At 53.3% G+C, this 115,343-nt stretch carries 95 protein-coding genes (1 of these 95 running past the window's edge); 48 read left to right on the top strand and 47 right to left on the bottom strand.

Annotation, left to right across the window (positions count from 1 at the left end):
* Positions 1–7 precede the first annotated feature (7 nt).
* From CWO84_RS22170 to CWO84_RS22140, 7 genes are all read right to left on the bottom strand, one after another.
* Positions 8–523 (bottom strand): RNA polymerase sigma factor, encoded by a 516-nt coding sequence (locus CWO84_RS22170; protein ID WP_101055296.1) that lies wholly within the window; start codon positions 521–523, stop codon positions 8–10.
* 228 nt (positions 524–751) lie between these two features.
* Positions 752–1,678 (bottom strand): LysR substrate-binding domain-containing protein, encoded by a 927-nt coding sequence (locus CWO84_RS22165; protein ID WP_033155295.1) that lies wholly within the window; start codon positions 1,676–1,678, stop codon positions 752–754.
* 556 nt (positions 1,679–2,234) lie between these two features.
* Entirely contained in the window at positions 2,235–6,161 is a 3,927-nt protein-coding gene (locus tag CWO84_RS22160) for a PAS domain S-box protein (protein WP_051669605.1), read from the bottom strand.
* A gap of 49 nt (positions 6,162–6,210) precedes the next feature.
* On the bottom strand, positions 6,211–7,353 hold the full coding sequence (locus tag CWO84_RS22155; protein ID WP_033155296.1) for a response regulator: 1,143 nt from the start codon (positions 7,351–7,353) through the stop codon (positions 6,211–6,213).
* Between the two features lie 234 nt (positions 7,354–7,587).
* Positions 7,588–9,069, bottom strand: a complete 1,482-nt coding sequence (locus tag CWO84_RS22150; RefSeq protein WP_101055294.1) for an N-acetylmuramoyl-L-alanine amidase — start codon at positions 9,067–9,069, stop codon at positions 7,588–7,590.
* A 9-nt stretch (positions 9,070–9,078) separates the two neighbouring features.
* A complete protein-coding gene (locus CWO84_RS22145) occupies positions 9,079–10,449 on the bottom strand; it encodes a hypothetical protein (protein WP_101055292.1) in 1,371 nt (456 codons plus the stop codon).
* Between the two features lie 104 nt (positions 10,450–10,553).
* Positions 10,554–11,594, bottom strand: coding sequence for a M14 family metallopeptidase (locus CWO84_RS22140; protein WP_205800444.1), 1,041 nt, complete (start codon positions 11,592–11,594; stop codon positions 10,554–10,556).
* A gap of 264 nt (positions 11,595–11,858) precedes the next feature.
* Between CWO84_RS22140 and CWO84_RS22135 the strand changes: the two genes are divergently transcribed.
* Positions 11,859–12,215, top strand: a complete 357-nt coding sequence (locus tag CWO84_RS22135) for an Imm51 family immunity protein (protein ID WP_101055290.1) — start codon at positions 11,859–11,861, stop codon at positions 12,213–12,215.
* Positions 12,216–12,363: 148 nt separating this feature from the next.
* Here the strand turns inward: CWO84_RS22135 and CWO84_RS22130 are convergent, their stop codons facing one another.
* The 8 genes from CWO84_RS22130 to CWO84_RS22095 form a co-directional block, all read right to left on the bottom strand.
* Positions 12,364–13,794, bottom strand: a complete 1,431-nt coding sequence (locus tag CWO84_RS22130; protein WP_101055288.1) for a glutamate-cysteine ligase family protein — start codon at positions 13,792–13,794, stop codon at positions 12,364–12,366.
* A 111-nt stretch (positions 13,795–13,905) separates the two neighbouring features.
* The gene (locus tag CWO84_RS22125; protein ID WP_033155300.1) at positions 13,906–14,265 is read right to left on the bottom strand and encodes a DUF4186 domain-containing protein; all 360 of its coding nucleotides are present in this window, start codon (positions 14,263–14,265) and stop codon (positions 13,906–13,908) included.
* Positions 14,266–14,274: 9 nt separating this feature from the next.
* Positions 14,275–15,288, bottom strand: coding sequence for a dihydroorotate dehydrogenase-like protein (locus tag CWO84_RS22120; protein ID WP_033155301.1), 1,014 nt, complete (start codon positions 15,286–15,288; stop codon positions 14,275–14,277).
* Positions 15,281–18,913, bottom strand: a complete 3,633-nt coding sequence (gene nifJ, locus CWO84_RS22115; RefSeq protein WP_033155302.1) for a pyruvate:ferredoxin (flavodoxin) oxidoreductase — start codon at positions 18,911–18,913, stop codon at positions 15,281–15,283. Before nifJ ends, CWO84_RS22120 begins: the two co-directional genes overlap by 8 nt.
* Before the next feature lie 306 nt (positions 18,914–19,219).
* On the bottom strand, positions 19,220–19,762 hold the full coding sequence (locus tag CWO84_RS22110; protein ID WP_033155303.1) for a hypothetical protein: 543 nt from the start codon (positions 19,760–19,762) through the stop codon (positions 19,220–19,222).
* Positions 19,763–19,854: 92 nt separating this feature from the next.
* Positions 19,855–20,319 (bottom strand): SRPBCC family protein, encoded by a 465-nt coding sequence (locus CWO84_RS22105; protein WP_033155304.1) that lies wholly within the window; start codon positions 20,317–20,319, stop codon positions 19,855–19,857.
* Positions 20,320–20,487: 168 nt separating this feature from the next.
* Positions 20,488–20,859, bottom strand: a complete 372-nt coding sequence (locus CWO84_RS22100) for a hypothetical protein (protein ID WP_051669609.1) — start codon at positions 20,857–20,859, stop codon at positions 20,488–20,490.
* Positions 20,860–20,927: 68 nt separating this feature from the next.
* Positions 20,928–22,685 (bottom strand): L,D-transpeptidase family protein, encoded by a 1,758-nt coding sequence (locus tag CWO84_RS22095; protein ID WP_101055286.1) that lies wholly within the window; start codon positions 22,683–22,685, stop codon positions 20,928–20,930.
* Positions 22,686–23,067: 382 nt separating this feature from the next.
* Between CWO84_RS22095 and CWO84_RS22090 the strand changes: the two genes are divergently transcribed.
* Genes CWO84_RS22090 through CWO84_RS22075 form a run of 4 tightly spaced genes read left to right on the top strand, consistent with a single transcriptional unit; the run spans position 23,068 to position 25,306 of the window.
* Positions 23,068–24,357, top strand: a complete 1,290-nt coding sequence (locus CWO84_RS22090; RefSeq protein ID WP_101055284.1) for a hypothetical protein — start codon at positions 23,068–23,070, stop codon at positions 24,355–24,357.
* A 14-nt stretch (positions 24,358–24,371) separates the two neighbouring features.
* Positions 24,372–24,587: a DUF2905 domain-containing protein gene (locus CWO84_RS22085; protein WP_101055282.1), complete on the top strand. Its 216-nt coding sequence runs from the start codon at positions 24,372–24,374 to the stop codon at positions 24,585–24,587.
* Positions 24,588–24,611: 24 nt separating this feature from the next.
* A complete protein-coding gene (locus tag CWO84_RS22080; RefSeq protein ID WP_101055280.1) occupies positions 24,612–25,115 on the top strand; it encodes a YqiA/YcfP family alpha/beta fold hydrolase in 504 nt (167 codons plus the stop codon).
* A gap of 17 nt (positions 25,116–25,132) precedes the next feature.
* The gene (locus CWO84_RS22075) at positions 25,133–25,306 is read left to right on the top strand and encodes a rubredoxin (RefSeq protein ID WP_033155309.1); all 174 of its coding nucleotides are present in this window, start codon (positions 25,133–25,135) and stop codon (positions 25,304–25,306) included.
* Positions 25,307–25,325: 19 nt separating this feature from the next.
* Here CWO84_RS22075 and CWO84_RS22070 read toward each other — a convergent pair whose 3' ends face one another.
* The 4 genes from CWO84_RS22070 to CWO84_RS22055 all read right to left on the bottom strand — a co-directional run bounded on the left by CWO84_RS22070 (position 25,326) and on the right by CWO84_RS22055 (position 31,118).
* Entirely contained in the window at positions 25,326–25,682 is a 357-nt protein-coding gene (locus CWO84_RS22070) for a hypothetical protein (protein WP_033155310.1), read from the bottom strand.
* A 105-nt stretch (positions 25,683–25,787) separates the two neighbouring features.
* Complete coding sequence (gene hflC, locus CWO84_RS22065) at positions 25,788–26,753, bottom strand: protease modulator HflC (RefSeq protein WP_033155311.1); 966 nt, start codon at positions 26,751–26,753, stop codon at positions 25,788–25,790.
* Positions 26,750–27,727 carry an FtsH protease activity modulator HflK gene (gene hflK, locus CWO84_RS22060; protein WP_051669611.1) on the bottom strand — a complete coding sequence of 326 codons (978 nt, stop codon included), beginning with the start codon at positions 27,725–27,727 and terminating at the stop codon, positions 26,750–26,752. The genes hflC and hflK overlap by 4 nt, the downstream gene beginning before the upstream one ends.
* 124 nt (positions 27,728–27,851) lie before the next feature.
* Entirely contained in the window at positions 27,852–31,118 is a 3,267-nt protein-coding gene (locus tag CWO84_RS22055; protein WP_101055278.1) for an EAL domain-containing protein, read from the bottom strand.
* Positions 31,119–31,432: 314 nt separating this feature from the next.
* On the opposite strand from CWO84_RS22055, the gene CWO84_RS22050 reads away from it, so the two are divergent.
* A complete protein-coding gene (locus tag CWO84_RS22050) occupies positions 31,433–31,978 on the top strand; it encodes a peroxiredoxin (RefSeq protein ID WP_051669613.1) in 546 nt (181 codons plus the stop codon).
* Between the two features lie 58 nt (positions 31,979–32,036).
* Here the strand turns inward: CWO84_RS22050 and corA are convergent, their stop codons facing one another.
* Both corA and CWO84_RS22040 read right to left on the bottom strand, forming a co-directional pair.
* Positions 32,037–33,026: a magnesium/cobalt transporter CorA gene (gene corA / locus CWO84_RS22045; protein ID WP_201798999.1), complete on the bottom strand. Its 990-nt coding sequence runs from the start codon at positions 33,024–33,026 to the stop codon at positions 32,037–32,039.
* A 12-nt stretch (positions 33,027–33,038) separates the two neighbouring features.
* The gene (locus CWO84_RS22040; RefSeq protein ID WP_051669615.1) at positions 33,039–34,244 is read right to left on the bottom strand and encodes a hypothetical protein; all 1,206 of its coding nucleotides are present in this window, start codon (positions 34,242–34,244) and stop codon (positions 33,039–33,041) included.
* Positions 34,245–34,391: 147 nt separating this feature from the next.
* Between CWO84_RS22040 and CWO84_RS22035 the strand changes: the two genes are divergently transcribed.
* Positions 34,392–37,103, top strand: coding sequence for a cation-transporting P-type ATPase (locus CWO84_RS22035; protein WP_033155313.1), 2,712 nt, complete (start codon positions 34,392–34,394; stop codon positions 37,101–37,103).
* 128 nt (positions 37,104–37,231) lie between these two features.
* Here CWO84_RS22035 and CWO84_RS22030 read toward each other — a convergent pair whose 3' ends face one another.
* Complete coding sequence (locus tag CWO84_RS22030) at positions 37,232–38,029, bottom strand: flagellin (protein ID WP_033155314.1); 798 nt, start codon at positions 38,027–38,029, stop codon at positions 37,232–37,234.
* 62 nt (positions 38,030–38,091) lie between these two features.
* Positions 38,092–38,481: a hypothetical protein gene (locus CWO84_RS22025; RefSeq protein WP_033155315.1), complete on the bottom strand. Its 390-nt coding sequence runs from the start codon at positions 38,479–38,481 to the stop codon at positions 38,092–38,094.
* A gap of 316 nt (positions 38,482–38,797) precedes the next feature.
* Here CWO84_RS22025 and CWO84_RS22020 point away from each other — a divergent pair, with 316 nt between their 5' ends.
* Complete coding sequence (locus CWO84_RS22020) at positions 38,798–39,088, top strand: hypothetical protein (protein ID WP_101055276.1); 291 nt, start codon at positions 38,798–38,800, stop codon at positions 39,086–39,088.
* Positions 39,089–39,237: 149 nt separating this feature from the next.
* Here CWO84_RS22020 and CWO84_RS22015 read toward each other — a convergent pair whose 3' ends face one another.
* On the bottom strand, positions 39,238–40,203 hold the full coding sequence (locus CWO84_RS22015) for a VacJ family lipoprotein (RefSeq protein ID WP_101055274.1): 966 nt from the start codon (positions 40,201–40,203) through the stop codon (positions 39,238–39,240).
* A 233-nt stretch (positions 40,204–40,436) separates the two neighbouring features.
* On the opposite strand from CWO84_RS22015, the gene CWO84_RS22010 reads away from it, so the two are divergent.
* A complete protein-coding gene (locus CWO84_RS22010; protein WP_101055272.1) occupies positions 40,437–42,218 on the top strand; it encodes a GspE/PulE family protein in 1,782 nt (593 codons plus the stop codon).
* 126 nt (positions 42,219–42,344) lie between these two features.
* Here CWO84_RS22010 and CWO84_RS24565 read toward each other — a convergent pair whose 3' ends face one another.
* The 6 genes from CWO84_RS24565 to CWO84_RS21990 all read right to left on the bottom strand — a co-directional run bounded on the left by CWO84_RS24565 (position 42,345) and on the right by CWO84_RS21990 (position 50,298).
* Positions 42,345–42,500, bottom strand: a complete 156-nt coding sequence (locus CWO84_RS24565; RefSeq protein ID WP_165786410.1) for a hypothetical protein — start codon at positions 42,498–42,500, stop codon at positions 42,345–42,347.
* Between the two features lie 204 nt (positions 42,501–42,704).
* The gene (locus CWO84_RS22005) at positions 42,705–43,235 is read right to left on the bottom strand and encodes a YebC/PmpR family DNA-binding transcriptional regulator (protein ID WP_346426976.1); all 531 of its coding nucleotides are present in this window, start codon (positions 43,233–43,235) and stop codon (positions 42,705–42,707) included.
* Positions 43,213–43,386 (bottom strand): hypothetical protein, encoded by a 174-nt coding sequence (locus CWO84_RS25270; protein ID WP_346426975.1) that lies wholly within the window; start codon positions 43,384–43,386, stop codon positions 43,213–43,215. Before CWO84_RS25270 ends, CWO84_RS22005 begins: the two co-directional genes overlap by 23 nt.
* A gap of 225 nt (positions 43,387–43,611) precedes the next feature.
* Positions 43,612–46,869 (bottom strand): EAL domain-containing protein, encoded by a 3,258-nt coding sequence (locus CWO84_RS22000; protein WP_101055270.1) that lies wholly within the window; start codon positions 46,867–46,869, stop codon positions 43,612–43,614.
* Positions 46,870–46,893: 24 nt separating this feature from the next.
* A complete protein-coding gene (locus CWO84_RS21995) occupies positions 46,894–47,523 on the bottom strand; it encodes a biliverdin-producing heme oxygenase (RefSeq protein WP_165786408.1) in 630 nt (209 codons plus the stop codon).
* Positions 47,524–47,640: 117 nt separating this feature from the next.
* Positions 47,641–50,298: a bifunctional diguanylate cyclase/phosphodiesterase gene (locus tag CWO84_RS21990; protein ID WP_101055266.1), complete on the bottom strand. Its 2,658-nt coding sequence runs from the start codon at positions 50,296–50,298 to the stop codon at positions 47,641–47,643.
* A gap of 476 nt (positions 50,299–50,774) precedes the next feature.
* On the opposite strand from CWO84_RS21990, the gene CWO84_RS21985 reads away from it, so the two are divergent.
* Positions 50,775–51,422 (top strand): DUF2076 domain-containing protein, encoded by a 648-nt coding sequence (locus tag CWO84_RS21985; protein WP_033155319.1) that lies wholly within the window; start codon positions 50,775–50,777, stop codon positions 51,420–51,422.
* 313 nt (positions 51,423–51,735) lie between these two features.
* Here CWO84_RS21985 and katG read toward each other — a convergent pair whose 3' ends face one another.
* Positions 51,736–53,958: a catalase/peroxidase HPI gene (gene katG, locus CWO84_RS21980; RefSeq protein WP_101055264.1), complete on the bottom strand. Its 2,223-nt coding sequence runs from the start codon at positions 53,956–53,958 to the stop codon at positions 51,736–51,738.
* A 284-nt stretch (positions 53,959–54,242) separates the two neighbouring features.
* On the opposite strand from katG, the gene CWO84_RS21975 reads away from it, so the two are divergent.
* The 23 genes from CWO84_RS21975 (at position 54,243) to CWO84_RS21855 (ending at position 78,894) form a co-directional block, all read left to right on the top strand.
* Positions 54,243–55,118, top strand: a complete 876-nt coding sequence (locus CWO84_RS21975; RefSeq protein ID WP_101055262.1) for a LysR substrate-binding domain-containing protein — start codon at positions 54,243–54,245, stop codon at positions 55,116–55,118.
* A gap of 320 nt (positions 55,119–55,438) precedes the next feature.
* Entirely contained in the window at positions 55,439–55,720 is a 282-nt protein-coding gene (locus CWO84_RS21970; protein ID WP_240618122.1) for a hypothetical protein, read from the top strand.
* A gap of 37 nt (positions 55,721–55,757) precedes the next feature.
* Positions 55,758–55,949: a hemin uptake protein HemP gene (locus CWO84_RS21965; protein WP_101055259.1), complete on the top strand. Its 192-nt coding sequence runs from the start codon at positions 55,758–55,760 to the stop codon at positions 55,947–55,949.
* A gap of 82 nt (positions 55,950–56,031) precedes the next feature.
* A complete protein-coding gene (locus CWO84_RS21960; RefSeq protein ID WP_101055257.1) occupies positions 56,032–56,817 on the top strand; it encodes an energy transducer TonB in 786 nt (261 codons plus the stop codon).
* Between the two features lie 3 nt (positions 56,818–56,820).
* Positions 56,821–57,561 (top strand): MotA/TolQ/ExbB proton channel family protein, encoded by a 741-nt coding sequence (locus tag CWO84_RS21955; protein ID WP_101055255.1) that lies wholly within the window; start codon positions 56,821–56,823, stop codon positions 57,559–57,561.
* Positions 57,561–57,983, top strand: coding sequence for a biopolymer transporter ExbD (locus CWO84_RS21950; RefSeq protein WP_101055253.1), 423 nt, complete (start codon positions 57,561–57,563; stop codon positions 57,981–57,983). Before CWO84_RS21955 ends, CWO84_RS21950 begins: the two co-directional genes overlap by 1 nt.
* Before the next feature lie 468 nt (positions 57,984–58,451).
* Entirely contained in the window at positions 58,452–60,788 is a 2,337-nt protein-coding gene (locus CWO84_RS21945) for a TonB-dependent hemoglobin/transferrin/lactoferrin family receptor (RefSeq protein WP_101055251.1), read from the top strand.
* A gap of 14 nt (positions 60,789–60,802) precedes the next feature.
* A complete protein-coding gene (locus tag CWO84_RS21940; protein ID WP_101055249.1) occupies positions 60,803–61,048 on the top strand; it encodes a hypothetical protein in 246 nt (81 codons plus the stop codon).
* A gap of 146 nt (positions 61,049–61,194) precedes the next feature.
* Entirely contained in the window at positions 61,195–61,926 is a 732-nt protein-coding gene (locus CWO84_RS21935) for a VPLPA-CTERM sorting domain-containing protein (protein WP_101055247.1), read from the top strand.
* Positions 61,927–62,042: 116 nt separating this feature from the next.
* Positions 62,043–63,044 (top strand): ChuX/HutX family heme-like substrate-binding protein, encoded by a 1,002-nt coding sequence (locus CWO84_RS21930; protein WP_165786406.1) that lies wholly within the window; start codon positions 62,043–62,045, stop codon positions 63,042–63,044.
* Between the two features lie 69 nt (positions 63,045–63,113).
* Positions 63,114–63,650 (top strand): pyridoxamine 5'-phosphate oxidase family protein, encoded by a 537-nt coding sequence (locus tag CWO84_RS21925; RefSeq protein WP_101055243.1) that lies wholly within the window; start codon positions 63,114–63,116, stop codon positions 63,648–63,650.
* Positions 63,651–63,828: 178 nt separating this feature from the next.
* Positions 63,829–64,710: a hemin ABC transporter substrate-binding protein gene (locus CWO84_RS21920; protein WP_240618121.1), complete on the top strand. Its 882-nt coding sequence runs from the start codon at positions 63,829–63,831 to the stop codon at positions 64,708–64,710.
* A complete protein-coding gene (locus CWO84_RS21915; protein ID WP_101055239.1) occupies positions 64,707–65,801 on the top strand; it encodes an iron ABC transporter permease in 1,095 nt (364 codons plus the stop codon). Before CWO84_RS21920 ends, CWO84_RS21915 begins: the two co-directional genes overlap by 4 nt.
* Position 65,802: 1 nt before the next feature.
* Entirely contained in the window at positions 65,803–66,618 is an 816-nt protein-coding gene (locus CWO84_RS21910; protein ID WP_101055237.1) for a heme ABC transporter ATP-binding protein, read from the top strand.
* A gap of 368 nt (positions 66,619–66,986) precedes the next feature.
* Positions 66,987–67,811, top strand: a complete 825-nt coding sequence (locus CWO84_RS21905; protein ID WP_101055235.1) for a hypothetical protein — start codon at positions 66,987–66,989, stop codon at positions 67,809–67,811.
* Positions 67,812–68,071: 260 nt separating this feature from the next.
* Positions 68,072–68,470: a hypothetical protein gene (locus CWO84_RS21900; protein WP_101055233.1), complete on the top strand. Its 399-nt coding sequence runs from the start codon at positions 68,072–68,074 to the stop codon at positions 68,468–68,470.
* Between the two features lie 768 nt (positions 68,471–69,238).
* On the top strand, positions 69,239–70,516 hold the full coding sequence (locus CWO84_RS21895; RefSeq protein ID WP_101055231.1) for an HlyD family efflux transporter periplasmic adaptor subunit: 1,278 nt from the start codon (positions 69,239–69,241) through the stop codon (positions 70,514–70,516).
* An 8-nt stretch (positions 70,517–70,524) separates the two neighbouring features.
* Positions 70,525–71,673: a cupin domain-containing protein gene (locus tag CWO84_RS21890; RefSeq protein WP_051669626.1), complete on the top strand. Its 1,149-nt coding sequence runs from the start codon at positions 70,525–70,527 to the stop codon at positions 71,671–71,673.
* 366 nt (positions 71,674–72,039) lie between these two features.
* Positions 72,040–72,321 (top strand): hypothetical protein, encoded by a 282-nt coding sequence (locus CWO84_RS21885; protein ID WP_033155335.1) that lies wholly within the window; start codon positions 72,040–72,042, stop codon positions 72,319–72,321.
* Positions 72,322–72,770: 449 nt separating this feature from the next.
* On the top strand, positions 72,771–73,064 hold the full coding sequence (locus CWO84_RS21875) for a hypothetical protein (RefSeq protein ID WP_033155337.1): 294 nt from the start codon (positions 72,771–72,773) through the stop codon (positions 73,062–73,064).
* Positions 73,065–73,157: 93 nt separating this feature from the next.
* Positions 73,158–73,598: a hypothetical protein gene (locus tag CWO84_RS21870; RefSeq protein ID WP_101055227.1), complete on the top strand. Its 441-nt coding sequence runs from the start codon at positions 73,158–73,160 to the stop codon at positions 73,596–73,598.
* A gap of 435 nt (positions 73,599–74,033) precedes the next feature.
* Entirely contained in the window at positions 74,034–76,799 is a 2,766-nt protein-coding gene (locus CWO84_RS21860; protein ID WP_101055225.1) for a M16 family metallopeptidase, read from the top strand.
* Positions 76,786–78,894: a peptidase domain-containing ABC transporter gene (locus CWO84_RS21855; RefSeq protein ID WP_101055223.1), complete on the top strand. Its 2,109-nt coding sequence runs from the start codon at positions 76,786–76,788 to the stop codon at positions 78,892–78,894. Before CWO84_RS21860 ends, CWO84_RS21855 begins: the two co-directional genes overlap by 14 nt.
* 66 nt (positions 78,895–78,960) lie before the next feature.
* Here the strand turns inward: CWO84_RS21855 and CWO84_RS21850 are convergent, their stop codons facing one another.
* Positions 78,961–79,206, bottom strand: a complete 246-nt coding sequence (locus tag CWO84_RS21850) for a hypothetical protein (protein WP_033155341.1) — start codon at positions 79,204–79,206, stop codon at positions 78,961–78,963.
* 54 nt (positions 79,207–79,260) lie between these two features.
* Positions 79,261–79,470 (bottom strand): hypothetical protein, encoded by a 210-nt coding sequence (locus tag CWO84_RS21845; RefSeq protein ID WP_033155342.1) that lies wholly within the window; start codon positions 79,468–79,470, stop codon positions 79,261–79,263.
* A gap of 435 nt (positions 79,471–79,905) precedes the next feature.
* Between CWO84_RS21845 and CWO84_RS21840 the strand changes: the two genes are divergently transcribed.
* From CWO84_RS21840 to CWO84_RS21825, 4 genes are all read left to right on the top strand, one after another.
* Entirely contained in the window at positions 79,906–82,098 is a 2,193-nt protein-coding gene (locus tag CWO84_RS21840) for a TonB-dependent siderophore receptor (RefSeq protein ID WP_101055221.1), read from the top strand.
* A gap of 118 nt (positions 82,099–82,216) precedes the next feature.
* Positions 82,217–82,927: a PepSY-associated TM helix domain-containing protein gene (locus CWO84_RS21835; RefSeq protein WP_101055219.1), complete on the top strand. Its 711-nt coding sequence runs from the start codon at positions 82,217–82,219 to the stop codon at positions 82,925–82,927.
* A gap of 3 nt (positions 82,928–82,930) precedes the next feature.
* Entirely contained in the window at positions 82,931–83,614 is a 684-nt protein-coding gene (locus CWO84_RS21830) for a Fe2+-dependent dioxygenase (RefSeq protein WP_101055217.1), read from the top strand.
* 523 nt (positions 83,615–84,137) lie between these two features.
* On the top strand, positions 84,138–86,147 hold the full coding sequence (locus CWO84_RS21825; protein WP_101055215.1) for a TonB-dependent receptor: 2,010 nt from the start codon (positions 84,138–84,140) through the stop codon (positions 86,145–86,147).
* 23 nt (positions 86,148–86,170) lie between these two features.
* On the opposite strand, the gene CWO84_RS21820 is transcribed toward CWO84_RS21825, so the two are convergent.
* The 9 genes from CWO84_RS21820 to CWO84_RS21780 form a co-directional block, all read right to left on the bottom strand.
* Positions 86,171–87,010, bottom strand: coding sequence for a methyltransferase (locus tag CWO84_RS21820; RefSeq protein ID WP_240618120.1), 840 nt, complete (start codon positions 87,008–87,010; stop codon positions 86,171–86,173).
* Between the two features lie 52 nt (positions 87,011–87,062).
* A complete protein-coding gene (locus tag CWO84_RS21815; protein ID WP_101055211.1) occupies positions 87,063–89,765 on the bottom strand; it encodes an EAL domain-containing protein in 2,703 nt (900 codons plus the stop codon).
* A 6-nt stretch (positions 89,766–89,771) separates the two neighbouring features.
* Positions 89,772–93,071 carry a PAS domain S-box protein gene (locus CWO84_RS21810; protein ID WP_101055209.1) on the bottom strand — a complete coding sequence of 1,100 codons (3,300 nt, stop codon included), beginning with the start codon at positions 93,069–93,071 and terminating at the stop codon, positions 89,772–89,774.
* Positions 93,072–93,074: 3 nt separating this feature from the next.
* Positions 93,075–93,695 carry a YfiR family protein gene (locus CWO84_RS21805; protein WP_240618119.1) on the bottom strand — a complete coding sequence of 207 codons (621 nt, stop codon included), beginning with the start codon at positions 93,693–93,695 and terminating at the stop codon, positions 93,075–93,077.
* A 123-nt stretch (positions 93,696–93,818) separates the two neighbouring features.
* Positions 93,819–96,281 (bottom strand): TonB-dependent receptor, encoded by a 2,463-nt coding sequence (locus tag CWO84_RS21800; protein ID WP_101055205.1) that lies wholly within the window; start codon positions 96,279–96,281, stop codon positions 93,819–93,821.
* Between the two features lie 285 nt (positions 96,282–96,566).
* Positions 96,567–97,016, bottom strand: coding sequence for a roadblock/LC7 domain-containing protein (locus CWO84_RS21795; RefSeq protein ID WP_101055203.1), 450 nt, complete (start codon positions 97,014–97,016; stop codon positions 96,567–96,569).
* Positions 97,017–97,036: 20 nt separating this feature from the next.
* Positions 97,037–97,450 (bottom strand): roadblock/LC7 domain-containing protein, encoded by a 414-nt coding sequence (locus CWO84_RS21790; RefSeq protein ID WP_033155353.1) that lies wholly within the window; start codon positions 97,448–97,450, stop codon positions 97,037–97,039.
* A 33-nt stretch (positions 97,451–97,483) separates the two neighbouring features.
* Positions 97,484–98,032, bottom strand: coding sequence for a V4R domain-containing protein (locus CWO84_RS21785; protein ID WP_051669630.1), 549 nt, complete (start codon positions 98,030–98,032; stop codon positions 97,484–97,486).
* 23 nt (positions 98,033–98,055) lie between these two features.
* Positions 98,056–98,883, bottom strand: coding sequence for an OmpA family protein (locus tag CWO84_RS21780; RefSeq protein WP_101055201.1), 828 nt, complete (start codon positions 98,881–98,883; stop codon positions 98,056–98,058).
* A gap of 318 nt (positions 98,884–99,201) precedes the next feature.
* Here CWO84_RS21780 and CWO84_RS21775 point away from each other — a divergent pair, with 318 nt between their 5' ends.
* Positions 99,202–99,996, top strand: a complete 795-nt coding sequence (locus CWO84_RS21775) for an EAL domain-containing protein (RefSeq protein WP_101055199.1) — start codon at positions 99,202–99,204, stop codon at positions 99,994–99,996.
* Between the two features lie 3 nt (positions 99,997–99,999).
* Here CWO84_RS21775 and amrS read toward each other — a convergent pair whose 3' ends face one another.
* On the bottom strand, positions 100,000–101,082 hold the full coding sequence (amrS, locus tag CWO84_RS21770; protein WP_101055197.1) for an AmmeMemoRadiSam system radical SAM enzyme: 1,083 nt from the start codon (positions 101,080–101,082) through the stop codon (positions 100,000–100,002).
* A 155-nt stretch (positions 101,083–101,237) separates the two neighbouring features.
* Between amrS and amrB the strand changes: the two genes are divergently transcribed.
* The 8 genes from amrB to CWO84_RS21730 all read left to right on the top strand — a co-directional run bounded on the left by amrB (position 101,238) and on the right by CWO84_RS21730 (position 109,868).
* Positions 101,238–102,017 (top strand): AmmeMemoRadiSam system protein B, encoded by a 780-nt coding sequence (gene amrB / locus CWO84_RS21765; RefSeq protein WP_101055195.1) that lies wholly within the window; start codon positions 101,238–101,240, stop codon positions 102,015–102,017.
* A complete protein-coding gene (amrA, locus tag CWO84_RS21760; RefSeq protein WP_101055193.1) occupies positions 102,004–102,561 on the top strand; it encodes an AmmeMemoRadiSam system protein A in 558 nt (185 codons plus the stop codon). Before amrB ends, amrA begins: the two co-directional genes overlap by 14 nt.
* Positions 102,562–102,765: 204 nt before the next feature.
* Complete coding sequence (zwf, locus tag CWO84_RS21755) at positions 102,766–104,232, top strand: glucose-6-phosphate dehydrogenase (RefSeq protein ID WP_101055191.1); 1,467 nt, start codon at positions 102,766–102,768, stop codon at positions 104,230–104,232.
* 31 nt (positions 104,233–104,263) lie between these two features.
* A complete protein-coding gene (gene pgl / locus CWO84_RS21750) occupies positions 104,264–104,974 on the top strand; it encodes a 6-phosphogluconolactonase (RefSeq protein ID WP_101055189.1) in 711 nt (236 codons plus the stop codon).
* A 104-nt stretch (positions 104,975–105,078) separates the two neighbouring features.
* A complete protein-coding gene (edd, locus tag CWO84_RS21745) occupies positions 105,079–106,899 on the top strand; it encodes a phosphogluconate dehydratase (RefSeq protein WP_101055187.1) in 1,821 nt (606 codons plus the stop codon).
* A 141-nt stretch (positions 106,900–107,040) separates the two neighbouring features.
* The gene (gene gnd, locus CWO84_RS21740) at positions 107,041–108,486 is read left to right on the top strand and encodes a decarboxylating NADP(+)-dependent phosphogluconate dehydrogenase (RefSeq protein ID WP_101055185.1); all 1,446 of its coding nucleotides are present in this window, start codon (positions 107,041–107,043) and stop codon (positions 108,484–108,486) included.
* An 89-nt stretch (positions 108,487–108,575) separates the two neighbouring features.
* On the top strand, positions 108,576–109,205 hold the full coding sequence (locus CWO84_RS21735; RefSeq protein ID WP_101055183.1) for a bifunctional 4-hydroxy-2-oxoglutarate aldolase/2-dehydro-3-deoxy-phosphogluconate aldolase: 630 nt from the start codon (positions 108,576–108,578) through the stop codon (positions 109,203–109,205).
* A 108-nt stretch (positions 109,206–109,313) separates the two neighbouring features.
* Positions 109,314–109,868: a cytochrome b gene (locus CWO84_RS21730; RefSeq protein WP_033155362.1), complete on the top strand. Its 555-nt coding sequence runs from the start codon at positions 109,314–109,316 to the stop codon at positions 109,866–109,868.
* 54 nt (positions 109,869–109,922) lie between these two features.
* On the opposite strand, the gene CWO84_RS21725 is transcribed toward CWO84_RS21730, so the two are convergent.
* Genes CWO84_RS21725 through CWO84_RS21715 form a run of 3 tightly spaced genes read right to left on the bottom strand, consistent with a single transcriptional unit; the run spans position 109,923 to position 112,448 of the window.
* Positions 109,923–110,336, bottom strand: a complete 414-nt coding sequence (locus tag CWO84_RS21725) for a Dabb family protein (RefSeq protein ID WP_033155363.1) — start codon at positions 110,334–110,336, stop codon at positions 109,923–109,925.
* A 60-nt stretch (positions 110,337–110,396) separates the two neighbouring features.
* Positions 110,397–111,410 carry a M48 family metallopeptidase gene (locus CWO84_RS21720; RefSeq protein WP_101055181.1) on the bottom strand — a complete coding sequence of 338 codons (1,014 nt, stop codon included), beginning with the start codon at positions 111,408–111,410 and terminating at the stop codon, positions 110,397–110,399.
* Entirely contained in the window at positions 111,411–112,448 is a 1,038-nt protein-coding gene (locus CWO84_RS21715; protein WP_201799000.1) for a YjgN family protein, read from the bottom strand. It abuts the gene before it with no gap.
* A gap of 213 nt (positions 112,449–112,661) precedes the next feature.
* On the opposite strand from CWO84_RS21715, the gene CWO84_RS21710 reads away from it, so the two are divergent.
* Complete coding sequence (locus CWO84_RS21710) at positions 112,662–114,242, top strand: PAS domain-containing methyl-accepting chemotaxis protein (protein WP_033155364.1); 1,581 nt, start codon at positions 112,662–112,664, stop codon at positions 114,240–114,242.
* 136 nt (positions 114,243–114,378) lie between these two features.
* On the opposite strand, the gene CWO84_RS21705 is transcribed toward CWO84_RS21710, so the two are convergent.
* Positions 114,379–114,945, bottom strand: coding sequence for a thioredoxin family protein (locus CWO84_RS21705; protein ID WP_033155365.1), 567 nt, complete (start codon positions 114,943–114,945; stop codon positions 114,379–114,381).
* 97 nt (positions 114,946–115,042) lie between these two features.
* On the opposite strand from CWO84_RS21705, the gene CWO84_RS21700 reads away from it, so the two are divergent.
* On the top strand, positions 115,043–115,343 hold the 5' end (the start) of the coding sequence (locus CWO84_RS21700; protein ID WP_101055179.1) for an AAA family ATPase. It continues 4,820 nt past the right edge of the window; only the first 301 of its 5,121 coding nucleotides appear in the window; its start codon is at positions 115,043–115,045; its stop codon lies beyond the right edge, outside the window.

The following is a 115,343-nucleotide window of genomic DNA, read 5'->3' as shown; positions in this document are numbered from 1 at the left end:
ACAGTCGCTATTCGAATCCATCCAGGGTTTTAGCACACTGCAGCAATGCCCTTTTGATGTTCTCTTCGACGGTGCGAACCGAGATATTCAGGGTTTCGGCGATTTCGCGCTGCTTCAGGCCTTCGAAGCGGTTCAGGTAAAAAATGCGTTGGCACAACGGGGACAGGCTGCTCATGCCCTCTATCAGGCGGTCCAAATCCTCCTCGCCCAGCGCCACGGTTTCCGCGCAGCGCAGGTCTTCGGCTTCCGGCGGCGTATCCTCCGGCCATTCCACAATCGCGGCACTGCGCACGGTCTGGCTGCGATAGTAATCAATCAACAGGTTTTGCGCGGTACGGAACAGATAGGCTTTTAGATTGCCGACGCTACCCAAGTCCTCGCTGCGGCATAAGCGCACGAACGCTTCCTGGCAAATGTCCGCGGCGGTTTCCCGGCAGCGTACACGCGAATACAGCACAGTCTCCAACTCGCCGTGGCAACTGACGTACAGCTCTTGGAGGGACTGATGGGCTGGAAAAGACATGCCGGCTTAATAGTTTCGGTATCAGTGCTTAAACCGAAAGTAATCAGCAAATTTAAAGCCGGACTAGAAATGTTTTGCGCAATCAAACAGCTAGAAAATTGGCAAGACGCCAAATCCGATAGTTTTTTATTAATCTATGTTAAATAAAGCTGTTCTAGCCCCCTTTTCACACACATTTGCTATACCCAATCGACAGAGACGAGCTGCCCGCAGCCATGGTCCGGCAGCTTAACAATCGTCAAATCCCTCGCCTCTTTCCCGGCTTTTCCGCGCGGCTTCCGCCAGCAATTCATCGATAAAATATCGACAGTAATTGGGTACGTACAGTTGTTTCAGGTAAGCAATCTTCGTCGTGGAACTGGGTATCAAGCCCGACAGGTCTAGAGCGACCAAATCGGCATCCTTGCTGGCTTCGTAAGCCGTACCGGCAATTATCCCCACACCCATTCCCAAGCGCACATAGGTTTTTATCACATCGGAATCGGCCGCCGCCAAGGTAATATCCAGTGGTAAATGGGCGTTATGAAAGGCTTTTTCTATCGTCGAGCGACCTGTAAAACCAGGGGTGTAAGTCAAAATCGGCTCAGCTGATAGCCGTTGCAGGCTTATTTCGCCTTCCGTCAGCCGGTGACCGAGTGGCACCACGGCAACGTGATGCCAGTGATAACAGGGCTTGACCACTAATTTGTCGTCTTCGTCCAGTTTTTCGGTGCAGATGGCGATGTCGGCTTGATGCCTATGTAACAAATTAATCAGATTATCCGGCGACGATTGCACCATATAGATTTTAATGCCCGGATATTTGCGCCTAAACCGGCCTATCGGTTCCGGCAGTAAATATTTGGCCTGGGTATGAGTAGTCGCTATCCGTAAGGTGCCGTTACTATTTTCCAGAAAGTCGTCGGCAATCAGTTGGATATTTTTTTTAGCCTGATTGATTAAATCCACTTCTTCCATGATCTTTTCACCTAAGGGTGTCAGACCCGTCAGTTTTTTTCCCTGTCTGACGAACAGAGGCGAGCCCACTTCTATTTCAAACAACTGGAGTTGCCGACTGACCGCCGACTGCACCACGTGCATTTTTTCCGCGGCTTTGCTCAAGTTGCAATCGGTTTCCTGCAAAACTCGCAGCAATTCCAATTGATTAAGATTCATAGGCGTGCTCCTAAAAAAATTCCGGGATTCAAAGCAAAATTTTATTACTAACCTATACTGTAATTCGACGTTGCAATGACAATCGATTCTTTCGATATAAAAATCACATTATATCGTTTTAATTTAGAGGTTCCGTTCATTAACATGACAAATCGACCAGGTGATTTTGTCGGCTTTTGTTAGTGAGAGGCAAACCTCCTCCTAGCGACAGGGATGTTTTGATGGCGGGTTGCATAGACCCGCCATTTTTTTCGTCACCAGTCTGAGCACATCGGGGCAATCAAGCGATGATTAGTAACCCGGCCACTAACTACCGTTCGCCTTAGTGCCCTTGCGGGCACAGAACCTGCGGAATGCAAACCAGCCGGGGCTTCAACGAGCTCAGCCTTTATGCCCCTGAGGATACGAAAGGGATAACGGTGTGCAATATAGGACCGGGAAATCCTTTCCTGGGATGATGACGAGCGGTCACCCCTTAAATGTCGCCGCTACCGCGAAAGCAGCCTCTCCGAGGCTGCGGACGACGTGGCTGATGGCATAAATAGTTTCGGAGGCCTTAACCAGCGACAGTCCGTTTACGCTGCAACTCCGCCAGAGTCGTTTCCAGCGCATTGGCCAAACCTTCGGCCAGTACCATCGCTTCTTCGGCCTGATCCTTGGCGGCCACCTCGGCTTGCTGCGCCAAGTTCTGTATTTGCTGAATCTCGAAAATACCGGCAAAACCTTTCAAATTATGCGCCACAAATTTAATGGCGGCATAGTCGCGCTGCTCAGCGGCCAACCTTAGTTTATCGACGTTAGCCTGCTGCGCGCCGTCCAAGGCGTTGTCGATCAACTTGTCTATAAAGGCCTGACGACCGTCAAAACGCTGCTGTAAGGCCTCCCAATCGATCAAGCCTTCAGTCGCTACCGCCACCATAGCCTCATTTGCCGCATCCGAAATTTCAATTACCGCGGCAGCACCAGCTTTTCCGCTTGCGTCGTCAGACACTTTGCTGATGGGCACATGCTGCCGCAACGCACCGACCAGGGCGTTGGCATCAATGGGTTTGGTAACGCGATCCCGCATGCCCGTTTCCAGGCAGCGCTGCCGCTCTTCGGGCATGGCGTGAGCGGTCAAACCGATGATTGGCAAATCCGGCGCGATTTCCAGAATACGCCGCGCAGCCTGATAACCATCCATGACCGGCATCTGAATGTCCATCAGCACCGCATCGAAACCGGCATAGCCGGCTTCCTCCAAGCGATCCAGCGCCTGTTGGCCGTTTTCCGCAAAAGTCACCTGCGCGCCTTCGTGGCTCAACAAATCCTCCAATACCAAGCGATTTAAAGCTACGTCTTCCGCAGCCAATATTCTCAAACCGCGCAAACGTCCGCCTTTGTCCTGATGATAATCCGCTGAATGCTCGACACCGGCATCCGTCGCCGGTAGCGGCACAGTCAAAGTGAATTTGCTACCTGTCCCCAACGTACTTTTGACGACAATATCGCCGCCCATCAAGTTGGCCAGATCCCGGCTAATTGCCAAACCTAAGCCGCTGCCGCCGAATTTACGGGTGGTAGAGTTATCCGCTTGCTGAAAAGCGGTAAACAGACGACCAATCTGCTCGGCGGTCATGCCGATACCGCTGTCCGTGACACTGATGTCCGTCATATCGTTGTACCGATAAATTTCCAGACTGACATAGCCATGATCAGTAAACTTCACAGCATTTGACAATAAATTCACCAAAATCTGTCTTAAGCGCAAGGGGTCGCCAATCACCCATTCCGGCAAATCTTGGGGGCGATGCACTATTAAATCGAGTTGCTTTTCCTTGGCACGCATATCCACCAGACTGATGGCATCTTGTATCAACGCATCCAGACGAAACGGATGCTCGTCTAAGGTCATCTTGCCGGCCTCAATTTTGGAAAAATCCAAGATGTCGTTGACCACACTGAGTAAATGCATGCCGGCATCGTAAATACGGGCGCTGTTTTCCTGCATATTCCGCCCGGCATTATCGCGTAGGTTCATTTTGGCCAGGCCGATAATGGCATTTAATGGTGTACGAATTTCATGACTCATATTGGCCAGAAACTCGCTTTTCATATGCACCAAATGCTCCGCCTCCAAACGCGCAGCTTCGTGCGCCTGCTCTACTGCCTTGCGATGGCTGATGTCACGCATAACCCCAATGTAAGTGCTACCAAAATCATCCATCAATTCGTTGACGCTCAACTCTATCGGCACCAGCAGCCCATCCTTACGCTTGCCTTCCACTTCGATTCGCCGGCCGATCATCACCCGTTCCTTAGTATTGTCCAGATGCCGGCGCAAATAACCGTCATGCTCGGAATAGTAAGGCTCCGGCATCAACATCTTCACATTTTGCCCCAATAACTCGTCTTCCTCATAGCCAAACAAATCGCTAATGGCGTCGTTAACCAGCAGCATGATGCCTTTGTTATCAATCAACACCACGGCATCGGACATGGTCCGCAGTACCGCCCTAGTCCTGGCTTCGCTGGTCATCAGTGCCGCTTTGGCACGTTTTTTTTCGCTGATGTCGCGCACCGTGGCTTGCAGCAAAATTTCGTTGTCGATCTCCACCCGGCTGAGTTGCACTTCGGCGTAAAAGGTTTCGCCGGTTAAGCGTTGGTGCAACCATTCGAAGATCACCGAGCCTTCGGCGATGGCCTGCTCGAGCTTTTCATTGGCCAGCTCGGAGGATGATAGGCCGTTTGGTTGAAATTCCGGCGACAATGAGGCCGGGGTTTGCGCTAAAAACGCTTGTTCATCCCGGCAAGCAAACAGATTGAGTGCCGCTGGGTTAACCGAGATAAAGCCACGGCTGGCACTGAGGGTCATCAGCGCATCCCGCGAAGATTCGAACAGGGCCCGATGGCGCTGTTCGCTGGCTTGCAAAGTCTGTATCGCCTGTTTTTGCGCGGAAATGTCTCTGATAAAGGCGCTGAACTCGACAGCAGTTGCCAATTTGTTAGGGGTGATGGCCAATTCAATCGGAAATTCATGCCCGTCACGGTGCAGCGCCACCACTTCAATTCGCTGGTTCAAGACCGTTCCGCGCCCGGTATCCAAATAGCGCCGTATGCCTTGCTGATGAGCTTGTTGGTAACGCTCCGGAATAATCACATCATGCAACAAGCGGCCCAAGACTTCGGTGGCCGGCCAACCGAATATCTGTTCGGCCTGGCGATTCCAGCCATTGATAAAACCATCGGCGTCCATCTGCACCAAAGCATCCAACGCGGTGTCGACAATACTGCGGATGCGGATTTCGTCCTCGCGCCTCGCAGCCAATAGCGCCGCAAAACCATCGGCCATTTCGTTAAAACTCTCCGCAACCTGCCCGATTTCATCACGCAGGGTTAACGGCATTCTTTGCTGAAAATCGCCGCCGGCAAACGCTTTTGCCGTTTTCGCCAGCCTCTCCACGTATTGGCTCACCGCAAGATGGGCGCCAATCGCAAAATAAATGATCAGCATAAATATAAAGCCGGGGATGCCGATACTCAGCGCTAGCGTGGTTTTCGCCACGCCAATTCTGGCCTCGATCAGTTGTTCGGCTGCAGGGATAAAACTGTCGTAAATTTCCGCATACGCTGTATCCAGCGCTAAGGTAACGGTGGAATGAAAGTATTCCGGATTGATGGAGAATTTTTCCTGGACAATATCGGCAATGACATGCTGAGTAATTAGCCTGGCTGCGTTGACAATATTTTCCCTGGTGGTGGCGAGTATTGGGTGCAATTCCGGTTTATAGCGTTTAAAGTCATGAGTCGTTTCTTCAATGACCCTGATGCCGGATTCGATTCTGTCCTTAATCAGGTAAATTTCGATTTTTTCCTGAGCGCTAATCTGCTTTTTGGCCAGTATCCCAATGCCATACGCACGCAATTGCGCAACGCCTTCCAGGGCCTTTGGCATTTGCTCGGTTACCAGCATGATCAGATGGTAGGAATCCAGATTCGAGTCGGTGAACAACAAAGATTCCTCGCCAATCAGTTCTTCTAAATCCAATAACTTCTCGACCAAACGGCTGTGTAAGCGGTAGCTTTCTTCAATGCTTTGGTTGGCGGCGTTTTGCCGGAGTTGCTCCCAATCGTTTTTTATATCCGCGTATGCCGCAGCGGTCAACGAATCCGCCGCCAGCGTTGGCCCCAAAGCCGATAAGGCCGCAGCGACTTTGGCTTCCGATACGTCAAGTTTATCGCGCAAACTCTCTATGCCGCCGAGCACCGCCACGGTGATGCCGCGATGCTGCTGCACAGATTGCATGGTCTGCGTAATATGCTTGATTTGCAACAGTCCCTGCAGTTCGCGCTCTGAATCCAATATCACCCGGTTCAGACTTTGATAAAGAGCGTAAAACACCACGGCAACCGCCAGCAACGACAGAAAACCTATCACCACAAACTTCTTGCTGAAACTCAATCGATTCATCAGCGCCACGGCGGGCGAAAACAACGCTTGCATAGGCAATCCTCGGTGCGATTATTAGATCGGTAGGGATTCAGGCGGGTACTTATCGGCGAGTTTGGGCCGATTGCAGCAAGGCTTTTTGCTTTTCGACAATTTGGTTCAAACGCAAGGCTAGCCTGTTGTCGTTCTCGAACAGGTTGTCCATCTGCGAAGTGAGTTCGTCCACATAACCGTGCAGCAAAAACTCCTGGCTATCAGTCAACCCCAGATGAATAAAGGCGCTTTCCATGTTCATTTTGTGCTGTTCGGCCAAATTCACCATCTGCGAGTGATTACTTTGTTGATTGGCCTCGATCTCGATCAATAAATCGGTCAACTCTCTCACGCCTTCCAGGCGGGCATTCGCTTCCTGTAGACGTTGTTGTTCGCTGATCATGGCTTCGATACGGGCACCGGCACCTTCGGCAAGTATCGCCAGATGATCGCGCAAGCGGCCGATCGCATCCGGATCGTCGGTATCCAGACCGGTCACCAAGAGCGTCACGTGCGGAAAATTAAACACCAAGCGATCACCGGCCTGATAAATCCGGCCCAACTTAGCCACGTAGGTAAGGATGGAGGCTTCGAGCGGCGTACAGATTGTTTCCGGACTAAAGTCGTATTCGTTGGCGGTATCGGTCAATTTCACCAAACCGTTTAGATCGTATTGCTGCAAAGTCTCGATTAACAAACTACCCAATTGCTGAAACGACACGCATTGAAACGATGAGCGTAAGAACTGCAATACCGTGCCGGTTTCGCCCAAACTGGACATAGCGGTAAATGCGGTTTTTTGTGCGTAAGACAGTTGCGATTGCAGTTGCCGTTTTTGCTGCTCGGCTTCGATGGCCAAATCGACCTTGCGCAGAAGCACGTCTTTTTTGGCGTTTTTCGGAATAAAATCGTTACCGCCGGCATCGAACGCGGTCAGCAAAATCTCCAGATCGTCGTGGGCAGACACAAACATGACCTGCACATCGTCATTGCCGTCAGCGCGAATCTGCCGACATACCTCGATACCGCTGAGGCCCGGCATTTCAATATCCAACAAAATCAGATTGGGGGCCAAATCCATGGCGGCCAAACATTCCTCGCCATTGGCAAACTCGTGGAGTTGATAGCCATGCCCCTGCAATTGGTCGGTTATGACCAAACGCAACAGTGCATCGTCATCCACTACAAAAATACAGAACGGTTTTTCGGGCATGATATTTCCTGGGTTGCTGGATTTGCGGGTGAGGCGATAGCGTGTGCCAAATAAGCATAGCGGTCCGAGCCAAAATTGCCCGACCGCTTAGTTAAACCATCTTAACAGCCGCAGCGAACATTCATGCCGGCGGCCGGGCAGAACTGTGACGGCCGCATCGGTTGTGAGAATAAGCTTGTGATAAGGCGCCAAAAATACCTGATCACCAGCGGGATTAGCGTATACAAGCGCGAATCAGGCGCCGTGCGCATTGGCAATAGCCAACGCCGCCCAATCGAAGGCTGGGCCTATATCCCATTTATCGCTGCGAAAATTCACATGACTGGCGATACCGGAATAGCTCTGAAAAAAATCCAGATCGCGTTCAAATTGCTTGGCTTTGGGAGGCAAGGTTTTCGGTATGGAAAATCGCCCGCATAAATCGTTCAGCAACAAGCGAATCGCTTCTACCTGCTGCGCTGGAAAGGTAGCGAAATACTGCTCGCCCCGATAGCTGGTTTGCATATATTTATCGGTTTGGGCTTTGTCACAGTATTTAGTACCGAATAACTGGGTTTGGCCCCGACGCGGCGGCCACCAATTCAAGACCTCCGGATTATCCGCCGCCGGTCGCAATGGTCCGACATTGGCAATTTCTATCGCTATTGAGCGTTGATCCAGTCGGCCGCTAAATCCCGTCACCCCCAGATGATAAGCCCACTGCGTCGGATCGAACACTTCATAGACCGTGCCGTCGACATCGACCAGATAGGCTGCGGCAATATGTTGCGTATCGCCGATCCAGGTATCGAACGCCGACTTGGCTGACGAACCCGCCGTGAAGTGCAAAACAATCAGATCTTTTTTTGGCCTCTCGGTAAAAAACTGCCCAGCCGGCAAACGGAATCGGGAGCGATTGATCTGCAAACCGGCAACCGCAGCGGCAGCTTGGTCACGGAGCAGCATAGTATCGGTACTCGCCTCGTCTTCGTTCGGCGTTAGCAATACCCGCGGATTGGGCCGATCTGTGGCCCCCGCCCAGAAAAAACAATTGTCTTTATCCTGATACCAATAGCCGTTGCCGGATACCACATCACCTGCCGTAAAGCTGACGACCTCGACTTTACTGCCGGCATCCAAGACGCGCAGCACCGGTGCACTGACAGATGCGCGACTGCGGAGATTTACTTTACTCAGCAAGCCGATTGGCTTGCCGGCCACCAAATCGGCTGCCGGATCGGGCAACGCAGTGGCAATCAGCTTGGCAATATCGACACGCGCACCGGGGCAGTTTACCGAGGCACGAATCGCGCTATGCGACAACACATGATCCGCATCGACGCTAATCCGCCAGCGGTCGGCAATTTCCCTGATTAATTTCGAGCATGCCGCTAATTGCATGGCCGTAGGCGGGCCAAGCACCGACACTTCTAAGGCAACACCAATCGAGAAAAAATTGGGATTGGTGTTGGGCCGCTGCTTGATAAATTCGGCAGCCGGATTGACCACCAAACCGGCATGAAATGCCGTGTCGGCTTCCTGGACATATTGATGAATCTCACCGTTGTTGCGGATGGCGTAATGCACAGACTGCAACGTGCCCGGCTTGTTGTAGCACATAGCGGCATTCGTCAAGCTGCCATCAGTCGTATGCAAAACTATAATTTCCGGTTTGAAGCCTGCCGGGCGGCCGGTCCGAAAATTACCCGGCGCGCAGCCTATCCATTGCTTTTCCATACAGCCTCCTCAGCCCTGCGCCTTCAGATCGCCACGTTCGCCGTGTAACGGATTGAATGCCGGCAAAGTGCCGGGGGTTTGAGGTTCGCCGCCCGCAGTCTGCGTGGTTTGGCGAATAGCTTTCTGCTCATCATCCTTGCGAGCAAGGCCGGAGCGCAATTGCACCAGCTTACTCAAAGCGTTATACCAAAACGGCCCGCCCAGACTCAGTAGAAAAATCGACAAAATCAAACCGGGAATACTCACCAACTTCCAATGCTTACACCAAGCATCCCGGTCAACCGGCAAACTGATCAAGCCCTGTTGAGCTAGAAAATTCAGATAATACTTTTGCTTTTCCAGATCGAGGCCTTCTTTGGCTTTAACAGTCTCGTCAGCCGAGGTCTTGCTAACCTGCTCTCCGCTAGCTTTGGCAGCGGCTGGTTCAACTGCATCCTTTAGTTGCGGATCTTCCGTTAGCGAAGGGGCCAATGCCACAAAAGTCGCGCGCATTTGCTCGTCCATGGACAGCCGATTGATCAAATACACCGTGTCCAACTGCAACGCAATCGCTACCAGGGCCGCGCTAATCACGCTAACCACACGGGTGGTGGCGGTAAATCTGACGCTGACCCGGTCAAGCAAATGATCAAAATTCAAACAAATTTTCGCCAGAAAATCGCTGGATGCTTCTTGTAGCAAAGCATTGGCCTCACGCACGTCGTGCGCCAGTTCCGGGTTGGATTTTTCAAATTCCAGCGCTAGCATCCGCGCGTTTTTCAAGGTAGAGGCCGGATCTTCAATACCATTGTCGTGCAGCACCGATTTCAACTTGTCCAGCAGATCGATTTGTCCGGCGACGATTTTCTCCAACTGCTGAAACTGTTGTTTTTTGGTTTCGGCCTTTTCTTTTTTGATCTTGGCAAGTAAAGCTTCAATATCCAGGCGCTTAAAAAACAGCGGATATTCCAGGAATTTGCTCTCCAGGGCCTCCGTGGCTTGGCCAACATTGATGGTTTTATTGGCTAGCCTGGCTTTGATCTGTTCAAATTCCGTTTTGATCGACACATCGTAGCCAGCCGCTAACTCCAGCAAAATCTTGATAAATTCTTCGCGATGGATCACTTCGCCAAACTGAAAAAATTGCAACCACGCCGGCAGTCGGCAGCGACAGCGGCCGCCGATAGTTCGTTGCGTCAGGGTTAAGGCGGCGATGGCCTCGGCCTCGGTTCGGGAAAAGCGGGCATCCAACAATTCCAGCAAGTCGGCCAAACCGGTGCGCAGATTGCGGCCGCGGCTGGCCAGTAAATTTAAAATGCCCTGACTGATTAAGGTCACCGCCATGCTGACGATCAACATCACCACCGATAAACCCAGTAACACGTCGAGTGACTTCAACATCATTCTTCTCCTTTGGAAGGCTGTTGCGGCCGAATGAATCTAACATTCCGGCAAAGGTGGCGTCCAGGATTTTGGTTTTTAGCGCTTCCCGCCGCAACACAAACTCAAATGCCAGTCTCCACAGCCAAGCGCTCCATCAAATAACACAAACAGTCCTGGCGGATGACTCGTTCGTCCAGGGTTAGCATGGACGGCATTGTTTGCCGAGTGATTTGCACTTGGCCATCCGTAACAGTCAAGAATTGCTCGGTCACCGGCTGACCGTCGTTGTCTTTGGCAATCAAGGGCATCCTGGCGCAGTCGGTTGTACCCAACACGGTGCCGGCCGAAATCTCCGTGAAATTCAGACTTTCCAATTCCGGATCAAGAAGCAGATCGGCCCTGGCATCGCTAAAGCTATAACTGACATCTTCAGCAACAGTCACTTGCGCGACCGTGTGATAAAGATCCACATCCTGCTTCGCGACCGGTTGGGCCGGAAATTCATGCAAGTGCAGGCAACTGTCCAGAAATTGAAAGGCGTGTTCGGTACCGTGCGGCTGGCCGGGACGGCCGCATTCCAAGGTCACCGCCGGGCAAAACTCGGCAAAGGCGCTGGATTGGGTACCCTTGGGATGGGTGAAATACACCAGCAAACGGCCGAACAGCGCACCCAGATGCAGAAAATCCTTATCCAATTTGTTGATGCAGGCGTAATGCGGATTCAAACCGGTATTGTTATGCACATCCACGCTGGCAAACACCTTGCGCTCGCGCATGATCTGGCAAATCTGCGCCGCCCAAACCGCTTCCGGCGACTCTGGTAAGGCTGTGCCGGGCCAGATGCGGTTGAAATCCGGCTGGCCATCCAACCGTCGTAGGTTAAAACGAGCAGCCTGGGTATTGCCGAAAAACAGGGTCAAGCCGCGCGGCAAGCTTTGGCCCTGATATTTTTGCAACAGCTTTTGTACAGCCAGGAAGCCGGTGGATTCGTTACCGTGCAGCAGGACGGAGACAAACAGGGTTTCCGGGCGTTTGCCGGGGAGGTGGAAAAGCGTGGGTTCGGGGATTAGGGTGTGTAGGTTATTAACCGAAATATCCAGCAAACCGTTTGGCAGGCTGTCGAATTGTTTGGGGATGCAATTGGCGAGTGAAATCTGTGGCATAACGAATTTAACTGATTTGCTTGGAGCAATTCTATCGTTATTTTCAGGCTGACATAAATGAAACCGGGAAAACCACCTATGCTTACCGGGCCACAGCCTTATTAACCCGGCCCTATTTATCCCTGGTGCCCCGTTAAGGCTGAGCTCGCAGAAGCCTGAGGTGGCTGGCCCTTCGTTAAACTCAGTACCCTCAGGGCAAAGGCGAATGGCATTTCCGATCTACGCACCCGCTACATTTCACTAAATTTACATCCCGAGGTCCTTATGGATAAAGACAATACAGACAAGACTACCTATGCGCCTTTCGTTCTTCTCGACTCGGGAGAATACCGGTCTCTAATACTTTCCGACCAGGATATGGTTGAGAAATTGCATGTATTCGAAGAGCGGGCTGACGAAGGCTGGAATGGCAACGGTTACGACTGGAACTCAATTGCTCAAGTCGTACTATTCGAACAACTGCCCGATTTACAAGATGAGCTCGATTTCGATCCGGAGGCGGGAATGTTTTCCGCACAAGGATCACGTTCTGCGCTGGAACGTCTCGGAAAAGCAATGTCATTGGCCTTTAACAACGAAGAGGTACTTCGAGATCTGCTGTCACGGGCTGAACTTGATTGATCGGTTGGCGTAGAACATTTGTTTATCATTCCCACGCTCCAGCGTGGGAATGTAGCCCGCACCGCTCCAGCGGTGCACATCGGGACGCTGGAGCGTCGTGCAACCCTGTTCCCACGCCGGAGCGTGGGAACAATGATGTTGTGCTTATTCATATCCCCCACCCGGCAACCGCTTCCTCGCTCCGCTGCCGCTGCAAATAAACCCGCGTCAGCTCCGCAAATTCGCCCGGATTTTCCTTGATAAACCGCCGCTGCCAGTGGCTGCCGGTCTGTTGATTGGCTAGGCGCTGGCGAATCACATCCAGATAATTCTCACAATCAGCAGTGCAGATGCCCAAAGCCTGCAAGCCCTGAACGGCACGCGGCACTAGCTCCTGCTCGATCAGCACCGCCAACCGTAGTTTATGTTCACCAAACCAGACGACATGGCTATCCAAACCGTGCCGCGCCGCTTGATAAAAATTATCCTTGGCCTGGGCGAAGGATAACTCCGCCCCGCCCGCTTGCCGTTCGTCGGCCAGATTTTTCACCAGTCCATAATAAAAGGCGGCGTTGGCAATCATGTCCAGTACGGTCGGCCCTGCGGCCGGCGTACGGTGTTCGATACGGATATGCGGCGTACCGTCGGCATCGAAACCCACCAGCGGCCGGTTCCAACGCCAGATCGTGCCGTTATGCAGGCGTAAGTGTTGAAACGCTTCCGGCGCATCGTCGAAATACTCCGGCAGCAGAACCGGAAAATGCTGCTGGTTTTCTACAAAGCATTCCAGGATCGAATGCCGGGCAAAATCGGAGCCAAAACTGACCCGGTGCAAGGGCCCGTCGGCGGCCCCGGCATAGCCGCCGGTGGCAATGGCCTGTTCGAACAAGGGAATACGGGTTTCCGCCCAGAGATCCTTACCAAACAAAAACGGCGCGTTGGCAGCCAACGCCACCATCGCCGCCGAAGCGATGATAGCCGCGTTATACACATGATGAGCGATGCTAAGCGGGCATTGGATATGCAATTGAAACGAGGTGGTGGCGGCTTCCAGCATCACATCGTGATGCTCTATTTTCAGATGCTCATGCCCGCATATATCCAGCACAATCGGCCGGCCTCGGCAGCGCAAAATCTGTTGATTCAAGGCCCGATAACGATTCATGTCCGACATATTGCCCAGATGCAGATCGCTTTGCTGCAAGGTCGGCAAGGTGCCTATCGCCAATAAATGCAAATCCAGTTGCCGGGCGTGCTGTTCAGCTTGCTGCCAGGTGTTTTGCAAATCCTGATGCATGCGGCTGAAAACTTCGCCGGTCAACGCCAGCGGCGGCGTGTTCAGTTCGATATTGAATTTGGCCAATTCCGGACCGGCCATAGGGTGGGCAAAAGAGTGCAGATAGTCCTGATTCATCGGTGCCGGCCGCATGTAGTCGTCCAGCAGCCAAGCTTCGATTTCAAAACCAGCCACCGGCTCGGCTTCCGAACAGGCGCGGCTGTTAATCAGCCGGCCCAGCAGTTCGGTTTCTGCAGATAGGCGCTTGCGGAAACGCTGAAAGTCGGCATCTTGATAGATTGCGGCATGAATTTCTTGACCCATGACATTTGCGCTCTTAGTCCGGCGGAACAGCAGGGAATAGTAAGACCATTGCAGCTAAAGCACGAATTTAATCCATTTATGCGAATTACATATCTGCCGTTATCTGGCTGATTAAATATCGGTAACAGCAATCCTTAACCACCGCTCCAACACCTTACAAACATAGGTTTGTTCGTCGTCATTTAACTCTCTACCCTGCGGAATTTTATGCCATTTTTCCAGGCATCCCCGACAGCAGCAGGCGGTGGCGTGTTGCGCGACGAATACCGGATGGCCGCGAAACGGGGTTTGTTTGCCGTCATTGCGCGGCTCGGCGGCGGCCAGGCGCTTTTCGACAAAGTCCCTGGCGTGGCTCAATACCGTTTCCATGCCTTTGCTCTTTAGATAATCCCGGTCTTTGGCATTCAAACGAAACTGGCTGCGGAATCTGGATTTAGCCAAACCGGCAAATAGTTCGTCCAAATCCCGCACGGTTTTTCGCTATCTCAACACGCCAGCGGAGGGCGTGTAACTGTCCAATACATGGATGTAATTGGCACGCTCATACGCGCTAGGGTCTATGGCGTGCTGTTGACTGACGCTGCCTTTTAACTGGCTGATGGAATCGTATTCGTGTTCGATCAGCCATTGTTCCAGTTCCGCGCGGATTTCGCTGAGTTTGCCCACACCTTGCGCCAACAATACACTGCACAGATGCACCACGTCCGCGCCCGCCAGCAAGGCTTTGATCACATCCGCGCTGTGGTGAAAACCGCCGGTGACCGCCAAGGACAATTTCACGCGACCATATAGCAAGGCCGTCCAGCGGATACGCAACAAGGCTTCGGCTTGCGTGGACAATTGAAGTTTCGGCACCACTTCCAGCGTTTCCAAATCAATATCCGGTTGATAGAACCGGTTGAATATCGCAATACCATCGGCACCGGCAGCTTCCAGGCGTTGGGCAAAATGAATCGGCGAGCTGAATTGCGGACCGAGCTTTAGGGTCAGCGGCACACTCACCCGGCTTTTTAATTCCCGCAGAATATCCAGATAGCGGTTTTCGACCGTTTCGCTGCTTTCGTCGGCATTGGCCGCCAGGTGGTAGATATTCAACTCCAGGGCGTCGGCCCCGGCTTGCTGCAAGGCTTGGCCGTATTCGATCCAACCACCCTGGGAAATACCATTCAGGCTGGCGATCACCGGAATATGCAAACTGCTTTTCAAGCGTTGCAGATGTTCCAGATATTGTTCCTGGTAAGTCAAAATCTGCTCAGGCACCGGATGAAAGGAATCGGCCTCGCCATAGCCGATGCCTTGCCCGAAAAAAAACCGCTCCATCTGTTGCTGTTCGGCTTCGATTTTTTCTTCAAACAAGGAAGACATGACAATGGCCGCTGCGCCGGCATCTTCCAGCCGACGCGCACTGTCCAAGTCCTTGCTCAGCGGTGATGCCGACGGTACTAGAGGATGCGCCAGTTTCAGGCCCAAATAATTTGTTGTTAAATCAACCATGTTGGCTCTCCTGGGCAAGATCGGCTTTCAGTGCCGCTTTGGCAGCGGCGACGCTGGTGGCATCGCTCCATTCCAGCGCGGCCAGTTGTTGGTAGTAACGATAGCGGTTTTTCACGTCTTGTTGCGCCTGTTTCAAGAACGCCTCGGCGTGGTCGGGATGACTCTGCCAGAGCATGCTGAAGCGGGTTTCGCTCATCACAAACTCGCGTAGAGGCACCGACGGTTCCGCGGAATCCAGTTGCATCGGATTCTTACCTTGCTGGATGCGGCCGGGATTGAATCTGAACAAGGGCCAGTGTCCGCTTTTCACTGCCAGGTTTTGTTGGCGATGATTGTTGGACAAATCAACGCCGTGCGCGATACAAGGCGCATAAGCGATGATGATGGACGGCCCATCGTGAGCTTCCGCTTCCAGGAAGGCGTTCAGGGTTTGCGTGTCCTTGCCGGCATAAGCCACATGGGCGACGTAAACGTTGCCGTAATCCATCGCCAGCAGCGCCAAGTCTTTTTTCGCGGTGGCCTTGCCGCCTGCCGCGAACTTGGCCACCGCGCCCAGCGGCGTGGATTTGGAGGTCTGGCCCCCGGTGTTGGAATACACTTCGGTATCCAAAACCAGGATATTGACGTTGCGACCGCTGGCCAACACATGATCCAGACCGCCGTAGCCAATATCATAGGCCCAGCCGTCGCCACCGATGATCCAGACGCTTTTCTTGCACAGATAATCCGCCAGCGGCAACAAGGCTTGCGCGGCAAGTTGCTTTAGCGAGGGTAAATGCTGTTTCAATTCCGCGACACGTTGGCGTTGTTCGTAAAGGCCGGCTTCATCGGATTGGTCGGCTTGTAAAATGGCATCAACCAGTTCGCCACCCAAAGTTTCTCGTAACGACACTAGCAATTCGGCCGCATGTTCGGCTTGCTTATCTATAGCCACTCGCATGCCTAAACCGAACTCGGCATTGTCTTCGAACAATGAATTGTTCCAGGCCGGCCCCCTGCCCTCGGAGTTTTTAGTCCAAGGCGTGGTCGGCAGATTGCCGCCGTAAATGGACGAACAGCCGGTAGCATTGGCTACCACCATGCGGTCGCCGAAGAGCTGAGAGGCCAATTTCACGTACGGGGTTTCGCCGCAACCGACACAAGCGCCAGAGAATTCGAATAAAGGCTGCAACACCATAGAACCCTTGATGGTATTGGTTTTCAGCAGCCTACGGTCGTATTCCGGCAAGGACAAGAAATAATCCCAATTTTGGCTTTCCGGCTCGCGTAGCGGCGCTTGCGGGCGCATGTTCAAGGCCTTGCGGCTGGCGTTGGATTTATCGCGAATCGGGCAAATATCCACACAAAGCCCACAACCGGTGCAATCTTCCGGCGCCACCTGATAACTAATGGATAAACCGGCCGGAAAATCTTTACCCAACATCGCCGCGTGTTTGAAAGTCTCCGGCGCATTGCTCAAGGCTTCGTTAGGCACAATTTTGCTGCGAATCGCCGCGTGCGGACAAACCATCGGACATTTGCCGCATTGGGTACACAAATCGGTTTCCCAAACCGGAATCTCCAACGCCAGATTACGTTTTTCGTAGGCCGCCGTGCCGGTCGGAAAGGTGCCATCGGCCGGCATCGCGCTGACCGGCAAGGCATCGCCCCGGCCGGCGATAATTTCGCCGGTGACGCGGCGGATAAATTCCGGCGCGCTATCCGCTATCAATCCGGCAATATCAAAACCGCTATCGGCCCGCTTAGGCAAAGGCACATGGCGCAAACCGGCCAGCGTTTCGTCTATAGCTTTGAAGTTTAAATCAACGATACGTTGGCCTTTTTTGCCGTAGGTTTTTTGCACGGCGTGTTTAATAGCCGCAATGGCTTGCTCTTGCGGCAACACCCCGGAAATCGCGAAAAAACAAGTCTGCATGATGGTGTTGATGCGTTTGCCCATGCCCGATTTTTCCGCGACCGCGTTGCCGTCTATCAGATAAAACCCAATTTTCTTATCCAACATTTGCTGCTGCATCTTGCGCGGCAGAGTTGCCCAGACTTCATCGACCGACGCCGGGCTATTCAACAGAAACACCGCCTTGTCGGCGGCGTTGGCCAGCATATCGTAGCGTTCCAGAAACACGGTTTGGTGGCAGCCGATGAATTGCGCGTCGTTTTCGCCGATCAAATACGTGGAGCGTATCGGCTTTGGCCCGAAGCGCAGATGCGAAACGGTAACCGCGCCGGATTTTTTCGAGTCGTAAACGAAATAGCCCTGGGCGTATAAATCGGTTTCTTCGCCGATGATTTTGATGGTGTTTTTATTGGCGCCTACCGTGCCGTCACTGCCCAAACCGTAAAACATGGCTTGAAAGGTTTGATCGTGGGTATCGGTGCGGTAAGCCGCGTCCCAATTCAGGCTGGTGTGGCTGACATCGTCGTGAATCCCGACCGTGAAGTGGTTCTTCGGTTTCGCATTTTTCAGTTCGTCGTAAACCGCCTTAATCATGCCCGGCGTGAATTCCTTGGACGACAAGCCATAACGGCCACCCACTACTTTGGGCAGGCTGGTAAATTTTTCGCCATCGCTGAAGGCTTGGGCCACGGCGGCCAATACATCTTTGTATAAAGGCTCGCCGTCGGCACCGGGCTCCTTGGTGCGATCCAAAACTGCGATTTTTTGGCAACTGGCCGGCAAGGCGTCGATCAAATGCTGCGGTGAAAACGGCCGGAACAAACGCACTTTCAACAAGCCCACCGCTTCGCCCTGGCGATTCAGATATTCCAAGGTTTCTTCCACCGCTTCGGCGCCGGACCCCATAATCACGATTACTCGCTCGGCTTGCGGCGACCCGACGTATTCGAACAAGCGGTATTGACGGCCAGTCAAACCGGCTAGCCGGTCCATGGTTTGTTGGGCAATCTCCGGCAACGCGGCGTAGTAAGGATTAACCGATTCCCGGCCCTGGAAATACACGTCCGGGTTTTGCGCGGTACCACGCAGCACCGGCTTATCCGGCGTTAAGGCCCGGCCGCGATGCTGGCTAACCCAGTTGTCGTCGATCATCGCCCGGATGACGCTATCGTCGATCTCGACAATTTTGGCAACCTCGTGTGAGGTGCGGAAACCGTCGAAAAAATGCATGAACGGGATGCGGCTTTGCAAAGCCACGGCATGCGCTACCAGCGCCAAATCCTGCACTTCTTGTGGCGAGTTGGAGCACAACATCGCGTACCCGGTCATCCGCGCCGCCATCACGTCGCTGTGGTCGCCAAAAATAGACAAGCCCTGGCAAGCCAGCGAGCGGGCGGCGATATGAAACACGGTCGGGCTCAGTTCGCCGGCGATTTTGTACATATTCGGCAGCATCAACAACAGGCCTTGCGAGGCAGTGAAGGTGGTGGCCAAGGTACCGGCTTGCAGCGCACCATGAATGGTACCAGCTGCGCCGGCCTCGCTTTGCAGTTCGACTACATGAGGTACAGTACCCCAGAGATTGGGTTGATCGCGGGAGGCCCATTCGTCGGCCCATTCACCCATCGCCGAGGACGGGGTAATGGGGTAAATTGCGATCACTTCATTGAGTTTATAAGCAATACTGGCCGCAGCCTGATTGCCGTCTATGGTGAGGGTTTGCTTTTGCATGGGATAACCTTTTCAGGAAACAAAACGGGGGGCCGTCGGGCAAAGCCGACGGCTTTTTTATGATGCTCTAAGCATAGTCAAAAATTGCCTGACTAATTTTTAGTCAATTTAAAGATGTCCCAAATAGGACGGGCGATTGGCTGGTTTGCTCACGATTTGATCACAAGTTTATCCACAACTTCTGTGTATAACTGTACTTTTGGACAATGGCTGCCACCGAAAACAATAGCCTAAACCCCATGGACTCAAGCTGATTATTCCTCCCCCAACGGCTTATCCGCCGTCTAACATTTGCAAACCTTGCGTTTATTCAGCCCAGTCGTCGCGCAGTACGATAGGCATCACTTTATCTTCGACTGCAATCACGGCCTTATTCAACACTACCAATTGTTTATCCTCGACAAACTGCACACCCAACATATAAAAAATCGGCCCCCAAAACGGGTTGATCATCAAGCCACCGAGTATGCTTTTCGCGCTGCGTTTCAAATTTTTTAACGGGTTAAAAGCGACAGCCAGTGTTTGCTGGGGATGCTCGGCGAATACGTCGGTGATCGGCTTAAAAGTCTGTTTATCCCGGCTTTCCAGTTCATCCAAGGCAACCGAGAGCTTGCGAGCCATTTTGTAAAAATGCAGACGCGCCGCAGTCGCCGATACCGCGAAGGCAATCGCCATCAGCGGCAACAGAATACTGGGCGGCAACAAGGGAGCGAAAGCCGGCGCCAGCAATACCAAGCCATATCCCAACATGACGGTATCTTCCCCGCGCTCGACATCGCGGTCCAGATTTTTAACGATAGCAACCACTTGATTGCCGGACTGATCCAAATAACCTTTGTCTTGAGCCATATTCGTCTCCTTCAGGTTGAATGTGCAGGGTCTTGATTAGATGCCTGCGGTTAAAAAAAGTCAACTGCCAAACCGATACCAAATTGCATGCGCTACGGCCCGCCAACGCCCCACTTTGCTTGCAGATAATCGCGGCGCGTATCGAAAATACGCTGCAACTTATCGCCGATAAAGCCATGCAACAACTGACCCAACCAGCCGAAGGGCATCGTATAAAACACGATGTCTTCCAATACGATGCCGTCCTCGCAAGGTCTTAGGCAAACTTCATGGCTCCAGAATCCAAATGGGCCGACGGCTTGTTGATAGACAAACCTATTCGGCTTATCGCAGTGGCTGACTTCCGAAAGCCAAGACATGGGCACACCCAAAACCGCTTTCATCCGATAACGGATCAATAAGCCGGGGTAAATATCCTCGGGGACCGGCGAAGTAATATCGACATGAAAAAACTCCGGCGTAATTTGATTTAAATAGTGCGGAGACGAGAAGAAAGCCCAAGCCTGCTGCTGGCTGAGCGCCAAGCGTTGCTGGCGGTGGATGTGGTAAATTTTCATGATACTGGCGGACGACGATGCTGAGTTACTGCGATAGCCAGCAATCTACCGTAAAAAAATTTTTGCGGTAGTGCAGCTTATGCACTGCAATCACGCGGATACGAGAGTCCGGACATCAGAACACTCGGAGGTGAGGCAAGATCCGGGTAAACCCAAACAAACCGAAGATTATAGCGTCGTGCCGCTTTCTGCCTTGATTTCAGCAATTAAATCGCCGAGGTTTTCGCGTTGTCTCAGCACGAAATTTCGGCTTTCCACGGCGGTGCGACTACCCAGCATGATGATGTCCTTGCGATGTTTATGCGCCAGATAGCCGGCCAGCAAACCACCGGAGAATAAGGCAAGCGGATGGCGGATCATTGCACGGGTGATGCTTTTGCTGGCGTGCGTCAACCCGGAAATCACGATACCCATCACCACACCTTTGACCAAAATCTCGCCATTGGTCGGCGGTGCCATTCTGCCTTTCTTGCCTTTGCGCGCCGGCGATTTCTTAACTTTCTCGGTAACCGCCTGGTTTACTATTTTTGCTTGCGTCATATCCCTGTCTCCCAAAAAACCACACTCCGGATAACAGCATAATCCAAAACCGCTAAAACTGAACCCTATTAACCGCCGCCGGCATTATTTACCGCTTTACTGACCAATTGTTGTTTAGCGCCCGGATTAGCGGCTTTGCTTAGAGCGGTTTGCAACAATTGATCTTGACCGTAAATATCCGGGTAAAAGCGCGGTTTATCGTCAAGGCCCACAAACACAGTGGTATAAAAAAACAATACGGGTATCGATTTTTTCAGCGTGACCCGCTGGGTTTTAGGCCCGGCCATAGCTTGCTGTATCGTTTGTTGGTCCCATTCGGCTTGGTCGCCCAGCACAAATTCCGCCAGCTTTTCAGCCTCCGCCACTCTAACGCAGCCGTGACTGAGATCGCGGCGATCACGATTAAACGCTGCTTTGCCCGGCGTATCGTGCAAATACACATCGGCTTTGTTCGGAAAAATAAATTTCACCCGCCCCAAGGGGTTGCTGCTGCCGGGTCGCTGCCTGGCGCGCACCCGCCCGCTCTTGATTTCGTCGACGATGCTGTCCTGATTTTCGTCTTCGTCTTCAGCGACGTCGGGTCCCACCAGCTCTATATCCTGACTCGCTAAAAACTCTTCATCACTCAAAAGCTTGGGCAGCATTTCCTTATCCATGATGCTTTTTGGAATATTCCAATAAGGCATGAATTCCAGATATTTCATGTCCTCCCAGAGTACCGGCGTCTGATTTTGCTCGGCTTTGCCGACGATGACTTTCATCGTCAAAGGCTGTTGATCGTCGCGAGAATTGAAAGCCCATAACTGAAACGCCGGAATATTCACAAATATCCTCGGCCCTTCCGGCAACTCCGGCATCCAACGCAAACGCTCCATGGCTAATTCAAGCATCGCAATTTTTTCGGCCGGCGTTTGATTCAATAAGGCCAGAGTTTGTTTACCGATCACCCCATCGGCTTTTAAGCCTTGTTGCTGCTGCAAGCGTTGCACGGCTTCCGCCGCTGCCGCATCGTAGAAATTTTCCGTGTTGCCGGCACCGACAAGGTCTTCCGCTTTCAGTACACCCAACTCCGCCAAACGCCGACGCAACTCGGGCAATTGCGCGTCTTGCTCGCCTGGGCGCAGCGATTTGGCAAAAAGCAGTTTTGGCTTCTGCGCCCCGGTATTTTGCTGACGATAAGCCGCCAACAAAGTCTTTAACTGCTGATATTGCTTGAGTTTTGGCGCCAGCGCCGCCGGCAGTTCGGCAAGGGATTGTTGTTGAATATGTTGATTCAGCGATACCGCCACCTCGCTTGCGGATTTGGCGGCGAACTGTGGGGGATAATTGAAGTCGCGCGGATCAACCCGGCCAGTATGTAGATCATGCGCGTAATGCACCAATGCTATCGACAAAGCCACGTCGTAAGAGGCCAACTGCGTCGTTGCAGTGTTCGGTAGCGCAGCGGCTTGTTGTATGTAGCCGCGCAAACGCTCGACTTCATAAACGTCCGGATTTAAACCATCGACTTTGGCATTGCTTAGCAGGCTCAAAGCGTCTTCGCGATTTTTCGCGGCTCGACCTTCGCCCAGCCAAATCAGCTGGTTGGCATTCATCTGATACAGCTGTTTCAGTGCGTCGCTATACTGCGAAAAATCGGCTTGCGCCAGTAAAGGCTGCTGTTTGCCGGCTAGTAACGATTGTATGGCTTGCCCTACGGAAGGCTCCGGGCTCTGGCTGCTGGCGGATTGCGAAAAACCATACAACAGCATCAGTACCGTCAGCAGATACGGTGGAAAGTTGCGCCTGGTTGTGTGATTGGTGCGTGATACGGCTTGCTGGGTCATGATTTTTGCAAGTTCAAATTCGGACAAAGGTTGCCATATTGACAAAATACGGGCTCAAGTTCTAGTTTTGCCCGATAAAAAGGGCTTAATGCCATACAGTTCACCGATCATTGCCGCACCCTAAAAAGTTACGGCTAAAGTGATGCTGCTATCGGCAAAATACCGTGCAGGCTCAAGTTTCACAAGTTTGGATCATGCTGTTCAGAACATGTCGATCAGCATGTACGCTAGCTAACAAAATAAGCTCAACCGCCTGTTTGTAAATGATTTTTGCCGATTTAGCAGGTATCTGTATAAGAATTTACCGATTAACGGACAGGCGTATCGCGCTAGAATAGCCGCGTAAATTCTGTTTCAGCACCCATCCACGCCTATCGTTTTCATGCATCCCCATCCAGAACCCGAGCAAACCCCTAACGCCAGACAGCTGAATAGCGATTGCCGCTGCTCGTCGCTAAATCGCACAGCGCTGCGTCGCGAACTGAACAGGCTGGACGGAAACGGCGATTTGTATCGGATGATTGCGGAAGAACGGCCGAATTTGTTTGCCGAGTCTGCGGTGTTTATCGATCAAGCTTGCCTGGATCAACAATTGGCAATCATCGCTGCACTGGAACGGGTGATTGCACTGCCGGCGTATCAACAACAGGTACTTACATACGCACCGGACGCGGCACGATTTTTAACTAAAGCTCATGGCGTATTTCTAGGCTACGACTTTCATTTGAGCGCTGACGGCCCAAAACTGATCGAAATCAATTCCAATGCCGGCGGCGCGATGATTAATGCATTATTGATTCGCGCGCAAAACAGCTGTTGCGAAATCGCCGGCAACCAGCAGCCTGGCACACTTAAATTGCCTGGGCAGGATACTCAGCCAGCCGAAACCTTATTTATCGACATGTTTTACCGGGAGTGGCGCGCGGAGCGTGGCTTGGCGCCGCTGCGCAGCATTGCCATTGTCGATGAAGACCCACAAAATCAATACCTGTGGCCGGAGTTTCTGTTGTTTAAACAGTTGTTCGAACAACATAAAATCAAAACCGTAGTCTGCGACCCCAAGGCCTTGCGCTATGACGACGGCGCACTTTGGCACGGTGATCTGCAAATCGATCTGGTTTATAACCGCTTGACCGACTTTGGCTTGGAATCGCTGGAATGCCGGACTTTACGGGAAGCCTATTTAGCTGGTGCGGCCGTGCTGACGCCGCACCCCAGAAATCATGCGCTGTATGCCGACAAAAGAAATCTGGTCTGGCTGGGCAAAGACGACTTTCTGCGTACAATCGGCGTCGATGAGCGTACCCGAACACTATTGCGAGAAGGTATCGCCCACACGATGCTGGTTGATGCGCAGAATGCCGATCAGTTCTGGGCGGAACGTAAGCAGCTGTTTTTCAAACCCGCCAGAGGCTATGGCAGTAAAGCGGCGTATCGCGGCGATAAATTGACCCGGCGCGTTTTCGAGGATATTTTGCAACACGATTATGTAGCGCAGACGCTGGTAAAACCCAGCGAACGGCATCTGGATGCCGGCGAGTTAAAACTGGATTTGCGCCACTATGTCTATCAAGGCCAAACCCAATTGCTCTGCGCCCGCCTCTACCAAGGCCAAACCACCAACTTTCGCACGCCGGGCGGCGGTTTCGCGCAAGTGGTAGTCATTCCGTAACGCATAGGAAAAAAATGGAACCCGGTAAAGCACTCATTACTATCGGCTCGGCCATCCTGGTGCTCGGCTTGGTTCTGAATTACGCCCCATGGTTGGTGAATTGGTTCGGCAAGCTGCCTGGGGATATTCGGATTCAGAATAAAAACTGCTTCGTGTTTATACCGATTACATCGATGATTGTGGCCAGCGTGCTGATCACGTTACTGGCCAATTTATTTTTCAGAAAATAAGCTTTCGCACAGCGAGAAAAAATCATGAGCAAACTGGTGATATACAACCACGGCAAGGACAGTATTCCCTGGGGCGAAAAACCCTTGGCATTGGCGGAGGTCGCCAAACGGCAAGGGTTTGAATTTATCAGCCCGGATTATCAAGCCAGCAACGATCCGGACTGGCGGGTACAACAGCTGTTAGCGCTGGATGTATCGGGACATGAAACGATAGTGCTGGTGGGCTCCAGCATGGGTGCTTATGTTTCGACCGTCGCGGCGGAAATCATCAAGCCGAAGGGCTTGTTTTTGATCGCGCCGGCATTCTATTTGCCGGGCTACGCGCGGACCGAGTTTAAACCAACAACAGCCAATATCGAGGTATTTCACGGCTGGGAAGATGATGTGGTACCACCGGAAAACGCCTGGCGCTTCTGCCGCGAACATCGCGCGCGTCTGCATATATTGGATGCCGACCACCGCTTATTAAGCATATTGCCGATAATGGCGACTGCTTTCTCGCGATTTCTCGGCGATTGCGCCGCTTAATATCCAGGGAAAATCCAATGAGCGATTACAAAAAATACCATTGCCAGGAATGCGAACACATTTACGACGAAGCCAAGGGCGATCCGGATAGCGGCATTGCGCCCGGCACCCGCTGGGAGGACATCCCCGACGACTGGGACTGTCCGATTTGCGGCGCGCCGAAAAGTTTTTTCAAGTTACTGGAATATTGAGCGCTCCGATCAGGCAATCTCAGTACATACCGTTACCGAGCAAAGCCCCGGCGGCGGCACCAATGCCGGCGGCTATCGGGTCGCCATTTCCGAGCTGATAGCCCATTGCACTACCGACCATCCCACCTAACAAGCCCTGCGGCGAACGCTGGTCGTAGCCGTAATAAGCCGGTGGCGGTGGTGGCGCGTAATACCGAGGAGCCGGCACATATTCAACGACCGGGGCGGGTTGATAATAAACCACTTCTTCCCGGTACATCGGCCGATAATGCCCGTGATGATGGTGGCCATGATGATGCCCCCAATGCTCATGGTCGGCCAACGCAGCAGACGAAACCAATAAACCCAAAACGATGACTGTTGTTGTTTTTAACATCGCAAACCTCCTGTTAAACAATTATTTGCTTGCGATAAAGTTTGCCGTCCGTAGCTTAATTTTTGCTTATTGGCGATACAAACAGCAGCGCTGTTTTGGCGGCTATCAACGATTCTTTTGCTCCACCCGCTTCAACAAGCCAAATAAATCGCTATTGGTAGACAATACTATGGTGGCGTCGCCGTCTATCACTTTGCGATAGGTTTCCATGCTCTTCAAGAACTTGTAAAACTCGGCGGACTCGGACTTTTGCCCGTATGCCTTAGCGTAAATTTCCGTGGCCTTGGCATCCGCTTCCCCTTGAATTTCTTGCACGCGCTTGTAAGCCGTCGATTCGATTTCGTTAAGATCCCGGTCCCGATTACCGTTAATTCTGGCCGCCTCGCCTTCGCCTTCCGAGCGGAAGCGCTGGGCAATTTGCAAGCGTTCGCTGATCATCCGTTGATGGATACGCTCCAACACTTGATGGTTGTAATTAATGCGTTTGAAACGTACATCCAGCAGCTCGATACCAAACTCCGCCAATTTCGGCGCGGCCGCATCGAATACGTCTTTTTCGATTGCCGCCCGGCCCACCCGAATCGGCCGCAGCACCCCTATGGTGCCTTCGCCGGTCAACGGCCCCAAACTTTCGTCTTGCAAGGGTTTGCGATCCTTATCCGAACGCACCACTTCGATCAATTCATGGCGGGCAATCGCCGTGCGGGTCTCGCTACCCAAAATATCTTCCAAACGCGATTGCGCGCTGCGTTCGTCGCGCAAGCGCAAGTAATATTGCATGGGCTGGGTGATGCGCCAGCGGGCGAAGGTATCGACCTGTACATAGGTCTTATCTTTGGTGGACATTTCCACCATCGGCCCATCCCAGGCCAGGTAACGCTTATCGAAGCTATTGATCTGCTGGGTAAACGGGATCTTGAAATGCAAACCAGGGCTGGTAATCGGCTCGCCGACCGGTTTGCCGAACTGGGTGATGATGACTTGCTCGGTTTGATCAACGGTAAACACCGATTGCCATAGCAAAAACCCCGAAACAACGATTAACAGCCAGTTTCTTATCGATAAATTCATTTCACTACTCCCGCTGCCTGACCGGGAAACGGCAACATCGGCAATATTTGCTGCACCGTGTCATCGACAATAATTTGCTGGCTGGCTTGCGGCAACACCTCGCCCATGGTTTCCAGATAAATCCGCGCGCGGGTCACGTCCGGCGCTTTTAGATATTGCTCCAACACCTGATTGAAAGCGGTGACATCCCCTTCCGCTTCGTTAATTCGTTTAAAACGATAACCTTCCGCCGCGCGAACTTTCTGATCCGCTTCACCACGTGCACGCGGCACGGCTTTGTTATATTCGCCATTAGCCAAATTGATGACATTCTCTCTATCTTGCTGAGCACGATTCACTTCATTGAACGAGGGCTGTACCGGCTCGGGTGGATTCACATTTTTCAGTTGTACCTGGTTAATTGACACCCCCAATTGATAGCGCTCGGCTAAAAGGCGCGCACGTGCCAATACGGTTTCCTCTATTTCTTGCCGGCCGATGGTGATGATTTCATCGACAGTGCGATCACCAACCACTTCGCGCATCACGGCTTCGGAAATATCCCGCAAAGTCACACCGGGGTCGCGGACCACAAATAGATATTTTTCCGGATCGGTGATCCGGTATTGCACGATCCACTCGACCAGCGCCGAGTTCAGATCGCCGGTGACCATAGACTTTTCCAAAGCCGGCTCGTCACTGATTTGATCCGGGTTGGTGAAGCCTGCCGTGGCAAAGCCAAACTCCAGCTTCTGCTGACGCTGAGTCGGCACGGTGATGACGCTATCCACGCCAAATGGCAGTTTGGCATGCAAACCGGACGGAACTTTTTCGATGTATTCGCCAAAGCGCAACACAATCCCCTCTGACTCGGCGGGAATGGTATAAAACGACATGCTCGCGCCGACCAGCACCGTGATGAGAATCAGAACCGCCAAGGGCGAAATCGGCAGCGAATCGGGCAGATTTTTAAAAAGGGGATTGACGTCGTTCAAGGGCTGACTCCGTTAAGTCGGCGAAAAATCAAGATGCAAGGCAAGGCATTGCCGGTCACCAGCACCGCCGAATTTAGTAAACAAGCATGGACCCGCTCCACCCTTTCGTCAATTTGTATGCTATTCAAATCGCTATGGTGGACTCGATAACACTTTGCCGCAAAAACAGCTCAAACTGGTCACTGGGCATCGGCTTAGCGAATAAATAGCCTTGAATTTCCTGACAGCCCTGTTCGCGCAAAAACTCCCGTTGTTCAACCGTTTCCACACCTTCGGCTATGGTCCGCAAACCCAGGCTGGCGGCCAAACTAATCACCGCATTGACGATGGCTTTATCTTCCGAATCAGTACTGATGTCGCGGACGAAAGATTGGTCAATCTTTAATTTGTATACTTTAAATTTCTTCAAATAACTCAGCGACGAATAACCGGTACCAAAGTCGTCGATAGACATGCGTATCCCGCGATCATGCAGATTATTCATCACCGCTATAGCCGCTTCTGGATTCTGCATCGACACCCCTTCGGTCAATTCCAACTCCAAATACTCAGGCGGCAAGCCTTCCTCTTCTAGTATGCGCGAAACCAAATCCGGCAAGGCCGGATGACTAAATTGAGCAGCCGAGAGATTGACCGCCATGATCAAAGGCCCCAACAACCCCTGATCAAGGCAGGTTTTCGCTTGCCGCACCGCCGTTTGCAATACCCACTCACCGATAGGCAAAATCAGTCCGCTATCTTCCGCTACCGGGATGAATTCGGCCGGCGAAACCATACCAAACTCGGGATGCCGCCAGCGCAACAAAGCTTCCGCACCGATCACGCGCCCGCTATGAATGTCCGCCTGCGGTTGATAATAAACATGCAGTTGTTCACGGTCCAAGGCATGGGATAAGGCATTAACCAGTTGTAGATTGCGCTGGGCGCGGGCTTGCATTTCCGGTGTAAAAAAGCGGTAACCGTGCCGGCCATCGGTTTTGACTCGGTACATGGCCACATCGGCGCTTTTAGACAGGCTTTCCAGATCTTCGCCGTCGTTAGGATACAAGGCTATGCCAATCGATGCGCTCATCGTCAAATCGAATTCCTCAATCCGGTAAGGTTCGGCTATCGCATCAAGAAGCTTCTGCGCGACATTCGCCGCCCCGCCGGCATCGGTGCCCGGCAACAAGAAAATAAATTCGTCGCCGCCCAAACGGGTCACGGTATCTTCTTCGCGCAACACGGCACAAAGCCGATTGGCTAACTCCACCAATAGCGCATCGCCGACGCTATGCCCCAAGGTATCGTTAATATTTTTGAAATGATCGAGATCAAGAAACATCAGAGCTAAGTGGCCGTTACTCCGTTTGGCCAAACTCAATGCATATTTCAAATGATCGTCCAATTGACTGCGATTCGGCAAGCCGGTGAGCGAATCGTAATTGGCCAAGTAATAAATGTGCTCCTCAGCCTGCTTACGTTCGATAGCTAAGGCGACGAAATGCGCCACCATTTCCAGCAAGCGCAATTCATGTTTGCTGGGAACGGCAGGGTGACGATGATAAATCGCAAAGGTACCCAGCACTTTTTTACCGGCGGAGAGTACCGGCTCCGACCAGCATGCCGCCAAACCGGCCCGTTCTGCCAGCGGCAAAAAAGGCTGCCAAAAGGGATGCTCGGCCAGATTTTCCGCAATCGTTCTTTGCCCGGTGTACGCGGTATTGCCGCACGACCCCGCTCCGGCACCAATTTTTAGCCCATCGATCGCCTGATTGTAGAAATCCGGAAGACTAGGTGCCGCGCCTAGCCGTAAACATTGCTCATCATCCACGAGCAAAATCGAACAAATGCTACCAGCCAACATAATTTCCAGTTCGGTAACCGCATCATGCAAAATATCCGTCAACTGCAGGTTACCGTTGAGCCGTTCCAGCATAAACACCCGCAAACTTTCCATCTGCTGCGCTTGCTGGCGCTCGGCCTCACGCTCGAAGCCACCGATGGCATGATCGATGTCCATGGCCATTTCCAACAGCAGATTGCGCGCGGCATCGTCAAACACATTGATTTGATCGCCGTACAGCATAAACGCCCCAGCCGGCTTGCCGTTTCGATGCAAGGGTAAGGCCGCGGAAGCCTGCCAATCGAATTTTGCCCCACGCGCATGCCAGGCTACGGTGGCGGGGTCGTGTTGAAAATCCTGACACCAATATGGTTTGTCCTCTCTGACTGCGGTACCGGTTGGTCCGCACCCGGTCGGCAGGTTCTCGTCTATTGATATTTCAATGCCATCCAGATACTCGATGCCGATGCCATAACAGGCAACCGGTTTAATAGTTTGGCTGTTTTGGTCAAGCATGCCGATCCAGGCCATTTTCATGCCGCCAAATATCACGGCGTCGCGGCACATTTGCGGGAATAATTCGGCTTCGCTGGTACAGCGCACGATGGCTTGGTTACATTGACTTAGCGCGGCATACAATTGCGTCAATCGCAGATTTCTTGCCTCGGCAGTGCGGCGCGCGGCTTCAACGCTTGCCAAACTTGCCCGCGTTTCCGCCAACCAGCCCAACACGCTGTTGCGCATGCCCTTGCTTACCGGAATATCGGCGGAAAAATCGCCGCTACCCAGCCGCACGATCTGATCGTGCAATTCATCGACCGAGGCTCCCAATATTGCGTGTAAAGTCCGATACGCCCGCCAAAGCGTCAATAGCAACATTACCCCGAACACCACAAACACCACCCGCAACCAAAAGGCAATACGCGCTCTGGCAACCACACTCTGTTGCGTGCGCAGGTCTATCAATTCGAAGGCGTCGATGATCGATTGCATGACTTTCGCTTTTGCTCGATGGTAAGTCGCATCGTGCAGCATTAGATTGGCTTGATGCCATTTGCCGTCGGGCATTCCCTGATTCGAATCAACCATGTCCATCGCCGTGCGCTCTATTTGGATAAGTGCAGCGGAATCGGTCGTGGCTTCGGCCATTTTCGCCAGTTCCTGCTCGGAAAACCCGGCTTGCCGCATCAACTCCAGCAAGGCCACCGGCTGCGTGCTTGATTGCGGCGCCGGATGAGCATTGGCGATCACCAAGTCCCAATACATGTCGTGATAATTTTCGGGCCTGGGCAGTTTGCCGTCGCGAATGTCGATAATCTCTTGAAAATAGTGTTTATAAACCGGATCGCCGGTCGCGACATAACTGCGCGCCACATGCGAGAGATCGTTGGACGATTGCCTAAATTCATCGGCCAGCAAGTGTGACGCAAAGCGGATTTCGTTGGCGCGATCAATTTGCTTCTCGGCGCGCACGTAAACCGCGAATGCGATCACGAAAATCACAAACATGACCAGATTCAGCCACAAAATTCGAGAAAACCGGGAAAAGTAATACGGTCGCGTCATTTTGCTTATTCCGTTATTCAACTCCAAAATAGACACCAGCCGGCCAAAAACTTAAAAACAACCGGCCTAAAACCACGAGTAATATAAGTGAAATATAAGGTGAACCGTAACACTAAAGTTTTCCGGCTTTCGGTCCGGACGCCCGAACCATGGGGCTTATCTGTTGAAAATGGATGTCGGGCCTATCCAAACGAATCACTGCGATTACCTATTCACCATTGTGTAAGCGGCTTTTTGCGGCATACTGGCGATTATAATTAAACACAAAAACATTCGGTATTTCACCGTCGTAAGCCCCTTAAGGGAGATCATGCATGCAAAAATACACTCTTACATTCAGGCTCTTGGTCTTCATGCTGCTCGCCTTACCAACGTTTTCGATGACAGCAAACGCGGCTCCGCTGCAAGTTGGCCAATCGGCACCGATATTTCAACTGCAAGCGCACGCTGGCGACCCAGTAAGTTTAGCCGCTCGGCGCGGGAAAGGTTGGACAGTCTTGTATTTTTATCCTAAAGCCGGTACACCCGGATGCACTGCGCAAGCTTGCGCTTTCCGCGACGCCATCGAACTGATCCGCAAACAAAATGCCGAGGTATACGGGATCAGTACGGATGACGTCCAGGATCTGTTGGCATTTCATCAGCAACACAAACTGACCTTCACCTTATTGTCTGACGCGGACGCCAAAGTCAGCGAAACCTACGGCGTAAAAATGCCCATATTGAACATGGCCAAACGCTGGACCTTTATCGTCGATCCCGACTTAACCATACGCCGTATCGATGACGATGTAGACCCGGCCCTGGATGCCAAACGAGTTGCGGAAACGCTGAAGCAATTGCAGGCGAGCGGGAACTGATACAAAACCAAGCGTATAAATATTCACCCAACCGGGCAACTCTTAGCGGGTTTGTAGCTCACAACCATCCTGCCCGCTTCAAACGCCAATACAAGGCCAAGCTGCACACCGCCACGCTGCCCACTACCAAGGGATAGCTATAGGCCCAATCCAGTTCCGGCATATGTCGGAAGTTCATGCCGTACCAACTGAATACCATAGTCGGTATCGCTAAAATCGCCCCCCAACCGGCCAAGCGTTTGACCACCTCGTTTTGCCGCACGGTCTCGAAAGTCAGATGCACCTGCATCGCCGCCAACAACATCTCGCGCATACCGTGGATAGCCTGATCAACACGCTTGATGTGATCGGCGATGTCGCGGAAATATACTCTGACATCCTTATGTATCAGGCCAACATGAAAGCGCATCAACTCGTTGCAAATGTCGATAACCGGATTAATCGCTCCTTCCAAAAGCAATAATTCGCGCTTCAGCTCGTATAAGTCTTCCATGGTTTGCCGGCTGGGCCGGTATTGAAATATCGCGGATTCCAGCACATCGAAACGGTCTTGCAAGCCGGCTATCGCCACCATGTAATTATCGACGATGAAATCCATAATCGAATACAAAGCAAAACCCGGTCCCTTGCTGAGTTGGTGCGGCATGGCCTGACAACGCTCACGCACCTTGCTCAAACTCTGCGACGCGCCATGGCGCACGGTGACCACAAAGCGCGGCCCCATAAAAATGTGCGTCTCGCCGAATTCCACTTTTTTCTCGATCAATTCCGCCGTGTGCAACACGATAAACAAGGAATCGCCGTATTCCTCGATCTTCGGCCGCTGGTGCGCAGCACAAGCGTCTTCAATCGCCAGATCGTGCAAACCAAACTCCTGCTGAATTTTTCTCAATATCTCGGCATTCGCCTCGCGTAGACCCAACCAGATAAAGGTATCGTCTTTCAGCAACACTTCGCTGATGTCTTCGATGGTAACGTCACCGATGCCCAGGCCTTTTTGATAGGCCACGCAGCGCATCACCATGTTTTTATCGATAGTTTCGCTCAAAATGTCTCCCGTTTATTTGGAAATGGTGATTTCCGGCGCACCTTTGCGCGCCAAATCGGTCATGGTCATTTGAAAAATCTGGCATAACAATCTAAAACCTTCCCGATTCCATTGATAGCCGGTTTCCGGCTCTAAGGCATAATAATTGTCGCCGAAACGCACACTAATATCGGTTGACGACGGCTCGTCTTCGCTAACCAGCAAGGCCATGGTTTGCGCAGGATTCTCTCTAACCGAAGGCGTTTGCGGATGTTTATCGACAGGATACTCCGGATCGTCGCTTATCGTTTGACCGATAAAATTCAATACATTGTGAAAACTGCGCAAACGAAACACGCCATGCAGCGGCCACTCGCCACCAGGATAGCCTGCTCGAATATCGACGCTGACATCGTTCTCGGCGCCTTGATCGGCTTCTTCATGCAAACGCAAACGCTCTTCGTTGCTCAATGTTACGGGATCGTAATTGGTCAATAGGATTCGTCCGGTCACCCGCTTAGTTAAGGTCAGTTGCTTTTGGTCTGCGCTAAACTCAACTTTATAGTCTTTTTGCAAAGCAGCCAATTGCTCGGCGTTTAGCGATTCGGCAGGCAGACTCCAGCTGCGATTGAATATCAACGGTTCCACAAACAACTTATGGCTATCCTGAATGGACGACAAATGCAGCACGGCTTGGCGGAACAGCCTATAACCGTCACCATCCATGGGTTTGTTCAAGTACACGCCAGCCTGCTCGCCGCCGTTTAGACGCAGCTCGCCAGCAAGCAGACGCAGCACCAAATCCACGTCCACGCCTTGCCGCAACAACATGGTCAGCTTGCTTTCCTGAAACGGTGTCAACAAGCGCCGGGTAAACTCTTCGCCTTCAATAGGCACAATGCTGATAGTCGGATTTTCCGACATCGTCCCGCCAAATACGGGCGTCATCACCGAACCGACTTCACCGGTAAAGGCCGGCGTGGCACCGGCATTGAATTGAAAATTAAACGTAGCGGCGATGTTCGAGACACCGGTGAAATGCATGGGTTGGTGCTGATGGGCCCGGCCGATGTTCAGCAACAATTGTTTCGACAAAATATCGGTGGCAACCTTGTCGTATTCGACAACTGCCCTGTCCAGCGCCAGCGGCGAAAAGCAGCCTTGCAAAGCACATAAAGCCAACACAGTCGTGTACCTGACGGCGAAAGGCGCGAGAGAATAGCGGCAATTCAAGCTCATCTTTTCTATCCAAACCAAAAATGAGAGAGTGTGCCTGCTACGCCATCCAAAACGCAAGTAAGCTGATGGACACACCGAGACGCATACCGGAAATACTCCGAGTCGTTTTAAACTGCCGAACCTAATTCTGCTAATCGGATTACGAGCATGAAAATTCACCATCTAAGCCCCGAAGAAGCTCTGGACAGTTTAGGCTCCAGCATGAACGGCCTCGCCGATGCCGCCATTGAAGGCCGTTTACATGAATTTGGCTTCAACCGTATCGAGGAATCGAAAAAAACCTCGGCCTTGCTACTGTTTGCCCAAGAGTTTCTGCACTTTTTTGCCTTAATTTTATGGCTGGCAGCCGGATTGGCCTTTTTCGCGGAATCCCGGCAACCCGGCGAGGGCATGGCCACTTTGGGCTATGCGGTGCTGGGTGTCATAGCGATCAACGGCTGTTTCTCATTCTGGCAACGGCATCAAGCCGAGCAAGCAATCGCCGCCTTACAAAAGCTGCTGCCGCATCAAGTTAAAGTGATCCGAGACGGCGAGCTGAGTTTGGTATTTGCCGACGAATTGGTGCCGGGCGACCTGCTGGTATTTCAGGAAGGCGATAACGTGCCGGCTGATTGCCGGCTGCTGGAAGCATTTAATTTGCGGGTAAACAACGCCACCATCACCGGCGAGTCACTCCCCAAGGGCCGCGACGCGCAAGCGTCGGATGTCGAGGACATCAGCCAAAGCCGCAACATTCTATTGGCCGGTACCTCGGTGGTGGCCGGCGAAGGCAAGGCACTGGTGTTTGCCACCGGCATGCATACCGAATTCGGCAAGATTGCCCATACCCTGAAAACCACCGTCAAAGGCCAATCGCCGCTGCAATTGCAAATAAGCCGCCTCAGCCGTTTTGTGGCTTTGCTGGCCCTGCTGTTGGGTGTGGTGTTTTTCTTTATCGGGCAATTCATCGGCCTGACGTTTTGGGAAAACTTTATGTTTGCGATCGGTATCATCGTCGCCAATGTCCCGGAAGGTCTGCTGCCCACCGTGACGCTGTCGCTGGCGATGGCTACCCAGCGCATGGCCAAGCGTAATGCCTTGATCCGCAACCTACCCTCGGTGGAAACCCTGGGCTCGACCACGGTAATCTGTACCGACAAAACCGGTACGCTGACTCAAAACCGCATGGCGGTTAAGCAGCTGTTTCTGGACAATCAATATTGGCAACCCGAGCAATTGGGCAGCGATAGCCTGCAACATCACACCGCCTTTTTAGCCAACGCGGCTTTGTGCCATAGCCTGAAACACGTGGAAGGCAAAGGTTTGCTGGGCGACCCGATGGAAGTGGCACTGGTGTCCATGGCACATGAACAAGGCATGCGCATCGATTACCCGAAAATCGGCGAAGTGCCCTTCGATACCGACCGCAAACGCCTGTCGACTATTCACAATACACCACAAGGCAAAATGTTGTTTTGCAAAGGTGCACTGGAAATGGTGCTGCCGCTGTGCCGGCACATTGTGATGCACGGTAACGTAGAACCTCTCGGTGACGCTGGTCGTCAACAGCTGGTAAACGCTCTAAAAATCCTGGCAGACCAAGGATTGCGCGTGCTGGCGTTTGCCTATCGGCCCCTATCGGACCCTGTCGAAGCCGAGCCGGAACAAGCCTTGATTTTCAGCGGCCTGGTCGGTCTGGAAGATCCGCCGCGGCCGGAAGTCGCGGATGCCATCGCTCAATGCCATATCGCCGGCATTAAAGTCATCATGATTACCGGCGACCATCCGCATACCGCCGTGGCGATTGCCCGGCAAATCGATTTGGTCAAAACCGAAAATCCCAAGGTGATTACCGGCGATAAACTGAAAAAACTCACGTCCAGCCAGTTGCAGGTGGCCTTGGATGCGCCGGAGATTATTTTCGCCAGGGTCGGCGCCGACCAGAAAATGCTGATCGTGGATGCCTTGCAGCGCAAGAAACATGTGGTCGCGGTGACAGGTGACGGCGTCAACGACGCACCGGCCTTGAAGAAAGCCGACATCGGCATTGCGATGGGCAAGGCCGGTACCGATGTCGCTAAGGAAGCGGCCGATATGATTTTGCTGGACGACAACTTTGCCAGCATCGTGGCCGCCATTGAGGAAGGCCGCGCGGTGTTCGACAACATCCGCAAATTCCTCACTTATATCCTCAGCTCCAACATCCCGGAACTGATCCCTTATCTGGCCTTTGTGTTGTGCAAAATTCCGCTGCCATTGACCATCATCCAGATTTTGGCGGTTGACTTGGGCACCGACATGCTGCCGGCTTTGGGCTTGGGCGTGGAAAAGCCGGATGCATCCGCCATGAACAAACCGCCGCGCTCTTACAAGGAAACGCTGATCGACTGGCGCTTGCTGGCCAGGGCTTACGGCTTCCTGGGTCTGCTGGAAGCCCTCGCGGCAATGGCTGCATTCTTTTTTGTGTTGCATCGCGGCGGCTGGGATTATGGCGAGATATTGTCCAACCATCACCCGCTCTACCTGCAAGCCACTACCGCCTGCCTGACCGCTATCATCATGATGCAGATCGCCAATGTGTTTATTTGCAAACAGCGGCAACGCGGCCTGTTAGCCACATCGTTCTTGGACAATAAGCTGATCCTGTCCGGCATCGCTCTAGAAATTGCGTTGATTCTGACGATTGTCTACACGCCCTGGGGCAACGCGCTGTTCGGCACCGCGCCGATAGACATCAAAGTTTGGCTGTTTACCTTGCCGTTTGCGCTCGGCATGCTGCTGCTGGAAGAATTCAGAAAATGGTTGGTGCGGCGCTTCGCGCTTTTTCCTGTCCTGGTAAAACCGCTGAAACTGCGTAAGCGCTTACTGAGTCGCCACTAAGCAATCACGCCCACTAGGCTACCCATCCTTCCGCCTAAGCAGCGGCAGCGCGCCGATAAAACAGCGGAAAAGCGATAGGCGATTGCGGACAATCAAAACCTGACGTGTAGATGCAGGTCACACGGCGTTCAGATTCCGGTTAACAACGCCGATGCGGCTTTTTGATTGTCTTGATATAGCTTGAGCGCGTAGCTAGCCACCTGGTTTTGCAACTTTCCCTTGTTCAAGTCAACAGCCGTTTGCGCATAGTCAGTGTCTTGAATACGGCTGCGGGTTTCGGCCAGATTCTGATAGCTGCTGCTCAGATTCGCCAGATTTGAATTCAAGCCTGCAGCAGTACTTGCCAAGTTACTCTGCTGATTCCCGACATTTTTAATCGCACTGTCTATGCTATCCAGCGCATTGGACGCATTTGCAGCGCTCGATACATCCAATCCCGACACACCCAGGGCGGTGCTGGATACATTACTGAGGCTTAAGCCAAGGGTATCTCCGGGATTGGGGCCGATTTGCAATTGACCGGAAAAACTGCCGTCCAACAGTTTTTGATCGTTGAACTGGGCGTTACCGGCGATACCATCAATGCTTTTACCCAAGCCATTGATCTCGTCCTGAAGGCTTTGCCGATCAGCGGCCGACAGGGAGCCGTTTCCGGCTTGCACCGTCAGTTCACGAATGCGTTGTAGGTTGTCGGTTACCTGAGTTAATGCGCTACTGGCTGTATCCGTAAGCGACAGACCCTTGCCGATATTGCCGATTGCTTGGTTTTGCCCTCCCAAGCGACTGCTTATGGCATCGGCAATTGCCAACCCGGCAGGGTTGTCGGCGGCCGAATTGATCCGCTTCGCGGAGCTAAGGCGCTGGATGCTGGTTTGGATCAGACTTTGGGATTTGTCTAGGTTGTTAGTATTGATTGACGACAACATGATGTCACCTCGCTTACTGTTTTTTGACGGCCTCTTGCTTATCTAACTGAACGGTAATCAGGCTAAGCAACGATGTCTATTGAACTCCCCACCGCTTTGTTGTCATCAGCCGCAGAAGTTGTCGTTATACCCGCCACGGTTTGCGAATAGGTAGACGGTCTTACCTCGGCGTTCTGAATAGTCTTAGTTAACTGCGCGCCTGCATCTTGAAAAGCGTTGGACAGATTCAGTCTTAAGTGCGCGGCGTCAGAGTCCACCTTGGCCTTACTGGCTTGGGAATCGAGCGCCTGGGCTTTGGCTGCATATTGGTCGGCTTGGGCTTGAACGGCATCCGCCTGTTTTCTCAAGGCTTGCGCCATTTGCTCGGCTTGGTCGGCATTTCTTTTGGCCGTCAGCGCGCTCAACTGTTGAAAGCCGGATTGATTAACACTGGAAACAGTTAGGGAAGACATAGCGTTCTAAACTCCCTGAATACACCGCAGGCTGGCGGCAGGTTTCGGAATGAACATGCAGTTTCACTCCAATAGGACACCGTATTACTCCAGGTTCAGAGGAATGTCAAACACCAATTTCGGATATTGCCGGCACTCAGCGCAGCAAAGAAACCTCAGCCCGATAACGCCAACGATTGCCGACAATCTTTGCCAGCATTCGCTGCCCACTCCCGCTGACAAGCAGCTCGAAACTGACTAAAATGCAGGCGATTTTTCTGCTGAGCCGCCGGGAAACCCGGTTGCGATTAGTCCACCATCTACGCCCGTAATCCACATGAACCACGAAGTTATTGCCACTAGGGTAGAACATATCGCCATGGCGACAGGCATCATTGCCGGGCTATCGGCTGTCGCGGCGACAATAGCCACGCCGACCGGCCTAAGCGCTTTTGGCGTCTGGTTGGGGCTGGTCGATGAACCTTTGATAGTAACCGTCGCGCCTATTCTGGATAAATTAGCCACGGTATGCGGCACCATTTCCGGCATGACCTACTTTTATGCTGTCAGGAAAAAGCGGCAAACCGCTAAGCAATCTGTATCCGCTCATTCCGCACCATCCGATTAGATCAAATTCGCTCAAACACCAAACCTCTGGATTGCCCCGAGGCGTTGCTTAGTACATCGTGGAAAAAAGGCCTTCTCCAATACGTTACCAAACAGTCAAAAGAGCTTGCCTGGATAAAGCCGCATAACGGGCTTTATCCAGGTCTTTACTCACCTTCTACGTCTGTGCTTACTCAGTTTATCGAGCTTGTTTGAAGCTTCTTCAAACGATTGCAGCATGTTGTCGAAGGCCTTGGTATCGGGAGTAGCGCCGACGGCAGGCTGAGTGGAGGGTGAACCACTCTGTTCAGTCTTGTTGGTGGTGTCTAGCGATGGCTTGAGTACTTCCGAGCTGCTGGGCTTGGGTTCAGACGCAGCGTCAACGGTGGGATCAATATCCAGATCATAGTTCGCGCTGTCGCTTTTACCGTCATTGACCAAATTGCGCCGATATTGCAGGAAGGATTCCCGAGTAAACACATAAGGGTCTAAAGCAGCCTCATTGATAAAGTTCAACGCCCCTTCGGCATTTGCCCGATCATTAATCCCCTCGAGAATACCGGTACCCGGCACGTAGGTACCTGGGTTGGCGGCTCTATCGAGGATGCCCGCGCCGCCATCGCGAATAGTGGTGGGCCCAAAAACCGGCAGCACCAAATACGCACCTTGCCCGACTCCCCACACAGCCAAAGTTTGCCCAAAATCTTCAACATTGTTTTTTAAACCGACCTCGCTGGCGACGTCTATTAATCCACCCACGCCAATGGTGGTATTGGTTAAAAAGCGTCCTGCGTCCGAAGCGCTCTGTTGGAATTTACCCTGAAGGACATCGTTGAGCACCACGTTAATACCCTTCAAGTTAGTGAAGAAATTATTGACGCCAGTTTCCATGAAATCAGGTGTAATAAATTTATAACCATCGGAAACCGGCTTAAAAAAATATTTGTCCAGTGTCATATTAAAACCGTACATGGACCGGTTAAATCCCTCGTACGGATCAGCATGGCCCGCTTCATTAACGGAAAGCTCGTCACGCTTTTCCGTACTCGCGCATCCGGGCAGCAGCAGTGCACTGGTCAATAAACACACTTCTATCAAAAGTGCCCGGTTCTTGCCTGGATGCAATTGGGTAAACATCGCTTAAAAATCCTGAAAGTAGTTTGTTTCTGGAAGCTTTAATTGTAGGGTTAAGACTTAAACCACTCCATATTAAAGAATCGATTCGCTATTATAGCTCTTGTCGTCGTCTCACATTGCCTTTTTGCAGTGTTCCATGCTCTGCCTGAAAATTCCACCGCCAAGCTTTAAATCTACACAGCGTCCTGCATATTTGGCTAGACTAAACCTTTATATCATAGCAAACCAGGCGTATGCGGGAAGAACACAAATCCGAAGACAGAAAGCTGGACATCAACCAGATCGTAAAGTGGCTGGAAGAAGACGGCATGTTATCCGCCAAGGATGTCGAAAAATGCCGGCAATACGCAGCCGCCAAAATCAATCTCAACAAGCATCCGTTAAAGGTCTTAGCCGAGTGCGAACTCGCCGACCAAAGCCAGCTCGGCACGCCGTTGACGCAAGAAGACTTGACCCAATGGCTGGCGAAAAAGCTGGCTATGCCTTACTACTATTTCGACCCACTGAAAATCGACGTACCTAAGGTCACTGCCTTGTTCAGCAAGGCTTACGCCGGCAATTATAATATTTTGCCGATCAAGATCGACGCCGATGAAATCGTGGTAGCCACCGCCGAACCCTTCATCCGTGCCTGGCAACTCGACCTGGCGAAGATGCACCACGGCAAGATTCGCTGCGTGTTTGCCAATCCGGACGAGATCAAACGCTATCTGGACGAGTTTTATAACTTTTCCAAATCGCTAAAAGGCGCGCAAACCCACAATGATGGCCGCACTGCGGAAGGCCAGAACTTCGAACAGTTGGTCGAGCTGAGTAAAAGCGCCGATTTGGACGTGAACAATCAGCATGTGGTGAATTTGGTCAACTGGTTGCTGCAATATGCCTTCGACCAGCGCGCCAGCGATATTCACATCGAGCCGCGCCGTCAGCAAGGCAATGTGCGATTCAGGATCGACGGCATTCTGCACAAGGTTTATCAACTACCGATGCCGATTATGAATGCGGTCTTAAGCCGCTTGAAGATTCTAGGCCGGATGAATATCGCCGAGAAACGCCTGCCGCAAGACGGCCGGATCAAGACCCAAAATAGCAACGGCAAAGAGATAGAACTAAGACTTTCCACCATGCCGACTGCGTTTGGCGAGAAGCTGGTGATGCGAATTTTCGACCCGGAAGTGCTGCTGCGCGATTACGAGCAGCTCGGTTTTAATAAACAGGAGCTGGGGATTTGGAACCGGATGACCAGCCAGACCCACGGCATTATTCTGGTAACAGGCCCGACTGGCTCCGGCAAAACCACTACCTTATATTCCACGCTGAAGCGCTTGGCCACCTCGGAAATCAATCTATGCACCGTGGAAGACCCCATCGAGCAAATAGAGCCGGCTTTCAATCAAATGCAGACTCAGGCCAATATCGGCTTGGATTTCGCCAGTGGGATTCGCACCCTACTTCGGCAAGATCCAGACATTATTATGGTCGGGGAGATTCGCGATTTGGAGACGGCGGAAATGGCCGTGCAAGCTTCGCTGACCGGACATTTAGTGATTTCCACCCTCCATACCAATAGTGCGCCGGCTGCGGTGACACGTTTGTTAAATCTTGGCTTGCCAGGCTATCTGATTCAGCAAACCATTTTGGGGGTAATGGCGCAACGCTTGATAAGGGTGCTATGTGGGCAATGCAAAACCGCGACAACCGTAGACCAAGCACAGTGGCAGGCATTGGTGGCGCCGTTTAAAGTCGCTACCCCTAAACACATTTATAAAGCTGTTGGTTGCAAGACCTGCCGCAATACCGGCTTTGCCGGCCGTATCGGCATCTACGAAATTTTCGAAAACCAGCCGACCCTGCAAAAATTGATCGTGGAAGGCTGCGACACACTGTTGCTGCAACGCCAAGCGATCAGAGAAGGTATGCGCCCGTTGCGGCTAAGTGGCGCGGAAAAAGTTGCCGCCGGCATTACCACCATTGAGGAAGTGTTGCGGGTGGCGCCGGAGCGGATAGATTTTTAAATCTGTCGATCATAGGATAAGATCGAGAAGATGACAGCAGACTCCGGAAAAACCCGGCCTAAGCCGATGCCTTATTTCCCTGCTAAAACGATATAGGCCAATAAAACCGCCCTATAATAAGCCAGCTTAATCCTGGCGCTTTTTCCGATTTGCGTTGATGTTGCTCGCAACAGTCGTTGAAGCAAATAGTGCCGATGAAAGAATAAATTCACCTGACATAAAACCGATCACGCCGGTGATAAAAGCCAAACCGTTCAAAATATCTTTTTGTAAGTCATTCATTTTTGTTACTCCGTAATAAACACGCTTACACTATAAGATAGATATAATTTATCAACAATACCCTCGAATACATACTGTTTGTTTTACAAAAAGAAACAATAGCCGCGTTATCACGGTAAAACAAGCAATGGCAATGCACTTTAGTGGATCAGGAACGCTGAGGTTCCTGAATGCAATATCTCAAATTACTGAACGGTTTTGCCTTTAATACTCGGCATCATGGAAAACGTTTTGCACGTCATCCAGGTCGTTCAACATATCCAAAAACTTTTCGAACATCACCACATCGTCGCCGCTGATAGGGGACACGCTTCTTGGTATAAACTGAATTTCATCCACTTCAAAATCGATCTCGCCCAACAAATCCGTTAAGGCCTGCTTGGCTTTCGCGTAGTCGGCATGAGGGGTAAACACGGTCAACTTGCCGTCCTCGTTTTCGATGTCGGACACATCCACATCCGCACTGAGTAGGGCTTCCAACACGGCATCTTCGTCGTTGTGTTTAAACGCCAGAATTGCCGAATGATCGAACATATGGCTGACAGCACCTTGCGTACCGATCTTGCACTTGGTTTTGGTAAAACACAGCCGCACATCGCCAAACGTGCGATTCGGATTGTCGGTCAAGCAATCGACGATCACCATGCAGCCACCAGGTCCAAAGCCTTCATAGCGGGCAGGCGCAAAATCTTCCCCGCCGCCGCCCTTGGCTTTATCGAGCTTTTTCGATGACATGCGTAGGCACTTGGTCTTTTTTGGCTCTATCGATCAACCCCCGCAAAGTCAAGTTGCCGGATGGATCGATACCACCGGATTTGGCGGCCATATAGATTTCCCGACCATATTTGCTGTAAACCTTGGCCTTGGCGTCAGCCGTCTTGGCCATGGAAACTTTACGGTTTTGATACGCTCTACCCATTCGACTTTTGCTCCCCGGATCGCTTGGCAAAAAAACCGCGATTCTACAGGTAAGTATTTGCTGTGGGAATTTTTTGACCGGCTTATGCCAGGTCAGACTTTAGGAATGATGGTTGGACTCGCCGCAAAACCAAAATCAATGAAGCCTGCATTAAGGAAGCTCTAATCACATCCGCCGGCGGGCTAAACTTGTTCAACCCCCTGAGGGTAACAAGCGTTCAAAACCATCTAACGGCAAAGGTTTGCTGTAGAGATAGCCTTGAAATGTATGGCAGCCATGGTTTTCCAGAAAACTACGTTGCTCTTCGGTTTCCACCCCTTCGGCTATCACGTCCAACCCCAAATTATTGGCCATGGCAATAATCGTTTGGACGATCACGGTATCGTCCGGATCGACAGAAATATCTCTTACAAAGCTTTGATCAATCTTCAATTGATCGATAGGCAGTTTTCTAAGATTAGATAACGAGGAATTCCCGGTGCCGAAATCATCCATTGAAAAACGCACGCCAATTTCCCTTAACGCATGCATTTTGCGGATGGTCTCATCAATATCGTCGAGCACCAGACTTTCAGTTAACTCCAACTTCAAGCGATTGGGATTGATATCGCTCTCTCGAATGATTTGCCGCACCACGTCGACGAAATCAGTTTGCCTAAACTGCCGCGCACTGACATTTGCAGCCAGTTGCAAATGTTGAGTATGTGTGCTGCTTTCCCAAATCTTCAGTTGTCGGCAAACGGTTTCCAGTACCCAACGCCCTATCGGCACAATCAAACCAATATCCTCGGCCAAAGGTATAAACTCAGCCGGTGAAATCAAGCCGCGTTCGGGATGTTGAAAACGGATTAAGACTTCAGCACCGATAATATCCAAACCCTGCGAGACTTGCGGCTGATAATACAGTTGGAATTGCTTATCCGCTAAAGCACCGTGTAAATCCGCCTCCAATTTGACCCGAGCATTGATACTGGCCTGCATCGCAGGGTCGAAGAAACGTATGGTATTCCGCCCGGCTTTTTTGGCCTGGTACATGGCAATATCGGCTTGTTTCAGCAAGCTTTCTATGTCCGAATCATGGTCGTTGAATAACACCGCGCCGATACTGGGCGAATTGCGATATTCGTGGTCGGCAAGCCGGTAGGTTTGCGTCAAGGCAGTAAGGATTTTATTCGCTATCACTTCGGTCTGCGCGCCGGCATCCAGCATTTCATCGCTCAGATCGGTCAACATCACCACAAATTCGTCCCCGCCCAGGCGCGAAACCGTGTCGCCTTCGCGCACGCAAGCCACCAAACGTTGTGCCACCAATTGCAACAATAAATCACCCATGTCGTGACCGAGGGTGTCGTTTAAGGTCTTGAAATTGTCCAAATCGATAAACAGGATGGCCCCCTCCCGCCCGCTACGCGCACTGGCAATCAGCGCTCGTTTCAAACGATCTTGCAGTAATCGGCGATTCGGCAAACCGGTCAACGGGTCATAAAACGCCAAGCGCTCAATTTCCTCGGCAGCGGCTTTAATCGAGGTAATATCTACAAACGTGGCCACATAATTTTTGATGCAACCCGTCGGGTCTTTCACCGTACTGACGGCCAAATGCATGGGAAACACCGCACCGTCCTTGCGTTTACTAGAAATCTCACCTTCCCAGACCCCTGAGTTATTGACCCTTTCCCACATCTCCTCGTAATAGACCAGACCCTGCAAATCCAATTCCAATACCCGCGGATTCTTGCCTACTACTTCCTCGCTGAGGTAACCGGTAATACGGGTAAACGCCTGGTTTACCCGCAGTATCAAGCGATTCTCGTCCAAAACCACGATGCCTTCCTGCGACTCGAAAGCGGTAGCGGCAATCCGCAGCTCCGCGTCCAATAACTGTTGCTGTCTCAGCGCGTGCTCCAACCGGCTTTTTTGTGCCAAGCCCTCGGGTAAGGTCATCGCCAACATCCGGGCAATATCAATTTGTACAGGCGACCAAGGTTCGCTGCGACCCCGCCATAATTCCGTCCACATTTCAAATGACTTACGCGGTGTCAGTTGGTAGTTTCCGCTTTTGTCCATCACCAAGCCTTTCTCGGCCTTGCCCGCCCAGCTTACGGTGCGCGGCTTTTCCTGTCTGAACCAAACTATGACATTGCGCATATCGCCGGGCAGCGGTGTGGTCAATATCCCTGAGGCTATTTCCTGGTATTTTTCTGCCGGTAAAAAATCATTGGCAAGATGATCAGAACTAAATATCTGGCCGCTGGCTTGTTTGCCCAGCCAGAGCAATAATGCCCCTAGATCTGCAGGTTTCAACACCTCGCCGTAAACATGCCGCTTACCTTCCACCACAGCTAATATCCCGGTTGCATCCAGCAACGCCATCAATGGCGGTAGTAACCTTTGCAAGACCCGTTGCTCGTGATCGGTAAAAATATAATTCAGCAACTCACCGATCACATGGTTAGCGCTGGCAACGCAGTTGTACTGCTCCAAGGCCTCAATCGAGGATAATTTCGACGACACCATCCGGCTTATAAACGTCACCGCTTCGCGTTGAGCAATCGACACACGTTTTGCCGTGAAGTGATGACAAGCTATCAATCCCCACAATCGGCCGTTTTGCAGCAAAGAAATCACCATTGAGCCCTGCACACCGATATTGCGCAAATACTGGATATGTATCGGCGACAGGCAACGCAACGCCGAGTAACTCATATCCAAGGGCCTTTCGGTTACGGGATTGAGGCCAGGTAAAATGGGCACCGGCTCGGCATCAATATCGGCAACCAAGCGTACCAGATTACTCGTGTAAAGGCGCCGCGCTTGTGGCGGAATGTCACTGGCCGGAAAGTGCAACCCAAGGTAGGATGGCGCATGATCCACGCTATTTTGGCTGATCACTTGACCGTTCCAATTAGAGTCAAACCGATAGATCATCACGCTATCGTAGCCGCTCATCCGCCGCACCAACAGCGCGACATCATCGAAATAGCGCGAGAAATCGCTATTCGCGTCGTATCGCAGCAATGATTCCTGCATTTCCATTAGCAATTCGGACAATCGCCCTTCCTGGTCGGCGTCGTGATCAGGCACGAGTTCCAGCACAAATAGCCCGTCACTCAAATAAGCATGGGCCTGTAGATCAAAAGGGCCCTGGCGCTGGGGAATGCTGAGTTTCCCGGCGGCAGTGTTTTTACTCTGCGCCGATTGAAACATTTGCTCGATTTGCCCGGCAATTTTTTCGCCGACCAACTCCTGAAGCGGTTTACCGTAAACATCGCCGGTCAATTCGCTGAAAAATTCGCTAATATTGGCGCTCGCCTGCAATACCGTGTAAGGACGATCAGCGCTTAAAACCAACAAGGCGCCATGCGGCTGAATCTGCCCGATTTGTTGAATGGGCTCTGCCGCGCACTTTTCCAGGGCTTGTTGCAACGCCTGTTGATCAATATCATCCATTAGACCGGGCGGAGAACGTGTAACTTACGAATAGGCATAATCATCCAGTACTTGAATAAAAAATTGAAAAGTTTGGCAGGCCGCGTGCTCGGCAGCCGAACGCTGGTCATCGTCACCGGCTAGGTTTTCCGCAAACCGCAGAAAATCTTGCCACATAGGCCCGGTGTTCTGACCATAACCGCGGAAAAAGCAAGCGCCGGCTTCGCCATTTAAACCGTGGTAGGCCTCAAGGCTACGCGAAATAAGCTGTCCACCCAACATCGATCCCTCTATCACGTATAAAACCCCGGTATATTCACCCATGCTGGCTACCTGCGGTGCCGGCAGGTTTTGCGCCATGTTGTATTCCCTAAGCGGGTCTATCCCCAAAAACGCCAGATCGCGGCAAATCCAAGGCAACTTAAGGCGTTGAGAATAGTCGAATTGACAGTCTTGAGAGGACTGAAAGGCAATTAACCGCTGTTCCAAAGCCTGATAGAGATGGTAGTAAGCGGACAGCAGCTTTCGGTATTTAGCCAGCGAATAGTCTGGTTGGGTGATTCCGACCAGCAAACTATGCTGATTTAACCGGTTGTGATAGTCATTGCTTGCTGCCTTCAAAGCCTCGCGGACTGCCAGCCGGGAATTGTGCGGATGTGTATCGGACGATTTCATTCGGAGCCCCGGCAAACCCAATTTAGTAAAAACGGCAGTAAACAGGAATATACCAACAATTCCGCTGAAGGCCAGGTGCATACCTGATAGCCGGAGCGGCTACATTGACAGGCTGGGTTAACACTTGGGCAAACGCCGGCTCCAGGCCATAAACTCGTCTATCGGCACCGGCTTGCTGAACAAAAATCCCTGACAGGCGTGGCAGCCGTGCTGTTCCAGAAACAAACGTTGCGCATCGGTTTCGACCCCTTCGGCAATCACCTCTATCCCCAAGTTATGGGCCATGCCGATGATGGTTTGCACGATCACCGCATCGCTGGTCTTGACACCGATGTTATGCACAAAGGAGCGGTCAATTTTTAACTGGTCGAACGGCAACTGCGTCAGATAGGAAAACGACGAGTATCCGGTCCCAAAGTCGTCCAACGAAAAGCGCACGCCCATCTCTCGGAGCGCGTGCATTTTAGAGATGGTGTCGTTGATATTCTCAAGGACCAGACTTTCGGTCAGTTCCAGTTCCAGCAAGTCCGGGTTAACGCCATGGCTATCCAGCGTCCGCCGCACCTGCTCGACAAAATCCGCCGCTCTAAACTGGCGCGCACTGACATTAACGGCTAGCCGAAATTGCCGCGAACGCGCATGCTGCTCCCACTGCTTCAGTTGCGTGCAGGCGGCTTCCAACACGCATTGGCCAATCGGCAAAATCAAACTGGTTTTTTCCGCCAAGGCAATAAACTCCAACGGCGACACCAAGCCGCGTTGCGGATGCTGCCAACGCAACAGCGCCTCGGCGCCCACTACTTGGTGGTTTCGGTAGATCTGCGCTTGAAAATACAGCTTGAACTGATTTTGAGACAGCGCAAGGCGCAAATCTTTTTCCAAATCGGCGCGAGCCGTGGCCAATGCCTGCATGCTCGGGTCGAAGAAACGCACAGTATTACGCCCGGCCATTTTGGCTTGATACATAGCAAGATCGGCGTGCCGGAGTAGCTCCTCCGCAAGCTCGTGATCACGGTACAAGCGAATGCCGATACTGGCCGAACAATGGAACTCATAGCCGTTTATGTCATAAGGATGAGCCAACGCATCCAGCAATTTTTCGCCGACTTGCTTGGTTTGCATGGCGGCAAGCTCGACATCGGCGCTCAAATCTGAGAGCAACACCAAAAACTCATCCCCACCCAGACGGCCGACGATGTCGCATTCGCGCACGCTAGTACGTAAACGCCGCGCCACCTCTATCAATAATTGGTCACCGGCCTCATGGCCGCGCGTGTCGTTAAGCGTCTTGAAGTTATCCAGGTCCAAGAACAGGATGGCGCCATACAAGCCGTTGCGGGCGCCGGCAACCAACTCCTGGCCCAAGCGGTCTTGCAGCAAACGCCGGTTAGGCAAATGGGTTAAAGGATCGTAATAGGCCAATCGGTGGATTTCCGCCACCGCGTCCTTATTCTCGGTAATATCCGAAAATGTACCGACGTAATGGGTAATGCGGCCATCGGGCGCGACTACGGCGGCAATGGTCAGCCATTGCGCAACAATCAGGCCATTTTTATGCCGATTCCAGATTTCACCTTGCCAGTGGCCGGTTTCCTGTAATGAAGTCCACATGGCGGTAAAAAATCCCTTGTCGTGCCGACCGGAGTTGAGCATCTGCGGCGTTTGCCCCATTACTTCTTGCGCTTCGTAGCCGGTCAGCGCGGTAAAGGCTCGATTCACCCGCAGGATTATCGCGTCCGGGGAGGTGACGATCATCGCCGCCTGCGATTCGAAGGCGATGGCGCTGATACGCAGCATTTCTTCCGCCTGTTTACGCTCGCTGATGTCCCGAATAATCGCAATACCGCCAACAATCTTGCCGGCGCCGTCGCGGGACGGCGCGCAGCTCATGTCTATCACTATGCCGGCGGCATCCGGCGCCGGCCTGAAATTGCCTTCATAACTCACCTTTTCACCGTTCAACGCCTGATGCAAAGCGGCAAGTAGTGAACCGTCGTTAAAACCCTTAATATCCAATCCGACGACGTTATCGACGGTATTCTGCAAAATAGCGGCAAACGGTTCGTTGCAGTAAGTGACGATCAGGTCGGTGTCGTAATGAAAAATTCCGATGGGCGAATGTTTCAGCAACAAGCGATAGCGCTGCTCGCTGATACGCATGGCCTCTTCTCTTTCCGCGGCGTCGAGATGCAACACAATATTCTCGGTGATGCTTCGATTGATACGCCGCAAGCTGATCACCATGAAGCACAGGTATAAAAACCCTGCCACGCTCATCGCCACAAACAATCCATTACCGGACATGAACAAGCGGACAATGATGGGCAGTAGCGAGCTCAAAGAAAATAGCACCGCACTAAGCAGATCGGCGGAAAAAGCCACCACGCCGCCGGCAGACAAGCCTGCCAGCATGAAAACCAAAAAGAGTTGGTGCTGCGAACTGTTGGCCGGAAACATCAGAAAACCGGCCGCTCCCCACACCAAGCCCACGGCCAGCACCCCAATCCGAAACCTTTTCATCCAGAACCGAGTGCTTTCGCCCACTTCCGGCGCGGCGGACCGATAAGCCTTGACCAGCAAAGTGCGGGAAACCGCCACCAACACAATCAGCGTCAACCAACTGAGCACCACATGAGCCGCAATCATGTCGCGCTGCATATAAGCCAAAATAGCCGCCAGTAGCGTACTGCTGATCAATGACACATTGCTTGCTGCAAACAGTTGCCGAAGCTGTGCCGCTTGAATTGCTGCTTGTTTGTTCGGGTTACTGATCACGTATGATTTAGCGGCCGGCTACTAACTAACGACTGAAGTGGGTTTGAAACGACTAGCGAAGCACTCTGGATTGTACGCTAACCGGACTAACAGGCAATGCTGTTTTTGGCTGGCTGCTTTAACCGAGCCCTAGTAACCGCCCTTACAATTTTGGTTTTATGATGCCCTACCCCCGACCCTTTCCCGGAAAGTGCGAGAACCCATATTCCGAAATTTGCAATGCCAAAGATAAAGCAGCAATTGCAGCACCAGGCGCCGAAGCATAGTCTATCGCGCCGTTGGAACAGGACCGGCAGTGATTGAATACGTTGCCCTTTGCTGCTAGAAAGAAGCAATTTACGCCATCAACTATTTCACCCGGACTATTGAAACTTCCTAAACCACACCCAACTGTTAAAGAAACTTTGCAGCGATTTTGCAGTCTTTGCCCATGCCGGCGTTTAGCCGGGTTATATCTTCACGATAGGAGTTATTGAATGAATTCACAGGAACGCAACCAGCTCAGCCAGTTTCTGAATCAACTGAACGAAGTAAAGCTCACCCAAAAAGATGCCGAAGCCGAAGCGTTGATTAGAGATGCGGTGGCCAAACAACCCGATGCCGCTTATCTGCTGGTGCAACGCGCCTTGTTGCAGGATCAAGCTTTGACTGCGGCTAAAGCACAAATCGCCGAGTTGCAAAATCAATTGCAAGCCGGTGCAAACCCACAACGTGGCGGGTTCCTGGGCAACGATCCGTGGGCTCAACCTGCCAACAATAGCGGAGCGGTGCCCGGTGCCGGTAATTATCAAATGCCGCGCGGCGCCGCTCCCGCGCAAGCGCCCGGCTTCTTCGGTGGTGGTGGCGGTAGTTTTTTAGGTAATGTCGCAACCACGGCAGCGGGCGTCGTCGCCGGTTCGTTTTTGTTCCAAGGCATCGAAAGTCTAATGGGTCATCACGGCTCCAGCGCCTGGGGCCAGCAAGCAATGGGCGAACACAGCGGCCTTCAGGAACAGACAGTAGTCAACAACTATTACGGCGACGATGCCATCCAGCAAGCCAACTTGGATAATAGTGACGATTTTTCACTTAGCGACGCAGATTACAGCGTGCCGGACGACAGCGACGATTCCGACTGGATTTGATTCACCTTGAGTTCTCCCCCTTTGGGCAGTCTTCGAACTGCCCTTTTTTTGACTTTTCTCTGTGAGGGACCCTGGCACCACTTGGCACAAGCCGAGGTGTTTGCGGGTTGCCACCAGCCTGGTATTAACCCGACGCAGAAAACCGTTCCCCCCATCGAAGAACACAGCAGCCACGGCTTTGAAGGGCTCAGCCCAAACAGCATACCCGTGACAACTAGGACCGGGTTAATAAGTTGACGATGAAAGGCATTTTTTGCGCAAGGCAGCCAACTTGACCCAAGTTCGGCCAAATTGGATACCTTGCAAGCCAAGCTCAGCGCTTATCGAATCGATCCAAATCCATCACTTTGGCCCAGGCATTGGCAAAATCCTGCACGAACTTTTCCTTGCCGTCTGCCGAGGCATAGACTTCCGCTACCGCCCGTAGCTCGGAGTGGGAACCGAAGATCAAATCCACTGGTGTGGCAGTCCATTTAACTTGATCGCTGGCCCGGTCCCGTCCTTCGTAAATGCCTTCAGTAGCTGACTTGGTCCATTTCGTGGACATATCGAGCAGATTAACGAAGAAATCGTTACTGAGCGTGCCCGGACGACTGGTGAACACCCCGTGTTTGGCATGGCCGGCGTTCGCATCCAAAGCCCGCATGCCGCCCACCAACACCGTCATTTCCGGCACGCTCAAGGTCAGAAAATTCGCGCGTTCGACTAGCATTTCCGCAGGCGAATGCGCATTATCTTTGCCAAAGTAATTTCGGAAACCGTCAGCTTTGGGCTCCAGCACCGCGACAGAATTGACGTCGGTTTGCTCTTGCGCCGCATCCATCCGCCCCGGTTTGAACGGCACTTGCACCTTATAACCGGCTTTTTTGGCCGCCTCCTCCACCGCTGCCGAACCGCCCAGCACGATCACATCGGCCAGCGACACTTTTTTGCCGCCTTTCAAGGAGCGGTTGAATTCGGTTTGGACGGCTTCCAGTTTTGCCAGCACTTTGCCCAGTTCGGCGGGATCATTGACCTCCCAGTCTTTTTGCGGTGCTAACCGAATCCGCGCACCATTGGCTCCGCCGCGCATGTCGGTGCCACGGAACGTGACTGCCGAGGCCCAGGCCGTTTTCACCAACTCGGGAATCGTCAGATCCGCAGCCAAGATGGCTGATTTCAATTTGCCGGCATCCTTGGCGTCAATCAATTTGTGATCAACTTTGGGAATAGGGTCCTGCCAGACGAAGTCTTCGGCCGGTACTTCCGCACCGATATAGCGGGCTTTGGGCCCCATGTCGCGGTGGGTCAGCTTGAACCAGGCCTTGGCGAAGGCCGCCTCGAATTCTTTTGGATTATCCAAAAAGCGTTTGGAAATTTTTTGGTAATCCGGGTCCATTTTCAAAGCAATATCGGTAGTAAACATGATCGGCGGATGGCGTTTGCTCTGGTCGTGTGCGTCCGGTACAAAGTTATCGCCTTTGCCGTCTTTAGGTATCCATTGCGTGGCACCGGCCGGACTTTTGCTTTGTTGCCACTCGAAGGTGTATAGCCAGGTCAGATAATCGTGGGTCCAGCGCGTAGGGTTGGTCGACCAGGCGCCTTCCAGGCCGCTACTGACGGTATCGACGCCGTTGCCGGCACCGCATTTATTCGCCCAGCCCAAACCTTGCTCTTCAATACCGGCAGCGGCAGGTTCTTTGCCCACGCATTCGTCAGGTTTATGGGCACCGTGCGCCTTGCCGAAGGTATGGCCGCCGGCGATCAGGGCCACGGTTTCCTCGTCGTTCATCGCCATCCGGCCGAATGCTTCGCGGATATGTTTGGCCGCGGCCAAGGGGTCCGGATTGCCGCCAGGTCCTTCCGGGTTGACATAGATCAGACCCATTTGCACCGCCGCCAAGGGTTTCGCCAGCTCACCTTTGCCGTCGTGACGCTCGTCGGCCAAAAATTTCTTTTCCGTGCCCCAATTGACCACTTCAGCTTCCCAATCATCGGCGCGACCACCGGCAAAACCCAGAGTCTTGAAGCCCATATCTTCCAAGGCCACATTGCCCGCCAGCACCATCAGGTCGGCCCAGGACAATTTGGCGCCATACTTTTGTTTGACCGGCCACAATAGACGGCGGGCTTTGTCCAGATTGACGTTGTCCGGCCAGCTGTTTAGCGGCTCAAAGCGTTGTTGACCGCCGGACGCACCGCCGCGACCGTCGAAGATGCGATATACGCCGGCACTATGCCAGGCCATGCGAATGAAAAACGGCCCGTAGTTGCCGTAATCCGCCGGCCACCAGGGTTGTGAGGTATGTAGCACGCCGGCGATGTCTGCTTTCACGGTTTTCAAGTCCAGGGTTTTGAATTGCTCGGCATAATTGAAGGCTTTGCCCAAGGGGTTGGATTCGGCGGCGTTCTGGCGCAACGGTTGCAGATTCAGGTGCTCCGGCCACCAGAAGCTGTTCATGGTCGGTTCCGGCTCGGCCTGCACCGGTGTGGCGGTCAACGCTGCTGATATGGCTAGCGCCAATGTGGATGCCAGGAAAATTTGTTTGCTTGTCATGGTGCACCTCTGTTCCTTGTTGTGATTTAAGATAAAAACCAGCCGTTGTTTTTTTCGTTTTAAAGACCGCACGGGATTAACTGTAGCGGCATTTAGTTGTAACGGCACCCTATCCCTTCAGAAAACGGGTTCGGTGGACATATTCAACGGGAGATTGCCCGCAAACTGAAATTGATTTCTTCGATGGACCGATAGGCCAAGTCAATAATAGGCGCTTCCGAGCTGGTATGATTCCGGTCCGGGTGCGCTTTCGGAATACTTAACTCAACAGCGGATAACAGTCGATGAACTTGCGGGATTTAAGCTACCTAGTGGCCGTAGCAGAATTGAAAAACTTCAGCCAAGCGGCTGAGCATTGTTCGATTAGCCAGCCGACGTTGAGCACGCAGATCAAGAAACTTGAGGATTATTTAGGCGTGGATTTATTCCTGCGCGAAAAAAATGCGGTGGAAACCACCGACACTTGCCGGGAAATTTTACCGCTCGCCCGCCGTATACTTGACGATGCCCGCTCCATTCGCCAAATCGCCGCCCACGCCAGCGATCGGCACCGCAACATGTTGTCGTTGGGGGCTTTTCCTTCACTGGCAAGCTACGTGTTACCGGAATACGTCTTTCGCATCAAGCAGCATTACCCCGAGCTGAAACTGCAACTGGTCGAGGAAAAAACCAACGCGCTCGTCGCCTTACTGCTCGACAAAAAGCTGGATGCTGCCTTGCTGGCCTTACCTGTCGAACAGGCGAGTTTGGAATGTCGAACCCTATTCGAAGACCCTTTCACCCTGGCAGTGTGCGCCGATCATCCCCTTGCCGAGCAGGCAGAAATTGACCTGAACACGGTGGCCAAAGAAAATCTGCTGTTGCTGGACGAGGGCCATTGTTTGCGGGATCAGGCACTAAAACTATGCCATCCGTCGCGCTTTGTGGAGCACGACTTCCGGGCATCCAGCCTGGAAACCTTGCGTTTCATGGTCAAAAACGGCGTGGGCGTGACGCTGATGCCTTCGGTCGCCGTGCAGCCGGACGATCATGACATTCGTTATATCACCATCCGCCAGCGGCCCAGCCGGCAAATCGCGCTGGTCTGGATCAAAAATCATCCCCGTAGCGAACTCCTTGAAACGCTGGCCGGACTGCTGGCTTATAAACCGCTGCCCTAGAGCTAAAAAAAGCCGACGCCACGCTATGAGCCTGACCAAGGGTGGCGACTTCCGCTGCCATTTGCAGTCATATTCTCAAATCATTTACCACAAACAAAACACCTCTATCGTCTTCCCCACCCCGTTGGCCCTGCCAATTGCTTCCCGACAAATTCCCAAACCACCCACAGCAAAATACTTTTGCTTGACATATAGATGATAATCATTATCATTTGTATCCGACAGTCATCTCTCGTGCTGTCATTGCCGCACCTGCACAGCCTCCTAAGTTATCCAGTGTGCGGCAATTTAACTTATAACTTATGCAACCCGAGGTCATCATGTTTGAAGACAACTCTATCGGCGCGCCGAGAAGCCGCGATGTGGCGCAAATTCATGCCGCGACCTGCGTGTTAATGACCCAATTCATCAACGGCCACCACAACCCCAAGCTGGCACATCTCATCGTGCAGCAATTGGGGCGCCTGCTAAGCCACCCGGAACTGGCACATAGCGCCTCCAGCCGCGATATGTACCTGCAATTGCTGGAACACTGGCAAACCGTTACCAACCTGTTATTAGAGCGAAAAGCGGCTCGCCAGCAGCCGGCAACGGCGCATTGAGCGGGTTTGGCATTTATTCGTCATCATTTTTAGTCCTATGAAAAATCCGTCCAACCCAGTGCGACTTAGCCCGTCAACCGCCGACACGCCGCCGGAAATACCGCCAGCCAGGCAGCGGGTGAATAGCCGTTTATTGTTCGGCACCCAAAATGAAATTGTCATCGAACATCAAGGCGACGAGTACCGCCTGCGTATTACCAGTAACGGCAAACTAATTTTGACCAAGTAAACCGCAACACCCGACAACACCAGCCAGCCAACCCCAGGGTAGCCAGCCAATCGTTTTCAGCTCAGTTAATCGAGAGGCCTGTATGTTACCGACCGCCAGTTTCCGCCAGCTTGCCTGTCTGGCCCCCATGCGCCTCGTAGCCAGCGAAGAGCCGTATAAATCGATAGCCACAATCCAAAAAGCCGAATATAACGAACGTGGCCTGGGCTTGCTCATCGCGCTCGGCTTGCATTTGGCCTGGTTCGGCCTGATGCCGAACAGCGAGAAACCGCAGCCCGTCACGCCGCCGCAACCTATCATGGTGCAGTGGATCGGCGACGCGCAAACTCAGCAGGCACCCGCCAAACCGCCGGTGCAGCAAGCCCAGCAACCGGTTGAAAAAGCCGTCAGCAAACCCAAAACGCCGCCCAAGCCGGTTAAAAAACCGAATCTCGTATCGACCGCCAGCCAAGCGCCGGCGGCAATGGCGGCGCCCGAACCGACGCCGGAACCACCGCGCGCCGAACCTACACCAACGGCCGCTGCGGCGGCGCCTGCTCCGGCACCCAGTTCTACCAGCACCAGCGAGGCCGCCTCGGCGCCGATGACCTTGCCCAACCTGAACGCCGATTATTTGAACAACCCGGCCCCGGCCTATCCCAGCGCATCGCGGCAACTCGGCGAACAAGGCAAGGTATTGCTGCGGGTACTGGTCAATACCGACGGTGCGGTCGAACAAGTCACGCTACGTAAATCCAGCGGCTACGAACGCCTCGACCAAGCCGCCCAGGAAACCGTCCAAAAATGGCGTTTCGTCCCCGCCCGCCGCGGCGAACAGGTGGTTTCCGCCTGGGTCGTGGTTCCCGTTTCATTCTCTCTCGAAGGATAAATCATGGCACTCAATCAAAGTCTCGACCATTTCCTGGCGCAAACCGACAGTGTCGGCGCCTTCCTGTTTAGCTTACTGCTGATTATGTCGGTAGCCAGCTGGTATTTCATCGTCGTCAAAGCTTGGCACGCCATCCAGGTCCGCCGTCGCGCCGAGCTGTTTTTACAAAAATTTTGGGCCAGCGATACGCTGAGCGAGGTAGCCGGACACCTACCCGATGGCTCCCAAACCGACCCTTTCTCGAATCTGACCCGCCACGCCTTAGCCGCCTCGCAACATCATGCCCGCCACGGTAGCCATGGTCTGCAACAGGCCGGCTCGACTGCCGAGTTTCTGACCCGCTCGATGCGCAGGGTCATCGACGAGGAAACCGCGCAACTGGAGTGGGGCTTGACCGCGCTGGCTTCCATCGCCAGCACCGCGCCCTTTATCGGCTTGTTCGGCACGGTCTGGGGGGTTTACCACGCCCTGGTCAATATTGGTCAAGGCGGATTGGGCGGTTTGGATCAAATCGCCGGACCGGTCGGCGAAGCGTTGATCATGACCGGTTTGGGTTTGGCGGTCGCAATTCCGACGGTACTGGCCTATAACGATTGCGTGCGCAGCAATCGCTTGTTGTTAGCCCGCTTGGACGGCTTCGCCCACGATTTGTTTGCGTTCCTGACCACCGGCGCCACCATCGCCAGCGCGCCAGCCGCCGCAATCGCCGGCGTCGAACTTGCCTACGCCAACGGAGAACACTAATGGCATTCGGCGGCTTCGATCAAAACAAGGCCGGTGGCCACACCGTCGCCGAAATCAACATGATTCCGTTAATCGACGTAATGCTGGTACTGCTGGTGATCTTCATGATCACCGCCCCGCTGATGACCCATGCGGTGAAAATCGACCTACCCAAGGCCAGCAGCGTACCGCAACAACCCAGCGACGACCCGGTGGCGCTGTCGGTAGATGGCGAGGGGAAATTTTTCTGGAACCAGGAACAAATCGACCGTACCGTCTTGAATCAGCGCCTGGCGGACATCGCCCAAGCGCCGCAGCAGCCGGAACTGCATATCCGCGCCGATCAAAACGTGCCGTACCACTTCGTCGCCGAAACGCTGGCGGATGCGGCCAAGGCCGGGGTCAGTAAAATCGGTTTCGTTTCCGAGCCTGAAAAAAAGTGATGTAAGCAAGTCTTGGTGTTCCCGCCGACAGCGGCAAGCCAAAACCAAACTCGGGAAAAATATCGGCCGGTTTCGGGGTGTCTGACCTAGGCAAGGCAAGGATTGCCGATTTGTAATGGCGAACAAAGCGCGGGAGGCCTAGCCGTCAGACACCCCGAAACCGGCCGTAAATAGCCCGTTAAATTTAAGAACCCTATCCGTAAAAGCGGCTTCAACCGCGATTACAAAACCAAACAAAACAGCCACCTAGCCATTCGCGCCAGGCAGCCAGCATTTGAGACTGCACTGCCTGTTGGAATCGCTATGCCTTTATCTTTAAGCGCTCGACCTTGGTCGGCCACGCCCCGCGCGGACTACTGTCCTTGCCTGTTGTGTGGCTCAGCCGGTCGTCGCTCCGTTTGTATCACATCGAAAATCAGCCGTTTCCGTCCGCTCGCCGGACCGATCGTTTACGCCCTGCTGTTACTGATGAGCGCGATGACCGCCAGCGCCGCCGACGATGCCACGCTAGGTAATATCGAGGAAACCGAGGACGTGGAACTGGCAATCGTTACGGTAAAAGCCAAAAACGGCAATCCTCCGGCAAAAGCCGTTCCCGGTACCGAGTCGGCAATTGATGCAGCAACCATCGAACAACGCATGGTGCGCAATATCAAGGATTTGATCCGCTACGAACCCGGTGTGAACGTCGGCAACGACCCCCAGCGCTTCGGCGCCAGCGGCTTTACCATACGCGGCCTGGGCGGCAACCGGGTGTTGATGCAGATCGACGGCGTGCGCCTGCCGGAAGCCTTCCGCATCGGCTCGTTTGCCAGCGCCAACCGTAATGCGGTGGACATGGACGCCTTAAAAGCCGTGGAAATCGTCCGTGGTTCGGGATCGGCGTATTACGGCGGCGACGCCATGGGCGGCACCGTCAACTTTGTCACCAAAGACCCGCGCGATTACTTGAACGTATTCGGCAAGGATTACTACACCGGCCTGAAACTGAACTACAACACCACCGACAACGGCTTCGTGCAAACCGCAACCTTGGCGGGTGCCTGGGGCGGCTGGGAAAGCATGGCGCTATTCACCCACAATCAAAGCAACGAAACCGACAATAAAGGCACGGCGGATTTCGCCGACGGCCGCCGCACCACGCCCAGCCCGCAAGAAAACGGCAGCTACAATCTGCTGACCAAACTGCTGTATCGCTTTAACGACGACAACGTGTTGCGCCTGACCGGCGAATGGCTGGACAGTCGAGCCGATATTGACGCTTTGTACCTGCGCGGTGCCGACATCAGCCTGCGCAACGTCAACAGCATGCTCACCACCGATACCCAATCGCGCTGGCGGCTGACGCTGGATCACACCCTGAAGCATCTGGATACGCCGCTATTCGACGCTGGGTTGTGGAAGTTTTACACGCAAAAATCCACTACCGGGCAAGTTACTTTGCAAGATCGCACCGCCAACGTGGACGGCAACACGCTCACCGAGCGGATTTTCGATTTTGCCAACGACGATTTCGGCGGCGAACTACAACTGGGAAAGGACTTTGTTTTAGGCGAGACGGCGCATGCACTGAAATACGGCGGCCAGATCAGTAAAAACGCCATAGCCCAACAACGCGACGGCAGCTACACCTGCGTCAGCGGCTCGGTTAACCCGCGCACCGGACGGCCCAATAACATTTGTCCCAAAGGCCGGATCAGCAAGACCGTGACGCCGGACGAGTTTCCGGTCCGCGACTTTCCGCGCTCCACCGTCACCAAGGCCGGCGCTTATCTTGAGGATAGTATTGGCCTGTTTGATAAACGCATCGAGCTGATCCCCGGCGGTCGTTGGGAATATTTCCGCTTATTGCCCAAGCCTGATTATTTGTTCGATAAAGCCTCCGCGGCAGCGGTTGCCGAAGGCGCCGATCCGGTTATGCCCATCATCATCGACGCCAACGCCTTTTTACCCAGATTTGGCGCCTTACTGCACCTCAACGAGATATTCACGGTGCACGGCCAGTATGCGCATGGCTTTCGCGGCCCCAACTTCAGCGAGAGCAATCTCGGTTTTACCAATATCACCGGCGGATACACCAACCTGCCCAATTACAACATTCAGCCGGAGACCAGCGTCGGCGCGGAAGTGGGTTTGCGCGGCCAGGGCGCTGCCGGGAGTTTCGACATAAGCCTGTTTCGTAACGATTACGACCACTTCATCTATAACGCGGTGATTTGCAACCCGGCGACCTCGGCCTGTCCGCCGTTGGGTTTTACCACCTATCAAAACATCAATAGCCCTGACCCGATCCGCATTCAGGGTATCGAAATCAAAAGCCGGTTTTATCTGGACTGGCTAAATCCCTATTTACAGGGCGCCAGCCTGCTGTTCAGCGGTGCCTTTACTGAAGGCATGAATCTAAAAACCCAACGCAATGACGACGACGCCCTAAGACAAATCAGCCCTATGAAAGCCGTCGTCGGCCTGCGCTACGACCAAGCCAGCGGCGACTGGGGCACGGAATTAAACCTGACCTTGGTCGGCGCCAAACAAGCCAATACCGCCCCGGCTGACGCCCTATTTCTGCCCAGCGGTTACGGCGTCATCGATTTCAATGCCTACTACAACGCCGGCAAGCATCTCTCGTTCAATGTCGGGGTATTCAACCTGCTGGATAAGAAATACATCGACTGGGAAGACATCAACACCCGCGCCGGCGATCCGCATACCACGCTGGGCAATTTCGCCGACGCCCGCTACTGGGCCGACCGCTATTCGCGTCCCGGGCGCAATCTCGGCGTCACGGTAAAACTGGCTTTTTGACGGAGAACAATCTGATGACCAAGGGCTACAGGGCCAAGAAAGAGGCCCGGAAAAAACTGGAAACGCTGTTCGACGAATTGCTGGAACACGAGGGCTTCGGCGAATTGCGGATGGAAATGCGCTTGTTAAAACGCGGGCAAAAGGAAGTGATCATCCATTGCGGCAAACAGTACCGCTACGTGCTGGACTTTCAGGTGCAAGGCACGCCGAACGGCAATCGCGATGGCAACGCACTTCCGGAATGCCGCGAGCCGCACTGAGTTTTAAATCTCCGCCACCGCAAAGGCCATGGGCCAGCGCGGATAGCCGGCATGGGGCCGAAGCGGCGGACGCTATTTTAGACCAAAGCAACGGATCGTCTTCGCGGTGAAGAGATGCGTCAATTTATTTATATAGGAAACCAACCATGAAAACTGCACAAAAACTGACCTTAATCGCCGGCCTGTTGGCCGTTTCCGGTAGCGCTTCGGCTGACTTGACCAATGGTCCCGACCCTTACGCCGCCGGCTACGGCTTCGACACCCCAAGCGAAGCTAGCTGGGGCAACTGGAACCGTGGCGATGCCGGCACGCTGTATGCGGAATGGGACAGCTTCGTGGATAACTCTTATCCCGGCATCCGCACCGCAGCGCCGGACGTGGGTAGCGCCGGCACCACCGACGCCAATATCGGCTGGAACGCCGGCACATTCGCGGCCGGATCGGGCAATTTGTACAGCTTCAGCGTCGTCGAGAATTTCACGGCCTCACTGAGCGGTGCTACCGACAACCAACCCTTAAGAGCAGCTTTGCAATTCGAGACCTGGGGCGTGCAAATGGACTACACCAGCCTGCTACTGAATGGCGTAGCGCCAACTTTTACGACGCAAACTTTCTACGATGGCAACTACGAAAGCTCATTCGGTCCGGTCGAGCTGGTGCAATATCTGGCTTATTGGGATTTATCCGGACCGGCTAGCAATTATTTGTTCTCGTTTGGCAGCGCCGAACATAGCTTGAGTTTGGGTCAAGTCGCTATCGACATCGGTCCCACCGCCACTCCCGTAACCAGCGTGCCGCTGCCCGCGGCGGTATGGCTGTTCGGCGCCGGCTTCATGGGCTTGCTGGGTTTAAATCGTAAAAAAGGCCTGGCGGCATAAGCGCCGGCCTGTAACCGCTTTGCAGCCGGGGCCTCGGTTGCAAAGCCTCTAAGGTGCGCTTCCCTGGAGATTCGCAGCACATTCACTTAACGGAGCTCAGCGTAATGGCAAAATCCATGACTAAACAACCCTTATCGATTGCGGACACTTTGAAACAAGCGTGGCAAGACCTGCTCGCCGATCACCCGCATATGCGGATTCGCGATGCCGCGGCGACGTTGGGCGTCAGCGAAGCCGAACTACTGGCAACCGACTGCGGCAACCGCGTCACCCGTTTGCGGGCACACTGGCCCGCGCTGCTGAGCGCGGTCGGCACGCTGGGGCCGGTGATGGCCTTAACCCGCAACGCTTTCGCGGTACATGAAAGCACCGGGCTATACGAGGATATACGCCCTTGCGGCGACGCCATTCTGATAGCCGGACACCATATCGCCTTGTGCCTATTGGTCGGTATTTGGCATTCGGGTTTCGCCGTGACCGAAGAATCGCATCGCGGCCCGCGCCACAGCCTGCAATTTTTCGACACAGGCGGCGAGGCCGTGCACAAAATCTATTTGACCGAACATGCCGATGCCGGCCTGTACAGGCGCTTGGTCGACATCTTTCGGGCCGACGATCAGTCGCCCAATCCGGCATTGCCCGCGCATGGCCCTAATCCGCCGCTTGGCGACCTTAAACAATGCTCGGAGTTGCCGGAATCCTGGCGACGCCTGCTACTGGCCGACACTTCCGAGGCTGCCGTCACCGGCCGGATCAGCATGCCGGCGCTACGCGCGCTCATGCAGCAACTGGCGGAACTGATGTTGCCGATACAAGTGCTGGTCGGCAATCCCGGCGCCCTGCAACTGCACGACGGCCCTATTCAAAACCTGAAGATTACCGGACCCTGGTTCAATATCCTGGATCAGCGTTTTAATCTGCACCTTAACGAAATGGCCGTGGCCGGCGCGGACATTGTCCAACTTAGGTACCGGCAACACGCTTTAACCGGCCTGCTGGTGCGCGGCCAAAACCAGCAGACCATCGCCTCCGTCTTCGGCGGTTACGACGACACCAACGGCGAAAACGGTTTTTGGCGCGACTTGCTCCGAGCCTCGGCGCTTGCTGGAGGTTCCTAGCCTTTTGCGTCGCTACCCAACCCCATAAACCGATACGTTTTATCGATAACGCCACATCAGGAAACCCGCATGAACCAGAAAACCATCGATCTCGAACAAGTCAGAGCAGCCTATACCGCCCTGCCGCAAACATTTTCCTCCGCGCTAATGGCCACGGTCAGCGCTTCCGGGGAGCCCGAAGCCAGTTACGCCGCTTACGTGAGGCACGACGGTCATTATTACGTGTATGTCAGCGAACTGTCGGCGCACACCCAAAACCTGTTGCACAGCGGCCGGGTTTGCCTGTTGTTCGTCGAGGACGAAGACAAAGCCGCGCATTTGTTCGCCCGGCAACGGGTTACCTATCACTGCTCGGCCGGCGAAATCGACCGCGAGTCCGAAGCTTTCGCCTACATCATGAGCTTATTCGAGGAAAAATTCGGCGCATTCATGAAACAGTTACAAAACATGCAGGACTTTCATCTGTTTCGCATCTGTCCGCAGCGCGGCAGTTTCGTGCAGGGTTTTGCCAAGGCATTTTCGATAGAAGGCGACGATTTGAACCAGGTCCGCCACGTCAACGACGTCGGCCATCAGACCCTCGAACCGACCGCAGCGCCGGCGTAACGTGGAAGCGGCCACGACCAAGCAGACTAAAAATCCGGCTGCATTTTTACCGGTATCCCGCTCGGGCTGAGCCTATCGAAGCCCTAGATCGAACGCCCCACGAAAACGGGAACGGGTATTTAAGGGCCGGATTAATAAATCAAACGAAAACCCGAACATGAAACAGACCACATCCCTAATGCATAAACTTGTCAGAGCCGCATCCGTTGCGCTCCTCTGGCTTTCGGCGCCCGCGCCGGCCCATGCCGCCGGTCCGAGCCGCATCGTCTCGGTCGGCGGCGCGCTGACCGAAATCGTTTACGCCCTGGGCGGTGCCGAGCGCCTGGTCGGCGTCGACAGCACCAGCCTGATGCCGGCCGAAGCCAAGACGCTGCCGCAAGTCGGTTATATGCGCACGCTGTCGGCCGAAGGCGTGCTGTCGCTGCGTCCGGACCTGCTGCTGGCCAGCGCTCACGCCGGGCCGCCGGCGGTGCTGGAACAATTGCGCGCGGCCGGCGTGCAAATTCAAACGCTGGCCGAGGACTATTCCGCTTCCGGCATCGCCGCCAAAATCGGCGCGATTGCCGGCTTGCTGGATAAGCCCGAGCAAGGCCAGGCACTGGCCGGTCAGGTGCAAGCCGACTTCGAGCGGTTGGCGCAGTGGCGCGCGCAACGCGGCGATCAGCCCAAGGTGCTGTTTTTGATGTCGGTCGCCCACGGCGCGCCGCTGGCCTCAGGTCGCGGCACCGCCGCCGACGCGGTGTTAACGCTGGCCGGCGCCACCAACGCCGCCGGCGAACTGCAAGGCAACAAACCGATAGGCACGGAGGCGATGGTCGCCGCCGCGCCGCACGTGATTCTGTTAACCGACGTGGCCGCCAACGCCATCGGCGGCCTGGAGGCGTTCTACCGACAACCGGGCATCGCCCAAACCCCGGCCGGCCGGCAACGTAAAGTCTTTATCGTCGATACCCTGGCCTTGCTCGGCTTTGGCTTACACAGCGGTCAGGCGATGCTGGAACTGGCCAAACAACTGCACGGCGAACCGGCAGTTGCCGCCGACGCAGGGGCAGGCCGATGACCGTCCATGCCGCGATGGCGACGGCCGGACCGCGTCTTCGGCTAAAACCGACCTTGAGTCGCGCCGGCCTGTGCTGGCTGCTGGCATTGCTGCTGGTCGCCGTAGCCTTGGCCGCTCTGGGCAGCGGCGCGGTCGCCATCTCGGCCGGCCAGGCCGTCGCCATCGTCGCCGACCGCTTCGGTATCGCCCTGCCCTGGCCGTTCGGCGCCGACCAGCAAGCGGTGTTGCTGGCGATCCGCGCGCCGCGCCTGGTGTTGGGTTTGCTGGTCGGCGGCGCCTTGGCCGCGTCCGGCGCGGCGATGCAGGGCTTGTTCCGCAATCCGCTGGCCGATCCGGCCTTGATCGGCGTTTCCAGCGGCGCGGCGCTGTCTGCGGTGGCGGTCATCGTGTTGCGCGACAGCCTGTTCGGCGCAATCGCCGGCGTATTCGGCGCCTATTTATTGCCGCTCGCGGCCATCGCAGGCGGTTTTGGGGTCAGTTGGCTGGTATACCGGCTGGCCGACAGCGGCGACCGGCTGGACGTGGCCTCGCTGTTGTTGTCGGGCATCGCCATCAACGCGCTGGCCGGCTCGGCCACCGGCTTGCTGGTATATCTGGCCGACGACGACCAGTTGCGCAGCTTGACCTTCTGGAGTTTGGGCAGCCTGAACGGCGCCGGTTGGGACGGCGTTGCCATCGGCGCGCCGTTTTTACTGGCCAATCTGCTGCTGTTGCCGTGGCTGGCCGATGCCTTGAACGCCTTGTTGCTCGGCGAAGCCGAAGCCGGCCATCTGGGTTTTCCGGCCGAACGCATCAAAACCGGCGTGGTGGCCCTGGTCGCGCTCGGCGTCGGCGCGGCGGTGGCCTTGTCCGGCGTGATCGGCTTCGTCGGCCTGGTGGTGCCGCACCTATTGCGGCTGGCATTGGGTCCGGACCATCGCTGGCTTTTGCCGGCGTCGGCGCTGCTCGGCGCCTTATTGTTGATCTGCGCCGACTACCTAGCCCGCAGTTTGGCGGCGCCGGCCGAAATCCCGATTGGCATCGTCACCGGCCTGCTCGGCAGTCCGTTTTTTCTGTGGCTGCTGTTCCGCCAAAAACTAATGGGCCATTGACATGTTGCAAGCCATCGATCTGAGCCTGCGCGCCGGCGCGAAAATCTTGCTGGACGGCGTGACGCTGGAGCTGCGCCCCGGCGAAGTACTGGCCGTGGCCGGCCCGAACGGCGCCGGCAAATCCAGTCTGTTGCGGGCCATCAGCGGCGAACTGGCGCCTTTCGCCGGCCAAGTGACGATGAACGGCCGGCCGCTGGCGGAATGGCCGCCACAACAGGCGGCCTTGCTGCGCGGCGTGTTGCCGCAAAGTTCCGGGCTGGCATTCCGCTTCACGGTGCGCGACGTGGCCTTGATGGGCCGCAGCCCGCAACGCAAAACCCACAGCGCCGCGCGAAACCGGGCCATCGCCGAACACGCGCTGGCGATGACCGATACCGGCCATCTGGCCGAACGCATCTACACCACGCTGTCCGGCGGCGAACGCCAACGGGTGCAACTGGCGCGAGTGCTGGCGCAAATCTGGGAACCGCAAGATCCGCTACACCGTTATCTGTTGCTGGACGAACCCACTTCCGCGCTGGACCTGGCCCACCAACACGCGGTGCTGGCCATCGCCCGCCGCTTCGCCGACCAACAACAGGCGGGGGTCTTGGCGGTCCTGCACGACCTGAATCTGGCCGCGCTGTACGCCGACCGCATCGCTCTATTGCACCAAGGCCGGCTCGCCGCCATCGGCACGCCCGCGCAAACCCTGAACAGCGAGCTGATCCGGCAAGTGTTCGCTTACCCGGTCAGCATCAGTAGTCATCCGCAAATCCCGAATGCGCCGTTGGTGATTCCGCAGCGGCAAGTTGTACCGGGCGCTGCGAGGCAATGAGGCCCAAGGCAACGGCAGCCAATCGACGTTCCCGGACCACCACACGATTTAGCGTGTTCGGAGGAATGCGTTAACAACGCCGCCAGGGAGGGCGGCACCTTCGATTAACCGCCAACGGATGTGCCGGCGTAGGGATGGTGTATTTTGGAATGGGAAATGGATAAACTTGGCGGCGAACCGTATGATTCGTCGCAGCCCGCCTATCAAATTGACTCAATTTCGGCGATCACTTTAGTAGCGGCTACTAGTTTTAGCACCTGATGATATTCATTCAGAGCCCCCATTCCAACCAAATAAGGGCTTGTAAAAATTGAATACTAGCGTGGCGATTTACGGAAACCAACTAGCAGATAGGGACGCAAAAACGCATGGCGATACACAAATTAGATCTTCTGGAAAACGCACTCGATAGCCTTGGTGAAGCATTGTCAAAATTTGAAGAAGGTTACGAGGGGGAGCCAAAAGCCTATAAATTTGCTGTACTTCACATGGCTCACTTTATTGAGCTTATTTTCAAACATCATATTGCCTCAAAGCATCCGCTGCTGATTTACAAAGATCCATTTTCAAAGAAACTCGATAAAAATAAGACAATTGGCCTTTGGGAGTGTGTCAACTTTATAAATAACGAAGACTCAGATACGGTTTCATCCGAGCTACGAACTGATCTTGAATGGATCAAGCGCCTGAGGAACGAAATAGAACATCACAATTTCACCATGGATGTCGGGCAAGTTCGTAACACCATGGGTCGTCTGTTCCGCTCGGTAATGGAGTTCCTCGAAGATCAGAGCGATGTTGATATCGAAGCGAAAATTCCAGCTCAAACAAGAGACACCTTCAAAATTCTCTCTGATGAATACGAGTTTTCCATTCGGAATGCTGTCCGGGACGCAGAGGCAATCGAAAAGGCAAACCCGATACGTTATTCGTCAGATCTGGATACTCGACCTGTTCGCTTAGTATGCCCTGATTGCGGGCATTACACCCTTGCTCTTAGTAGCGAGTCTGGAACTGGGTACAGGTGTACGTTTTGCGAAAACGAAGAAAGCGACGAGCTACCTGGTGTTTGCGACATCTGTGGTGTCCATACCACTAAGGGAGAACTGGATTTCTGGAAAATGGATGACGAAAGTTTCGAAGCAAGGTGTTACTACTGTTCCGGCCGCTACCATGCAGATAAAGATGATTGATTCCTAACAACCACCAAAAATCGCTACGCGGCTTTATTGCGGCTCATTTTATGCGTTAGCGCGATACGTTAGCCCGGGTGGGCACGGCTTTTTGTGCCCACGCGGCTTTGAACGGTGGGCAATTTGCCCACCCTACCTCTGCTCGCAACATCCGCTGGCGTAGGCTGCCGGTGAGCTTGCGAAACGCACCGTTCGCGAAACGGCGCACTTTGCTACGCGCCCCGACAACTCCTCACTTCCATGCTAGGCCTTGAAGAAAAATGATTGAACCAATATTAGAAAATGAGTTTCACCACGATGGGAGAGGCCCGGAACTAAAGCGGGTGGTATGGACTTATGAAGGAAAAATCCTCAAGGGGTTCGAGTATTACAACCCCGAAGATGTATATGAAGAGCGCAATATAAAAAATATTATTCTTGAGAAAGTTGAAGTTTTCTCGATGGCTGGTGAAGAAGTCCATGGCTCAATAGTAGCAAATGGGGAAACGAAAGCAGCAATCCACAGGATTGTTGATTCAAAATGGAAAACACAATTTAATCCACGCCATATTGCTGACTGCGAGCATTATCAAATCATGTTTTATGACGAAATTTATGATGTCATATGTAAATCAATTGTCGCCAGTACAGGACGGATTGTTGGTGACAAAAAGGCCTAACCCTGCGCTCAAGTTAGCTCCCTTTGGTCGCTGTGACGCTCCTCTTTTTACACAGTCGGCCCGCCGCATAGGCCGCCGAAACCGGCAGCGACACGACGCTGCCAACCGTCAAAGTTAAAGCGCAAGCCGCAGGCGATCAGCGTGACCGACCATGCCTAATTCACGGCCCGCCCGCGCAGAACGTTAATCGGGTGGCCGCGTATATCCCAGGCTTGCTAACCGACATTGTCGATTAAGTACCTGGGACGAATGTTTAAATCTTCTCGGCTTCGATAGACCTTTTAAGACGGGCAAATACAAGATTGGTTATTCAGTCGAAGCCTTGGCTGCTGCAAAGCTAAGCAAACAAGACCTACCGCATAATATGAGTTGACAGCGAGCGAGAACTTCCTTAAAGTCCACTCAGCCTTCGCGCAGAAGGCGTATTGCCAGCCATGTCTCCTGACTAGCCAGCCCTCACGGTGCTAATCAATTCATCCAGGGGACCTTATGACCGTATCATTTTTCGCTAGCCGCCATTTTGTTTCCGGCGTTATCACTACAGCCGCAAATTCCATCGAACAGCTGATTTTTAGCTCTACGTTATTAACCCAGCCCTTAAACACCGTTAGCCTCCATGCCCTTGAGGGTACTGAAGGGCCAACCCGCTCAGGCCTCGACGCGCTCAGCCCGGACGGGGCACATAGGATTAATAAGGCCGGATTTATCGCTTAAGCGGCCCAACGAAACGCTTCGCTGTCAAACATCGAAATTCGATAGGCAAGACGCATGTTCTCGACGAATCTTTATCGCGCGGAAGCCATGGCTGCGCAGACCGGACGCTTGGAAGGCGACATCCTGCTGGCAAGGTCCTGGTCGTCGTGGCTGGTATTCGCGATTGTGTTGACGCTGGTCGCCGCAACCATTTTATTTATCAGCTTTGCGTCTTATACCAAACGAACCAACGCTGCCGGTATGTTGGTCCCGAATGGCGGTGCGATTATTATTGCCACGCCGGCGCCTGGGCTTATTTCGGCCGTTCATGTTGAGGAAGGTCAAACGGTTCATGCCGGAGACACCTTGTTTACGTTAAGAGACGAACGCCATCTTTCTTCATTCACAAACCGGTCGGACGCCAGCGGAGCCCGATTCGCCGATCAGCTTGAAGCGGCACTCCGCGCCGAAGAAGAAGCCAATCTCCGGGAAAAGCGCCAATTAAGCACCCTGCAAGACAAAAATAATTCGGCACTATCCAGACAATTGGCGGCAATACAAGTATCGATTGCCGACGCCAAACAACAGATAAATCAGCATCAGGAAAGATTGCTCCTGGCGGAGCAGCGCCTGAATAAGCATCGCGGTCTGGCGACATCCGGCTTTATTGCAAAAGACAAATTGGATGAGGAGCTGGATAACCTGGCGCTATTGCGTGCCCAGGCAGCGGATCTAAAACGGGATTACGACGAATTAGCGCGGAAAAAACTCGAGCTGGAAGACGAAAAACGCATCGCACCGGAAAAAACCCAAATCAGCATCGCCAATATCGACCAAGACTTAAGCATACTCCGCCAAAAAATCCAGGAAACCCATATTCAAAGCCAATTGGCTATCGTCGCCCCGATTGACGGCATGGTCACCGGTATTAGCGTGCACCCCGGCCAAATTTCGGATAAGGATGCTTTGGCAACCTTGCTTGGCGATGGTGCGGAACTGACCGCGCAATTGTACGTGACCACGCGCGGCATCGGCTTTGTCGAATCCGGCCAGAAAGTACGCTTGCGTTACCAAGCCTACCCTTATCAAAAGTTCGGCCAGTATTCCGGAACGGTCGCAACCGTCTCGAAAAATCCGGTTTCATCGAAGACCTTACCGAATTTATTCGCCAATTCCCCACCGGACGATTATTACCGCGTCACCGTAAAACTGGATTCGCAGTTTGCCTCGGTGTACGGCGAACCGAAAAGGCTGGTATCCGGCATGATCGTGGAGGCGGACATCGAACAAGATACGCGGCGCTTAATTGAGTGGATGATCGAACCGCTTTACGGATTAACCAAATATAACTAGGGAACGCTATGTCACTGATACATTTCGGCATCGATAGAACACAATTTCTCGAGGCGCATTACCAAAGCCGGTGGTGGCTGAAGCGCCAAGTACTGTCCGAGAACAATTTAAACTGGAAGCATATCGACCAGGCGCTTTACGCCATGGAAAACGCCAATACGCAGATTAAATTATTTAAAGACGGACCGGTCGATCCGAGCCGCTATACCGAGCGCTATTGGGAACTGGGCGAACAACGCACACGTATCGTCAAAGACGTTTTGTACCGCTATTTAACGGACGGTGCGACCTTGGTATTAAACAAACTACAGCTCTACCTCCCGGAAATTAACGACTATTGCATGGACGTGGCGCAATTCGTCGGCGAAAAGACCAACGCCAATGCCTATGCGGCATTCGGCGGCGACGGTTCGTTCGGCAAACATTGGGATACTCACGATGTGTTCGCTTTGCAACTGATCGGACGCAAAAGATGGCGCCTCTATCAACCCACATTCGAATTGCCTTTAAACCATCAAACCAGCCTAAACCATAAAGCGGAATGCCCGGCGGAACCGGTGCTGGATACGGTATTGGCGGCCGGGGATTTGCTGTATATCCCAAGAGGCTGGTGGCACGAGGCCCTGCCTATCGCCGGCGACGAGACGTTTCATATCGCCATAGGCACCTTCCCGCCTAAATTATTGGACTACCTGCTTTGGCTATGCGGCAATCAACTGCCGGACCGGATTGAAAGCCGGGGGTCTATCAACCCTTATCTCAATACGACGGACCTTATTGAAGGTTATATCCCGCTGTTACAAAGCACGCTAGCCGAACCGGAAAATCTCCATAATTTTTTCATCGCTTTTACTGAACAACAAAGAGTTAAATCGCGATTTAATATTGGCAGTTTGTCTCCAACCGGCATATCGGATAACACCGCCCTTCTGGGCAATAAAATTCGAATAAACTCGTTCCTACCCATATCCAACGATCAGAAAACTTTATTAGCCAACGGCTTCAAGATAAATCTCGACACCGAAAGCGCCGACTTCCTTGCCGGCATCAGTTCAGCCGATAACTCGCCGGCTAATAAAAGTACCAAGCAATTGTCCGATAAGGAGAATCAACTGTTGAAACAATTATCGATACTCGACCTTATTGAGCGGTTTTAGAGCGCTAAATAAATGACACTTTAAAATCTCCATACCAAAGATCACAAGGAGAATAATAGTCAACCTTAAACTGGATTTTATTATGACACCAATTAATCAAATCTATTTGCCAATGTTTGGCCTCTCATTGGCGGCGATTTGCGCAATTTTGTCAATACACATATTTGCAAAGCCAACACCACATTTAACAAAAGGAAAAAGAACTGCTTTAGCAATTATTCTAACCGCTTGTATAACTTATGAGTTTATTTACTTTGGTTCCAGACTATATTATAAAAATTAATTTTAGGGGGTTACCGATTTTTTCATATTTTTTTCACTAAAAATAAAACCTGTAATCTATATATCATAAAAATGGAGAGCAATATGCGCGAATTGACTATTACTGAAATGTCTGTTGTCGGCGGTGGTTTTATTCCCCCATCTGAAATTCATCCATTTATGGATGCCAGAATAGCGCTTACAACGTTTAAGGGATTGGGATATTTAGGAGTTGCTTTTAAGATAGGATATACCTTAGGTGAAATATTGAACGAAAACACCGATATTCAAAAGTTCATTGCACAAAATTTAGACAAGGTCGTAAATGCACTTCACACAAGCAATATCACAAACGCACAGCTTGGAGAAGATGGCGATGGTGAATGACAATTCGAGCCGATTTACCTGTAAAAAATTTTTTTTTGCTGTTACGACCATCAGGTTTCTCGCTATATTCAGTGTCATTATGGCCATACAAGCTGTTTCTAGGGGGGAATTTTTTGAGTTTTTACAATTAGCGAGTTCAGGCTTAATTCTTTGGTTTTCAATTTTTCATTCCTATGAATTAACACAGCCAATCAATGATGTTACCGACTTATACAGGAAACGAAAGACGATGAAGACTTTAAATCGCATTGAATGGATATTTATTTATATTTTTATATTAGGAACGGTAGGTAGACTACTGATATAGAAATCTGCATTTTTACATGAAGCGTATACCAAATTATGAAAACGTAATTTGAAAAATATACTTCACCATTCATAGCTACGTAGAAAAACCTATTTTTAAACTTATATTTCAATGCAGTCCAAATATATCTAAGGAGAGCAATATGCGTGAATTGACAATTACTGAAATGGTACTCGTTGGTGGCGGCTTATCGGAAGCAGATACTCTAGCAATTGCCGGCGCTTTGGGTGCCGGTGTGGGTATGGGCATGGCGCAATGGGCCGGGTTGACAACAGCACAGCAAATCGCCGCTGCCGGATATTTTGGCGTGGCCGCTTCCGCAGTAACCGCTGCCGGACTAGCGGGCTGGACTATTGGTGAATATCTGAACCAACACACGCCGATTCAAAGCGTATTGAGTAATTTGCTAGGCGGAGAGGATGGGGACGGTAGTTAATGTATTCGACAAAGGGGCACCAAAGAAAGACTCTCTCACCATTTTGAGTCTTTCTTACCGGTGCAGTATTAAATTAATCTATCGGTACTACTCATGAGATATAACCCGTTTCTGATTATCATCGCGTCGGTTTTCGCCCTATTATCGACGCTTGCGGTATTAATATTCGTGTTTCCAAAGGCAACTTCGGATATCGCCTCTCATCTCGACGGTGAGCACTCGATTGTATTGTACATCGCTTTATGTTCAACATTTCTGGCAGGTTTTTTTTATTTTAAAAAAAACCAAAATCACATCGAAAAACTATTCTCGGGAAGACAAACCGCCGAATTTGCGTATCGACGCGATATAACCACTTACTTAGTGACGGGATTTATTTGTGCCGGCGCGGCTTCAGAGTTAGTGACACAAGATAAAGCACTGCATGACAATATTGTTCTGATCTCGGGGATGTTTTTATTACTGAGCATTATCTCTGTTATTTATCGGAGATTTTGGCCATCAAATAAACCGTTTCGACGAAATATCTATTGAACATCTCGGAAAAAACCGTAGACCGGATTAGTAAAACTTAATCGGACGAAATTGAGACCTCCATTCCTCGGAATCGCTTCTCCATTCGAAACGACCAGGAATATACGATTTATCGTTTTAGGGTTAATAAAATGATTTACCTAATTGTTAGCTTATATTTTGCTGTGATGGCACTCTGTATTTCTTTAGAGATGTTAGTTAAAAATACCTTGGGCAAGTCCGAAGACAAAATTAACAGAATGCAGTTTTTGCTTCATGCGCTTAATTCCACGGCAATTCTCTTAGTTGCATGGTCTTATTTCAAAAATTGAGTTTTTTAGTTCCGTCCGATTATAGAAACAAAATCTGACGAATTTTTAGTTCTCATGCCCGCGCACTTTCCAAAATTGATGAGCGCTTAATCCATTTATCCAACCCTAGAAAGGAATCTTACCCATGAACCCTACCCGCTCGACCTTAATAGCATGTTTAATACTAACTCTCGTCAACGTTGGTAGCGGGCACGCCACGGAAAATAATACAAACAGCGCCGCCGCCGAGAAATACGGCGCGATCGAACGGCGATTCGAGAACGGTTTCCGGGCCTTGTTGGTTCCCGATAGTAAGGCCGAGCAGACGGCAGTGACGCTGGTGTATTTCAGCGGTTCGCTCGCCGATCCCGAGGGAAAGTCGGGCCTCGCACATTTGCTGGAGCATTTGCTGTTTAACGCGCCGACGACGCCGGACAATCATTCGCTGGTCAGCGAGCTGGCGCGCCGCAACATTGCCTATAACGGCAATACCAATTTCGACCGCACTATCTACCACACGGCCTTTTCCAGCGACCAGCCCACGCTGAACTGGCTGCTGCAACAAGAAGCCTTGCGCATGCATAAACTGGCGATTACGGAAACGGATATTGCCAGGGAGTTACCCGTAGTATTGCGGGAAAAGGAGCTTGGCGATAGCAATCATCGGCAAAAATTAGCGCAACAAATACTGCCGGTTGTTACTCGCTTTGCCCCCTATGTACGCCCGCCGATAGGTAACGAAACCGAATTACGCGGTATCGCCATCGACGACGCCCAGGCTTTCTATCGGACACACTATCGTCCCGACAATGCGCTGTTGATCATTACCGGTCGATTTGACGTTGACGAAACCTGGAAGCAATTGGCAACTCATTTTGGTGAGATTAAATCGCCAAAAATTGGGCAGCCACCGGCATTCCAGGCGGCGTCCGGACAGGAGAGCGGCGACCCGCAAACGAGTTTTCGCGGCGACGACGATGTTGCTTCCGCGTCGTTATTTTATCCGTTACCCCATTCGTTCGATGCCAAGCATGTAGCGGCGATGGGCCTACTGAGCGGCTTGCTGGCCGGTTCACCCGCCAGTCGCTTACATGAGTCGCTGGTTAGCACCGGACAGGCAGCCTCTGTCTCGGCTATGCCCTTGCTATTGCGCAATGGGGGTGCATTCGAAGTAACCGCGCTGCCGCTGTCAGCCGATAACGAAGCGTTGGAACAACTCCAACACACCTTAGCAGAACAAGTGCATTCGCTGGGCGATACCGTGTTCACTGAAAAAGAACTGGAACGTACTAAAAACTTGATACGCAACGAAGCTTTACATGTGCAAACTCAAGCCGCCGCATTTGGCTACCGTTTGGCTGAATTTGCCTCCCTCGGCGACTGGCGGCTGTGGTTCGAGAGCATCGACGCGGCCCAAGAAATGTCATTGCCGGAGATTCAACAAACCGCCAAAACGCTTTTCCAGCAAGGTCTCCCGGTTGCCCAGTTGATGAGCAGTCGACATGCGACAAGTGTCACGGCGCGGAAAGAATCCCTCGTACCGCAAGCGACAAGCGCCGAACCATCCCCCGCGTCCACGCCTGCGCACCTGCCGGAAACCGTGACCCTGGCGGCTAACGATGCGACGGCGGCGGCTATAGATGCGCAAATCGAGCGCTTTAGCATTAACGAGTCGCTGGCGGTTGCGCTCTGGCCCAAGCCCATACCGACCGGTCGCGTGCAGGGTCAGTGGAATGTGCGTATGGGCACGGCGGACAGCATGCTTGGCAAACGTATGCTGGCGGACCTTACCGGCAGCCTGTTGGCGCACGGTTCGGCCAGTTTAGATCGACAACAACTGTTTGATCGCTTGGTGGGTTTGGATGCCCACTTGTCGATGACGCCGATGGAGGACCGCTTGGCGATTCGCTTCGATCTGCCCGCGAAATCGTTACCGGAATTTCTGGACGTTCTAATTGATGTTCTTCGTCATCCGGCACTGCCGGAGCAGGGATTCAAGGAAATCGGCAATCAATTGCGCGTCGCCTACCAAGGCCTGGGCACAAAACCGCAAGTCGTCGCAGAACAAGCCGTGACCGCACTCACCAGCCCATACCCTATCGGCGACATCCGCCGCGAGCCCGGCATGGAGGAAGCGCTCGCCGCGTTGGAGCGCATCGAATTGAACGATGTAAAAGCCTTCCACGCCGATTATTACGGCGCGAATGGGGAGTTGCTGCTGTCCGGTGAGTTTGATGCCAACGCGACGCGCCGGCAGTTGGAAAGCCTTTTAGGTCCCTGGCGCAGCAAGCAGGTCTACCAGCGGCCGCCCCTGCCTTACGCCGCATTGGCGCCCGGCCGGCATGTCATGACCGTAGCCGATGGCGCGCACGGCACTTACACGGCACAGCTTAGACAGCCGTTGCAAGCGGACGAGACGGACACCCTGGCTTTAATGCTGGCGAATGTCGCGTTGGGCGAGGATGCGCTTCAATCCCGCCTCGGTCGCCGCCTGCGTCAACAAGAAGGCATTTCCTACGGCGTGGCCAGCAAGATCAGCGCTTCCGCCTTCGAACCGCGCGCCACCCTGACCATCAGCGCGACCTATGCGCCGGCCCTGCGGCAACAACTCTCCAAAGCCGTGCACGAGGAACTGGCGCTGCTGGTTAAAGACGGCCTCAGCGCTACGGAATTCGACAGTGCAAAAGAGAACTGGCGCCATCGCAACGATCTGAGCAAGCTGGATCATGACAAGCTGTTCGGCAAGCTGAATCTGCTATTACGCTTACGGCGCGACATGCGCTACTACGCCGACATCAATGCCCGCGTTGAAACCTTGACGCTGGCCCAAGTGAATACGGCGATTGCCCGCCACATCAATCCCGATCAGTTGCTGGAAGTGTTTGTCGATACCAACAATGAAGCACCTTAAGCACTCGCACCATTCGTCGTACTTGCAAACCACCGCGGCCGAATGCGGCTTGGCCTGCGTAGGCTATGTCGCCGCCTGCCACTGTGCCGCACACAGCATGAGCGACTTACGCGCCAAGTATGCGGTGTCGCTACGCGGCTCCACGTTGATGGATTTGGTCGGTATCGGCGCGGCATTGGGATTTTCATGCAGACCGCTACGCCTGGAATTGGCGGAACTCGACCAACTCAGTCTCCCTTGTATTTTGCATTGGCAAATGAGCCATTTTGTCGTGCTAAAAAAAGTGGGGCGCGGCCGGGTGCTGGTCCACGACCCGGCCAAGGGCGAAAGGGAGCTGGCTATAGCCGAAGTCAACACCCTGTTTACCGGCGTGGCCTTGGAACTGACGCCTGCGCCGGCGTTCGAGCGTATTACGCCGAGGTCGCGTATTCCTCTCGCTAAACTGGTCGGTAAAGTCGACGGCCTGATCCGGAGCTTGACGCAAATCGCGGTATTGGCCGTTGCCATGCAATTATTCGCCTTGCTGACACCAATCGTTGCCCAATGGATAGTAGACGGTGCGATTGTGTCCGGCGACCGGGATTTCCTGTTGGTGTTAGCCTTGGCCTATGCCTTGATTGCCGTGATTAAAATCGTGTTGGAAGCCGTTAGAAGCTGGCTGGCCATCGTGCTGGCGACGCAGTTTAATCTGCAATGGGCCGGCCGCATTATCGGCCATTTGTTAAGGCTGCCCGTGCATTGGTTCGAACTACGGCATACCGGCGACATCGTATCCCGGTTTCAATCGATGCAAGCCATTCAACAGACGCTGACCGGCAAATTAGTCGAAGTAGTCCTGGACGGCGGATTCGGTTTAATTGTCCTGGCGGTGATGTTGTTGTACAGCCCCACACTAAGCGCTTTCGCCGTCGCCGCCGTATTGGCCTATCTGCTGATCCGCGTTTTGCCCCATGGAATCTATCATCGCTTAACCGATGAAGCACTGGCGCACGAGGCCAAGGCGCAAAGCCATTTTCTGGAAAGCATTCGCGCCGTGCACACCACAAAGTTGGCGGGTTTGGAAGAGCAGCGCCGGGCACGCTGGCTGAATTTGTTCGTCGCCGGCGTGAATAAACGCATCGGCGCGCAAAAAATGTCGCTGGGATTTTCGCTGGGCTATAGCGCGGTGTTTGCCGCCGAAGCCATCGCCGTGCTGGCGGTCGGCGCGACCATGGTCATGGACAACGCTTTGACCGTCGGCATGCTGATGGCGTTTATTTCTTACAAAGACGACTTTACATCGCGGATGCAACGGCTGATCGACAACCTGATGTCGATGCGCATGGTCAGCCTGCATGTGGAGCGTTTGTCCGATATTGTCTTGGCGGAAAAAGAACAGACTGACGGCTGCGCCGCAGACAAAGTCATCAACCGAAAGGATTTCAGCCCCACCATCGAGTTTAAAAACCTGGGCTTTCGCTACGGCGCGAATATGCCCTGGATATTTCGCAATTTGCATCTGTCCATCCAACCCGGCGAACACATCGCCATCGTCGGCGCGTCCGGATGCGGAAAAAGCACCTTGGTCAAACTCTGCTTGGGCCTGCTGGAACCGACCGAGGGTGTCATCGAAATCGACGGCATGCCTTTAAGCCAATTCGGATTGGCCAATTGGCGCCGGCTGGTGGGCGCGGTATTGCAGGAAGACCAGTTATTCTCCGGGAGCCTTCAGGAAAATATTTCCGGCTTCGACTTACAAACCAATTTCGAGCTGCTGAAACAAAGCGCTCAACTCGCCGGCATCGACGATGAAATCGAGGCTCTGCCCATGCGTTATCTGTCCCAGGTTGGCGATATGGGCAGCAGTTTTTCCGGCGGGCAAAAGCAACGGCTCATCATTGCGCGGGCGCTCTACAAAGTGCCGTCGGTACTGGTCCTGGACGAAGCGACCAGCCACTTGGATGTCGAAACAGAGCGGAAGGTGAATTTGGCAATCAATTCGTTAAGCATCACCCGCTTAACTATCGCCCATCGGCCGGAAACCATAGGCATGGCGGACAGAGTCGTGTCTCTGGATGCCAGCATACACAGCGAAAGCAGAATGGGTAGTTTCTGAAGGTTATTCCGCCATCCCGCTATCTTAGGCAAACCTCCGGGGAATTTTCCGGCAAGTGCGGTTTCGCTAATTGAGTCTGGTGCTGGATTTAACCACCGTAAAGCCGGCGCGTTTGCTTTTGTCTTTTTGACCGGCTCTGGCCTGGTGCGCGGCTTCGGCCATGGTGTCGGCAAAGCTCAGAAAATCCGCCACTTCCAGGCGCAATGACATGTTCTGCAGATGCAGGTGGACGACGCCGCATTCGCGGCAAATCAATACCTTGCTTAAGGCCGTCGCCGCCAAACATTCGTGGGTACAGGGTTTGTTGCTCATAGGTTTACTCCTTCAAAAATCGTCAGGGATTGGGTAAAAAACTTTTTAAGCGGACTAAAGCTCGGGATTTACTAAACCACGATTGAGCTTGGCTTTTGCCTGAGACAGGAACATTTTCCAAACGATTTGTTTCGACCCTAAATCAAGACATCGGAAATCCGTGGCATGGATTTCGCCTTTTTCGACCAACGCCGCCAAAACTTCCGGAGCGATTGCCAAGCGCACAGCCTCAGGTTCTCTAAATAAGGGGAATAATCTTTTCACGTCGCGGCAGCTGATTTTTAATCTGACTCAAATGATAATTATTCTCATTTGAAAAGTAAAGTATTTCTTCCTCCTTGAAATTTCAGCCATTAACTCGCCGTTGGTTTTGCAGCCTAAAGGCTAATTTCCGCAAGCCTTTAGGCTACCAAGCTCGCGAAACGGCTGGAATGCGCTCAAAGATTTAAGCCTATCCAAGCTTTGATTTCGAATTGGGAAACAGTCTGCACGCAAATTCCGGAGTTGACATTAGTCTCAAAAAAAATAAAATGAGAATCGTTATTATTTGAGAATGATCTTATTTCTTGGCTTTTTGGAGCCGCATATCTCGAATAGCGATCAATAACCGACGGACAATAACTGTCGGTTCGTAAAATCTTAGCCACCCAGCATTCCCAGCCAGGCAGCCAGCACTATTTATTCAGTTACGGGAATACTATGTCTGCAAACCATTCGACCACGAAAAAAACCACCCCTGCCAAGTGGCGCTTGGGGGCTTTATTGCCGCTGGGCGCGGCTCTGAGCGGGGCGGCATTCGCCGCTGACCCGGCCGCCGACGTAGCGGCCAACAATGATCAAGAAGTGGTTTTGGAAGACGTTAAGGTCAAAGCCAACCGCGAAAAACAAGCCATTCGCTTCAAAGCCGACACCTCGACCACCGGCAGCAAAACCGAGATGGCGCTGCGCGATATTCCGCAATCGGTCAGCGTGGTAAAAAAAGAACTGATCGAGTCGCAAAACGCCTTCAACCTGCGCGATGCCTTACGCAATGTCAGCGGCCTGACCATTGCCGCCGGCGAAGGCGGCCGTACCGGCGATTCCATTACCTTGCGCGGCTTCGCGGCCAGCTCCGACCAATATCTGGACGGGGTCAAAGACAACGGCCAGTACACTCGCGACACCTTTTTCATCGAAAGAGCCGAAGTGCTGAAAGGCGCATCGTCAATTTTATTCGGTCGCGGCGCCACCGGCGGTGTCATCAATCAAGTAGCAAAGAAGCCTACCGGTAAAACCGGGATTAACGGCAGCTTTACCTACGGCTTGTACGACTTCAAACGCACCGCCATCGATGCCGAAACCCAATATCAAGATTTATCGGCCCGGCTGAATGTAATGTACCAGGATGCCGATTCCTACCGCGACTACAACTACAGCAACCGTTGGGGTATCGCGCCTTCGTTCAAATGGGACATTAGCGCCGATACCGATTTGACGCTAAATCTGTTGCACCAGCAGGATGAAGGCGTGTTCGATTACGGCGTGCCCATGTATCGAGGCCGGCCGGCCGGCGTGCCTATCAACACCTTTTACGGCTTCACCGATAACCGGATGATGGACACCGATGTCAATGTGGCCACCGTGGCGTTAACCCACCGTTTCAACCAGGATTTCTCGGTTAAAAACTCGATCCGCTACGGCGACTACGAGCGTAAATACCTGACGCATCTGTATTCCGGCGCAGCGGCATACACCGGCGCCGATGCCGGTACCATCGCCCGCTCGCAAGCCTTGCGCTTGAACACCCAGGAAAACGTCTACAACCAAACCGATTTTGTCTACAAAAAGCCCTTGTTCGGTTTTAACAATACCTTGATGTTCGGTAGCGAATTCGGTTGGGAAGATTACGACTTCAAATCGAAAAACTCCTCCGGCGTTAGCCGGGTGTCGATATTCAATCCGCGCCTTACCGCCAGCACCACCGGCTTGGCCTACGACTTCAGCGGTACACTGGCCACGGATCGCCTGACCCAAGCCCAAACCTACGCGGGTTATGTGTTGGACCAATTCGAGATCAATCCGGAATGGAAATTACTGGCCGGCACCCGCTACGATGTGTTCGAGGCGCAACAGACAGATCGGATAGGCAGCGCCGACTTCAATAGCAGCGTCGATCAATGGAGCCCGCGCGGCGGCATCGTCTGGCAGCCCAGCAAAGCTCAGTCTTACTATTTCAGCTACGGCAAGTCGTTTAATCCGTCTGCGGAAAGCCTGAGTTTGTCGGCCAACAACGCCAACCTGCCACCGGAGCAGAATCATAACTATGAGATCGGCGGCAAATGGGAACTGTTCGACGGCAAATTATCGGCCACCGCCGCCCTGTTCCGCCTGGAAAAAACCAATGCCCGCACCACCTCGCCGCTGGATGCCAATCTGCAAATCCTCGCAGGCGAACAAAGTACGGACGGCTTCGAAGCCGGTCTGGCCGGCGAAGTGTTGCCGAAATGGGATGTATCGCTGACCTATGCGTATCTTGACTCGAAAATCAGCAAATCCACATCAACAGCCACCGGCTCGGTCAGCGGCTTAGTGAAATCGTTCGAGGGGATGACGGCCGTCAACGTGCCGGAACACAGCGGCGTAGCCTGGAGCACTTATCATCTAACAGACAACTGGGAGATCGGCGGCGGCGTGTACTACGCCAGCCACCGTTATGCCGACAGCGTCAACGAAGCGGTATTACCGGGTTACGCCCGCCTGGACGCAGTGGTGGCCTATCATCAAAAACATTACGACGTGCAACTCAACGTGTTCAACCTGACCGATACCGTCTACTACGAATCCGGACAAACCAACTCGGCCTTGCCGGGCACGCCGGTATCCGGGCAGTTGACGGTGAGCTTTAAATACTAAACTCGACGTGTGCGAACGGTTAAACAACATCCGCTATTGGTGAGATGGTTTAACCGTTCCGCCCAATCCGCAACCCCCTTATTTGCAATTGCCATAGCCCGCTTTTGGACCCCGACTCATGAACACCGCAACCGACTCATTATTGACGCCAGCCAACCGCCCGCCCAAGAAAACCAACGGCGGCTACTTGTTTTTACCGAAAAGTCTATCGCGCGGCGCCTTTCTGAAATGGCTGCGCCGCACCCATGCCTGGTTCGGGCTGTGGGGCGCGGCGTTGGGCTTGCTGTTCGGCTTTACCGGGATTTTAATGAATCATCGTGACATCTTGAAAATTCCGATTGGCCGCATGGAACAAAAAGAAATTCAGCTGGCCTTGCCGGAACCTCATCCCGCGGACCCAAAAGCAATGGCAACCTGGCTGGGTGAAACGCTGAGCATCGATACGTCCCACGCCAAAATCCGCAAGGAACCCGGTAAAACCGTGACCTGGAACAATCAGCCGGTTCAACAGCCGGCCTCCTGGCAGATCAACGTGCGCAATCCGCAAAAACTGTTGTCTGCCGACTATTGGGAGGGCAACGCCTTTGTCACGGTCAAGCAAGGCGAGGCCAACCTGTTGACCACTTTGAATAATCTGCATAAGGGCACCGGCATGGGCATGGGCTGGGTCTTATTGGTGGATACCTTGGCAGGCGGTTTAATCTTGCTGGCCTTGACCGGCACCTTGTTGTGGACCAGGCTGCACGGCAACCGTTTAGCCGCCGCCGGTTTGGGGCTGGGCTCCATGAGTCTGGCGGTGTTTTTTGCCTTGCAAGCCATCTCGGGTTAGACCATGTTGATCCAAATTCCGGAAGTTCTTTCCCCTGCCGAACTGCAACAGCTCGGCGATATGCTGGCCGACGCGCCTTGGGCGGATGGCCGCATCACTGCCGGCAGTCAGTCGGCACAGGTCAAAAACAATTGGCAACTGCCGGAGCAAACCGAGCAAAGTCAGGCGGCCCGTGCCATCCTGCTGAACGCCCTGAATCGCAATCCCCTGTTTCTGTCGGCTGCTCTGCCGAAAAAGATTTTCCCGCCGTTGTTCAATCGCTATGCTGGAGAACACAACACCTTCGGCAACCACATCGATAACGCTATCCGCCACTGCCCGATCAGCGGCGAACGGGTGCGTACCGATTTATCGGCGACGGTTTTTCTGGCGGAGCCTGACAGCTACGACGGCGGCGAACTGGTCATCGAAGACACCTACGGCGAACATGCCGTGAAACTCGCGGCTGGGGATATGGTGTTGTATCCCGGTTCCAGCCTGCATCGGGTGGAACCGGTGACGCGCGGCGCGCGGCTGGCTTCGTTCTTCTGGCTGGAAAGCATGGTGCGGGAAACCGAACGCCGCCGCCTGTTATTTGAAATGGATATGGCTATCCTGGAATTGCGCAACACCCAAGGCGACACCGCGCCGACCGTCAACCTGACCGGCTGTTACCACAACCTGCTGAGAATGTGGGCGGAGGTGTGAAACCCGCCTGATAGTTATTCCGGCTCCTATGTAGACCCAGTATCGTCATCCCTCGAAAGCGGTAACCTTAGCGCAGCCCTTTTGGCCCTGGGCGGCGCGGGGCCGCTGACATATCAGGGCCGGGGAACAACAAACTGCGTCAGCTTAAGTCCTCGTGCCACTGCCGTTGGCATACCGCTGAAAACTTTATCTTCATCCCGCCACCAACGGCCAACAGCGCATCCCCTCCTCCCCTATTTGCTTGGCCCTCACGCGCAGCACATTCCATCGCACCTGTCAGGGCAGAACGCTGTCAGTCGACAGATTGACCTATTGACCGGCCTTTTCTTGCGTTCACCATTTCCATTAAGGCGGGCAGCATGATACTTGCGGTCCGGAATGGCCAGCACCTTTATGCGCCTGACAAAGTAGAATGCATAAATGCTACAAAAACTTTGTGATAAATCGATGCTGCGCTACATTTGCAACTGAAGAATTAACCCGAGAGACACGCTGTCTCTTGCCATGCCCAATTTGCTACAGAATGAAAAATACCTTTTACCCCGTTTGGATAGGCGCGCTGTGCTTGGCTATTCATACGGAGATTGCTTCGGCCGATACCGATTTAACCGAGTTGAATTTAGAAGAACTGCTATCGGTAAAAATCACGTCCGTTTCCAAAAAAACCCAAGCGCTAGGCGATGCGGCGGCGGCGGTATTTGTCATCAGCAACGACGACATCAAACGCGCCGGCGCCACTAACATTCCCGATGCACTACGTTTGGCTCCCGGCATCGACGTCGGCCGCATCGACGCCAACAAATGGGCCGTCAGCTCACGCGGTTTTAATGGCCGGTTTTCCAATAAATTACTGGTGCTGATCGACGGTAGAAATATCTACACGCCGGCTTTCTCGGGTGTGTATTGGGAAATGCAAGATGTCATGCTGGAGGACGTGGAGCGCATCGAGGTGATTCGCGGCTCCGGCGCGGCACTGTGGGGAGCCAACGCCGTGAATGGCGTCATCAACATCATCACCAAACACGCCGCCGATACCCAAGGCGGCTTACTCAGCGCCGGCGGCGGTAGCGAGGAACGCGGATTCGGTGCATTCCGTTATGGCGGCAAACTAAACGAAAACACCAGCGGCCGCGCCTATCTCAAAGGTTTTGATCGTGACACGCTCAGCAGAGCCGACGGCCAGCCCGCCGGCGATGCCTGGAGCAAAATGCAAGGCGGCTTTCGCATAGACTCCGACTGGTCGGCCGCCGACTCCGCCACCGTGCAAGGCGATGTTTATCATAGCAATTTAAACCAGCAAATCGGATTAGCTATGTTCACCGCGCCTTATCGAGAAACGATTGCCGACCAGGTACAAGCCACCGGCGGTAATTTGCTGGGCCGACTACAACATCGCATTTCCGACACCTCAAATTACGCTCTACAACTCTACTTCGACAGCTATGACCGTCGGGAAAGTTTTATTGAAGAAGAGCGTTATACCGGCGACGTCGATTTTCAACACCGCTTTGCGCTAAACGACTGGAACGACATTATCTGGGGAGCGGGTTATCGGTATACCTATACCAAAGAAAACCAAGTGAAGCAGACCTTAGTTAATTTCACGCCACCTCAACGCGGCGAGAGTTATTTCAGTACCTTTCTCCAAGACCAATTAACCTTGGTGGACGAGCAGCTATGGCTGACACTGGGTTCCAAACTGGAGCATAACGATTACACCGGCATCGAAGTGCAACCCAGCGCACGCTTACTCTGGGGACCTGACCCCAATCACCGGCTGTGGGCGGCTATCTCCCGAGGCGTGCGCATTCCGTCGCGGGTGGATGCGCATATGGAGTTAATCGGCCAAGTGGTGCCGCCGCTGACCAGCCCCAACAGCACGCCCTTACCCCTGGCCCTCGCGGTAACCGGTTCCAACGCTTATCAATCCGAAGAGGTGTTGGCTTATGAAACCGGCTATCGATACACCCCCAGCAACAGCTTCTCCCTGGATGTATCGTTGTTTTATAACGATTATCAAAATCTGCGCTCCTATCATCCTGGAGCGACAGACCCGGCAAATGTACCGTTTTTTATCAAACAGCCTTTGATCATCGATAATACCGGCAAGGGCAAAACCTATGGCGTGGAAACTGCAATAGTTTGGAAGATGCTGGATTGGTGGCGCTGGGACCTCAGTTATAGCGTTTTGAAAACCGAACTATCCAGCAACCCGTATTACCAGGAAGCGGTGTCGCCGCAGCACAAAACCTCATTGCGGGCGATGCTCAATCCGACACCGGACGTTACCCTGGATGCCTGGCTGCGATATGTGGACAACGCCAGCGCCTTTACCCTAAGCGGGCCGGCATATATCAAAGCCTACACCACCCTGGATTTGCGTCTGGCCTGGAAGCTCAATCAAGCCGTCGAATTATCGCTGGTCGGCCAAAACCTGTTGGACAACCAACATCTGGAATACATTCAGGAAACTTTCACCCAGGCTGCCGAAGTGCAACGCGGCGTTTACGGCAAAGTGGTTTGGGAGTTTTAAGCCTCCGGTCTCGAACCGCTCGCTTAAGGCTTTAAAAATCGCAGCGTCATTCGATCACTTTCGCCAATCGCGGCGTATTTATCCCTATCCTTGCTGCCTTGGCTGAATGCCGGCGGCAAGCGCCACACGCCACCCTCGCGGTCTTTGTTGTCCAACGGGTTGGCGTTGATCTCGCTGGCAGCCTGCAATACAAAGCCAGCGGCACCGGCCCAGGCAATCAGCTGATTTTGGCCGATATAACCGGAGAAATCGTCGTTCGCCACATCGCCATTTGCCCGATGTTCGACCAGCCCCAGCGTACCGCCAGGTTTAAGCACGTCGAAAAAACCTTTGAACATCAACGCCACGCTATCCGCTTCCCGCCAGTTATGGACATTGCGAAACGTCAGCACCACATCCGCTGAAGCGGGTGCGCCAAACGTCGGCTTGGCTTCGTCATACAGCCGAATCTCCGGGCTGCCGTATAGGCTTGGTGCAGCACGCAATTTGCGCTCAAGCGCGTTGAGTTGCTTTGCATAATAATGCTTGGCGCTGTTCTTGACGGCACTCTCAGGGTTTATCACCGCGGCGATGTAATGGCCGTTTTCCCGGAGCAAAGGCGCCAGAATCTCCGCGTACCAACCATAACCCGGCGTAATTTCGATCACAGTCTGTTGCGGATTCACGCCGAAGAATGTCAGCGTTTGCAACGGATGCCGCCAGTTGTCGCGGGCAACGTTAGCCGGGTCGCGCCACTTGCCGGCAACCGCTGCTTCCAGTGTCAATACCGGCTCAGTGCCCATCGCTGTGGAATGTGCGTCCTCCGACGCAGGACAGGCAACCAGCGCGGCGATAACTGCGGTGGCAAGCAGTATTCGAATCACAGTCGCTTCAGCCCTCTTTGCATTCGGCTTATATTCAAGGCAATCCAAAAGACTACGGCTTTTTAATGCACAGTGCTTCAAAATCAGCCAACGGTATCGGCTTACTGAACAAGTAGCCCTGATATAACTGACAGCCTTGCCGTTCCAAGAATGTCAACTGCTCTTCGGTTTCAACGCCTTCGGCGATACTTTCGATACCCAAGTTATCGGCCATGCCGATGATGGTTTGCACAATCACCGCATCACTTTGGGATACCGTAATATTGCGCACGAAGGACTGATCGATCTTCAATTGGTCTATCGGTAACTTGGTCAGATAGTTCAGCGACGAATAGCCGGTGCCAAAATCGTCCATCGAAAAACGCACGCCAAAATCACGCAGTTGCTGCATCTTCACAATCGCATCGTCAATGTCATCCAGCACCAAACTCTCGGTGAGCTCAAGTTTCAGCCGATTGGGGCTCAAGTCGTAGCGCGCCAGGGCAAGCCGCACTTGCTCAACGAAATCATCCTGATGAAACTGCAGGGCGCTGACATTCACAGCAAGCTGTAACTCAGACTTAAGCGGATCGTTTTCCCAGGCTTTGAGCTGCGCACAAGCCGAGTCCATGACCCATTTACCAATCGGCAAGATCAAGCCAGTGTCCTCGGCCAATGGAATAAATTCCGCAGGCGAAACCAGGCCGCGCTCGGGATGGAGCCAACGTATCAAGACTTCTGCGCCAAGAATCTGACCGGCGCGGTTGACCTGCATCTGGTAATACAGCACCAATTGCTGCTCGCTTAGCGCCACACGCAAATTGCTTTCCAATACCGCGCGGGTTTCCAAAGCGGCCTGCATCACCGGATCGTAAAACAGCAGCTTATTACGGCCGCCGCGTTTGGCTTGGTAAAGCGCGGTATCGGTGTATTTCAGCAATTCCTCTGCCGTAATATGTTGGTTGCGAAACATGCAGATACCCATGCTGGCCGAGCAATGGTGATCGTATCCGTGCAACGAATAAGGCTGATTAATGGCAGCAAGGATTTTACCGGCCAGCATTTTGGTATGGGCAGACGCACGGGTTTCGTCTGCACTTAGGCTGTTCAATATCATCACAAATTCGTCGCCGCCCAGCCTGGCGACGGTATCGCCTTCACGCACGCATTCTCGCAGACGTTGGGCAACCTCGATCAGCAGCAAGTCGCCAATTGTATGGCCTTTGGTGTCGTTGAGCGCTTTGAAGTTATCCAGGTCAATAAACAAGGCCGCGCCATGCTTATCATGCCGGGCATTGGTGACTATGGCTTGTTGCAGGCGGTCGTAAAGCAGACGGCGATTCGGCAGATTGGTTAACGGATCGTAAAACGCTAGGCGCTCGATCTCGGCTTCCGCCTGTTTTTGAGCCAACGCGCGGCTGAAATTTTCCAAGGCGAAGTTAATATCCATGGACATTTCGACCAACAGGTCCCGCGCCGCATCGTCGAAGGCGTTCGCCTCGTCGGCGTACAGTACGAATGCGCCGACCGCCTGGTCGTTTTTGAGTAAAGGCAACGCAGCCGACGCCGCCCAGCCGGCGCGCAAGCCTTGCTCTCGCCACGGCACGGTCATCGGATCGTTAATAAAATCCTGACACCAACAAGGGCGTTGTTCGCGGATTGCCACGCTGGCGGGACCGCGGCCGAAAGCACTGGCGGCATCCATGCACATATCGATAGTAGCCAACTCTTCCGCGCCTTCCCCAAAACTGGCGACCGGGCGTATCGAGCACTGATCGGCCGCAAACAAGCCAACCCAAGCCATTTTCATACCGCCAAACTCCACGGCAGCGCGGCAAATTTCCAGAAACAGTTCGGTTTCGTCAGCACTGTGGACGATGGCTTTATTGCAATGACTCAAGGCCGCATAGAGCTGCATGTGGCGCTGGACTTTCGCTTCTGCCGCTTTACGCTCGGTCACGTCGCGGGCAATGCCGAGTACGCCTATCGGTTTGCCGTCCTGATTCAATACCGGTGTCTTCAGAGTTTCGAACAAGCCGTAGTAACCGTTATCAGCGAAAGTCAGCCATTCTTCGTTGGCGCAAACCTTGCCGGCGGCCAGCGCTTTGCGATCATGGTCCCGGAAAAAATCGGCCAGTTCCCTGGAGGTAAATTCGTAATCGGTCTTGCCGACGATGTCGGCTTCCTTGGCGCCGTATAAGCGTTCGAATTGCAGATTGCAACTGATATACACACCCTGCAGATCCTTTAACCAGACCAGATCGGGAATAGTCCGCAGCAAGGTGTGCATGAGGCTATGGGCCGCAACCAGATCGTTCAGACTGGCTCTGAGCTTTTTCTCGCTCTCCAGGAGCTGGTGGCTACGCTCTTCCACCAACTCTTCCAGATGATTGCGCAGCCGGTCGATTTCCAAATGTGTGCGCACGCGCGCCAGCAGCTCCTCACGTTGATACGGCTTGGTGACAAAGTCCACCGCGCCCAGCTCAAAGCCTTGGACTTTTTCTTCCGGGTCCGACAGCGCACTGATGAAAATAATCGGCACATGGCGGGTATCCGGATGCGCTTTGAGCAGACGGCAAACCTCAAAGCCGCCCATACCCGGCATCAGAATATCCAGCAACACCAAATCAGGCGGATTGGCGGTAGCAAAATTAACGGCCAGCTCACCGTTTATCGCCGAGCGCACCTCGTACCCTTCAGCCTTAAGCAGGTCCGACAGCAACTTCAAAGACGCCGAAGTGTCGTCAACGACCAGAATTTTGCCTGCATTTACCATGATGTTTTAGTTAGTTCCCAATAGATTAAGAATAGTCGGATATTCGTAAGCTTCGGCAAGCCGAGTCAATGCAGCGGCCACCCGCAGATCGTACGCTGCAATCTGTTGAATAATCCCGCCTATACGCTCGCTATCCAGATTATTCACTGCCAACTGCAAATCCTCGCGTAAATTCTGCGGCACGACCGACAGCATCTCCGGCGTCAAAATCACGCCCTCCGGCATCATTGCCGGTGAGTCTGCATAAACATAGCGCACGCCCAAGAGCCGGGTTAGGCAGTCGTAGATTTCGTTGGCCCGGAAAGGCTTACAGATTAAGTCGTCCATGCCGGCCGCCATAATATCCGCCCGTTGCTCGGTGAAAGCCGACGCCGTGACCGCGACGATCTTCACCTGTTTGCCGCCCGGCAAGCTTCGAATGATTCTGGTCGCTTCCAAACCATCCATGACCGGCATCTGTATATCCATCCAGATTAAGTGTGGCTGCCAACTTTGGAAACATGCCACGCCCAACTCGCCGTTCTCGGCTACCTTAACCTGAAAGCCCACGGCCTCCATCAGATTCACCAGCAATAATCGATTCTCCAGCTGATCTTCGATTATCAGAATCCGATAATTATCCTGCCCCGGCATCAGCCCCAGCACCATGCGTTCTTCCAATCGGTACAAATCGGTAATATCGGCGGCTTGCGCCTGCTTCAGCGGCACATCAATGCGAAACAGCGAACCCTTTCCCGGTGCACTCTCCAGACTGATTGAGCCCTTCATTAATTGCACAAATTGGCGGGTGATGCTTAAGCCCAGCCCGGTACCTTTGTTGTCGGCCAGGTGTCCTATCTGCACAAACGGTTCGAAAATGTGCTTTTGGTCTTCAGCGGCAATCCCAGGACCGGAGTCCTCCACTTCAATCAACAGATGGGCGATGGCGTTGTTCTTGGTGGACAAGCGTATGACCACCCCGCCTTGCTGGGTAAATTTCAACGCATTGCCCACCAGATTGATCAATATCTGGCGCAAGCGGGCCTGGTCACCGATGATATAGCGCGGAAATGAGGAAGACTGATCGACGACTATTTGCAGATTTTTCTCGGCCGCGCGTACCTGCATCATTTTCATGACATCCAGCACCATTTCCCCCAAATCGAATGGCGCATCTTCCAACTGGACCCGGCCCGCTTCTATCTTGGCCATTTCCAGCACGTCATTAATCAAGTTCAACAAGTGCTCGCCGCTACGATTGATAATTTCGACGTTGGCGCGATCACCGTCTTGTAGCCGGGCATTTTTCAGCAGAATGGCGGAAAAACCGAGAATGGCGTTCATCGGCGTGCGCAATTCGTGGCTCATGTTAGCCAGGAATACGCTCTTGGCTTTATTAGCCGCTTCGGCGGCGTCGCGAGCCAACAGCAATTCCGCCGTCCGTTGCTGCACAGTGTTTTCCAACTCGTTTCGGTAGCGCATCAGTTCATTTTCTGCGCGTTTGCGATCAGTGATGTCGCGGGCAATTTTGGAAGCCCCGACAATTTCGCCTTTTGAATTTCGCAGCGGCGACACCGTTACCGAAACGTCAATCAATTGCCCATCCTTACGGCGGCGGATCGTCTCGTAATGCCTAATCGATTCTCCACGCCTTACTCTATCCTGAATTTCCCGCTCCTCATTTTGGCATTCTCCGGGTATCAAAATAGCAATCGAATGACCGACGATCTCGTCGGCCCTATAGCCAAACATGCGTTCCGCACCCTTGTTCCAGCTGGTAATGACGCTATCGAGAGTTTTACCGATGATGGCATCTTCAGTGGATTCAATGATCGCGGCGTATTCCGACAACAATTTCTCGGCGTTTTTGCGCTCGCTGATATCCCGGCAAATCGCCAGATTGTATGTCTTGCCATCAAACTCAAAACAGTTACCGGTCACTTCCACAGGGAAAACCCGCCCATCACGTGTCCGGTGACTGGTTTCGAATTGCATTTGGCGACTCACGGACAACACCGGCCAAAATTTCTCCCACACGTCCGGCGACCAGCTGGGATCAATATCAAACACCCCCATACCGCGGGTAAGCTCATCTCGACTGTAGCCTAATCGGTTGGCGGCCCCTTGATTCGCATAGAGAAATTTCGGATCGTTCCCCGGCATCAGGAATATGGATTCCTTCACTTGATCCAGGGCATAAGTCAGCAATTGCAGTTGGTGCTGCGCCTGTTTCCGCTCGGTCAGATCGTAAACCAAGCCAACGAACCCGCTAACGACGCCGCCCTCTCCCTGTAAGGCCGTTATAGACAGATTGACCGGCACGCGCGTCCCGTCCTTGCAGATAAAAGTCCACTCGTTTTCTTCGCGTAGACCCCGTTGAGAATGCGCGGTAAACACTTCAAATCCCGGATTAATCAAGACACCCAATTCTGCAGACAATGTTTGAGCACGCCGTTGGATCTCGGCTGCATCGTGCCAAAGTGCCGGGGAGTGTTGGCCTATCAACTCGTCGGCCGTATACCCCAACAAGCGCTCCGCGGCTAAATTGAAGCTGGTAACAGTGCCGTCGGCGGATGTAGAGACGATGGCATAGGCCGCGTTGTCCAAAATCGTACGATGAAAGGCGTTAAGCCGGGACAATGCCATTTCACGTTCTTCAACCGCTTCCAACATGGCGTTGAAGCTTTCCCCCAAGCGCGCCAATTCATCGGCGCCGACAACAGGAACCCGGTGCCGGTAGTCGGCGGACAGCCGAACCCGCTCCGCAGCGACGGTTAAGGAAGCAATCGGCTGAATGATAGTCCGCCGCAGCACCGCCAGTTGCCCTAAGGTAGCGGCCAACAGCACCAGCATACCGGCACCGAATAACCAGAGCAGCTGGTGAGTTTGCTGACTCAATTGCTCCAAACCCATCACGATGCGCAAGCGCCCGCCTTTGCCTAAACCCTGCAGTAACTTCGCGGTATCGTGGTTTAGATAAATGCCATCGGCTAAGGTTGGCATACTCCGCGGCGGCTCGGAGGCAGTGTGGTTGAGGCTGGCCAGCATCCGCCCATCATCTAAAAAAATATCCGCCTCTTGAATTTGCGGATTGGCGCGCAAGGTATCCAGCACTTCCTGAGCCCGCGTGGGATCTTCGAAAGCCACCGCAGCCTCTGTGCCCACAGCGACCAACTGCGCGTATGGCTCCATGATCTGCCGCACGCGCTGTTCCAGGGTCATACTGTGAAACAGCGCCAGCCCCGCCACAGCCAACACGAACGCCAACAGCGCCGCCCCCCAGAGCACTGCCGCAAGTCTGTTGTAAATAGTGGCTTGGATGGACATGACTTATCTCATTCGGCGCAGCTCGCCGTTTTCCAAAATCTCACTGGACACTTCCAACATTTTGGTCTGAATCGTCAAGGAAACCGCTCGGGCTTGATCGAGGTTGACGCTCATCCGCACCCTATCCGTCACTTCAAATCCTATGACTCCACCATCCGGCAAGAATTCCGGCTCGTCACTGACCGTCAGAACCGGTTGCTGTTTCAACACCGCCAGCGCCGTGCGCCGCTTTGCGGCATCCGCATAAGCCATGAAAACAATCTGACACGGCGGCAATTCCGCCAACGTAGCGGCGCGAACAATGACAAAACTACGGCCCTGCTCGGTTCGTCCGCGCAAGGTGGTTTCTAAAATATCGCCAAACGGATCGGGCCCCAAAACACCGATACACCAAGGTGCATTTCCGGCGGGAAGCGCCTGTTTCGGCCAGACCACGTAATGGGCAAAATTACGCAGAAAGGCTGCTTTTACTTTGTAGGGGTTATCGACTATCACCTCCTGGCCGACTGCCAAACCCGGCAGCAGCAACAGGGCAGCAAGCCAAAGGGCCGCTCTGGCATGGCGCCTCGGACATAGCTTATTGCCTGCACATTGACCGCAAGCCCCTGATGAATTAACAGTCAAAACCGCACTCCTTGCGTAACACATTCAGCATAACGCCCAACATCGGCAATGCCCAATGCTAACCGGCTTGCCGCTACGAAACAGTACCGATAGTCGGCTAGTGTCATAGTCTTAGCCCCGGTATCAAAACTTCACCGAAAAGTTGATCATCAACTCGCGGGGCCTGCTACGGCTGCTTTGCGAAGGCCGGTATTGTTCGTCCAGCAGGTTTTTGCCCATCAGATCCACGCTCATACTATGCCCTCCCACTTCCCAGGTATAACCGATGAGGGCGTTCAACAAAGCATAAGTCTGCCGCGAATTAGCCGGGCTATCGGGTAACAAAGTCTGATCGAAGACCAGATTGACACCGCCGCCCAAATGCAGGCCGCGCAACGCCTCAATGCTAAAGTCGTAACGTGTCCAAAGGTTGGCCAGATGCGGCGCGCTCATTTGCAGCGGCGCGTTGTGGAAGCGATTGACGTTCTTGTAGTTAGCCAGCCCCGCCGCATCGAGCGTGCCGGGGTCTTGGGCGAGGATGGCATGGTCCTGACCGCTGAATTCGGTAATCCTGGCATCCATATAGCTGTAGGACAGATACAGTTGCCAGTCGTCTGTCAGTTTAGCGGTGGCGTCCCATTCAATACCCCGGGAACGCTGTTCACCGCTTTGCAGACCGTAAATGGTGATGCCGCCGGCGGAATTGGTCAACGCCATATCGTTGACGATGTTTTTATTTAAGATCTCGAAGTAAGTCAGCGTGCTGGACAAACGACCGTCAAACCAGTCCGCTTTAATGCCGACATCGTAACCCCAGCCCTCAGTCGGCCTAGGAATCGACGTGCTACCGTCCAGATTGTTGGCCGGAAAAGTACCCGGCACGAACGATTCCGCGTAGCTGGCGAACAACGACCATTCGGGTGCCAGCTTGAAGAGCAGCCCGTATTGGGGCGTGACCGCACTTGCGGTGGCGCCCTGTGCTTGGCCGGTCAGACGGTTTGTGTATTGGCTTTCTGTTGATGTCCAGCGCCAACCGGCCAACAGCAGCAAACGGTCATCGAAAAAACCGAAGGTAGAGCTGCCGTAGACCGATTTATCGACAGCGTTCACATTCTCGTCGGTGAGGCTGGTCGTCAGCCGGGATAAGGGTATCGCCGTATGCCGGTTCCAGGTGTTGGGATTGCCGAGATCCCACAAAGGCAAGGGCGAAGCGGTGGGATTGCTGCCCAAGGCCGGATCGTTGGGTGCCTGGCCGGCGGTGCGATGGAAGTTGCGGTCAATGTATTGACCGCCCAACAGCAAGCGCAGACTGGCGAAGCCCAGGTCATACTTACCCACGCCTTGCAGTTCTATCGTATCGTCACGGTTGCTGTAGGCTTGCTGCCTGACTCGGCGACCCTGCATCAACGTCGTGTTATTACTCATGCCCAAGTTACCGGTAAACAGCGCATCGACATCGTATTCCAGATGCGAATAGCCGGTACGCAGATTCCAGTGTTCGTCGGCCTTAAAGTCTATCCAGGTACTGAGATTATGGGTGTTGCTATGCCGATAGTCGCTGTAGGCCATGCTGTTCCAATTATTGGGCAAGCCTGGAACATCGACGCCGGAAAGGTTGGGGTCCGCGGCAGTGGGCAATACGCTGGCCTGCGTGTTGTAGCCGGGCTTTTGCATGAGTTGCGGCTCTTCTATTTTTTCGAAGTTTTCGTATTTTAAGGAGACACTCAGGCGGTCGCTGGGTTGCCAAAGCAAAGAAGGCGAGATATTCCAGGAATGGGCATCATAAGGCTCCCAATAATGCATATCCTGATCATAAGAAGCCGCCAGCCGGTAGAACAGGTTTTTTGTAGCCGGTCCCGTCACGTCAACATCAAAACGGTACTCACCGTAGGAGCCGTAACGCGCATCCGCAGCAGCGGCAAACCGGCGCTGCGGGTTTTTGGTGATGACATTGACGATACCGCCGGGCGCGACCTGACCGTACAGAAACGATGCCGGCCCCTTGACCACTTCAAGCCGCGAGATATTGGTGAAATCCAAAATGGACGGACCGTGGACGCCGTCGCGCAACGTGTGAATATTGCCGCCGGCCAGAGAACCCACTGCAAAGCCGCGAATGGCCAAGTTGGCGTTGCCTTCGTTGAAGTCGTTGCTGCGGTAAGTGACTCCCGGCGAATAGCGGGCTATGTCGAAAATATCGCGGGGTTTTTGATCCTTGATGAACGACTCGGTAAAGGCTTGGAGCGCAAACGGCAAGTCGCTGATCGGTGCATCGAAACGGGAGCCGGACACCGAATTCGAAGCAAGGTATCCGCTATCAAGCTGGGAAGACACATCGAACGGCGACACCTTGACATTCACCAGCTCCAGCAGATCCATATCCGCCACATCCCTGCCAGCCTCATCGGCCTGTTCGGAAAGACGGGTGTCGATAACAGCATCGTCAGCCGCTTTCAAATCAGTCGAAAACGTCCGGCCAGCCTGGGAATCGGCTTCGAAGTCTGCGCCGGGTTCCGCCGCCAGCGTTAAGGGCTGGCGCAGCACACTAAACACAAAAACCAGTCCGATAGACCAGCCGACGCCAAATTGAGACCCACAGTCTTTCATTTTGCATCCCCCCAGTGAGATTTATTAACCCGGCCCTTAATCATTGCCCACACCAGCCTGGACGTCGACAAGCTCAGCCCGGACGGCATACCCGCGACCAATAGGGCCGGGTTAATAACGCGAAGATCTAGTTATTTTTATGAAACCGCGGGACAACACCCGCCGTTCACTAAACAGCTTAGTTCAGTTGGTAACGGAGGGCAATTTCTACGAACGTGGGGATGAGGTTTCTCGCCAGCACCCGGCGAGAAGGAAGAAACGACGGCTGGATAGACTTGCCGCCGTCTATTTAGCCTGACTTAACACAGAGGCCAGATTGACGCCCTTGGGACTGGAAATACACAAAATGATAGGCCCGACGCTGAGCATTGCCAGCTTGTTGACGGCACCGACAATGACGATCTGTTCGATCTCGCCCAAACCCAGCGAAGTTTCACCGTGCTGTGCAGCACGAATGGTTTCCTGAATAATCGCCCCGAACGCATCCGCATCCATATTGGGCGCTTCCGCGGATTGGGCCAGAATCAAGCCGTCGTGGTAGGCTGCGCAAGCGCTTACGCCATTGATCTTGACCACTTTATCCACGACAGACTGCACGGCGTCGATGAATGCCGCACGCTTTAAGCGGGTGGCTTCACTGACATTGACGATGTCGGCCGCAGGTTGCCGGCGCGCGGCGAGATAATCGTCGGCGAGCGTATCCAACTGCGCCAACTGCGATTCAAACCAATGCATATTTAAGCTCAAGACGGCGGTTAATTGGCCAGATAACTGGTAAACAATTTTTTCAATACCGGAATGGTTTCTTTTAATTCAAACCGCACCCGTCCTAACAACGCTTCCCGCTGGGTGACCAGAGCCAGAATAAAGCCCGCGTCTATCGGCGTCGATAAAATGTAACCATCGTTGTTTTCGCAGATCACCATATTGGTTAAATGATGGCCGACATGTTGCGCCGCTTTGGCCGCCGCGCCGAATACCACCTGCACCGAGGCGCCGATGGCGTCGGTGTTGATTTCAAAATCGCGGTGAATATGCGTGACAAAGCCGTCGCTATCGACAATGGCCGCTGCCGATACGCCCTGGATGTTCATCAGATTGCGCAAGATGGAATCGATTTCGTTGTTCTGAGATTTGCGCGGATCGAGAAATTGGACATTACTACTCATGTTGCTCTCCTGATGCTTTTAATAATTATCAACCTACAGTAAATCGACGCGGATTAAACACGTCTTGTCGCCCAGCGCGTTGCACTTGGTTTCGGTGGCCTTTACATTACGATTGAAAAAAGTTTTGACGATGCCGCCGACCATGCCGGCTTCGAAATGGCAAATAGGCGCCGACACATGATGAATACCGGCGCAGGACACGCATTCGTCCACCCTTAACTCCAGCACGCCCGCGGACAAGTCCACTTTATCCGGCACCACCAAACCGATACTCAGCTGCCGGCACAGCAATTTGATTTTGCCGACATAGGTTTCCAGGTCTTTATCGATATTGGCGGCGGCAATTTGGCCCATCGCCAAACCCAAACTCTGGCCGGAGTGATAAACCAACGACGGCGCCCCCTGGCCTAATATGTCTTCTACGTTGGAACCCAAAGCCACCATGCGCAAGGCTTGAAACAAGCGAATGGGAATCAGCGGGCCCAGATCGTTGCGATTTTCGATATCGAACTCGCCGGAAATAATACCGTCGAGAATTTGCTGCTGGGCTATCTGATAGTCTGATTTACTGTTTTGTATCATAGCGTCTACCCTCTTCAATTCGGTTAATTATCCACACACTGCAATTCGACCCGACGATTTAAGGCCTGGCCCTCTTTGGTATCGTTCGGCGCCGCCGGATTTCTCATACCTTCCGATGCGGTGAAGATGGCTGTTGAGCCGATACCTTTGCCGACCAACAGTCTTTTAACGGCATTAGCCCGCGTCAAGCCCAACTGCACGTTGGCGGCATCACTACCCAAATTGCAGGTATGCCCGGTTAGTTTGATCCGGCTTTGGCAGCTTCTGGCCGCGCTCAAAAGTTCGTTGCTGCTGTTCGCAGATTCCGGCGTTAATTTGCTGGAATCGAATTTGAAATACACGGTAAAAGACGGCGTGCCAGAGATTTGCGCCGCAGTATCCGGCGAGACTTTAGGAATACCCGCCGCGGTCGGCTCAGTAGGTAACTCAGGCATCGGATCCGATGTTTGCGGATTGTCGTTGCCGGATGCCGACTGTTGCGCCTCTTGCTTAGCAGCAATCGCTTGATCCGGTTTAGCCTCGGCAAGCAAGGTTGGAGCGGCTTCTGTTGAGGGCTGCGGCGCTTGGGTATCGGGGGTTGCCGGCTCAGGACCGGTGTCTGGTGTTGCCGGTTTATTCAAGGCTGAGGTCTGGGTAATAGCTGCCGGCTTTTGCGCTAAATCAGGCACTAAAACCGCCACCACGGCCAGCAAACCAATCACACCAAGCAACCACGGCACATTGCTGCGCAAGGGTTTTTTAAAGGTTTTGTCTGATTTGCCTTGCGGATTGGCAGAACTCAGCCGCGCTTTGTCCGTAGACGGAATAATGCCATCCAGGCCGTCGTGATCGAGTGATCGAGGTTTTTTCATGGAATTCCCTTAAGTTCCGTTTGCCAGAAGCCTGCTGAATATTTGCAGGGACAGTGTGAGCAAGCACCGACTTAAATTTGTTGGGCTATCATATGCAAGTTTCCCTGCAGAATCAAAATTGATGCTGGTTCAAATAATTAAATCTTAGGATTTGACACTGAACTATTTGGGTGAACCCCGAACCGCACCATCGAATATTTGCGAAGCAAATGATGATTCGCATCAACTTCGCTACACTTGATAATGACGATTACCAGGGAAGCAAGCCTGCTCAAGCAAGGATGATCAACATCCTGACATCGATTTCGAGAATCCGTTATGCCAGAAAAAACCACGCCAAATTCGCCACAGACCAACACCAATACCGACCTGCCCAGCTGTAACCGTTGCCGAGACCTGGAAGAACTGGATTTCGATTTTAGTTTTGCCTATCAGCCCATCGTCAATTTTTTTGCCCGCACCGTTTTTGCCCACGAAGCGCTGGTGCGCGGCGTTAACGGTGAATCGGCCGCATCGATACTCGCCAAAGTCACCGATGCCAACCGCTATCGCTTCGACCAAAACTGCCGGATTAAAGCCGTGGAAGGCGCAGCGAGGTTGGGTATCCAGGAGTTTGTATCGATTAACTTCATGCCGAATGCGGTTTACCAACCCGAAGCCTGTATCCGCTCGACTTTTGAAGCCGCGCAACGCTACAACTTTTCCAAAGACCGCATCATTTTCGAAGTGATTGAAGGCGAGGATGTGTCCGACCGTCCGCATTTAATCAATATATTCACCGAATACCGGCGCTTTGGTTTTAAAACCGCTATCGACGACTTCGGCGCGGGCTACGCCGGCCTGAACCTACTCGCCGAATTCCAGCCGGATGTGCTGAAACTGGATATGGATTTGGTGCGCGACATCAATCTCAGCAAACCCAAACAGGCGATAGTGGGAGGGGTTGTGCAAATCTGCCGCGAACTCGGCATCGAAGTGCTGGCGGAAGGCATCGAAACCAAGGCCGAACGGGATTTTCTGCTGGGCTGCGGCGTCACGCTGTTTCAAGGCTATCTATTCTGCAAACCCACATTTCAGGCTATCGGCCAAATCAATCCGGATGCCTGGTCTTAAACCTTAAAACTTGACTGCCTGGCGCTTGGCGCCCCAATCGCCGGGTAAAGGATTAAACACCCCGGCACAAGAACATCCGCAAAACCGGCAGTTGCCGGCGGCATCCAAATTCCAATCCGACAGTTCGTACCAATCACGACCGATCAAAATTTTCCCGCAGCCGTGGCAATAGGTGCTCTCCGCCGATTTGTCGTGAACATTGCCGACATAGGCGTAACGCACGCCGTTTTTCAAGGCAATGCTGCGCGCCAGCAACAATGTGGACCGCGGCGTGTGCGGGGTATCCGTCATTTTCCAATCCGGATGAAACGCGGTGAAATGCATGGGCACATCCGGACCAAGATGCTCGACCACCCATTGGGTCATGGCTTCCAATTCCGCCTCGGAATCGTTGGTGCCGGGAATCAGCAACGTAGTCAACTCCAACCAGACCGGGGTTTCGTGTTTTAAATATTGCAGCGTTTCCAGCACCGCTTGCAGATGGCCACCGGTGATCTTGTGGTAAAAATCCTCGGAGAAGGCTTTTAAATCGACATTGGCCGCGTCCATGTAGCGATAAAACTCGGCGCGCGGCTCGGCGCAGACATAGCCGGCGGTCACAGCCACGGACTTCAAACCCAGCTCCCGGCAGGCTTGTGCCGTATCGATGGCGTATTCGTGGAAAATCACCGGATCGTTGTAGGTATAGGCGACGCTACTGCAACCATGTTCCAAAGCGGCCCTGGCTATTGCTTCCGGCTCGGCCCGGCTCATCAGCGTATCCATCTCCCGCGACTTGCTGATGTCCCAATTCTGGCAAAACTTGCAGGCTAAATTGCAGCCCGCGGTGCCGAAGGAAAAAATCGGCGTGCCGGGTAGAAAATGGTTTAACGGCTTTTTCTCGATGGGATCGATGGCAAAACCGCTGGAGCGGCCGTAACTGGTCATCACGATTTGACCATGCAGATTCTGCCGCACAAAGCACAAGCCGCGTTGGCCTTCATGCAATTTGCAAAAGCGCGGACACAAGTCGCACTGCACCTTGCCGTCCGCCAACACATGCCAATAACGGGTGGCTGCTGTATCCGCGCTGAGTAAAGTAGTCATGGCGATGCTCCTTGAACCCCAAGCATAAAATCGGGTCGTTATCGGCGAGAGTTAGCAGTAGAATAAACCCAAGATGGGCGGGGTATTCAATTTTTTGATGCGCCGCTATCCGCCCGGCCTCTGATCGTATTAAAACTTTAAAAAAGGATCAGCGCATGAATAGAAAACCCGCCGTAGCAGGACGGTTTTATCCTGCCCACCCCCAACAACTTCATGACGCGGTGTTCGGCTATTTGCAGGACGTACGCTCCACCGGCAAAGCGCCCAAAGCCATGATCGTGCCGCATGCCGGATACGTTTATTCCGGGCCGATAGCCGCTACCGCTTACGCCCGTTTAAAGCCCGCCGCAGCCAGCATTACCCGCGTGGTATTGATCGGCCCTTCGCATCACGTGGCGTTTCGCGGCTTGGCAGTCAGCAGAACCCACGCTTACACCACCCCGCTCGGCGATGTTGAGGTAGACCAGGCCGCTATCGAGGCCTTAGTGAGTTTGCCGTTTGTCGAATACATCGAACAAGCCCACACGCTGGAACACAGCCTGGAAGTACATCTGCCGTTTCTGCAATCGGTTTTACAGCAATTCACACTGGTCCCCATCGTGGCCGGCGACGCCAGTCCCGAACTAGTCAGCCAGGCGCTGGAGCTGTTGTGGGGCGGCGATGAAACCTTGCTGATCATCAGCTCCGATCTTAGCCATTATCACGACTACGACACCGCCAAACGTCTGGATCAAGCGACCAGCCGAATGATAGAACAGTTGCAATACAATGATATTTGCGGCGAGGCCGCCTGCGGCAAGGTGCCGGTCAACGGCTTGTTGAAGCTACTGAAACAAAAAGGTCTGTCTATTAAAACCATAGATCTGCGCAATTCCGGCGACACGGCCGGTAACAAACAGCAAGTGGTGGGATACGGTGCCTATGTCGTTGACTGAAACCTCGCAAAATCGCTTGCTGGCACTAGCCCGGCAATCCATAGCCCACGGCCTGCAAACCGGTCGGCCGTTACCGGTCGATTTGGATGCTTATCCAGCAGAATTACGCGAAATCCGCGCGACTTTCGTCACCCTGGAACGCCTTGGCCAATTGCGCGGCTGTATCGGCATGCTGGAAGCGGTAAGGCCTCTGGCGGAAGACGTAGCGGAAAATGCCTTTGCGGCATCGTTCCGGGACCGGCGCTTTCCGCCATTAGCCGCTGGTGAACTGGCCGATCTTGACTTACATATATCCGTGCTTAGCCCCGCCGTAGCGCTGACATTTTTGTCCGAAGCGGATCTGATCGCGCAACTGCGCCCCGGCATAGACGGCATCATCTTGCAGGAAGGCGCCCGGCGCGGCACTTTCCTGCCCTCGGTGTGGGAAGATTTACCCAACCCCACCGAGTTTTTACAACACTTAAAACAAAAGGCCGGCTTACCCGCCGCCTATTGGTCTGACAAGATACAAGCCTATCGTTATACCACCGAGATGTTCGGCTAGCAGTCAAGCGTTTTGTGCGCCGCCAACCCCTATAAATCCGGCCTTGGCGGCCTTTGATCTTGTTCCAAACCGACAACGAACATTATAATGGCGGCATTTTCGACTGATCCGGGCTCAGAGTTTCCTGCAACGTGCGTTTAGTTTACGCGCGGAAATCGACATGCCAAAGCCGATCAACCCTCTTCTTCATTCCTAGTATCACTGATGAAAAATCAAAATTACAAACCTTGCGACCTGGTGATTTACGGCGCATTGGGTGACCTATCGAAACGAAAGTTACTGATTTCGTTGTATCGTCTGGAAAAATCCAATTTGCTGGAAGCCGATACCCGGATTATCGGCGTCGACCGTTTGGAGGAAACCAGTGAAGGCTTCGTCCAAATTGCCCATAACAGCCTGAAATCGTTCTTAAACAAAGAGATAAACCCCGAAATCTGGGAGCGGCTGTCGCAAAGATTATCGTACTTGAAAATCGACCTGACTCAACCGGAGCAATATCTGCAGTTGAATGCCGCAGTCGATCCGGAAAAGCGGGTGATGGTCAACTATTTTGCGGTAGCGCCGTTTCTATTCAAAAGTATCTGCCAGGGCTTGCAAAGCTGCGGCGTATTAACCGCCGAATCGCGGATGGTGATGGAAAAACCCATCGGCCACGACTTGAAATCATCCAAGGAAATTAACGACGTCGTCGAAGAAGTTTTCCAGGAAGATCAGGTCTACCGTATCGACCACTACCTGGGCAAAGAGACGGTATTGAATCTGCTGGCCCTGCGTTTTGCCAACTCGATTTTCACTACCAACTGGAACCACAACACCATTGATCATATCCAGATTACGGTGGGTGAAGATATTGGCATCGAAGGCCGCTGGGAATACTTTGATAAAACCGGCCAGTTGCGCGACATGTTGCAAAACCATTTGCTGCAGATTCTGACCTTTGTGGCGATGGAACCGCCAGCCGATCTGGAAGCGGAAAGCATCCACATGGAAAAAATCAAGGTGTTGAAAGCCTTGCGGCCGATTACCGCGCGCAATGTCGAGGAAAAAACCGTGCGCGGCCAATATACCGCCGGTTTCATTAAAGGCGCGGCGGTGCCGGGTTATCTGGAAGAGGAAGGCGCCAACAAGGAAAGCACCACCGAAAGCTTCGTGGCGATTCGGGTGGACATCGACAATTGGCGTTGGGCCGGCGTACCTTTTTACATGCGCACCGGCAAGCGCATGCCCAATAAGCGTACGGAAATCGTCGTCAACTTCAAGCAATTGCCGCACAACATCTTCAAGGACAGCTTCCGCGACCTGCCGGCCAATAAACTGGTGATCCATTTGCAGCCCAATGAAGGCGTGGACGTAGTGATGTTGAACAAAGTGCCGGGCATAGACGGTAATATCAAATTGCAACAAACCAAGCTGGACTTGAGTTTTTCGGAAACCTTCAAGAAAAACAGTATTTTCGGCGGCTACGAAAAACTGATTCTGGAAGCCCTGCGCGGGAATACCACGCTGTTTTTAAGCCGCGAGGAAATCGAACAAGCCTGGGCCTGGGTCGATTCGATCCAAGACGCCTGGGCGCAAAACCACAGCGCTCCAAAATCTTACCCGGCTGGCAGCTGGGGGCCGATTGCCTCCGTGGCATTATTGGCCCGCGACGGCCGCGCCTGGGAAGAGTAATCAATCTGTATCCATCACGAGAACAACGAACATGGTTAGAGAATTTTTTTTCGAACAACGTAACCACCTGTTTACCGCCTTGGTGGCCGAATGCCAGGATGTGTTATCCGAAGCCGTCAGCAAACACGGTCAAGCCACTTTATTGGTATCCGGCGGCAGCACCCCTGCCCCGCTTTATGAAGCTTTGTCCAAATCTGACTTGAATTGGAAAAAAATCAAGGTGGCGCTGGTGGACGAACGCTGGGTGGACAATCAACACAGCGCCAGCAACGAAGCTTTAATTCGCCGCAGCCTGCTGATCAACAACGCCAAAAACGTTGAGTTTATCGGCATGAAAACCCCGGCTGCCAAGGCAAAACAAGGTCAGGCAGAGGCTGAAGGCCGTTACGCCAAACTGCCGCAGCCTTTCACGCTGAGCATCGTCGGCATGGGCCCGGACGGTCATACCGCTTCGCTGTTTCCGCACGCAGAAGGTCTGGCCAACGCATTGAGTGAGGACAATCAAAATCTGACCGCGGCCATCACCGCCATTCAAAGCGAAGTGACCGGCGCCAATACAGAACGCCTGACCCTGACCCGCAACGCTTTATTAAAGTCGGAACGCATCGTGATTTTGTTTACCGGCGAAGATAAGTTAGCGGTGTTCAACAGCGCCCAGAAACAGGGCCCGGTAGAGGACATGCCGATTCGGGCCTTATTGAATCAGGAAGACGTGCCGGTGGAATTGTACTGGGCACCTTAGCCGCTTAAATTTAGGGTGGGTTAGACGCGCATAACCCGATCACTCTCGATTCCAAAACGCCGTTCGGCGCGTCGACACCACCTATCTGCTGCCCTGGAGAGCTTATGCATCCTGTTTTAGAAAAAGTGACCGCCGACGTGGTGGAACGTAGCCGGGAAAGCCGCGCTGCTTATCTGGCCCGCATCGACGCCGCCATTGCCAACGGCCCACAACGTACCAATCTGCCTTGCGCGAATCTGGCCCACGGTTTTGCCGTCTGTTCGGCGGCTGAAAAAGACGCTCTGTCGCATGCCGTGAAAGCCAACGTCGGCATTATCTCCGCTTACAACGACATGCTGTCGGCACACGAACCGTATCAACACTACCCGGAACTGATCAAACAAGCAGTGCGCGAAGCCGGCGGCGTCGCCCAGTTCGCCGGCGGCGTGCCGGCCATGTGCGACGGCGTCACCCAAGGCATGCCGGGCATGGAATTGTCGCTGTTCAGCCGCGACGTGATTGCGTTATCCACGGCGATTGGCTTGAGCCATAACATGTTCGACGCCGCCTTGTATTTGGGCGTCTGCGACAAAATCGTGCCCGGCTTGCTGATCGGCGCCTTGAGTTTCGGCCACTTGCCTGCGGTTTTTGTGCCCGCCGGGCCGATGACTACCGGCATCTCCAACAAGGAGAAATCCCGCACCCGGCAAAAATTCGCCGAAGGTAAAGTCGGCGAAAAAGAACTGCTGGAATCGGAATCCAAGGCCTACCACAGCCCCGGCACCTGCACCTTTTACGGCACCGCCAACAGCAATCAGATGATGGTGGAAATCATGGGTCTGCACTTGCCGGGCAGTTCTTTCGTCAACCCGTACACCCCGCTGCGCGACGAATTAACCAAAGCCGCCGCCAAACAAGTGTTGAAATTTACCGCGCTGGGTGACGACTTCCGGCCGATTGCTCACGTCGTCAACGAAAAAGCCATCATCAACGCGATTATCGGCTTACTGGCGACGGGCGGCTCGACCAATCACACCATCCATTTGATCGCTATCGCCCGCGCGGCCGGCATTATCATCAACTGGGACGATTTCGATAATCTATCCAAAGCCATCCCGCTATTGACCAAGATTTATCCGAACGGCCCGGCCGACGTCAACCAGTTCCAAGCTGCCGGCGGCATGGGCTTGCTGATTCAGGAATTGCTCGAGCATGGTTTACTGCACGGCGACATTCTGACCATCGGCGACCAGCGCGGCATGGCGCAATACAGCCAAGTGCCGACGCTGAACGACGGCAAGCTCAGCTGGGAAGCAGGGCCTGCGGTTTCGCTGGATCCGGATGTAATTAGCAGTGTGGCACAACCCTTCGCTGCGGGCGGCGGTCTGCACGTGATGCACGGCAACCTGGGCCGCGGCGTCTCAAAAATTTCCGCGGTCGCGGAAAAGCATCAGGTGGTTACCGCACCGGCAATGGTGTTCGACGACCAACTGGACGTGGTGGCTGCCTTCAAACGCGGCGAACTGGAAAAAGACGTGATCGTGGTGTTGCGCTTCCAGGGCCCAAAAGCCAACGGCATGCCGGAATTGCATAAATTGACGCCGGTATTGGGCGTATTGCAAGACCGCGGCTTTCATGTCGCCTTGGTCACGGACGGCCGCATGTCCGGCGCATCCGGCAAGGTACCTTCGGCCATTCACATGTGGCCGGAATGCATAGACGGCGGCCCACTGGCCAAGGTCCGCGACGGCGACATCATTGCGTTGAACACCCAAACCGGCGAAGTCAACGTGCAGGTGGATCAAGCCGAATTCGATGCCCGCGTGCCGACTGCCAACAGCGCTACCGGCCATCATTTTGGTATGGGTCGCGAACTGTTCGGCGCGATGCGGGCAAACGCATCGACTTCGGAAACCGGGGCAACCAATCTGTTTTTCGTGGACTGAGATTCACACGCTTTAAGCAATGCCGTCTTAGTTTCACTTTGCCAAATCCGTCCTTCCACGGAAGGACGACTTTCTTGAAACCAGAATTAAGCAACACTGTGTCATCACCCCACAACGACAACGTTTACAGCAGGCAAACACATGAAAGCAAATATTGGTTTAATCGGCTTGGCCGTCATGGGACAGAATTTGGTTCTGAACATGAACGACCACGGTTTCAAAGTGGCGGTGTATAACCGCACCGCCAGCAAAGTCGATGAGTTTCTCGACGGCCCGGCTAAAAACACCCAAGTCATCGGTACGCATTCCCTGGAAGAACTGGTGGATAGCCTGGAATCGCCACGAATGATCATGTTAATGGTCAAGGCTGGCACTGTCGTCGATCAATACATCGACGACTTGCTGCCCTTGCTGTCAGCCGGCGACATCATCATCGATGGCGGCAATTCGCTGTTTACCGACACCAACCGCCGCACTCAATATTTGCAGGAAAAAGGCTTACTCTACGTAGGCACCGGCGTCTCCGGCGGCGAAGAAGGCGCCCGCCACGGACCGTCTATCATGCCCGGCGGCAACAAAGCGGCGTGGCCGGCCGTTAAGGCGATCTTCCAAGCCATCAGCGCCCATGTCGACGGCGATCCCTGCTGCGAATGGGTCGGCGATAACGGCGCCGGCCACTACGTAAAAATGGTGCATAACGGCATCGAATACGGCGATATGCAGCTGATATGCGAGGCTTATCAATTGCTGGCCGAAGGGCTGAACCTAAGCACCGATGAAATGCAGGCAATTTTTGCCGAGTGGAATCAAGGCGAATTAAGCTCTTATTTGATCGAAATCACCGCCAATATCCTGGCTTACAAAGAAGACAACGGCCAACCCTTGCTGAACAGCATTCTGGATACCGCCGGCCAAAAAGGCACCGGCAAATGGACCGGCATCAATGCGCTGGACCTAGGTATCCCACTGACCCTGATCGGCGAATCGGTATTTGCCCGTTGCCTGTCCGCGCAAAAAGACGAGCGCATCCGCGCAGCCAAAGCCTTACCTAAAACCAGCACCAGCTTTAGCGGCGACAAAGCCGCGATGATTCAGGCTATACGCCAAGCCTTGTACGCCTCGAAAATCATTTCCTACGCGCAAGGCTTTAGATTGATGCGCGAAGCCGCCAAGGAATACCAGCTGGCACTGAATTACGGCGAGATTGCCTTGATGTGGCGCGGCGGCTGTATTATTCGCAGCCAGTTTTTGAACGACATCAAACAGGCTTACGAGCAAAATCCCGAGCTGGAAAACTTGCTGCTGGCCGACTTCTTCGTCGAAGCGATGAAGCAAGCCGAAGCAGGCTGGCGCCAAGCGGTGATTTTGGGCATACAATTGGGCATCCCGACGCCGGCCTTCTCCTCCGCCCTGGCTTATTTCGACGGCTACCGCACCGAACGGCTGCCCGCCAATCTGCTGCAAGCGCAAAGAGACTATTTCGGCGCCCATTCGTACGAACGCATCGACCGGCCCAGAGGCGAGTTTTTTCATACCGACTGGACCGGACACGGCGGCAAAACCGCATCGACAACCTATACGGTTTAGGGTTTACCCCGAGACCGTTGTCGTTTTGTCAAACACGCACGCTTCACGGCGTGGGTTTTCCAAGCACCCTCACATTAGGAAAATAACAAATGACCGTATCAATAAAAGAAGTCATGACCACCTCCCCGGTAATGCCGGTGATGGTAATCAATCAACTGGAACAAGCCGTGCCGCTGGCGCGCGCGTTGGTTGAAGGTGGATTGAAAGTATTGGAAATCACCTTGCGCACACCGGTGGCGCTGGATGCCATCCGCCGCATCAAAGCCGAAGTACCGGGGGCGATTGTCGGTGCCGGCACCATCATCAATACCCAAACCCTGAAAAACGCGATTGATGCCGGCGCGGAATTTATCGTCAGCCCAGGCGTCACCGACAGCTTGCTGGATGCGGCTCTGGCTTCCGGCGTGCCGATTTTGCCTGGCGTCATCACCCCCAGCGAGGTGATGCGTTTGATGGACAGAGGCATTACCGCGATGAAGTTTTTCCCGGCCGAAGCGGCGGGCGGCATCCCAATGCTGAAATCCATCGGCGGCCCGTTGCCGCAAGTGACCTTTTGCCCGACCGGCGGCGTGAATCCGAAAAACGCGGTGGAATATCTGGCGCTAAGTAATGTGGCCTGCGTCGGCGGCTCCTGGATGGCACCGTCCGAACTGGTCGATGCCGGCGATTGGGCGGAAATCACCCGCCGCGCCGCTGAAGCCTCCGCTTTAAAAAAGTAAACCCATCGCTAGTGTTTTAAATCACCCAGTCGCGGGCATCGTTCGACAAACTGGCTTATTGCAAAATCGGCGTATTATCATTTTCTTGGCAAAAAGGAGTAATTAACGATGCAAAACCATACAAACGAACGCTATGGCACAATGACGATTGCCTTGCACTGGCTGACGTTTATCGTGATGGCAGCCGGTTATGCCTGTATCGAACTACGCGAGTTGTTCCCCAAAGGCAGCGACCCGCGTGAAACCATGAAAGCCCTGCATTTTATGCTGGGTTTATTGGTGTTAATGCTGCTGCTACCGAGACTGGGTTTCCGTCTGACCGGCCCCACACCGGCCATATCACCCGAACCGCCGACCTGGCAACGGCTAGCGGCACGTCTGGTGCATCTATTGCTTTATGGATTGATGTTGGGAATGCCGATAGCCGGCTGGCTGGCATTAAGCGCGGCCGGTAAAACAATTCCGTTTTTTGGCCTGGAGTTGCCGGCGCTGATCGCCGAAAACAAGGAACTGGCCAAAACGATCAAAGAAATACACGAAACCGGCGGAGTGATTGGCTATTACCTGATTGGCTTACACGTATCGGCGGTACTATTTCATCATTACGTGCAGCGCGACAACACCTTAAACCACATGCTGCCGGCATCGAAGAAGCCAGACTGATATTGTCCAGCCATTCCTGGCTACAAATCCGGGAAACGGCTGGTCACAACGTCATTACTCGATAAAATCGTAAATCTTATATTTATCCACCAAGGGCCGCAGCACCTGTTGAGCCACGCGCAGATATTCCGGATTCTGCAAAAACGCCTCGTAAGCCTGCTGGCTTTCGTAAACGCCGGATACGGCCACATCATAGCTTTCATCTAACGCAGCATTCGCTCGTCCACGATTAATCGCCGCCGGTGTACCGACATCGTAAGCCAGCACGCCCGGCAATTTAGCCAAGCCTGCACTGTCTTCTATATATTGTTGCCGCAGTTTTTCATCACCCGCCTGTTTCAGCCAGACTATCACCACGTGGTGTACTTTGCGATTTTGCGCCTGCTGCTCTGGTTTGGCAGTATAGGCACAACCGGTTCCGCCGGCTGCCAGCAGCCCCGCCAGCGCGAGGACATAAAGACGTTTCATGGTGTTTTGTTCTCCTGATACCTATAAATTGATGCCAAAATACTCCGGCTGCCGAGCATTTTAAAGCCCGCGCAAGCGTTTGATCCGTTCTTCGGTATTGGGATGGCTGGATAAATAATCCAGCGCTTCAAGCGATTCTACGGGTTGTTTGGGTACTGTGGTTTGATGGGCGGCCTCCAGTTTTTCCAATATATCGGCCAGCCGACTGACCGGAATAGCGTTGGCGCGCAACAGTTCTGCGGCAAAAGCGTCGGCACGGCGTTCAAAATCGCGCGAATAGCGGGTTTGTAATAATACGGTCGGCGCGACGGCCAGCAGACTGCTGACATCGCCAATGTACCAAGCCATCGCCAAACCCACCACAGAAGCCTGTAGCATTTGCCGCAGAGCATGTTTTTCGTGGACATGGCCCATTTCGTGGGCCAGCACCGCCAAAATTTCTTGGTCGTTACTCGCCAAACTCACCAAGTCGTCCAGCAGCAGAACGCTACCGCCAGGCAACGCAAAGGCGTTGGCGCCCAATGTCGAGCTAGCGCGAAATTCAATATGCGCGGGCCTATCCTCTCTCGGCGGCAAAGCCAAGCGCTGCCAGCCATCCTGAATAGTTTGCCGGCGTTCGTCGGATAATGTGCTGGGCTTCAATAAGGTTTGATCAAGGCTGGCGAAAAACTGCGTATCCATCCGTTCCAGCAAATAAACCGGCACTTGGTCCGCCGCCGCCCGCGCCGCATAAGGCAATCCAAACAAATACGCAACAACGAGCAGGCTAAAAGTTAACAGCAGCGCCGCCAACGCATACCACCAACTATTTTCCATACCCGCTACCGCGCTACTACCTGCATCCTGCAACATCTCGGCAAAACCTTGTCGATCTGCCACTTCACAACGGCCGCCATCGGCGAACAAAATCAGGCGCGGCGTGCTGCCGAGCGGCGGCGGAATTTTCAGACTGGCTAAATTTTCGCGGCGGACAATCTCCCGGCCCTGCAACAACAGCTTGTCGCCCTCAACACAGAGGGTAACGGGATGCGGCCGGGCTTGCCGCCCGTCGTAGTAAACGGCCGTAAGCAACATTTACAAGGCAATATCGAAATCAAACATCTCGGCCATTTCCTCGCCGGCGGCGGAAGTATTTGTCTGTAAACCAGCCACAAACTCGTCGATGCTGCCGCGCGGTAATAATGCGACGCGCTCGATGCGATAGCGCGCCAAACGAATATCAGCAAACGGCTTGTACAGCCCCAAGGTCAGCAAAGTCAACAGGACGTTGCTAAACATAATACCCAGCATCTCCCGCGCTTGAAGCTGGGCCTGAAACCCGTGCGGACCCAATTGCGTGCTATTCCAGACTAAGTTCTGCAGACGCGCCGCGACATAGGGATAAGCCAGTAAAAACAAGGCCAAATAGGTGCCTATCGCGGCTACCAATACACTCATCGCCACTAATTGCTCAGCCTCGACCGGAATCAGCTCCTTGCTACCCAGCAACATAACGCTGACCATCAGGCCGGCAAACACCAGCACACCTATGAATATCGTCATCAGATAGATGCGGTAATAAGCGCCAATTCCGGCAAAGAATTTAAAAAACTCATTACCGTACGTGCTGTTTTCCCGTGCGTAACGGGCCATGCGCTGTTGCGCCAGCGGCCACAGCAACCCCAGAGTCAACGCCGATAATACCGGCAATAGCAGAAAATTGAAGTACGCCTCTCCGGTGCTGCCATGAAACGCAAAACGTAAGCCTCGGTAACTGGTGTTATGCATTCTAAAGCGGAGCGAACGCATCAATAACCAGGGCATCACCGATACGATCACCAGCAAAATTGCCAAGCCTGCAACCCGATCGAATTCACCGACCAAGGTATAACCAGCAAACAACAGAAAAGCGACGATGCGTCCTTTCAAGATCGCCTTGGGATCGCCGTGGTAGTCAAAACCCGCACCGGCTAAAGTAGTGTGGCGGTAAAAATATTGGTTACGTTTGACTTTGGCCCAGGCTGAGTAAACGCCCAAGGTGACAATACTCAAGCAGACATTGACGATCCAAATCCGGAAATACTCGCCACCGCTGCCGCTGAATTGCAACTGCCGTGATTGATATTCTGCCATTTCCATCCTCATTTTAGGTTTTTCCGTTGCAAGCATAGTGCATCGCCGCTATCTAACAATAAAAACGGCCTGCACATAACACACGCTAGTCAGGGGCCGGCTTTTGCAATCGCCGTAAAGCCTTTTATACTTCCTCGACAAAAGCGGTGCAGACCAGTCAGCCAGCGCTTGCGTGGGAACTTACCTTTCTATCTCTGCCGACCCGGTACAAAAATGAGAAAAAACCTACCCGTTACCCAACGTGAATTGATTTACTCAGCTTCGGCTACCATCACATCCGGGACAGATCCCGCCGGCAAGATCAATTATGTCAACCAAGATTTTTTGAACACTAGCGGCTTTAGCGAGGCAGAGCTGTTAAACCAGAGCCATAACATCGTTCGCCATCCCGACATGCCTTCCGCCGCATTCGCCGATTTGTGGCAAACCGTGAAGAGCGGCCGGCCGTGGATGGGAATTGTCAAAAATCGCTGTAAAAACGGCGACCATTACTGGGTGGATGCTTTTGTCACCCCGCGCTTCGAAAATAGCAAGATTGTCGGTTACGAATCGGTGCGGGTTAAACCGGACGTGACCTGCGTGGCCCGCGCCAATACTGTCTACGAAAAGCTGAACCACGGCAAAAATATCGATTCGCCTTTGAGCCGCATCGGTTTGTCCGGCAAACTGACCGGCGGTTTTGTAGTGATTCAATTAATCACCGCCATCAGCCTTTATCTGAGCGAAACGTGCAGTTTTGGCGTAGCGACAGCAATCTTTGCCGGCCCCTTAGCGGTCGGTTATGCCTGGGTTTGGCTTGTATTACAACCTTTAAAAGACGCAGCGGCAGAAGCGCGCCGGGTGATCGACAATCCGGTGATGCAGCAGATTTACACCGCTGATGGCGGCGAAGTTGGACAATTACTGTTGGCGGTGAAGCTGTTAAAAGCCAAATCCCGAACCATCATACGCCGTCTAACTCAAGCCACAGAACCCTTGGCAGGTAAAGCCGATACGAGCTACCAGGCAGTCAGCCAAGTTAGCGCAGCGATGGATAGACAGCTGGCGGAAATTGAACAGATTGCCTCGGCGATACACCAAATGAGCGCCACCGTCAGCGAGGTCGCCCGCAGCGCCGCCAACGCCGCTCAAGCCGCCAATGATGTCAATCGGCAATCGCAAGAAACGCTTTCGCGGGTCAACAATACCATCCAAATGATAGACCGCTTAGTAGTTGCGGTCAGCCAAGCCGAAACAGTTATTAAAATTGTGGCCGATCACAGCAAGAAAATCGGCGGCGTGCTTGATGTGATTCAAGGGATTGCCGAGCAAACTAACCTGTTGGCACTGAATGCCGCCATCGAAGCAGCGCGCGCCGGCGAACAAGGCCGGGGATTTGCCGTCGTGGCCGACGAAGTCAGAACCTTGGCCGGACGCACGCAAAAATCCACGGAGGAAATCCATAAAATGATCGACGGCCTGCGCTCCGGCGTCAATAACGCCGTACAGGAAATGGCTAAAGTCAGGGAAATGGCGGCAACCGGCGCGGAACACGGAAAAAACTCCACCGAATCGCTGCAACAAACCACACTGTCGGTCAATATCATTAACGACATGATCGTGCAGATCGCCAGCGCCGCCGAACAGCAACATATTGTTTCCGAAGAAATTTCCAGAACGGTAGAAGCCGTCGGCAGCTTATCGCGACAAACTACAGAGCATGCGGTTCATGCCAGTACGGCCAGCGGCGGTGTCTCGGCACTCAGCAAAGAGCTGGATATGTTGGTTGAGCAATTCGACGACGTGCCACGCTAAAAACCCACCGTGCCGAAGACTGGGGGCAATAATTTGTCAGCCTGAATACACCCCTGCGCAAGCCGCCGCCAGGAAAGTTCAAAAACCTGAGCGGCGGTTTTTACAGGACTGGCAACATGTTCCGGATTAGCGTCCTTTACTCCGCAAGTTTCCATTTGATGTTACAGCCGATGCTGGGAATTTGTATCGTATCGACAGGCTTTCCCGCCAGTAAGTTATCCAGGGCATTGCGCAAATCTTCGCCGGTAACCGGCACATCATTCTTCGGTGTGGCGCCATCCAAACGGCCTCGATAAACGCAAGCCAAATCGGCATCGAACAGATACATATCCGGGGTGCAGGCTGCTTGGTAGGCTTTGGCCACCGCCTGCGATTCGTCGTACAAATACGCGGCAAAAGGATGTCCCCAGTCCGCCATCATCTGCTGCATTTTATCCGGCGCATCCTGCGGATAGTTTTCGATGTCATTGGCACTGATCGCCACCGTCGAAATGCCTGAGGCGGCGTATTGCCGGGCAATAGCAATCAACTGCTCTTTGACGTGCAACACATACGGGCAGTGGTTGCAGATAAACAAAATCAAAGTGCCGCGCTCGCCTTTCAAGTCCTGCAACGCATACTCGCGGCCGGTCACGGTATCCGGCAAACAAAAGTCCGGGGCGATACTGCCCAGAGGCAGCATAGTGGAGGCTGTCGCGGCCATGGCTAATCCTGTTGAGTGAAAACAAGACTAGAATTATAAAACAGCCCGCCCCCGGAACTGCCGCGAAAATCGCCTTAACTTTCCCTCTCGCCAGCGCATGATCGATATAAGCACCCGAACCGTTCCGCTTCAAAACGCTCCGCAACTGGACAGCTATGTGCTGACCGACAAACTCGGCGAAAGCCTGCAAGCCACGGTTTATAAGGGCTATCACAAACACGTGCCGGAATACCCGCTGGTCGTTAAGTGCTTGAAACTATTGTCCAGTTGGGACGACCAATCCCGGCATCTGCGGCAAAAAATCGAACGCCTGAAAGTATTGCACGACCCGCGCGTCTGCACGCCGTTGGCTTTGGAATCCAACGACGGCGATCAATTCATCGTCCAGCCTTGGTTCA

This window comes from Methylomonas sp. Kb3, from assembly GCF_002834115.1.
Classification (GTDB): domain Bacteria; phylum Pseudomonadota; class Gammaproteobacteria; order Methylococcales; family Methylomonadaceae; genus Methylomonas; species Methylomonas defluvii.
This window is presented reverse-complemented; position numbering and strand designations above follow the sequence as displayed.

Excerpts from the sequence above, each read along its gene's own strand:
- CWO84_RS21995 (WP_165786408.1), bottom strand. The coding sequence starts at position 47,523 with ATGAAATCGTCCGATACACATCCGCACAATTCCCGGCTGGCAGTCCGC.
- CWO84_RS22105 (WP_033155304.1), bottom strand. The coding sequence starts at position 20,319 with ATGAAAATTTACCACATCCACCGCCAGCAACGCTTGGCGCTCAGCCAG.
- CWO84_RS21705 (WP_033155365.1), bottom strand. The coding sequence starts at position 114,945 with ATGGCCGCGACAGCCTCCACTATGCTGCCTCTGGGCAGTATCGCCCCG.
- CWO84_RS22145 (WP_101055292.1), bottom strand. The coding sequence starts at position 10,449 with ATGTTGAAGTCACTCGACGTGTTACTGGGTTTATCGGTGGTGATGTTG.
- CWO84_RS21960 (WP_101055257.1), top strand. The coding sequence starts at position 56,032 with ATGTTACCGACCGCCAGTTTCCGCCAGCTTGCCTGTCTGGCCCCCATG.
- CWO84_RS21860 (WP_101055225.1), top strand. The coding sequence starts at position 74,034 with ATGAACCCTACCCGCTCGACCTTAATAGCATGTTTAATACTAACTCTC.
- CWO84_RS21800 (WP_101055205.1), bottom strand. The coding sequence starts at position 96,281 with ATGAAAGACTGTGGGTCTCAATTTGGCGTCGGCTGGTCTATCGGACTG.
- zwf (WP_101055191.1), top strand. The coding sequence starts at position 102,766 with ATGAAAAATCAAAATTACAAACCTTGCGACCTGGTGATTTACGGCGCA.
- CWO84_RS22150 (WP_101055294.1), bottom strand. The coding sequence starts at position 9,069 with ATGGAAAAGCAATGGATAGGCTGCGCGCCGGGTAATTTTCGGACCGGC.
- CWO84_RS22085 (WP_101055282.1), top strand. The coding sequence starts at position 24,372 with ATGGAACCCGGTAAAGCACTCATTACTATCGGCTCGGCCATCCTGGTG.
- CWO84_RS21780 (WP_101055201.1), bottom strand. The coding sequence starts at position 98,883 with ATGAAAAAACCTCGATCACTCGATCACGACGGCCTGGATGGCATTATT.
- CWO84_RS21920 (WP_240618121.1), top strand. The coding sequence starts at position 63,829 with ATGCATAAACTTGTCAGAGCCGCATCCGTTGCGCTCCTCTGGCTTTCG.
- katG (WP_101055264.1), bottom strand. The coding sequence starts at position 53,958 with ATGACAAGCAAACAAATTTTCCTGGCATCCACATTGGCGCTAGCCATA.
- CWO84_RS21715 (WP_201799000.1), bottom strand. The coding sequence starts at position 112,448 with ATGGCAGAATATCAATCACGGCAGTTGCAATTCAGCGGCAGCGGTGGC.
- CWO84_RS22010 (WP_101055272.1), top strand. The coding sequence starts at position 40,437 with ATGCGGGAAGAACACAAATCCGAAGACAGAAAGCTGGACATCAACCAG.
- CWO84_RS21855 (WP_101055223.1), top strand. The coding sequence starts at position 76,786 with ATGAAGCACCTTAAGCACTCGCACCATTCGTCGTACTTGCAAACCACC.
- amrB (WP_101055195.1), top strand. The coding sequence starts at position 101,238 with ATGAATAGAAAACCCGCCGTAGCAGGACGGTTTTATCCTGCCCACCCC.
- CWO84_RS22005 (WP_346426976.1), bottom strand. The coding sequence starts at position 43,235 with ATGTCATCGAAAAAGCTCGATAAAGCCAAGGGCGGCGGCGGGGAAGAT.
- CWO84_RS21830 (WP_101055217.1), top strand. The coding sequence starts at position 82,931 with ATGTTGATCCAAATTCCGGAAGTTCTTTCCCCTGCCGAACTGCAACAG.
- CWO84_RS22025 (WP_033155315.1), bottom strand. The coding sequence starts at position 38,481 with ATGTCTTCCCTAACTGTTTCCAGTGTTAATCAATCCGGCTTTCAACAG.
- CWO84_RS21935 (WP_101055247.1), top strand. The coding sequence starts at position 61,195 with ATGAAAACTGCACAAAAACTGACCTTAATCGCCGGCCTGTTGGCCGTT.
- CWO84_RS21970 (WP_240618122.1), top strand. The coding sequence starts at position 55,439 with ATGTTTGAAGACAACTCTATCGGCGCGCCGAGAAGCCGCGATGTGGCG.
- CWO84_RS21810 (WP_101055209.1), bottom strand. The coding sequence starts at position 93,071 with ATGTCCATCCAAGCCACTATTTACAACAGACTTGCGGCAGTGCTCTGG.
- CWO84_RS22140 (WP_205800444.1), bottom strand. The coding sequence starts at position 11,594 with ATGCCACAGATTTCACTCGCCAATTGCATCCCCAAACAATTCGACAGC.
- CWO84_RS21785 (WP_051669630.1), bottom strand. The coding sequence starts at position 98,032 with ATGATACAAAACAGTAAATCAGACTATCAGATAGCCCAGCAGCAAATT.
- CWO84_RS21965 (WP_101055259.1), top strand. The coding sequence starts at position 55,758 with ATGAAAAATCCGTCCAACCCAGTGCGACTTAGCCCGTCAACCGCCGAC.
- CWO84_RS21815 (WP_101055211.1), bottom strand. The coding sequence starts at position 89,765 with ATGGTAAATGCAGGCAAAATTCTGGTCGTTGACGACACTTCGGCGTCT.
- CWO84_RS21720 (WP_101055181.1), bottom strand. The coding sequence starts at position 111,410 with ATGTTGCTTACGGCCGTTTACTACGACGGGCGGCAAGCCCGGCCGCAT.
- CWO84_RS22015 (WP_101055274.1), bottom strand. The coding sequence starts at position 40,203 with ATGTTTACCCAATTGCATCCAGGCAAGAACCGGGCACTTTTGATAGAA.
- CWO84_RS22155 (WP_033155296.1), bottom strand. The coding sequence starts at position 7,353 with ATGCCCGAAAAACCGTTCTGTATTTTTGTAGTGGATGACGATGCACTG.
- CWO84_RS22000 (WP_101055270.1), bottom strand. The coding sequence starts at position 46,869 with ATGGATGATATTGATCAACAGGCGTTGCAACAAGCCCTGGAAAAGTGC.
- amrA (WP_101055193.1), top strand. The coding sequence starts at position 102,004 with ATGTCGTTGACTGAAACCTCGCAAAATCGCTTGCTGGCACTAGCCCGG.
- CWO84_RS22035 (WP_033155313.1), top strand. The coding sequence starts at position 34,392 with ATGAAAATTCACCATCTAAGCCCCGAAGAAGCTCTGGACAGTTTAGGC.
- nifJ (WP_033155302.1), bottom strand. The coding sequence starts at position 18,913 with ATGCAAAAGCAAACCCTCACCATAGACGGCAATCAGGCTGCGGCCAGT.
- CWO84_RS21945 (WP_101055251.1), top strand. The coding sequence starts at position 58,452 with ATGAGCGCGATGACCGCCAGCGCCGCCGACGATGCCACGCTAGGTAAT.
- CWO84_RS22160 (WP_051669605.1), bottom strand. The coding sequence starts at position 6,161 with ATGCAAGCGTTGTTTTCGCCCGCCGTGGCGCTGATGAATCGATTGAGT.
- CWO84_RS21795 (WP_101055203.1), bottom strand. The coding sequence starts at position 97,016 with ATGCATTGGTTTGAATCGCAGTTGGCGCAGTTGGATACGCTCGCCGAC.
- CWO84_RS21925 (WP_101055243.1), top strand. The coding sequence starts at position 63,114 with ATGAACCAGAAAACCATCGATCTCGAACAAGTCAGAGCAGCCTATACC.
- CWO84_RS22120 (WP_033155301.1), bottom strand. The coding sequence starts at position 15,288 with ATGGTTGATTTAACAACAAATTATTTGGGCCTGAAACTGGCGCATCCT.
- amrS (WP_101055197.1), bottom strand. The coding sequence starts at position 101,082 with ATGACTACTTTACTCAGCGCGGATACAGCAGCCACCCGTTATTGGCAT.
- CWO84_RS25270 (WP_346426975.1), bottom strand. The coding sequence starts at position 43,386 with ATGGCCAAGACGGCTGACGCCAAGGCCAAGGTTTACAGCAAATATGGT.
- CWO84_RS21895 (WP_101055231.1), top strand. The coding sequence starts at position 69,239 with ATGTTCTCGACGAATCTTTATCGCGCGGAAGCCATGGCTGCGCAGACC.
- CWO84_RS21985 (WP_033155319.1), top strand. The coding sequence starts at position 50,775 with ATGAATTCACAGGAACGCAACCAGCTCAGCCAGTTTCTGAATCAACTG.
- CWO84_RS22100 (WP_051669609.1), bottom strand. The coding sequence starts at position 20,859 with ATGACGCAAGCAAAAATAGTAAACCAGGCGGTTACCGAGAAAGTTAAG.
- CWO84_RS21915 (WP_101055239.1), top strand. The coding sequence starts at position 64,707 with ATGACCGTCCATGCCGCGATGGCGACGGCCGGACCGCGTCTTCGGCTA.
- CWO84_RS21905 (WP_101055235.1), top strand. The coding sequence starts at position 66,987 with ATGGCGATACACAAATTAGATCTTCTGGAAAACGCACTCGATAGCCTT.
- CWO84_RS21790 (WP_033155353.1), bottom strand. The coding sequence starts at position 97,450 with ATGAGTAGTAATGTCCAATTTCTCGATCCGCGCAAATCTCAGAACAAC.
- CWO84_RS21725 (WP_033155363.1), bottom strand. The coding sequence starts at position 110,336 with ATGAAACGTCTTTATGTCCTCGCGCTGGCGGGGCTGCTGGCAGCCGGC.
- CWO84_RS21730 (WP_033155362.1), top strand. The coding sequence starts at position 109,314 with ATGCAAAACCATACAAACGAACGCTATGGCACAATGACGATTGCCTTG.
- CWO84_RS22135 (WP_101055290.1), top strand. The coding sequence starts at position 11,859 with ATGGATAAAGACAATACAGACAAGACTACCTATGCGCCTTTCGTTCTT.
- CWO84_RS22095 (WP_101055286.1), bottom strand. The coding sequence starts at position 22,685 with ATGACCCAGCAAGCCGTATCACGCACCAATCACACAACCAGGCGCAAC.
- gnd (WP_101055185.1), top strand. The coding sequence starts at position 107,041 with ATGAAAGCAAATATTGGTTTAATCGGCTTGGCCGTCATGGGACAGAAT.
- CWO84_RS21710 (WP_033155364.1), top strand. The coding sequence starts at position 112,662 with ATGAGAAAAAACCTACCCGTTACCCAACGTGAATTGATTTACTCAGCT.
- CWO84_RS22055 (WP_101055278.1), bottom strand. The coding sequence starts at position 31,118 with ATGACGCGACCGTATTACTTTTCCCGGTTTTCTCGAATTTTGTGGCTG.
- CWO84_RS22110 (WP_033155303.1), bottom strand. The coding sequence starts at position 19,762 with ATGGCTCAAGACAAAGGTTATTTGGATCAGTCCGGCAATCAAGTGGTT.
- CWO84_RS22090 (WP_101055284.1), top strand. The coding sequence starts at position 23,068 with ATGCATCCCCATCCAGAACCCGAGCAAACCCCTAACGCCAGACAGCTG.
- CWO84_RS22050 (WP_051669613.1), top strand. The coding sequence starts at position 31,433 with ATGCAAAAATACACTCTTACATTCAGGCTCTTGGTCTTCATGCTGCTC.
- CWO84_RS21825 (WP_101055215.1), top strand. The coding sequence starts at position 84,138 with ATGAAAAATACCTTTTACCCCGTTTGGATAGGCGCGCTGTGCTTGGCT.
- edd (WP_101055187.1), top strand. The coding sequence starts at position 105,079 with ATGCATCCTGTTTTAGAAAAAGTGACCGCCGACGTGGTGGAACGTAGC.
- CWO84_RS21835 (WP_101055219.1), top strand. The coding sequence starts at position 82,217 with ATGAACACCGCAACCGACTCATTATTGACGCCAGCCAACCGCCCGCCC.
- CWO84_RS22020 (WP_101055276.1), top strand. The coding sequence starts at position 38,798 with ATGAACCACGAAGTTATTGCCACTAGGGTAGAACATATCGCCATGGCG.
- CWO84_RS22130 (WP_101055288.1), bottom strand. The coding sequence starts at position 13,794 with ATGGGTCAAGAAATTCATGCCGCAATCTATCAAGATGCCGACTTTCAG.
- CWO84_RS21910 (WP_101055237.1), top strand. The coding sequence starts at position 65,803 with ATGTTGCAAGCCATCGATCTGAGCCTGCGCGCCGGCGCGAAAATCTTG.
- hflC (WP_033155311.1), bottom strand. The coding sequence starts at position 26,753 with ATGAATTTATCGATAAGAAACTGGCTGTTAATCGTTGTTTCGGGGTTT.
- CWO84_RS21885 (WP_033155335.1), top strand. The coding sequence starts at position 72,040 with ATGCGCGAATTGACTATTACTGAAATGTCTGTTGTCGGCGGTGGTTTT.
- CWO84_RS21840 (WP_101055221.1), top strand. The coding sequence starts at position 79,906 with ATGTCTGCAAACCATTCGACCACGAAAAAAACCACCCCTGCCAAGTGG.
- CWO84_RS21735 (WP_101055183.1), top strand. The coding sequence starts at position 108,576 with ATGACCGTATCAATAAAAGAAGTCATGACCACCTCCCCGGTAATGCCG.
- CWO84_RS22165 (WP_033155295.1), bottom strand. The coding sequence starts at position 1,678 with ATGAATCTTAATCAATTGGAATTGCTGCGAGTTTTGCAGGAAACCGAT.
- CWO84_RS21850 (WP_033155341.1), bottom strand. The coding sequence starts at position 79,206 with ATGAGCAACAAACCCTGTACCCACGAATGTTTGGCGGCGACGGCCTTA.
- CWO84_RS21930 (WP_165786406.1), top strand. The coding sequence starts at position 62,043 with ATGACTAAACAACCCTTATCGATTGCGGACACTTTGAAACAAGCGTGG.
- CWO84_RS21955 (WP_101055255.1), top strand. The coding sequence starts at position 56,821 with ATGGCACTCAATCAAAGTCTCGACCATTTCCTGGCGCAAACCGACAGT.
- pgl (WP_101055189.1), top strand. The coding sequence starts at position 104,264 with ATGGTTAGAGAATTTTTTTTCGAACAACGTAACCACCTGTTTACCGCC.
- CWO84_RS21775 (WP_101055199.1), top strand. The coding sequence starts at position 99,202 with ATGCCAGAAAAAACCACGCCAAATTCGCCACAGACCAACACCAATACC.
- CWO84_RS22075 (WP_033155309.1), top strand. The coding sequence starts at position 25,133 with ATGAGCGATTACAAAAAATACCATTGCCAGGAATGCGAACACATTTAC.
- CWO84_RS22070 (WP_033155310.1), bottom strand. The coding sequence starts at position 25,682 with ATGTTAAAAACAACAACAGTCATCGTTTTGGGTTTATTGGTTTCGTCT.
- CWO84_RS21890 (WP_051669626.1), top strand. The coding sequence starts at position 70,525 with ATGTCACTGATACATTTCGGCATCGATAGAACACAATTTCTCGAGGCG.
- CWO84_RS22080 (WP_101055280.1), top strand. The coding sequence starts at position 24,612 with ATGAGCAAACTGGTGATATACAACCACGGCAAGGACAGTATTCCCTGG.
- CWO84_RS22040 (WP_051669615.1), bottom strand. The coding sequence starts at position 34,244 with ATGAGCTTGAATTGCCGCTATTCTCTCGCGCCTTTCGCCGTCAGGTAC.
- CWO84_RS21940 (WP_101055249.1), top strand. The coding sequence starts at position 60,803 with ATGACCAAGGGCTACAGGGCCAAGAAAGAGGCCCGGAAAAAACTGGAA.
- CWO84_RS21950 (WP_101055253.1), top strand. The coding sequence starts at position 57,561 with ATGGCATTCGGCGGCTTCGATCAAAACAAGGCCGGTGGCCACACCGTC.
- CWO84_RS24565 (WP_165786410.1), bottom strand. The coding sequence starts at position 42,500 with ATGAATGACTTACAAAAAGATATTTTGAACGGTTTGGCTTTTATCACC.
- CWO84_RS21900 (WP_101055233.1), top strand. The coding sequence starts at position 68,072 with ATGATTGAACCAATATTAGAAAATGAGTTTCACCACGATGGGAGAGGC.
- CWO84_RS21870 (WP_101055227.1), top strand. The coding sequence starts at position 73,158 with ATGAGATATAACCCGTTTCTGATTATCATCGCGTCGGTTTTCGCCCTA.
- CWO84_RS21875 (WP_033155337.1), top strand. The coding sequence starts at position 72,771 with ATGCGTGAATTGACAATTACTGAAATGGTACTCGTTGGTGGCGGCTTA.
- CWO84_RS21975 (WP_101055262.1), top strand. The coding sequence starts at position 54,243 with ATGAACTTGCGGGATTTAAGCTACCTAGTGGCCGTAGCAGAATTGAAA.
- CWO84_RS22030 (WP_033155314.1), bottom strand. The coding sequence starts at position 38,029 with ATGTTGTCGTCAATCAATACTAACAACCTAGACAAATCCCAAAGTCTG.
- CWO84_RS22170 (WP_101055296.1), bottom strand. The coding sequence starts at position 523 with ATGTCTTTTCCAGCCCATCAGTCCCTCCAAGAGCTGTACGTCAGTTGC.